102 protein-coding genes and 1 tRNA gene (2 of these 103 running past the window's edge) are annotated in these 114,310 nt (G+C 69.4%); 51 read left to right on the top strand and 52 right to left on the bottom strand.

Annotation, left to right across the window (positions count from 1 at the left end):
* The 6 genes from AC1RRF_RS02565 to AC1RRF_RS02540 all read right to left on the bottom strand — a co-directional run.
* Positions 1-454, bottom strand: partial view of an ROK family protein gene (locus AC1RRF_RS02565; RefSeq protein ID WP_492832527.1) — the 5' portion only. The gene continues 452 nt to the left of window position 1, outside the view; only the first 454 of its 906 coding nucleotides appear in the window; the start codon lies at positions 452-454; its stop codon lies off the left edge, out of view.
* A gap of 58 nt (positions 455-512) precedes the next feature.
* Positions 513-779, bottom strand: coding sequence for a SemiSWEET family sugar transporter (locus AC1RRF_RS02560; RefSeq protein ID WP_492832525.1), 267 nt, complete (start codon positions 777-779; stop codon positions 513-515).
* Positions 776-1,264 (bottom strand): low affinity iron permease family protein, encoded by a 489-nt coding sequence (locus tag AC1RRF_RS02555; protein WP_492832523.1) that lies wholly within the window; start codon positions 1,262-1,264, stop codon positions 776-778. The genes AC1RRF_RS02560 and AC1RRF_RS02555 overlap by 4 nt, the downstream gene beginning before the upstream one ends.
* A gap of 70 nt (positions 1,265-1,334) precedes the next feature.
* A complete protein-coding gene (locus tag AC1RRF_RS02550; protein WP_492832521.1) occupies positions 1,335-1,883 on the bottom strand; it encodes a DUF7010 family protein in 549 nt (182 codons plus the stop codon).
* A 73-nt stretch (positions 1,884-1,956) separates the two neighbouring features.
* Positions 1,957-3,348: an amidase gene (locus AC1RRF_RS02545; protein ID WP_492834127.1), complete on the bottom strand. Its 1,392-nt coding sequence runs from the start codon at positions 3,346-3,348 to the stop codon at positions 1,957-1,959.
* Between the two features lie 378 nt (positions 3,349-3,726).
* Positions 3,727-6,006, bottom strand: a complete 2,280-nt coding sequence (locus AC1RRF_RS02540; RefSeq protein WP_492832519.1) for a S9 family peptidase — start codon at positions 6,004-6,006, stop codon at positions 3,727-3,729.
* Positions 6,007-6,163: 157 nt separating this feature from the next.
* Here AC1RRF_RS02540 and AC1RRF_RS02535 point away from each other — a divergent pair, with 157 nt between their 5' ends.
* Both AC1RRF_RS02535 and AC1RRF_RS02530 read left to right on the top strand, forming a co-directional pair.
* Positions 6,164-6,976, top strand: coding sequence for a ferredoxin--NADP reductase (locus tag AC1RRF_RS02535; RefSeq protein WP_291833973.1), 813 nt, complete (start codon positions 6,164-6,166; stop codon positions 6,974-6,976).
* A 79-nt stretch (positions 6,977-7,055) separates the two neighbouring features.
* The gene (locus AC1RRF_RS02530; protein ID WP_492834126.1) at positions 7,056-7,328 is read left to right on the top strand and encodes a chorismate mutase; all 273 of its coding nucleotides are present in this window, start codon (positions 7,056-7,058) and stop codon (positions 7,326-7,328) included.
* A gap of 33 nt (positions 7,329-7,361) precedes the next feature.
* Here the strand turns inward: AC1RRF_RS02530 and AC1RRF_RS02525 are convergent, their stop codons facing one another.
* Both AC1RRF_RS02525 and AC1RRF_RS02520 read right to left on the bottom strand, forming a co-directional pair.
* The gene (locus tag AC1RRF_RS02525; RefSeq protein ID WP_492832517.1) at positions 7,362-7,715 is read right to left on the bottom strand and encodes an Hpt domain-containing protein; all 354 of its coding nucleotides are present in this window, start codon (positions 7,713-7,715) and stop codon (positions 7,362-7,364) included.
* Entirely contained in the window at positions 7,715-9,166 is a 1,452-nt protein-coding gene (locus AC1RRF_RS02520; RefSeq protein WP_492832515.1) for an amino acid permease, read from the bottom strand. The genes AC1RRF_RS02525 and AC1RRF_RS02520 overlap by 1 nt, the downstream gene beginning before the upstream one ends.
* A gap of 289 nt (positions 9,167-9,455) precedes the next feature.
* On the opposite strand from AC1RRF_RS02520, the gene AC1RRF_RS02515 reads away from it, so the two are divergent.
* A tRNA-Lys gene (locus AC1RRF_RS02515) sits at positions 9,456-9,531 on the top strand.
* A 95-nt stretch (positions 9,532-9,626) separates the two neighbouring features.
* On the opposite strand, the gene AC1RRF_RS02510 is transcribed toward AC1RRF_RS02515, so the two are convergent.
* Together AC1RRF_RS02510 and AC1RRF_RS02505 are read right to left on the bottom strand one after the other, a co-directional pair.
* Positions 9,627-10,352 carry an anti-sigma factor family protein gene (locus AC1RRF_RS02510; protein WP_492832513.1) on the bottom strand — a complete coding sequence of 242 codons (726 nt, stop codon included), beginning with the start codon at positions 10,350-10,352 and terminating at the stop codon, positions 9,627-9,629.
* Entirely contained in the window at positions 10,349-10,852 is a 504-nt protein-coding gene (locus AC1RRF_RS02505; RefSeq protein WP_492832511.1) for an RNA polymerase sigma factor, read from the bottom strand. Before AC1RRF_RS02505 ends, AC1RRF_RS02510 begins: the two co-directional genes overlap by 4 nt.
* A gap of 104 nt (positions 10,853-10,956) precedes the next feature.
* On the opposite strand from AC1RRF_RS02505, the gene AC1RRF_RS02500 reads away from it, so the two are divergent.
* Positions 10,957-12,264 (top strand): S8 family serine peptidase, encoded by a 1,308-nt coding sequence (locus AC1RRF_RS02500; RefSeq protein WP_492832509.1) that lies wholly within the window; start codon positions 10,957-10,959, stop codon positions 12,262-12,264.
* 91 nt (positions 12,265-12,355) lie between these two features.
* Positions 12,356-12,997: a hypothetical protein gene (locus AC1RRF_RS02495; RefSeq protein ID WP_492832507.1), complete on the top strand. Its 642-nt coding sequence runs from the start codon at positions 12,356-12,358 to the stop codon at positions 12,995-12,997.
* 70 nt (positions 12,998-13,067) lie between these two features.
* Here the strand turns inward: AC1RRF_RS02495 and AC1RRF_RS02490 are convergent, their stop codons facing one another.
* Complete coding sequence (locus AC1RRF_RS02490; protein WP_492832505.1) at positions 13,068-14,075, bottom strand: helix-turn-helix transcriptional regulator; 1,008 nt, start codon at positions 14,073-14,075, stop codon at positions 13,068-13,070.
* 180 nt (positions 14,076-14,255) lie between these two features.
* On the opposite strand from AC1RRF_RS02490, the gene AC1RRF_RS02485 reads away from it, so the two are divergent.
* The 3 genes from AC1RRF_RS02485 (at position 14,256) to AC1RRF_RS02475 (ending at position 19,233) form a co-directional block, all read left to right on the top strand.
* Positions 14,256-15,080, top strand: a complete 825-nt coding sequence (locus AC1RRF_RS02485) for a DUF2306 domain-containing protein (RefSeq protein ID WP_492832503.1) — start codon at positions 14,256-14,258, stop codon at positions 15,078-15,080.
* 85 nt (positions 15,081-15,165) lie between these two features.
* Positions 15,166-17,514 carry a GH92 family glycosyl hydrolase gene (locus AC1RRF_RS02480; RefSeq protein ID WP_492832501.1) on the top strand — a complete coding sequence of 783 codons (2,349 nt, stop codon included), beginning with the start codon at positions 15,166-15,168 and terminating at the stop codon, positions 17,512-17,514.
* 93 nt (positions 17,515-17,607) lie between these two features.
* A complete protein-coding gene (locus AC1RRF_RS02475) occupies positions 17,608-19,233 on the top strand; it encodes a sensor histidine kinase (protein WP_492832499.1) in 1,626 nt (541 codons plus the stop codon).
* Here the strand turns inward: AC1RRF_RS02475 and AC1RRF_RS02470 are convergent.
* From AC1RRF_RS02470 to AC1RRF_RS02440, 7 genes are all read right to left on the bottom strand, one after another.
* On the bottom strand, positions 19,230-20,648 hold the full coding sequence (locus AC1RRF_RS02470) for a glycoside hydrolase family 47 protein (RefSeq protein WP_492832497.1): 1,419 nt from the start codon (positions 20,646-20,648) through the stop codon (positions 19,230-19,232). The two genes, AC1RRF_RS02475 and AC1RRF_RS02470, sit on opposite strands and share 4 nt — an antisense overlap.
* Positions 20,649-20,685: 37 nt before the next feature.
* Complete coding sequence (locus tag AC1RRF_RS02465) at positions 20,686-21,144, bottom strand: acyl-CoA thioesterase (RefSeq protein ID WP_492834125.1); 459 nt, start codon at positions 21,142-21,144, stop codon at positions 20,686-20,688.
* Between the two features lie 69 nt (positions 21,145-21,213).
* Positions 21,214-21,729, bottom strand: coding sequence for a hypothetical protein (locus AC1RRF_RS02460; RefSeq protein WP_492832495.1), 516 nt, complete (start codon positions 21,727-21,729; stop codon positions 21,214-21,216).
* A 43-nt stretch (positions 21,730-21,772) separates the two neighbouring features.
* Complete coding sequence (locus AC1RRF_RS02455; RefSeq protein WP_492832493.1) at positions 21,773-22,537, bottom strand: proteasome-type protease; 765 nt, start codon at positions 22,535-22,537, stop codon at positions 21,773-21,775.
* 73 nt (positions 22,538-22,610) lie between these two features.
* Positions 22,611-23,435, bottom strand: a complete 825-nt coding sequence (locus AC1RRF_RS02450; protein ID WP_492832491.1) for a transglutaminase family protein — start codon at positions 23,433-23,435, stop codon at positions 22,611-22,613.
* Complete coding sequence (locus AC1RRF_RS02445) at positions 23,435-24,367, bottom strand: alpha-E domain-containing protein (protein ID WP_492832489.1); 933 nt, start codon at positions 24,365-24,367, stop codon at positions 23,435-23,437. Before AC1RRF_RS02445 ends, AC1RRF_RS02450 begins: the two co-directional genes overlap by 1 nt.
* Positions 24,367-25,791, bottom strand: coding sequence for a circularly permuted type 2 ATP-grasp protein (locus tag AC1RRF_RS02440; RefSeq protein WP_492832487.1), 1,425 nt, complete (start codon positions 25,789-25,791; stop codon positions 24,367-24,369). The genes AC1RRF_RS02445 and AC1RRF_RS02440 overlap by 1 nt, the downstream gene beginning before the upstream one ends.
* 248 nt (positions 25,792-26,039) lie before the next feature.
* On the opposite strand from AC1RRF_RS02440, the gene AC1RRF_RS02435 reads away from it, so the two are divergent.
* Positions 26,040-28,553, top strand: coding sequence for a TonB-dependent receptor (locus AC1RRF_RS02435; protein ID WP_492832485.1), 2,514 nt, complete (start codon positions 26,040-26,042; stop codon positions 28,551-28,553).
* 10 nt (positions 28,554-28,563) lie between these two features.
* Complete coding sequence (locus AC1RRF_RS02430; RefSeq protein WP_492832483.1) at positions 28,564-30,240, top strand: alkaline phosphatase D family protein; 1,677 nt, start codon at positions 28,564-28,566, stop codon at positions 30,238-30,240.
* Between the two features lie 4 nt (positions 30,241-30,244).
* Here AC1RRF_RS02430 and AC1RRF_RS02425 read toward each other — a convergent pair whose 3' ends face one another.
* Positions 30,245-31,141: an AraC family transcriptional regulator gene (locus AC1RRF_RS02425; RefSeq protein WP_492832481.1), complete on the bottom strand. Its 897-nt coding sequence runs from the start codon at positions 31,139-31,141 to the stop codon at positions 30,245-30,247.
* Between the two features lie 93 nt (positions 31,142-31,234).
* Between AC1RRF_RS02425 and AC1RRF_RS02420 the strand changes: the two genes are divergently transcribed.
* Entirely contained in the window at positions 31,235-31,975 is a 741-nt protein-coding gene (locus AC1RRF_RS02420; protein ID WP_492832479.1) for an SDR family oxidoreductase, read from the top strand.
* A gap of 40 nt (positions 31,976-32,015) precedes the next feature.
* Here AC1RRF_RS02420 and AC1RRF_RS02415 read toward each other — a convergent pair whose 3' ends face one another.
* From AC1RRF_RS02415 to AC1RRF_RS02390, 6 genes are all read right to left on the bottom strand, one after another.
* Entirely contained in the window at positions 32,016-32,447 is a 432-nt protein-coding gene (locus AC1RRF_RS02415) for a hypothetical protein (protein ID WP_492832478.1), read from the bottom strand.
* Positions 32,447-34,909 carry an alpha/beta hydrolase family protein gene (locus tag AC1RRF_RS02410; RefSeq protein ID WP_492832476.1) on the bottom strand — a complete coding sequence of 821 codons (2,463 nt, stop codon included), beginning with the start codon at positions 34,907-34,909 and terminating at the stop codon, positions 32,447-32,449. Before AC1RRF_RS02410 ends, AC1RRF_RS02415 begins: the two co-directional genes overlap by 1 nt.
* Positions 34,910-34,986: 77 nt before the next feature.
* Positions 34,987-35,505 (bottom strand): hypothetical protein, encoded by a 519-nt coding sequence (locus tag AC1RRF_RS02405; RefSeq protein WP_492832474.1) that lies wholly within the window; start codon positions 35,503-35,505, stop codon positions 34,987-34,989.
* Between the two features lie 15 nt (positions 35,506-35,520).
* Positions 35,521-36,936 carry an MBOAT family O-acyltransferase gene (locus AC1RRF_RS02400; RefSeq protein WP_492832472.1) on the bottom strand — a complete coding sequence of 472 codons (1,416 nt, stop codon included), beginning with the start codon at positions 36,934-36,936 and terminating at the stop codon, positions 35,521-35,523.
* Positions 36,936-38,207: a GDSL-type esterase/lipase family protein gene (locus tag AC1RRF_RS02395; RefSeq protein WP_492832470.1), complete on the bottom strand. Its 1,272-nt coding sequence runs from the start codon at positions 38,205-38,207 to the stop codon at positions 36,936-36,938. Before AC1RRF_RS02395 ends, AC1RRF_RS02400 begins: the two co-directional genes overlap by 1 nt.
* 2 nt (positions 38,208-38,209) lie before the next feature.
* Positions 38,210-39,088: an SGNH/GDSL hydrolase family protein gene (locus AC1RRF_RS02390; RefSeq protein ID WP_492832468.1), complete on the bottom strand. Its 879-nt coding sequence runs from the start codon at positions 39,086-39,088 to the stop codon at positions 38,210-38,212.
* Between the two features lie 367 nt (positions 39,089-39,455).
* On the opposite strand from AC1RRF_RS02390, the gene AC1RRF_RS02385 reads away from it, so the two are divergent.
* From AC1RRF_RS02385 to AC1RRF_RS02375, 3 genes are read left to right on the top strand one after another with little or no spacing between them, the layout of a single operon-like run.
* Positions 39,456-40,160: a CoA transferase subunit A gene (locus AC1RRF_RS02385; RefSeq protein ID WP_492832466.1), complete on the top strand. Its 705-nt coding sequence runs from the start codon at positions 39,456-39,458 to the stop codon at positions 40,158-40,160.
* Between the two features lie 2 nt (positions 40,161-40,162).
* Entirely contained in the window at positions 40,163-40,816 is a 654-nt protein-coding gene (locus AC1RRF_RS02380) for a 3-oxoacid CoA-transferase subunit B (protein ID WP_492832464.1), read from the top strand.
* A 48-nt stretch (positions 40,817-40,864) separates the two neighbouring features.
* Positions 40,865-41,710 (top strand): hypothetical protein, encoded by an 846-nt coding sequence (locus AC1RRF_RS02375; protein WP_492832463.1) that lies wholly within the window; start codon positions 40,865-40,867, stop codon positions 41,708-41,710.
* Here the strand turns inward: AC1RRF_RS02375 and AC1RRF_RS02370 are convergent.
* On the bottom strand, positions 41,707-42,063 hold the full coding sequence (locus tag AC1RRF_RS02370; RefSeq protein ID WP_492832461.1) for a VOC family protein: 357 nt from the start codon (positions 42,061-42,063) through the stop codon (positions 41,707-41,709). The two genes, AC1RRF_RS02375 and AC1RRF_RS02370, sit on opposite strands and share 4 nt — an antisense overlap.
* On the bottom strand, positions 42,060-42,689 hold the full coding sequence (locus AC1RRF_RS02365; RefSeq protein ID WP_492832460.1) for a hypothetical protein: 630 nt from the start codon (positions 42,687-42,689) through the stop codon (positions 42,060-42,062). Before AC1RRF_RS02365 ends, AC1RRF_RS02370 begins: the two co-directional genes overlap by 4 nt.
* Before the next feature lie 149 nt (positions 42,690-42,838).
* Here AC1RRF_RS02365 and AC1RRF_RS02360 point away from each other — a divergent pair, with 149 nt between their 5' ends.
* A complete protein-coding gene (locus AC1RRF_RS02360; RefSeq protein WP_492832458.1) occupies positions 42,839-43,357 on the top strand; it encodes a TetR/AcrR family transcriptional regulator in 519 nt (172 codons plus the stop codon).
* On the opposite strand, the gene AC1RRF_RS02355 is transcribed toward AC1RRF_RS02360, so the two are convergent.
* The 8 genes from AC1RRF_RS02355 to flgK all read right to left on the bottom strand — a co-directional run bounded on the left by AC1RRF_RS02355 (position 43,354) and on the right by flgK (position 52,718).
* Entirely contained in the window at positions 43,354-43,974 is a 621-nt protein-coding gene (locus tag AC1RRF_RS02355; protein WP_492832456.1) for an ABC-type transport auxiliary lipoprotein family protein, read from the bottom strand. The two genes, AC1RRF_RS02360 and AC1RRF_RS02355, sit on opposite strands and share 4 nt — an antisense overlap.
* Positions 43,974-44,912, bottom strand: coding sequence for an MlaD family protein (locus tag AC1RRF_RS02350; RefSeq protein ID WP_492832454.1), 939 nt, complete (start codon positions 44,910-44,912; stop codon positions 43,974-43,976). The genes AC1RRF_RS02355 and AC1RRF_RS02350 overlap by 1 nt, the downstream gene beginning before the upstream one ends.
* Before the next feature lie 13 nt (positions 44,913-44,925).
* Complete coding sequence (locus AC1RRF_RS02345; RefSeq protein WP_492832452.1) at positions 44,926-45,711, bottom strand: ABC transporter ATP-binding protein; 786 nt, start codon at positions 45,709-45,711, stop codon at positions 44,926-44,928.
* Complete coding sequence (locus AC1RRF_RS02340; protein WP_492832450.1) at positions 45,708-46,823, bottom strand: ABC transporter permease; 1,116 nt, start codon at positions 46,821-46,823, stop codon at positions 45,708-45,710. The genes AC1RRF_RS02345 and AC1RRF_RS02340 overlap by 4 nt, the downstream gene beginning before the upstream one ends.
* A 118-nt stretch (positions 46,824-46,941) precedes the next feature.
* A complete protein-coding gene (locus tag AC1RRF_RS02335) occupies positions 46,942-48,369 on the bottom strand; it encodes a UdgX family uracil-DNA binding protein (RefSeq protein WP_492832448.1) in 1,428 nt (475 codons plus the stop codon).
* Positions 48,369-49,610, bottom strand: coding sequence for a putative DNA modification/repair radical SAM protein (locus AC1RRF_RS02330; protein ID WP_492832446.1), 1,242 nt, complete (start codon positions 49,608-49,610; stop codon positions 48,369-48,371). Before AC1RRF_RS02330 ends, AC1RRF_RS02335 begins: the two co-directional genes overlap by 1 nt.
* Positions 49,611-49,674: 64 nt before the next feature.
* Positions 49,675-50,601 (bottom strand): flagellin, encoded by a 927-nt coding sequence (locus tag AC1RRF_RS02325; RefSeq protein ID WP_492832444.1) that lies wholly within the window; start codon positions 50,599-50,601, stop codon positions 49,675-49,677.
* The gene (gene flgK, locus AC1RRF_RS02320; RefSeq protein ID WP_492832442.1) at positions 50,601-52,718 is read right to left on the bottom strand and encodes a flagellar hook-associated protein FlgK; all 2,118 of its coding nucleotides are present in this window, start codon (positions 52,716-52,718) and stop codon (positions 50,601-50,603) included. Before flgK ends, AC1RRF_RS02325 begins: the two co-directional genes overlap by 1 nt.
* 334 nt (positions 52,719-53,052) lie before the next feature.
* Between flgK and AC1RRF_RS02315 the strand changes: the two genes are divergently transcribed.
* The 11 genes from AC1RRF_RS02315 (at position 53,053) to AC1RRF_RS02265 (ending at position 65,463) form a co-directional block, all read left to right on the top strand.
* On the top strand, positions 53,053-55,101 hold the full coding sequence (locus tag AC1RRF_RS02315; protein ID WP_492832440.1) for a flagellar hook-length control protein FliK: 2,049 nt from the start codon (positions 53,053-53,055) through the stop codon (positions 55,099-55,101).
* Between the two features lie 3 nt (positions 55,102-55,104).
* Positions 55,105-55,827, top strand: coding sequence for a flagellar hook assembly protein FlgD (locus AC1RRF_RS02310; RefSeq protein WP_492832438.1), 723 nt, complete (start codon positions 55,105-55,107; stop codon positions 55,825-55,827).
* A 47-nt stretch (positions 55,828-55,874) separates the two neighbouring features.
* Positions 55,875-57,653, top strand: a complete 1,779-nt coding sequence (gene flgE, locus AC1RRF_RS02305) for a flagellar hook protein FlgE (protein ID WP_492832436.1) — start codon at positions 55,875-55,877, stop codon at positions 57,651-57,653.
* Between the two features lie 163 nt (positions 57,654-57,816).
* Complete coding sequence (sciP, locus tag AC1RRF_RS02300; RefSeq protein WP_291840167.1) at positions 57,817-58,101, top strand: CtrA inhibitor SciP; 285 nt, start codon at positions 57,817-57,819, stop codon at positions 58,099-58,101.
* Between the two features lie 166 nt (positions 58,102-58,267).
* Positions 58,268-58,636 (top strand): BlaI/MecI/CopY family transcriptional regulator, encoded by a 369-nt coding sequence (locus AC1RRF_RS02295; protein WP_492832434.1) that lies wholly within the window; start codon positions 58,268-58,270, stop codon positions 58,634-58,636.
* Entirely contained in the window at positions 58,626-60,224 is a 1,599-nt protein-coding gene (locus AC1RRF_RS02290) for a M56 family metallopeptidase (RefSeq protein ID WP_492832432.1), read from the top strand. Before AC1RRF_RS02295 ends, AC1RRF_RS02290 begins: the two co-directional genes overlap by 11 nt.
* 41 nt (positions 60,225-60,265) lie before the next feature.
* Positions 60,266-61,798, top strand: a complete 1,533-nt coding sequence (locus AC1RRF_RS02285; protein WP_492832431.1) for a GMC oxidoreductase — start codon at positions 60,266-60,268, stop codon at positions 61,796-61,798.
* A complete protein-coding gene (locus AC1RRF_RS02280; protein ID WP_492832429.1) occupies positions 61,795-62,133 on the top strand; it encodes a hypothetical protein in 339 nt (112 codons plus the stop codon). Before AC1RRF_RS02285 ends, AC1RRF_RS02280 begins: the two co-directional genes overlap by 4 nt.
* A gap of 35 nt (positions 62,134-62,168) precedes the next feature.
* The gene (gene mnmA / locus AC1RRF_RS02275) at positions 62,169-63,392 is read left to right on the top strand and encodes a tRNA 2-thiouridine(34) synthase MnmA (protein WP_492832427.1); all 1,224 of its coding nucleotides are present in this window, start codon (positions 62,169-62,171) and stop codon (positions 63,390-63,392) included.
* Positions 63,385-63,960, top strand: a complete 576-nt coding sequence (locus tag AC1RRF_RS02270) for a hemerythrin domain-containing protein (RefSeq protein WP_492832425.1) — start codon at positions 63,385-63,387, stop codon at positions 63,958-63,960. The genes mnmA and AC1RRF_RS02270 overlap by 8 nt, the downstream gene beginning before the upstream one ends.
* Positions 63,961-64,245: 285 nt before the next feature.
* Positions 64,246-65,463 carry an RtcB family protein gene (locus tag AC1RRF_RS02265; protein WP_492832423.1) on the top strand — a complete coding sequence of 406 codons (1,218 nt, stop codon included), beginning with the start codon at positions 64,246-64,248 and terminating at the stop codon, positions 65,461-65,463.
* A gap of 40 nt (positions 65,464-65,503) precedes the next feature.
* On the opposite strand, the gene AC1RRF_RS02260 is transcribed toward AC1RRF_RS02265, so the two are convergent.
* Entirely contained in the window at positions 65,504-66,346 is an 843-nt protein-coding gene (locus AC1RRF_RS02260) for an acyl-CoA thioesterase (protein ID WP_492832421.1), read from the bottom strand.
* A gap of 180 nt (positions 66,347-66,526) precedes the next feature.
* Here AC1RRF_RS02260 and AC1RRF_RS02255 point away from each other — a divergent pair, with 180 nt between their 5' ends.
* Genes AC1RRF_RS02255 through rnhB form a run of 3 tightly spaced genes read left to right on the top strand, consistent with a single transcriptional unit; the run spans position 66,527 to position 68,300 of the window.
* Positions 66,527-67,021 (top strand): winged helix-turn-helix transcriptional regulator, encoded by a 495-nt coding sequence (locus AC1RRF_RS02255; protein ID WP_291836744.1) that lies wholly within the window; start codon positions 66,527-66,529, stop codon positions 67,019-67,021.
* A gap of 47 nt (positions 67,022-67,068) precedes the next feature.
* Positions 67,069-67,677 (top strand): DNA-3-methyladenine glycosylase I, encoded by a 609-nt coding sequence (locus AC1RRF_RS02250; protein ID WP_492832418.1) that lies wholly within the window; start codon positions 67,069-67,071, stop codon positions 67,675-67,677.
* Positions 67,674-68,300 (top strand): ribonuclease HII, encoded by a 627-nt coding sequence (rnhB, locus tag AC1RRF_RS02245; RefSeq protein ID WP_492832416.1) that lies wholly within the window; start codon positions 67,674-67,676, stop codon positions 68,298-68,300. The genes AC1RRF_RS02250 and rnhB overlap by 4 nt, the downstream gene beginning before the upstream one ends.
* A gap of 3 nt (positions 68,301-68,303) precedes the next feature.
* Here the strand turns inward: rnhB and AC1RRF_RS02240 are convergent, their stop codons facing one another.
* The 6 genes from AC1RRF_RS02240 to msrA form a co-directional block, all read right to left on the bottom strand.
* The gene (locus AC1RRF_RS02240) at positions 68,304-68,552 is read right to left on the bottom strand and encodes a hypothetical protein (RefSeq protein WP_492832414.1); all 249 of its coding nucleotides are present in this window, start codon (positions 68,550-68,552) and stop codon (positions 68,304-68,306) included.
* Positions 68,553-68,599: 47 nt separating this feature from the next.
* The gene (locus AC1RRF_RS02235; RefSeq protein ID WP_492832412.1) at positions 68,600-69,640 is read right to left on the bottom strand and encodes a DNA adenine methylase; all 1,041 of its coding nucleotides are present in this window, start codon (positions 69,638-69,640) and stop codon (positions 68,600-68,602) included.
* Between the two features lie 20 nt (positions 69,641-69,660).
* The gene (gene pyk, locus AC1RRF_RS02230; RefSeq protein ID WP_492832410.1) at positions 69,661-71,103 is read right to left on the bottom strand and encodes a pyruvate kinase; all 1,443 of its coding nucleotides are present in this window, start codon (positions 71,101-71,103) and stop codon (positions 69,661-69,663) included.
* A gap of 91 nt (positions 71,104-71,194) precedes the next feature.
* Complete coding sequence (locus AC1RRF_RS02225) at positions 71,195-72,922, bottom strand: alkaline phosphatase family protein (RefSeq protein ID WP_492832408.1); 1,728 nt, start codon at positions 72,920-72,922, stop codon at positions 71,195-71,197.
* A 111-nt stretch (positions 72,923-73,033) separates the two neighbouring features.
* Complete coding sequence (locus AC1RRF_RS02220) at positions 73,034-74,476, bottom strand: aldehyde dehydrogenase family protein (RefSeq protein ID WP_492832406.1); 1,443 nt, start codon at positions 74,474-74,476, stop codon at positions 73,034-73,036.
* A 70-nt stretch (positions 74,477-74,546) separates the two neighbouring features.
* Positions 74,547-75,056, bottom strand: coding sequence for a peptide-methionine (S)-S-oxide reductase MsrA (gene msrA / locus AC1RRF_RS02215; protein ID WP_492832404.1), 510 nt, complete (start codon positions 75,054-75,056; stop codon positions 74,547-74,549).
* Between the two features lie 140 nt (positions 75,057-75,196).
* Between msrA and AC1RRF_RS02210 the strand changes: the two genes are divergently transcribed.
* From AC1RRF_RS02210 to AC1RRF_RS02190, 5 genes are all read left to right on the top strand, one after another.
* Positions 75,197-75,718 carry an RNA polymerase sigma factor gene (locus AC1RRF_RS02210; protein ID WP_492832402.1) on the top strand — a complete coding sequence of 174 codons (522 nt, stop codon included), beginning with the start codon at positions 75,197-75,199 and terminating at the stop codon, positions 75,716-75,718.
* Between the two features lie 37 nt (positions 75,719-75,755).
* Positions 75,756-76,694, top strand: coding sequence for a FecR family protein (locus AC1RRF_RS02205; protein ID WP_492832400.1), 939 nt, complete (start codon positions 75,756-75,758; stop codon positions 76,692-76,694).
* On the top strand, positions 76,691-79,012 hold the full coding sequence (locus AC1RRF_RS02200) for a TonB-dependent receptor (protein WP_492832398.1): 2,322 nt from the start codon (positions 76,691-76,693) through the stop codon (positions 79,010-79,012). Before AC1RRF_RS02205 ends, AC1RRF_RS02200 begins: the two co-directional genes overlap by 4 nt.
* 83 nt (positions 79,013-79,095) lie before the next feature.
* A complete protein-coding gene (locus tag AC1RRF_RS02195; protein WP_492832396.1) occupies positions 79,096-79,230 on the top strand; it encodes a hypothetical protein in 135 nt (44 codons plus the stop codon).
* Positions 79,231-79,284: 54 nt separating this feature from the next.
* Entirely contained in the window at positions 79,285-79,767 is a 483-nt protein-coding gene (locus tag AC1RRF_RS02190; protein ID WP_492832394.1) for an Ada metal-binding domain-containing protein, read from the top strand.
* Here AC1RRF_RS02190 and AC1RRF_RS02185 read toward each other — a convergent pair.
* From AC1RRF_RS02185 to AC1RRF_RS02175, 3 genes are all read right to left on the bottom strand, one after another.
* Entirely contained in the window at positions 79,745-81,793 is a 2,049-nt protein-coding gene (locus AC1RRF_RS02185; protein WP_492832392.1) for a porin family protein, read from the bottom strand. The two genes, AC1RRF_RS02190 and AC1RRF_RS02185, sit on opposite strands and share 23 nt — an antisense overlap.
* A gap of 346 nt (positions 81,794-82,139) precedes the next feature.
* Positions 82,140-82,625, bottom strand: coding sequence for a PraA/PraB family alkane oxidation protein activator (locus AC1RRF_RS02180; protein ID WP_492832390.1), 486 nt, complete (start codon positions 82,623-82,625; stop codon positions 82,140-82,142).
* 220 nt (positions 82,626-82,845) lie between these two features.
* On the bottom strand, positions 82,846-85,851 hold the full coding sequence (locus tag AC1RRF_RS02175) for a TonB-dependent receptor (RefSeq protein ID WP_492832388.1): 3,006 nt from the start codon (positions 85,849-85,851) through the stop codon (positions 82,846-82,848).
* Between the two features lie 232 nt (positions 85,852-86,083).
* On the opposite strand from AC1RRF_RS02175, the gene AC1RRF_RS02170 reads away from it, so the two are divergent.
* A complete protein-coding gene (locus tag AC1RRF_RS02170; protein ID WP_492832386.1) occupies positions 86,084-87,760 on the top strand; it encodes an FAD-binding dehydrogenase in 1,677 nt (558 codons plus the stop codon).
* A gap of 11 nt (positions 87,761-87,771) precedes the next feature.
* Entirely contained in the window at positions 87,772-88,632 is an 861-nt protein-coding gene (locus AC1RRF_RS02165; protein WP_492832384.1) for a bile acid:sodium symporter family protein, read from the top strand.
* Here the strand turns inward: AC1RRF_RS02165 and AC1RRF_RS02160 are convergent.
* The 3 genes from AC1RRF_RS02160 to AC1RRF_RS02150 are packed head-to-tail and all read right to left on the bottom strand — an operon-like array spanning position 88,621 to position 91,516.
* Entirely contained in the window at positions 88,621-90,357 is a 1,737-nt protein-coding gene (locus AC1RRF_RS02160; protein WP_492832382.1) for an AMP-binding protein, read from the bottom strand. The two genes, AC1RRF_RS02165 and AC1RRF_RS02160, sit on opposite strands and share 12 nt — an antisense overlap.
* Positions 90,354-90,779, bottom strand: coding sequence for a DUF2147 domain-containing protein (locus AC1RRF_RS02155; protein WP_492832380.1), 426 nt, complete (start codon positions 90,777-90,779; stop codon positions 90,354-90,356). The genes AC1RRF_RS02160 and AC1RRF_RS02155 overlap by 4 nt, the downstream gene beginning before the upstream one ends.
* Positions 90,776-91,516, bottom strand: a complete 741-nt coding sequence (locus tag AC1RRF_RS02150) for a Coq4 family protein (RefSeq protein WP_492832378.1) — start codon at positions 91,514-91,516, stop codon at positions 90,776-90,778. The genes AC1RRF_RS02155 and AC1RRF_RS02150 overlap by 4 nt, the downstream gene beginning before the upstream one ends.
* A gap of 107 nt (positions 91,517-91,623) precedes the next feature.
* Here AC1RRF_RS02150 and AC1RRF_RS02145 point away from each other — a divergent pair, with 107 nt between their 5' ends.
* From AC1RRF_RS02145 to AC1RRF_RS02130, 4 genes are all read left to right on the top strand, one after another.
* Positions 91,624-92,238, top strand: coding sequence for a TetR/AcrR family transcriptional regulator (locus AC1RRF_RS02145; RefSeq protein ID WP_492832376.1), 615 nt, complete (start codon positions 91,624-91,626; stop codon positions 92,236-92,238).
* A 127-nt stretch (positions 92,239-92,365) separates the two neighbouring features.
* Positions 92,366-92,812 (top strand): helix-turn-helix domain-containing protein, encoded by a 447-nt coding sequence (locus AC1RRF_RS02140; RefSeq protein ID WP_492832374.1) that lies wholly within the window; start codon positions 92,366-92,368, stop codon positions 92,810-92,812.
* Positions 92,802-93,584, top strand: a complete 783-nt coding sequence (locus tag AC1RRF_RS02135; protein WP_492832372.1) for an SDR family NAD(P)-dependent oxidoreductase — start codon at positions 92,802-92,804, stop codon at positions 93,582-93,584. The genes AC1RRF_RS02140 and AC1RRF_RS02135 overlap by 11 nt, the downstream gene beginning before the upstream one ends.
* 11 nt (positions 93,585-93,595) lie before the next feature.
* Positions 93,596-94,636 (top strand): phosphotransferase family protein, encoded by a 1,041-nt coding sequence (locus AC1RRF_RS02130; protein WP_492832370.1) that lies wholly within the window; start codon positions 93,596-93,598, stop codon positions 94,634-94,636.
* On the opposite strand, the gene AC1RRF_RS02125 is transcribed toward AC1RRF_RS02130, so the two are convergent.
* A complete protein-coding gene (locus AC1RRF_RS02125) occupies positions 94,633-96,441 on the bottom strand; it encodes an AMP-binding protein (protein WP_492832369.1) in 1,809 nt (602 codons plus the stop codon). The genes AC1RRF_RS02130 and AC1RRF_RS02125 overlap by 4 nt on opposite strands.
* Positions 96,442-96,610: 169 nt before the next feature.
* On the opposite strand from AC1RRF_RS02125, the gene AC1RRF_RS02120 reads away from it, so the two are divergent.
* A complete protein-coding gene (locus AC1RRF_RS02120; protein WP_492832367.1) occupies positions 96,611-97,564 on the top strand; it encodes a winged helix-turn-helix transcriptional regulator in 954 nt (317 codons plus the stop codon).
* Positions 97,565-97,571: 7 nt separating this feature from the next.
* On the opposite strand, the gene AC1RRF_RS02115 is transcribed toward AC1RRF_RS02120, so the two are convergent.
* On the bottom strand, positions 97,572-99,773 hold the full coding sequence (locus tag AC1RRF_RS02115) for a TonB-dependent receptor (protein WP_492832365.1): 2,202 nt from the start codon (positions 99,771-99,773) through the stop codon (positions 97,572-97,574).
* Between the two features lie 114 nt (positions 99,774-99,887).
* Here AC1RRF_RS02115 and AC1RRF_RS02110 point away from each other — a divergent pair, with 114 nt between their 5' ends.
* The 9 genes from AC1RRF_RS02110 to AC1RRF_RS02070 are packed head-to-tail and all read left to right on the top strand — an operon-like array spanning position 99,888 to position 111,037.
* On the top strand, positions 99,888-100,802 hold the full coding sequence (locus tag AC1RRF_RS02110) for an SDR family NAD(P)-dependent oxidoreductase (protein WP_492832363.1): 915 nt from the start codon (positions 99,888-99,890) through the stop codon (positions 100,800-100,802).
* 57 nt (positions 100,803-100,859) lie between these two features.
* On the top strand, positions 100,860-102,341 hold the full coding sequence (locus tag AC1RRF_RS02105; protein WP_492832361.1) for a carotenoid oxygenase family protein: 1,482 nt from the start codon (positions 100,860-100,862) through the stop codon (positions 102,339-102,341).
* Between the two features lie 8 nt (positions 102,342-102,349).
* Complete coding sequence (locus AC1RRF_RS02100) at positions 102,350-103,498, top strand: acetyl-CoA C-acyltransferase (RefSeq protein ID WP_492832359.1); 1,149 nt, start codon at positions 102,350-102,352, stop codon at positions 103,496-103,498.
* A 2-nt stretch (positions 103,499-103,500) separates the two neighbouring features.
* Positions 103,501-105,180, top strand: a complete 1,680-nt coding sequence (locus AC1RRF_RS02095) for an aldehyde dehydrogenase family protein (protein WP_492832357.1) — start codon at positions 103,501-103,503, stop codon at positions 105,178-105,180.
* Positions 105,177-106,406 (top strand): thiolase family protein, encoded by a 1,230-nt coding sequence (locus tag AC1RRF_RS02090; protein ID WP_492832355.1) that lies wholly within the window; start codon positions 105,177-105,179, stop codon positions 106,404-106,406. The genes AC1RRF_RS02095 and AC1RRF_RS02090 overlap by 4 nt, the downstream gene beginning before the upstream one ends.
* A complete protein-coding gene (locus AC1RRF_RS02085; protein WP_492832353.1) occupies positions 106,403-107,893 on the top strand; it encodes a class I adenylate-forming enzyme family protein in 1,491 nt (496 codons plus the stop codon). Before AC1RRF_RS02090 ends, AC1RRF_RS02085 begins: the two co-directional genes overlap by 4 nt.
* On the top strand, positions 107,890-109,608 hold the full coding sequence (locus tag AC1RRF_RS02080; protein ID WP_492832351.1) for a class I adenylate-forming enzyme family protein: 1,719 nt from the start codon (positions 107,890-107,892) through the stop codon (positions 109,606-109,608). Before AC1RRF_RS02085 ends, AC1RRF_RS02080 begins: the two co-directional genes overlap by 4 nt.
* A complete protein-coding gene (locus tag AC1RRF_RS02075) occupies positions 109,605-110,558 on the top strand; it encodes an NAD(P)H-dependent flavin oxidoreductase (protein ID WP_492832349.1) in 954 nt (317 codons plus the stop codon). Before AC1RRF_RS02080 ends, AC1RRF_RS02075 begins: the two co-directional genes overlap by 4 nt.
* Positions 110,555-111,037: a PaaI family thioesterase gene (locus tag AC1RRF_RS02070; RefSeq protein WP_492832347.1), complete on the top strand. Its 483-nt coding sequence runs from the start codon at positions 110,555-110,557 to the stop codon at positions 111,035-111,037. Before AC1RRF_RS02075 ends, AC1RRF_RS02070 begins: the two co-directional genes overlap by 4 nt.
* Before the next feature lie 123 nt (positions 111,038-111,160).
* Here AC1RRF_RS02070 and AC1RRF_RS02065 read toward each other — a convergent pair whose 3' ends face one another.
* On the bottom strand, positions 111,161-112,378 hold the full coding sequence (locus AC1RRF_RS02065) for an acetyl-CoA acetyltransferase (RefSeq protein WP_492832345.1): 1,218 nt from the start codon (positions 112,376-112,378) through the stop codon (positions 111,161-111,163).
* Positions 112,379-112,390: 12 nt separating this feature from the next.
* Entirely contained in the window at positions 112,391-113,875 is a 1,485-nt protein-coding gene (locus AC1RRF_RS02060; RefSeq protein ID WP_492832343.1) for a carotenoid oxygenase family protein, read from the bottom strand.
* A gap of 135 nt (positions 113,876-114,010) precedes the next feature.
* Between AC1RRF_RS02060 and AC1RRF_RS02055 the strand changes: the two genes are divergently transcribed.
* Positions 114,011-114,310: the start of an acyl-CoA dehydrogenase family protein gene (locus tag AC1RRF_RS02055; protein WP_492832341.1), read on the top strand. 888 nt of this gene lie beyond the right edge of the window; 300 of the gene's 1,188 nt are visible here — the first part of the coding sequence; its start codon is at positions 114,011-114,013; its stop codon lies off the right edge, out of view.

Here is a 114,310-nt window from a genome sequence, read left to right as displayed (position 1 = left end):
GCCCATTGACCACCAGCCCGACGCCGATCCCGGTGCCCACGGTCGCATAGGCGTGGCTGTCCAGCCCCCGCGCCGCGCCCCACCGTCCCTCGGCCAGCGCCGCGCCGTTCACGTCCGTATCCAGTCCGACCGGCACGCCGAAGCCCTGGTGCAGCACATTCAGGTCGGCCCAGCGCCACGCCAGCTTGGTCGTCTCGGTGATATGCGCGTATTTCGGCGCGCGCGGGTCCAGCTCCACCGGCCCGAAACTGGCGATGCCGATGGCCTCGAACCCCGGCCCGGCCGCCCAGCGCTCCAGCACCGCGCGGATAGCCCCCAAGGTCTCTTCCGGCGAAGTCGTCGGCAGCCGCGCCTCATCGCGGATGTCGTCGGGTCCCGACGCCAGCACGCAGACACATTTGGTGCCGCCCAGTTCGATGCCCGCGATCAGCGGTGATCCGATTCCCGTGTTCATGGCGGCACCCTGCCGCGTCATGCGCGCTTCCGCCATGCCTCGACGGCGACGCAGGGGTTCAGCCCCGGCTGAACCGCCATTTCATACCCAACACCCCCGCCGCCATCAGCAGCGCGCAGGCGTTCGCCACCGCCACCGGCCATGCTGCGGTCATCACGCCGTAGATCGTCCACAGAACGAAACAGGTCACCGTCAGGGAATAGGTCTTCAACGACACCGCCGAGGCGTCCCGTTCCTTCCAGATCTTGATCATCTGCGGCGCGAAGCTGGTGATCGAGCACAGGGCGGCCGCCGTGCCGACGGCGTTGGCGATCAGGTCGTTCACGAGGGCTTCCGCCGCGCCGCCGGCTTGCCGTGCTCCTTGAGCGGCGTCGCCTTGTCCGGTTGAGCGGCCTTCACATCGTCGATCCGCAGCCCCCGCCGACCCTTGATCGGCGCGGCGGGTTTGCCCTGATGCACCGCGATCCCGCGCGCCTCGACCTCCATCAGGATGGCGTCCAGCTCCCGCTCGGTCAGGTGTTCGATGCCGATGAAGCGCGAGTCCGCCTGCTTCACCGCGAACACCAGCTCGTCCAGCTTGGCCTGCATGGCCGCCCCGTCGCGGTTCTGGGTGTTCTGGATCAGGAACACCATCAGGAAGGTGATGATGGTCGTGCCGGTGTTGATCACCAGCTGCCAGGTCTCGTTGAACTTGAAGATCGGCCCCGTCGCCGCCCACACAAGCACGATCCCGCAGCAGGCGATGAAGGTCCACGGCTTGCCGGCGATCTTCGCCGTCAGGGTGGCGAATTTGACGAACAGCTTTTCCATGGCGGCGTAACGGCCACGCTTGAGCTGGGTTCCTGTGTCAAGTTGGCGACAGATCGCCTCCGGGCCCTCGTCATGGAACCCGGCGCGGGCTCCCGAGACTGCGGAAAGTCAGAACCAGGCCGAACACGACTTCGATCGCGCCCACCGCGAGGATCGGACCACCCGGGATCGGCATATCAACGAAGATGCCGAAGAATCCCACAGCCGTAATAAGCCCCGCGAGCAACCAGAAGACGGGATCGCCATACACCGTCTTGAAGACCGCGTAGTGAGTTCCAACCGCGATGGCCGCCGCCGGAAACACCCACCCCGGTCGGAACGGAAGGAATAGCCAGGCGATGACCAGCCCGCCGATCATGGCCACGGTGCATTCCATTACAGTCGCGCCGAGAGGGTTCGCCGCGGCCGCCTTCGCTCTTCTGAACAGGCCCCGCACCAGCAGTGTGGCGACGGGGAAGATCACCATCCCGCCGAGAAACAGCACAATGAAAGCGGTCTGAACGCCCTGCGTCCGCTCGACGACCCCGGCCGCCAGCCAGACCAGCGCGGAAACGACGACACCGGGCCCTCCGCCGACATAGGCGCTCCGAAGATCCTGCTGTGCTTCACGGACGTCCATTAGTCCTCTCCCCTGTGAGTCCCCGGAACAATGAGGGAAGGCGGGCGCGTCCGCCAATCTTGTCGAACAACGGTCAGTTCACCGCCCGCGGCGCCCGGCGCGCATGGGTCAGTTGCTCGAACGCATGGCCCAGCGACAGGACCTTCGCGTCCTCCCACTTCCCAGCCATGATGCTCAGGCCGACGGGCATCTCCCGATCAAAGCCCATCGGCACGGTCAGGTGCGGATAGCCCGCCACCGCCGCCAGCCGGCTGGCCGAGCCCTGCATGTTGTCCTCGTCCTCGCGGTCATTGGTCCAGGCGCGCGAGGTCGTCGGCGCGATCAGGGCGACGACGGTATTGTCCGCCATCATCCTGTCGATCCCCTCGGGTCCCGCGGCGCGCAGCGAACTGGCGCGGGCGTTGACATAGACCGGATCCTCCAGCCCCGTCGTCGCCTCGGCGCGCAGGAACAGCTCCTGGCCGAACAGGACCGTCTCGCGCGGCTCGGCCGTGTTGAAGGCGATCAGGTCGGCCAAAGTCCGCGTCCGCACCTGCGTCGGGTCGGTCGAGGCCAGATAGGCGTTCAGGTCGACCTTCAGCTCGGTCATCAACACCTGCAGCTCCCAGGTCCCGAGGTTGCGCCAGTCGGCGGGCGGCTCGGTGATGTCGACGGTCACCGCCCCGGCGTCGCGCATCACCTGCAACGAGCGCTCGAACACCGCCCGCGTCTCCTCCGAATAGCCCGCCAGCAGGAACCGCAGCACCCCGATCCGCGCGCCGCGCAACGAGCCGGCGTCCAGCGCCGCCGCATAGTCGACCTTGCGCGCGTCCGCCTCGGCGGTCGCCGGGTCCAGCGGATCGCTGCCCGCGATCACCGTCAGCACCCGCGCCGCGTCCTGGACCGTCGTCGTGATCGGTCCGGCGGTGTCCTGCGAATGGCTGATCGGCACGATATGGGTCCGGCTGACCAGTCCTACGGTCGGCTTGAAGCCCACCACCCCGTTCACCGAAGCCGGACAGGTGATCGATCCGTCCGTCTCGGTCCCGATCGCCGCCGGCGCCAGGCCGATGGCCACCGCCGCCGCGCTGCCCGACGACGACCCGCACGGCGTCCGCGTCGGGTCGTAAGGGTTCAGCGTCTGCCCCCCGACCGCGCTCCACCCGCTGATCGAGTTGCTGGAGCGGATGTTGGCCCATTCCGACAGATTGGCTTTACCGACAATGATGGCGCCCGCCGCGCGAAGACGCGTCACAAGCGGCGCGTCCCGCCCCGGCGCATTCTCCGTCAGCGCCAACGACCCCGCCGTTGTCGGCATGTCGGCGGTTTCGATGTTGTCCTTCAGAAGGAGGGGATACATCCATAGTGGCGATGACGCCGATCCCGACGATGCCCCAAAGTTCTCCGGGGCGACCCAGCGAATGACGCTGTTGCTGACGTCCGCCTCGGCGGCCTGGTCCAGCGCCTCGCGGGCCCGACCAACCAGTTCGGCGACGGCTTCCGGTCGCTCACACAGGTTCGCGTTCCCGAGCGCGCTACCCGGCCGTGACGTCGACAGCCACCAGGTTCTGAGCAGCGGCTGCCAATGCTCCAGCGTGCGACAATCCTGCCCGACCACAGCCGGTCCCGGGCCCGCCACCGGAGCGCTCGCAGAAGGTCCGGTCTGCGCCGCCGCCGTCCCCCCGGTCAGCACGAGCAGCGCAGCGGCCGCCCCCGCCAATACCCGCTCACCTCCGCGATCGCGGAGACCCAGTGCTTTGGGCGAGGACCGCCCGTCGGTTCGCGTCGTCATCGATCCATCCCCCACCGGCGTCTCAACGAAAGAACTGGGTCCCCGCCGTGGCGGGGATAAGCGGACTGCGGGTCACTCGGCCCCGTGCGACCGCGACCCGATGGTCCGGTCCAGGAAGTCCAGATAGGTCCGCCACTGTTGCAGCTGGCGCTCGTTCCCGCGCACCCCGTGCCGCTGGCCCGGATACAGCATCAGCTCGAACGGCTGGCTGTTCTGCTGCAGGGCGTTGATCACCCGCGTCGAGTTTTCCAGGATGACATTGTCGTCGGCCATGCCGTGCATCAGCAGAAGGCGGCCCGTCAGGTTCGGCAGGCGCGGAATGACGTCCGAGGCGGCGTAGCCTTCCACATTGGCCTGCGGCGTCGACATGTAGCGCTCGGTATAGGCGGTGTCGTACAGGCCCCATTCGGTCGGCGGCGCGCCGGCCAGGGCTCCGGCCAGTCCCATCTTCGGCTCGGTCGCCGCCATCAGCGTCATGAAGCCGCCGTAGGACCAGCCCATCATGGCGATGCGGTCATCGTCCACAAAAGGCAATGATCTCAGATAGTCAGCCGCCAGAACCTGATCTTCGATCTCAGGCTGCCCCATGCGCAGATACAGCGCCTGTTTGAACGCCGCCGAGCGGTCGCCCTCGCCCCGGTTGTCGAGGCGGAAGACGATGTATCCGGCCTCGGTCAACAGTTGATTGGTCGACGCCTGCCAGCCACGTTTGACCCCGCCCCCGGACGGTCCGCCGTACACCTGCATGACCACCGGATAGGTCTTGGTCGCGTCGAAGCCCGGCGGGGTGGTCATTTGCCAGACCAGGGTCTCGCCATGGCTTTCCAGCGTGCCGAAGGTCACCTCCCCCCGGCGCGAGGCGAACGGATAGGCCGGGTGGCCCGGCTCCAGGCGGTTCTCCTCGATCCAGCGGATCCGCGTGCCGTCGGCGCGATACAGGCCCGACTGCATCGGCGTGTTCAGGTCGGTGTAGTTGCCGACGAAGGCGTTGGCCTGGCCGGTCTTGTTCATCGACACGCTCCACCAGCCGCCGGCCGAGGTCACCGCCACCGGCGTCATGCTCCGGCGCAACGAGGCGCGGAACAACTGCTGCTCGGTCGGCTGCTCGCGGCCGTCGCGCATCGAGGCGGTGAAGAAGACATCGCCTGTGCGCTGGTCGACCCCCGCCAGACCCTTGACCGGATACTGGCCCGAGGTGATCGCACGGATGCGGCGACCGTCGCGGCTGTACAGGTACAGATGCTTCCAGCCGGTCTCTTCGGTCGACCAGATGAACGTTCCATCCCCAAGGGCGCGGAAGTCGTAACTCAGCGGCACCCAGGCGTTCGACGTCTGGCTGACGATCACGCGCGAGGCGCCCGTGGCCGGATCGACGCTCAGCAGGTCCAGGGTCTTCTGGTCCCGCGACAAGCGCTGCACATACAGGGTCCGGCCGTCCTCCGACCAGTTCACTCGGGCCAGATAGATGTCGGCGTTCGCGCCCAGATCGACCTTGATCCGGTTGCCGCTCTGGCGGTCGTGGACGTACAGCTCGACCACCGCATTGGGACGGCCGGCGCGCGGATAGCGCTGCTCCACCGTCGTGGCGCCGCCGCCGGTGATGTCCAGGCGCGGGATGATGTCGACGCCCGACTCGTCGGTGTGCTGCAGGGCGATGAACCGCTCGTCCGGGCTCCACCAGTAGCCGGTGTCGCGGTCCAGCTCTTCCTGGGCGATAAACTCCGGCGTGGCCCAGGTCTTCAGCCCGTCGCCGTCCGTGGTGATCGCCGTCTCGGTGTTCGTGGCCAGGTCATAGACCACCAGGTCCTGGTCCCGCACGAACGAGACGAAATTGCCTTCGGGCGACACCCTGGCGTCGATCTCGTCGGCCTCGGTCTCGGTCAGGCGCCGCACCGAGCCGTCGGCGCGGGTCGCCAGGAAGATGTCGCCCTCGAGCGGCGCCAGGATGTAGCGACCCTGCTCGTCCCACGAATATTCGACCACGCCGCGCGCGCTGATCCGCATCCGCTCGCGCCGCGCCTTCTCGGCCTCGGACAGTTCGCCCGCGTCGGGAACCAGGGCCCGCGCGTCGATCAGCTTGAACGGTTCGCCCGGTCCCGTCGGCGCGGCCCACAGGTCCTGCACCTCCACGTCATCGGGGCGCGAGCGCAGGAAGGCCACCAGCTCCCCGTCCGGCGACAGGCTGACGCCCTTGGCCACCGGGCCGGACAGCGACGGATTGGCGAACACCCGCTCCGGCGTCAGGATCGCGCTGTCGGCGGTCGCGGGGGCCGGGGTTTGTTGCGCCATTGCAGCGGTGAACGGCGACAACGTCGCCACAAACAGGGTGGAGGCCAGCAGGAAGTTTCGCATGAACGCCGCATGAAGGTTTTTTGAGCTTTCGGGACGCTAGAGGCGGAATCCTCCGCCGTCACCCCCTACGCCTTCCAACGGCCCATCCTGCCAAATGCCGTCGCCGCGACACCCGATCCCTTCCCCCTGCCGCCCGCACCCCCTAAGAAGCGCCGCAATGACCGACGCCGTCGCCCCTCCCCCCGCCAAGGCCTCGCCCTTCCACGAACTCGAGGTCCTGTCCGTCCACCACTGGACCGACCAGCTGTTCAGCTTCCGCATCGCCCGTCCCGAGGATTTCCGTTTCCGCTCGGGCGAGTTCGTGATGATCGGCCTGCCCGGTGAGGATGGCGGCAAGCCCGTCCTGCGCGCCTATTCCATCGCCTCGCCGCACTGGGACGAGGAGCTGGAGTTCTTCTCCATCAAGGTCCCCGACGGCCCCCTGACCTCGCGCCTGCAGAAGATCCAGGTCGGCGACACCGTCCTGATGGGCAAGAAGCCGACCGGCACCCTGGTGCTGGACGCCCTGACCGGCGGCGAGCGGCTCTGGCTGATCGGCACCGGCACCGGCCTGGCTCCCTGGCTCTCGGTCGCCCGTGACCCGGACACCTACAGCCGCTTCGGCCAGGTCATCGTCTGCCACACGGTGCGCAATGTGGCCGACCTGGCCTACCGCGACTTCTTCACCCACGGCATCCACGAGGATCCGCTGGTCGGCGACGAGGCCAAGGCCCAGCTGACCTACTATCCCACCGTCACGCGCGAGCGGTTCGAGACCCCGGGGCGGATCACCGACCGCATCAAGTCCGGCGACGTCTTCGCCGACCTGGGCCTGCCCATCGGCTTTTCCCCCAACACCGACCGCGTCATGCTGTGCGGCTCGATGGCCATGATCAAGGAAACGGGCGAGCTGCTCGAAACCTATGGCCTCAAGGAGGGCTCGAACGCCGAGCCCGGCGACTATGTTCTGGAGCGCGCCTTTGTCGGCTGATCTGAAAGACTCCCCGGCCGTGGTCGCGCCCGAGGTTCTGGGCATCGACGCCCGCGTCGCCCCCGAGGCCTGCCTGTCGATGGCCGAGGTCCGCCACGGCGTCGACGCCCTGGACCGCGCCCTGGTCACCCTGCTGGCCGAGCGCCAGCGCTACATGAACGCCGCCGCCCGCATCAAGCCCAGCCGCGACGTCGTCCATGACGACGCTCGCATCGAGGACGTGGTTCGCAAGGTTCTGGCGTCTGCGGGTCCCGCCGGCCTGTCGCCGGACATCGCCGAGCCGGTCTGGCGCACCCTCGTCGACCGCTGCATCGCCTATGAGTTCAGCGTCTGGGACAAGACGCGGGGCTAGCCTTTTTCCTCCCCTCTTGGGGGGAGGGGTCGTTCAGCCCCTCAACGACCGCAGCATGATCTCGTGCCGGTAGGCCGCCACATCGCCCAGGGCGATCTCCAGCTGGTCGCGCACCCGGTCCAGCAGCGGCGGCGCGGACGCCCTGTCCGCCGCCTCCGCCGCCTGACAGGCCTGCGCCAGCGTATCCGCGCCGATGCCCGCCGCCGCGCCGCGGATCGTGTGCACCGCGTCGCGCCAGCCCTCCTCGCGCACATCCAGCAGCGGCGACCACATCGTCGCCTGCTGGCCGAACAGACCCAGCACCTCGTCGGTGATGGAATCCTCGCCGCCGGTCATCCGCTCCAGCACGTCGAAGTCGACCGCCCCGGACAGGTCCCGGCGCGCCATCAGGCCGCCGTCTCCTCGCCCTTGGCCAGCCGCGAGTTCCGCGACGACCAGACCAGGTAGATCACCAGACCCACGCCGTTCCAGGCGAAGAAGGCCATCTGGGTGAAGGGCTTCAGGCTGAAGAAGAACAGCAGGCAGCCGATCACCGTGATCGCCCCGACCACCGGCCACAGGGGCGCCTTGAACACCCGCTTGCGGCCCGGCTCGCGCAGGCGCAGCACGATCAGGCTCACGCCCACGGCGGCGAAGGCGCACAGGGTCCCGGCGTTGGCCAGCGAGGCCAGTTCGTCCAGCGGCAGCAGGCCGGCCAGGATGGCCACCACGATGGCGGTGAAGACGGTGACCACCGCTGGCACGCCCCGACTGGACACCTTGGCCAGGCGGCGCGGCAGCAGGCCGTCGCGGGCCATGCCCAGGAAGATCCGGCTCTGGCCGAACAGGAAGGCCAGCAGCACGGTCGGCAGGGCGATCACCGCCGCCCCGGCCACCAGCTGCGCCGCCCAGTTCGAGCCCAGTTCGCGCAGGATCAGCGACAGGGGCTCGGTGCTGGAGGCGAACTCCGACACCGGCCGCGCGCCGATCGCGGCGGCCGCGACCAGCAGGTACAGAGCCGTGCAAACCAGCATCGAGCCGACAATGCCGATCGACAGGTCGCGTTCGGGCTTCTTGGTCTCCTCGGCCGCCGTCGAGATGGCGTCGAAGCCGTAGAAGGCGAAGAAGATGATCGCCGCCGCCGCCATCACCCCGGTCTGGGCGACCGCGGGCTGGCCGGTGATCTGCTCCCAGAACGGAATCTGCGGCGCGCCGAAGCCGTTGGGCATGAAGGGGGTGAAGTGGGCCGCGTCGAACTTGGGCAGGGCGATGGCCACGAACACCGCCAGGGCGGCGATCTTCACCAGCACCAGGATGACGTTGACCGTGGCGCTCTCGCGCGTGCCCAGCAGCAGCAGGCCGGTGACCACGGCGATGATGAACACCGCAGGCAGGTTGATGATGCCGCCCGCGTGCGGCCCGGCCGTCAACGCCGTCGGCAGGTCGATGCCCAGGCCATGCAGGAAGGGCGTCGCATAGCCGGCCCAGCCGACCGCCACCGCCGACACCACCAGCGAATACTCCAGGATCAGGCTCCAGCCCACGATCCAGGCGATGGCCTCGCCCAGCACGGCGTAGGAATAGGTGTAGGCGCTGCCCGCCGCCGGCATCATGGTCGACAGCTCGGCGTAGGCCAGGGCCGCACAGGCGCAGACCAGTCCCGCCAGGGCGAAGCTGACCATCACCGCCGGACCGGCCAGGCCCGCGCCCACGCCGATCAGGGTCAGGATGCCGGTGCCGACGATGGCTCCGACGCCCAGCGCCATCAGGTGCGGCCAGCCCAGCGTCTTCTTCAGCGCCGGGCCGTCGTGCGGCGCCAGCATCGTGTCGATCGAACGGCGGCGATTCCAGAAGGCCATGGTCGCGTCTCCCCTCGCCGCTCCCCGGCGGCTGATTCCGCAGCGACCCTAGAGCAAAATCGGCCGGGTTGGACACCGTCTGACTCGGCGTGGGTTTTGCTCCGGTTTGATCCTGCGTCGTTTTTTGGTTTCGGCCCGTTCCGGCCTAAGGCGAAAATGAGCCGGCCAGACCTGCGACAAACCGAAACGGGCGCCCAAAAGCCGCTTGCCATCCGGGGAGCCAGCCTCTATGTCCCGCCCCTCGCTGACGCCGGTCCCGACCGACCGTCGGCGCGCAGACGATGAGTTCGGGTGATTAGCTCAGTTGGTAGAGCAGCTGACTCTTAATCAGCGGGTCGTAGGTTCGAACCCTACATCACCCACCATCGTCCCTTTTGATCTTCCTCGACATTTCAGGATTTCGGACCGCCGCGGCAAGACCTGGCCGGGCTCCGTGAGACGGTCCGCCGACCTGTGATCTTCAGCGCCAGCCGGCGTCGCGGGCCTCGGCCTCAGCTGCGGCGTCCAGGACGTCTCCAGCCAGGCTGGCGTCGACGGCGGCGAGCACCGCGGTCGGCGTGTCGGCCCCGGCCGTCCTGATCTCGCTGGATCCAGCCACCGAGGGCGCCAGCGCACGGATCGACCACGCGTCGTTCTCGCGGCAGGCCAGACCCGCCACGCCGGCCTCGCCGGCCCTGAAGGTGCGGCACCAGCGGCCGTCCCCGTCGCGGAAGGTCAGGACGACAGCGCGCCCGTCACCATCTGCGCCCTCCGACGCCAGACGGCGATCCAGCACCCGAACCAGGCCCGCGTCGGCGATTTCCCCGCCCGGCGCGAGCACGAAGCCGTCCTTCCGGCCGTCGAGCAGCGGGCCGATGATCAGGCCGCCGACGAAGGTCGCCACGGCCAGACCGCCCCACAGCGCGGCCCGCCTCGGCGCGAAGGCCTCGCCGAGGGCTCGGGCGAACCCCGTCCAGGGCGCGGTTACGGGCTCGGCGCCCGCGATCAGCCGCGCGAGAGCCTGGTCCCGGGGATCCGGCTGGACGGCGAAAGCCTCCCGGGCCGCCGCCTTCAGGGCGCGCATGCGTTCAAGCCGCGCCGCCAGTTCGGGGTCGCCCAGCGCCTCGGCGTCGATCTGCTCGCCCTCCCCGGCGCTCAGCTCTCCGTCGATGCGCCGCATCAGGATTTCGTCGTCGTAGCGGGTCATCCCGTCACTCCTTGCGCGGACAGGGTCTGGATCAACGCCTGCCGCCCGCGCACCAGCCGGCTGGTCAGGGTGCCGGCGGGCACGCCCAGGACCTCGGCCGCCTCGGCGTAGGACAGGCCCTCGACGAGGACCAGGGCGACGGCGTGTTTCTGGTCGTCGGGCAGGGCGTGGATCGCGTCGCGGATCGCCAGGGCGTCGGCGCGCAGGCCTTCGTCCGCCAGGGCGGCGTCCGCCACGCGCGCGGTGGCGTCGTCCTCCGGCGAGACCACGCGGCCCCACCGCAGGCTCGAACGGCCCTCGTCGATGGCGATCCGTCTCATGATGGTGAAGGTCCAGCTGTCGAGTCGGGTCCCGGCCCGGAATTTCGACCGCGCCGCCAGCGCGCGCTCGACGGTCTGCTGGACGAGATCCTGCGCGTCCGCATCACGGGGCCGCAGCACCCGCGCAAATCGGCGCAGGCGCGGAAGAAGCTCAACCAGCCCCGTCTGAAAGTCGTCCAAATGCGTTCCTCGTCCATACGGGATGAAACGACCGGACCCAGACGTTTCATCCATGCCATACACAAGGCGGATCACCGTCGGATGCAAGAACGGAGTGGTTGTCGGTGTCGCTGAGAACGATCCTCGCAGGATGGACGGCGCTGCTGATCCTGGCGGCCGGCACGCCCGCCGCCGCCCAGCTTGGGCCGCTGCCGGCGCCCCAGCTGCCGGGACTTCCCTCATCGCTCGGCGACCGCCTGCCGGGGGTCGCGGAGGTGGACGCCCTGGCCCGCCAGACGGTCGACCGGACGCTGCGGGCGCCGTCGCGGCTGGCCGATCTGGTGCGCCGCTCGGACGGCGCCCTGCAGGCCGACCCCCAAGGCTGGCCGGTGGTGGCGGCGCAGATCGTCGCCATCGACCTGTCCGATGCGGCACAGGCCGAGGCGGTCCGCGCCGGTTTCACCGTGATCCGGGAGGACCGTCTGGAGGCGCTGGATCTGTCGGTCGTCGTGCTGGCGCCGCCCGCGCGATGGCCGCTGGCCCGCGCCGTGGCCCGACTGCGGGCGCTGGCTCCCGACGCGGACGTCAGCTTCAACCACATCTATTCGCCCGCCGGGAGCGAAACGGCTTCACCGGGGTCGAACGCGCCGGCGCCGCCCGGTCCGCAGGCAAGCGGCGCCAGGCTGGGCCTGATCGACACCGGGGTGGAGGCGACCCACCCGGCCTTCGCCGGATCGCGGATCAGCCAGCGCGGCTTCGCCGGCCCGCCCCGACTGGGCGCGCACGGCACGGCGGTGGCCTCCCTGATGGTCGGGCGCAGCGGCGCCTTCTCCGGCGCCGATCCCGGCGCCGACTTGCTGGTGGCCGACATCTATGGTGGTCAGGCGGCGGGCGGGTCCTCGACGGGGCTCGCCCAAGCGCTCGCCTGGATGGTCGAGCAGCGCGCGCAGGTCGTGAACGTCAGCCTTGTCGGCCCGCGCAACGGACTGGTCGAACGCGCGGTCGCGCGCGCCCAGGCGCGAGGCGTGACGATCGTCGCCGCCGCCGGAAACGACGGACCGGCGGCCGCCGCCCTGTATCCGGCCGCCTATGACGGCGTGATCGGGGTCGGCGCCGTGGGACGCCGAAACCGGCCCCTTCCGGAAACCGCTCGCGGCCCGCAGGTCGACTTCGTCGCCCCCGGCGCCGACATGGCCGCCGCCGGCCTGGCCGGCGGTTGGACGAACGTGCGCGGATCGTCGTTCGCCGCGCCCTTGGTGGCGGGGCTACTGGCGCGGCGGGGCGGAGGGTCCACAGCGATCGAGGCCCTGGCGCGGGCGGCGACCGACATGGGCGCTCCGGGCCGTGACCCGGTCTATGGCCATGGTCTGGTCGGCGCGGATCTGCGGGTGGCGCCCGGTGCCGTCAGCGCACGCGGCCAGCTCAGCCGCTAGAGGTTTTTGGAGCGCCCGGGATGAAACCGCCCGGGCCGGTCGTTGGACCCTGTGAGGGCGATCACGCCCGCGATCTGCAGGAGATACGATCATGAAGAAGACCCTGATGATGGCGACCGTCGCGTTCGGTCTGGCCCTGGCCGGCGCATCGCAGGCCCAGGTCCTGGGCGGTTCCGGCGGTCTGACCGGCGGCCTGGGCGGCCAGGTCGGAGGCCTGGGCGGTTCGTTGGGCGGCAATGGTTCGCTGACGGGCGGCCTGACCGGCTCCCTCGACAGTGGAATGGTCCGCGACCGGGCGACCGACACCCTCTCGCGGACGGAACGCCGCGCCGAACGGGCCAGGGCCCGCGCCGACGCCGCCGCGGAGCGGACCCGCGCCCGAACAGCGGCCGCCGCCGACCGCACCCGCGACACGGCGTCCAGCGCCGTCGGAGCCGTAGGTTCGACCGCGACCGGCGCCTATGGCTCGGCTCAGAACGCGACCCAGGGCGCGGCGTCCGGCGCCGCCGGATCGGCGCAAGCACAGGGTTCCGGCATGCTAGGCGGCGCCGCGTCCGCCCGCGACGGCTCTGTGAACGGATCGACGTCCGGTTCAGCCGAGAGCTCGGCCCGGCCGCCTCGCCGCCGCGCCGATGGCAGTGCCGGCGTGAACGGATCGGCGTCGGCGAACCGCAACGGGGCCTCGGCTTCGGTCGGCGCCAACGCCGGCGGTAGCGCGGGCCGCGACGACTGACCTGATCTTCCTCGGAACCCGCTGAACCCCGTCGGCCTTCGGTCGGCGGGGTTTCGCCCGCCGTTAGCGCTCAGGCTTGCGCGCCGGTGGTCTCGTCGGCCGACTTGCGGAAGGCGCGGGGCGTCATGCCGACCTCGTCCCGGAACGCACGATTGAAGGGCCCCAGCGAGCCGAACCCGCAGTCGAAGGCGATCTCCAGGATCGATCCCCGATAGGCCGGGTCGGCGAGCAGGGCTTTGGCCCTCCGGATCCGGTGATGGTTGATCAGCCGGTTGAAGTTGGGAAAGCCCAGACCAGCGATGCACTGGGACACCCGGTACTCCGGCTCCCCCAGCCGCGCCGCGACATCGGCGATCCGCAGGTCCGGCTCGGTGTGCAGCTCTTCCTCGCGGAGCAGACGCTGAAGGCGCTCGGCCAGCCGCAGGTCCTCGGTCGTCGCGGCTCGCCGGGCGGATCGCCCATTGCTGTCCCGCTCCAGCGGATGGGTCAGCCGGAACCAGACCGCGGCCCCGCACGCCCACAGTCCGGCGAAGGCGCACGCGGCCTTGATCAGCTCGATCCGGTCGGCCTCCGCCTGACCGCCCCCCGCGCTGCGCAGCCCCAGGATCGAGACGGCGACCAACAGGGTGTAGACCGCCAGAAAGACGATCCGGAACCGCGTCTCGGCCGCCGGCAGCCCCGTCCGGCGGCGGCTGAACGGCTCGACGAAGGTCAGCAGCAGGGCGGCGGACCCGCACAGCACATAGCTGTTCTCGGCGATCCCGGCCGCGACGCCCCCTTCCGGCAGGAGGATGGCCGCCGCGCCCGAAAGCTGGATGATCAGGGCCACCACGCGCGGCCAGCGGGCGTCGTGCGGCTCCGCGTCGAACAGGGCGCGCGTCAGCAGCCAGGCCCAGCCGCAAGCCCCCACGCCTCCGACCGCGAAAGCCGTGCCGACACCGCCGTCGAGCAGCCGGCCCAGCACATAGCTGACGAAGGACAGGGCCGTGATCGCGGCATGGACGTGAAGCCGATCCAGCGACCGCCACGACGACATCAGCCTGCCGCCCGGCGCGCTCTGCACTGTTAGCGTGGACATCCCGGCCCTCCCGAAACTCGCGGGATTGATGACCTGAAGCGACCGCTTCGTCCAGCGGGGGCGGTCCCGCATGACGGACGCTTCAAACAGGTTCTGGCCGAATTCCAAATCGGCGAGACGCCGTGCGCGCGCGTCGCGAGCCTGCCGATGACCTCATGCGAGGCGCCATCGGGAGAGCCTATGTCGAACACCCCTTCACCCACGTCGATCCGGAACGCGGCCGCGAAACTGCTGCGCGGGTCCGGAGTCCTCTGGTTCCTGGTCGCCGCTGTCGGCCAGATCGCCTTCATCGGCTTCATTCTCGTCTTCTACGGCGTTCGCACCGCGACCGGGAATTTCGCGGGCTGGAACGACAAGCCCCTGATCGACGGCTATGTCGAAGGCGACCACACCGGCAATCTGGTCTTCGCCGCCCACGTCCTTCTGGCCTCCGTGGTGACGCTCGCCGGCCTCATGCAACTGGTCCCGCAGATCCGCGGCCGCCTCCCCGCGCTGCACCGCTGGACCGGGCGTTGCTTCCTGGTGATCGGCGGCTTCATGGCGCTGAGCGGGATTTGGCTGGCGGTCGTTCGCGGCACCTATCTGTCGACCATCTCCGCCGTCGCCATCCTGATCAACGGCGTGTTGATCCTCGTCTTCGGGGTGCTGGCCTGGCGTCATGCGGTCAAGCGGCGCTTCGAGCAGCATCGCCGATGGGCCATGCGCACCTTCATGGTGGTCAGCGGCGTCTGGTTCCTGCGGGTCGGGCTGATGGGCTGGGTCGTGGTCAACAAGGGGCCCGTCGGCATGACCGACGACATGTCCGGCCCCGCCGACATCGTGCTCACCTTCGGCAGCTATCTGATCCCGCTGGCCCTGCTGGAGATCTATTTCGCCGCCTCCCGGACCACAAACCCGGCTCTGAAGGCGGCCGTCGCCCTGCTGGTGGTCGTCGCCTCGGCCTATACGGCGATCGGCGTGTTCGGCGCGATCGCCTTCATGTGGGCGCCCTACATGACCGGCTGAGCCCCATCACTCCGACCCGCATCCGCCTTCCCTCGCCCGGCCAACCTGCCTAGGTTCGCCGGATCACTGGGCGGAGGGCTTCGGCATGAAACGGATCGGCCATCACACCATCCTGGCGGCGGTGTTCGCGACCCTGTCCCTGTCCGGCTGCGCCACGGCGCAGGAGGCGCCGACCCCGCCGCCGACGGCCTATGAAGCGGTCGATCCCTTCATCGGCACGGCGGGCAAGGGCCATACCTTCCCCGGCGCCGTCGCCCCGTTCGGCATGGTGCAACTGAGCCCAGACACCGACTTCCGGCCCTTCCGCCAGTCCTATGACTGGGCCGCGGGCTACCGCTACGACGACCCGACCATCCTGGGCTTCTCGCACACCCATTTCTCGGGCACCGGCCACTCCGACCTCGGCGACGTGCTGCTCACCCCGATCTCGGGCGAGGTGCGCTGGGACGCGGGCGATCCGGCCCAGCCCGGCTCGGGCTACCGCTCGCGCTACAACAAGGCCTCCGAGATCGCCGATCCCGGCTACTACGCCGTCAGCCTGACCGATTCCGGCGTGCGCGCCGAGCTGACCGCCGGCGTCCGCGTCGGCCTGCACCGCTACAGCTTCCCGCGCGCCCAGCCCGCCCGCATCCTGCTCGACTTCCGCCCTTCCATCTACGACTACCCGGGCAAGGTGCTGTGGTCGCGCATCCGGGTGCGGCCGGACGGCACGGTCACCGGCTTCCGCGAGACGCGCGGCTGGGCCCCCGGCCGCCAGCTGTATTTCGCCATGCGCTTCTCGCGCCCCATGGTCGGCTACCAGCTGCAGAACCGCGAGGAGAACATCCCCTACAACGGCTTCCGCCAGCCGGGCCGCGGCATGGACGACCGCGCCCAGGTCCAGGGTCGCGCGCTGGAGGCCGCCTTCGACTTCGGCTCCATCGCTGGGCCGCTGCTGGTCAAGGTCGCGGTGTCCTCGGTCGACGAAGAGGGCGCCATCCGCAACCTCGACAGCGAGGGCGGCGACTTCGACTTCAACGGCGTGCGCGCCCGCACCCGCACCGCCTGGGAAGAGGCGCTGGGCGCCGTCGACATCGAGGCCGCGCCCGAGATGCGCGCCAGCCTCTACACCGCCCTCTACCACTCGCTGATCGCCCCCTCGGTGCACGGCGACGCCGATGGCCGCTGGCGCGGGCCGGACAACGCCGTCCACCAGTCCGACTTCACCGTCCACTCGACCTTCAGCCTGTGGGACACCTTCCGCGCCCAGCACCCGCTACTGACCCTGGTCCAGCCCGACACCCGCAACGCGGCCATGATCAACTCCCTGATCGCGGCGCAGAAGGTCAGCCCCTACGGCATCCTGCCGGTCTGGTCGTTCGCCGGTCAGGAAACATGGACCATGATCGGCTACCACGCCGTCCCGGTCATCGCCGACGCCTACCTGAAGGGCATTGAGGGCATCGACGGGGAGGCGGCGCTGAACGCCATGGTGGCCAGCGCCAGCTACCGGCCCTACGGCGGCCTGGGCGACTACATGGACCTCGGCTACGTCCCGATCGACCGTGAGCCCGAGGCGGCGTCCAAGACCGTCGAATACGCCTATGACGACTGGACCATCGCCCGCATGGCCGAGCGCCTCGGACGCACGGATGTTCAGCAGCCGTTCGACCGCCGCGCCGGCTTCTGGCGCAACACCTTCGACACCGAAACCGGCTTCGTCCGCGCTCGCCTGGCCGATGGAACCTTCCGCACGCCGTTCGACCCGACCGCCATCAACTACGGTTCGGACTACACCGAGGGCAACGCCTGGCAGTATTCGTGGTTCGTGCCGCAGGACATGGCCGGACTGGTCACCGCCCTGGGCGGGGACGAGGCGGCGGTCGCCCGCCTGGACGCCATGTTCGACCACGACAACACCGGGCTGGACTACTCCCACGCCGAGGACATCGCCGGCCTGATCGGCCAGTACATCCACGGCAACGAGCCCAGCCACCACTCGGCCTACGCCTACGTCTTCGCCGGCGCCCCGTGGCGGACGCAGGCGCGGCTCAAGCAGATCATGGACAGCCAGTACCATTCGCGGCCCGACGGGCTGGCGGGCAATGACGACGTCGGCCAGATGTCGGCCTGGCTGATGTTCACGGCGCTGGGCTTCTATCCGGTCACGCCGGGCTCGGGCCAGTACGTCATCGGCCGCCCCTTCGTGTCGCGCGCCGCCCTGAACCTGCCCAACGGCCGCCGCTTCGTCATCTCGACAGAGGGCCTCTCGGACCAGAACCTCTACGTCCAGTCGGTCAGCCTGAACGGCCGCCCGCTGGACCGCACCTGGATCGGCCACGACGAGATCCAGGCCGGAGGCGAGCTCCATTTCGTCATGGGGACCGAGCCGAACCTGCTGTGGGGGACGACCGCGGCGGAACGGCCGTACTCGATGAGCGCCCCCGGACGCTGATCCGTCACACAGGGCTAACCCCGCGTTCACCCTCGCCCTTCATAACGCCGCCGTCGATGGCCGCGCGTACAGGCGGCCAGGTGTGGAGTGTGCGTGTTGCGTAGCCGGACGTGGACGACCTTTCGGGTCGCGATCCTCCTTGTCGCCCTGGCCAGTCTGGGGATGTTGGCGGTGCTGGCCGTGGTCGGTTCGGCCATCGATTCCCACCAGCGCCAGAAGGAACAGCATCTGGTCGAACTGAGAGTGGCCGGCGCGCTGAAGGGCGTCACCGCCGACCTGACCGCCGGAACCATCTGGGACGAGGCGGTCCTGCGTCTGGTCGCCCATGACGCGGACTGGATCGACCATCATCTCGGCGCCTTCTTCGCGGTCCAGAGCGGCCACGCCGCGACCGTGGCCTATGACGACAAGGGCCGCCTGATCCGCGTCAGCCTCGCGGGCAAGGCGGCGGGCGCCGACCCGACCCAGCCTTTCGCCCACGCCGCCGCGCCCCTGGTCACCGACGTCCGCAACCGCGCCGCGACCCGGGACCGGTCCGCCGTGGACATGAAGGCCGTCCGCCTGCGCAGCGGCGTCATCGGCGTCGACGGCCGGACCTGGCTCGCCGCCGCCTCGACCGTCGTGCGCCACACCGACGGAGGGCCGATCCCCGCCGCGGATCCCATCATCGTCTCCTTCAAGCCGTTCGAGACGGTGGTGGAGCCGCTGGCGACCGAACTGGGCCTCAAGGCCCCGCGCTACCAGCCGGGCGCCGCAACCCCCGCCCTGCGCGGCCACCAGACCGCCGTCGCCGTGCGCGATATCGAGGGCCGGACCCTGGGCTGGATCGTCTGGACGCACGAGGCGCCGGGCGCCCGCATCCTGCGCGAGGCCGGACCCCTGATGCTGATGCTGCTGGTCGCCACCCTGCTGGCCGCCGCCCTGCTGTTCCGCCGCGTCGCCGACGACGTGCGTCGTCTCACTGAGAGCGAGCAGGCCCTCGCCGCCGCTCTGGAGAAGGCCGAGGCGGGCAGCGCCGCCAAGTCCCGCTTCCTGTCCAACATCAGCCACGAGCTGCGCACCCCGCTGAACGGCGTCCTGGGCATGGCCCAGGTGATCGAGGACGACCTGCTGACCCCGCAGCAGCGCGACCGCATGGCCGTGCTCAAGGAGGCGGGCAAGGCCCAGCTGCGGCTGATCGAGAACCTGCTGGTCGCCATGCGGCTGCAGAATGAGGCGGTGGCCCTGCACCCCCGCCCCTTCAGCCCCGACCAGTTGCTGCGCCAGATGGCGGCGGACTATCGCGGCGGCGCGACCGCCCGGGGGCTGAAGTTCAAGATCGAGGCCAAGGCCCCGACCCGCCGCCTCGGCGACGAGGGCCAGATCGCCCGCCTGGTCGAACCCCTCATCGACAACGCCGTCCGTTTCACCACAGACGGAACCGTCACCGTTCGCACCCGCGAGACCCACAACGCCCTGGTCTTCGAGATCGCCGACACCGGCCCCGGCATGGCGCCCGAGGTCGTCGCCGACCTGTTCACCGCCTTCAGCCAGGCCGACGAATCCTCCACCCGCTCCACCGACGGCGCCGGCCTCGGCCTGGCCATCAGCCACGGCCTGACCACCGTCATGGGCGGCCGCCTGCAGATCGAGAGCGAACCGGACAAGGGCAGCCTGTTCCGGGTCACCCTGCCGCTGCCCCGCGCGGACGAGGCGGCGAACGACGGCGCGGAGGCCTAGGGCTTCACGAACCCGCGCAGCACGTTCGCCTCGGTGCTCAGCTGCAGCCGGTTCAGGTCCACCCGCTTCGGCTCGGCGAACATGATGAAGTAGTACTTCATCTGCTCCGACCACCAGTAGCCGGGGCAGTTGTCGCCCTGCTCCATCGGTCGCGTCGTGATGTCTTTCAGCGAGGTGTAGCCATAGGCCGCCTTCGAGGTGGCCTTCATGTTGCGATAGTGAATGGCCGTCAGCGCGCGGTAGCGCTCGTCCCGGTCGCCCAGCCACAGGTTCAGGCAGGCGTCGGCGAACTCGGGCCGCAGGCCGGTGCCCTTGCCGCGCGGCGTGCGGGTGCGCACGTCGGTCGATTCCGGGATAATGACGTACTGCTCCTGCATCTCCGTATAGGTGGCCAGGAAGTCGTCGCCCTCGCGCTTGAGTCCGACCTGCCCCAGTAGACCGGCCAGATAGCCGCCTAGCACCGTCTGCGAATAGCCGGTCGTCTCGGCGGTCTCATAGTCGACCATCGGGAACCACAGGCGGCCATCGAACCGCTTGCCCTGATGGGCGACCATGGCCCCCATGCATTCCTCGGCCCAGCGCTTCATGTCCGCGTCGCCGAACAGCTCCCAGCTGTCCCACAGGTATTCGTAGAAGCTGTCCGCATAGACGTCGATCGAGGCGTTGCGGCTGATGAACAGGCCCGTCTCGGCGTGGATGTTGGCGGCCATCAGCCCCTTGTCGGAGCGCATGTCCAGCGCGTGCTTCATCGCCCGCTTGGCTGCCGCATAGTAGCGGTCGTCGCCCGTCAGCTGGCTCAGCACCCCGAACTCGGTGGCGTAGGTGCCGATCTCGGCCAGGTTGGTCTCCGGATCGCGCACCGCCCCCGTCTTCAGGTTCACATAGCGGTACGGCAGGCCGTGCGGCGAGGCGTCGAAGGCCTTCATCAGCCGGTCGGCCAGGTCCTCCGCCTTCTCCAGCAACACCGGATCACCGCAGGCCAGGTGCGCCGAGATCAGTCCTCCGACCAGCCGGATGTTGGTCTCGAACACCTGCGAATAGTCGTCGATGTCGAAGTTCAGGTTCGCCTTCACCCAATCGACGCCGGCCTGGAACTCGTCGTCCAGCTCCATGATCCACAGGGTGTCCAGCGCCTCGACCAGCGACAGGCCCAGATCATGGCCCTCGATGAAGAAGGACCGCGCCGTGCCGGAGACGGGATTGATCTCGTCCCGGCCCCACGCCTTGTCGACATAGTGGTCCCAGGCCCATTTGAACTCGGCCTTCACATCGGCGCCGAGCGCCGCCCAGTCCTCCGAATTCCAGCCGGATTGGGCTTTCGCCGGAAACCCCGTCAGCCCCAGGGCGGCGAGGCCGCCGGACAGGGCCAAGGTTTGGGCGAGCGCATGGCGGCGAGTCAGACGGTTCTGGATCATGCCCCACCCTATCGCGGGCGGCGGGCGTCGCAACCGCTCAGCCGCGGATGATCCGCCCCTCCAGGCCCTGCACCGCCGCGATGAAGGCCTCGGGCACGGGCACGGCCTTGCGCGACCCGTCCAGCGCCACGCACACATAGGTCAAGCCGACGTCGGCCAGCAGTTCGTCGCCCCGGAATATCCCCACCCGCGGCTGGAACGAGCTCCGCCCAAACCGCTCGATCCGCGCGCCCAGCCGCAGCATCTCGTCGCAACGGGCGGACGCCCGGAAGTCCAGCTTCGCCCCGGCCGCGAACATGTCGATCCCCAGCCCCGTCGTGCCCTCATGCCCGGGCAGGCCGATCGCCCGGAAATACTCGGCCATCGCGACGTCGGCGTAGACCAGATAGTTCGGATTGAAGACCACCCCCTGCATGTCCACCTCGGCCCAGCGCACGCGCAGGGGCTCGAAGAAGGTGAAATCGGCGGGGGTCGAGGGGATGTCGAAGGCGGGCATGGTCACAGGCTAGGCGGCAATCTCATCGCCCCGCAAGGCGCCGCCGCGTCAGCCTCGCCGGCGCAGCCCCTATCTCCGGGCGGGCTTTCGCGGCGGCATATGCGATCCCAGCATCCACCAGATCCGGTCCCACGTCGTCCATCGCCGAGGCCCGTGGCGCATGGGATCGTCGAGCCAGGGAAGGCCATGGGCCTTCAGGTCTTCCAGCATCCCGGACAGCGCGGCCTCCACTGACGCAGGATCGTCGTCGCGATAATCGTACCAGACGTCAGTCCGCGCCGGGGTCAGCCACCCCAGGACGATGACGTGCCGGCCCTTCTGGTCGGGGAATGCGCTGTCCCCGAGACCGGCGCGGTCGCCGCCCCAGCCGAGGCCGTCTTCCAGGCTCAGTCGCCATACCGGCGCCGTCATCAATATCAGATGGACACTGGCGGACCCGGCGGTGTTTCGGGGATGCTGCTGGACATGGATGACATGGGTCCGCTCACCCGATTGTCTGGCATGGTTCCGCCCCCGCTGGGCGAAGCCCAACGCCGCCAACCGGGGATGCACCCGCGCTTTGAACGCCGCATCGAACTCCCGCATCGTCCATCCCCCGGATCACATCGAAGCGATGCTGCAGCCTGGCTCAGCCAAAGTCACCCGATCGCGGTCCGCCCACCATCCACGGCGGCTCGGGCATGGCCGCGCGAGCCTGGGCCTGGGCCCGGGTCCAGCGGTCGTGCAGATCCTCGAAATAGGGATCGTCCGCCTCGATCCGGCGCTCGTCGCCGCTGATCATGTCGCGGCGCAGGGTCAGCATGTCGAAGGGCGCGCCGACGCCGATATTGCTGCGCATCGTGGTCGAGAACGAGATCAGACCCAGCTTCACCGCCTCGGCCAGCGGCGTGCTCCCGCGCAGGCCGCTGACCAGGATGGGCTTGCCGTACTTGGCCTCGCCGATCTGCATGAAGGGCGTGTCGGCCCCGCACTCGATGAAATTGCCCTGGCTGTAGATCAGGTACAGCTGCATCGGCCCGCCGGCGATCTGGCCGCCCAGCAGCATCGAGGCCGAGGTGTTCAGGCTGTCCGCCTCCAGCGCCGGAGCGATCGACTGGCGCACGTTACGCAGCGCATGGCCCAGCAGTTGCGCGCAGCGGAACAGCGACGGGGCGTTCTCCAGCGTCTCGGGCTCTTCGCCGACGTTCAGGTGGACGCCCTCGCGAACCATGGCCAGCGCCGTCTGGGTCACCGACAGATTGCCCGCCGTGGCCACGGCCAGCACCCGCTCGCCCGGATGATCGACGACATGCAGCTTGCGATAGGACGAGATGTTGTCGACGCCCGCATTGGTGCGGGTATCGGCGATCATCGCCAACCCCTCATCGACCAGCAGGCCCACGCAGTAAGTCATTGGACGTGTCGTATCCCGCGAACGTCAGAATTCGTCCGACCGTAACAGATTCCCGCGACGTACGACCCCACGGCTACGCCTGCTGTTGGCCCTGTTGCATGTCCGCATCACGCACGGTCAGCTTGACCGCCAGCCGCTCTCCGCCGCCGCCGTAACTGGCCCCGCGCACCGGGGCGGCGCCGAGGTAGTCCAGCCCGGTGGCGATGCGGACGTAGCGCTCGGTCGGGCAGATGCCGTTGGCCGGATCGAAGCCGACCCAGCCCAGCCCCTCGATCCAGGCCTCGGCCCAGGCGTGGGCGGCCTCCTGGTCGGCCCGGTCGCGCCGCGCCAGATGGCCCGAGACGTAGCGGGCGGGCACGCCCATGTGACGGGCGCAGGCGATGAAGACGTGGGCGTGGTCCTGACAGACCCCCCGGCCCAGGGCCAGGACCTCGCTGGCGGTGTGGGTGGGCGTGGTCACTCCGACCTCGAAGGCGACCGAGCCGTTGATGGCCGCCATCAGCCGGTGCATCCGCTCCAGCGGCGGATGAGCCTGGAACTCCGAGGCGAAGACCGAGATCAGCTTGTCCCGCTTCGTCAGGTCCGTGTCGCGCAGGAAGACCAGCGGCGACAGCCTTTCCTGGTCCGGTGGGATCACGCCCGCCGTGTCGCTGGTCACCACCTCGCCGGTCACCCGGATGGTCAGGCTCCTGGTCGGCTGCTCGGTATAGAGGGCGTGAACGATGTTGCCGAAGGCGTCCTCCGAGCGGCGCAGGCGGGCGTCGACGTCCGTCTCCACCTGCCAGTCGCGCACCGTCTGCGCCTCGCTGGAGCGTGGCGTCAGGCGCAGGCTCTGGATGATGAACCTGGCCGCCCGGTCGTAGGCGTAGGTCGTGGCGTGGTCGATCCGGATACGCATCAGCTCAGGTACTGTTCGGTGATGGCCTGCCCCAGCCGACCGTTCTCGGCGAGGAAGCTCTGGATGTATTCGTGCAGGCCGGCCTGGAAGATGGTCTCGATCTTCGAGGTCTCGAAGGCCCGCATCCGCTCCGCCGCCAGCCGCTGGGCCGGACCGCGCCGGCCGTAGTCGCTGGCCAGCCGTTCGAGGTAACGCACGATCGAGGTCTGGCAGCTGGCCAGCGAGCGCGGCATCTGCCGGTTCAGCACCAGCAGGTCGGCCACCAGCCACGGCTTGACCGAGTCCCGGTAGACCCAGCGATAGGCCGTCAGCGCCGACACCTCGCGCAGCAGGGTCGTCCACTGGAAGTAATCCAGCTGCCCGCCGACCCGTTCGCCCTCGGGCAGCAGCAGGTGGTATTTCACGTCCAACAGGCGGGCGGTGTTGTCGGCCCGCTCGATCGCCGCGCCCAGGCGCAGGAAATAATAGCCGTCGTTGCGCAGCATGGTCCGCGAGGCCGCGCCCTCGACCGACAGGGTGACCGTCTTCACCCACTCCAGGAAGTGGCCGAAGTCGTCACGGCGGGTCGGCTGGCCCTGCTCGGCCAGGCCGTTCCAGGCGCCGTTGATCGCCTCCCAAAGCTCGACCGTCAGGGCCGTGCGCACCGACCGCGCATTGGTCCGCGCCCGGGTGATGCAGGCGGTGATCGACGAGGCGTTGTCTGGCGCGAAGGCCAGGTATTCGCGCACCGACTTCTCGGTCGGCGACCGGCCCAGCGCCCTGGGCGCCCCGGCCGAGGCGAGCGCGCTGGCCCACACCGTCTCGGCGTCGCCGTCGCCCCGGGTCGGGATGGCGGCCAGCCGGATGGTGGCCTCCAGGATGCGGGCCAGGAAGTCGGCCCGCTCGATATAGCGGCCGGTCCAGTACAGGCTGTCTGCGGTTCGAGAGAGCATCAGACGTCCAGCACCCAGGTGTCCTTGGTTCCGCCGCCCTGGCTGGAGTTGACCACCAGCGAGCCGGGTTTCAGCGCCACGCGCGTCAGCCCGCCAGGCGCCACCTTCACCCCGTCGGGGCTCGACAGCACGAAGGGCCGCAGATCGACGTGGCGGCCGTGCAACTCGCCCTTGTCCAGCGTCGGCGCGGTCGACAGGTCCAGCGTCGGCTGGGCGATGAAGTCGTCGGGGTCGTTGATCAGCTTCTTGCGGAAGGCCTCGATCTCGCTCTTCGACGCCGCCGGACCGACCAACATGCCGTAGCCGCCGGAGCCGCCGACCTCCTTGACCACCAGGTCGCCGAGATTGGCCAGCACGTGCTTCAGCGCGTCGGGTTCGCGGCATCGCCAGGTCGGCACATTCTTCAGGATCGGCTCCTCGCCGGTGAAGAAGCGGATGATCTCCGGCATATAGGTGTAGACCGCCTTGTCGTCGGCCACGCCGGTGCCGACCGCATTGGCCAGCGTCACCGTCCCCGCCTCATAGGCGGTCATCAGCCCCGGCACGCCCAGCGCCGAGTCCGGGCGGAAGGTCAACGGATCCAGATAGGCGTCGTCGATCCGGCGATAGACGACGTCGACCTGTTTGCGGCCCTCGGTCGTGCGCATGAAGACCCGTCCGTCGTCGACGAACAGGTCGCGCCCCTCGACCAGCTCCACCCCCAGCTTGTCGGCCAGGAAGCTGTGCTCGTAATAGGCCGAGTTGAACGGCCCGGGCGTCAGCACCACGATGGTCGGATCGGCGCCCGCCGCCTCGGGCGCGCAGGCCCGCAGACTGGCCAGCAGCATGTCCGCATAGGTCTCGACCGGCCGCACCGGATAGTCGGCGAACAGGTCGGGGAACAGCCGCATCATCATCTCGCGGTTCTCCAGCATGTAGGAGACCCCCGACGGCGTGCGGCAATTGTCCTCCAGCACGTAGAAGCCGTCCTCGCCGGTGCGCACCAGATCGACGCCGGCGATCTGCACCCAGATGTCGCGCGGCGGGCGGCGGCCCTGCATCTCGGGCGCGTACTGCGGATTGGTCAGGATCAGCTCGGCCGGGACGATCCCCGCCTTCAGGCACTCCTGCGCGCCATAGACGTCGGCGAGGAAGGCGTTGATCGCCGACACCCGCTGGATCAGCCCCTTCTCCAGCCCCGCCCATTCGGTCGCGCCGATGATCCGGGGCACGACGTCGAAGGGGATCAGCCGCTCGCTGGACTCGGCGTCGCCATAGACCGCGAAGGTGACCCCCATCCGCCGGAAGAACAGCTCCGCCTGGCGCGAGCGCGCCTGCAGCAGGCCCTCGGGCGCCTCCGCAAGCCAGCGCGCCAGACCGCGGTAGCTTTCACGGACATCGCCCCCGTAGCTGGGCGCCCCACCGGACATTTCGTCAAAGGCCATGCCGCTCCCACCGCAATCAAATTGCAGCGTGACCCGACAAGCGACACCGGCGCAACAGTAATGTTGCGCTGCGGCAAAGGTTGAGCCGGCGTTAGCCCTGTCCGCCGTGCCCCGACGCGCTAGGGTTTGCCGTCCACGGAGCGAAGGTCACGCGGGCGACGCGCCAGCTTCACCTACCGGTCGTCGCACCGTCGCTTCGGCGGCATACAGCCCCGCTAGGTCGGGCTCCTCACATCGGGGGCCCCGTCATGATTCATCGCGTTCAACGTCCGTCCATCCTGCTCGGCGCCAGCGCCCTCGGCGTCGTCTGGGCCCTGGCCGGAACCGCTTCGGCTCAAGAGGCCGGCGCCACCCAGTTGGACGAGGTCGTCGTCACCGCCCAGCTGCGCCAGCAGAGCGCCGTCGAGGTGCCCTTCGCCCTGACCGCCTACAACGGCGAGCGCCTCGAGAACCTCGGCGTGCAGGACTTCGAGGAGCTGTCGGCCTTCACCCCCGGCTTCCTGGTGCAGAACCAGTCGCCCAACAACCCGGGCTTCGTGATGCGCGGCATCACCTCGGACTCGGGCGCCGCCACCTCTGAACCGCGCGTCTCGGTCTTCCAGGACGGCGTCTCCATCTCCAAGTCGCGCGGCTCCTATGTCGAACTGTTCGACATCGAGCGCGTCGAGGTGGCCAAGGGCCCGCAGTCGACCCTCTACGGCCGCGGCGCCCTGATCGGCGCGGTCAATGTGATCCAGAACAAGGCCGAGATCGGGGAGCTGGACGCCGCCGGCCGCTACGGCGTCGGCGACTTCAACTACATCGTCGGCGAGCTGATGGTGAACGCGCCCATCGGCGACAACGCCGCCATCCGCTTCGCCAGCCGCATCAAGTCGCGTGACGGCTATGTCGAAAACCTGCTCGGCGGACCCGCCTACAACGGCTTCGACACCCAGGCCTTCCGCCTGTCGGGCGCCTTCGAGCCGAGCGACGGCTTCCGCTTCGACCTGATCGCCAACTTCCAGCAGGACGATTCGCCGGGCACCTCGTTCAAGTCGCTGGCCTTTACGCCCCAGGATCCGAACACCGGCGCCGTCCTCGGCACGTCTGAGCCCTGGACCGGCGGCGCTCTGACGCCTTCGGCCCTGTTCGACGGCGGCAAGCAACTGGGTCTGCACCGTGAGGTCTGGGGTGTGACGGGCCTCGCCCGCATCGATCTGACCGACAGCCTGACCCTGACCTCGACCAGCGCCTATCGCCGGTTCAAATCCTACGAAACCTTCGACGCCGACGGGGTCTCCCTGCCGATCCTGACCGCCGCCGAAGAAGCCTACGGCAAGCAGACCAGCCAGGAGTTCCGCCTCAACTACGATAACGGCGGCCGCTTCTCCGGCTTCGCCGGCGTCGGCTACTTCTCCGAAGAAGGCTATCAGCGCACGCCCACCCAGTTCGACGAGCGCATGGCCCTGGCCCAGCTCTCGGGCGTGCTGGACGGCAACCCGACGGCGGTCGGCCGCAACACCCTTCCGGCCGCGGCCTATCCGACGGTCGCCCAGGGCGTGATCGCCCAGCTGCTGACCCCGCTGGGCGCCGGCGCCCTGGCCCCGGCGATCACCGCCAATCTGAAGGCGGCCCATATCGAGACGCCGATGAACTCGTCGGAGCTGGAATCGTTCGACGTGTTCGCGGACGCGACCTACGCCTTCACCGACCGGTTCGAGATGGCGGCCGGCATCCGTTACACCCGCGATGAAAAGACCGCCGGCTACGCCTCCAGCGTCCAGAGCCGCTCGATCCTGGGCGGCCTTCTGGCGATCCAGCAAGGCGCCGTGCCGCCGGCCCAGATCCCGGCCCTGCTCGGCGCCCTGGCGACCCCGGGCGCCGTCAACCTGCCGGCCAACCTGCTGCCGCTGTTCGGCCTGACCGCCCAGCCGACCGTCAACAACGGCGACTTCGTCTACGGCGACCATGAAGACGCCGGCATGACCTGGCGCGTGACCGCACGCTACGCCCTGTCGGACGACGCCAACCTGTACGCCAACTACGCCCGCGGCCGTCGTCCCGAGGTGTTCGCCCCCATCGCGCCGTCGGCGCCCGGCGGCGTCGTGAACTTCGGGCAGATCGACGCCGAGACCGTCGACAGCTTCGAGATCGGCGCCAAGGCCGCCCTGATGGACCACACCCTGCGTCTCGACGGCGCCGTCTATCTCTACAACTACGAAAACTTCCAGACGACGGTCCAGGACGGCATCCAGTTCGCCATCACCAACGCCGGCAAGGCCGAGGCCTATGGCTTCGAAGGCCAGGCGGTGTGGGCCGTCGGCGAGCAGTTCGAGGTGTTCGGGACCTACAGCTACAACCACGCGCGCTTCAAGGCGGGCATCTACGAGGGCAACCACCTGCGCCTGTCGCCGGACCATCGCGCCTCGATCGGCGCGATCTGGACCCTGCCGATCGCTGGCGGCTCCCTCCAGGTCACGCCGACCTACAGCTGGCAGTCCGAAGTCTTCTTCGACGATGACAACGACCGCACCGATCTGCAGGCCCGCAACCTGGTCCCCGACCGGATCGTGGACGAGGTCCAGGACGGCTACGGCCTGCTGAACCTGCGCCTGCGCTATGCGCCGAACGACGGAAACTGGTCGGTCGAGGCCTTCGCCGACAACCTGCTGGACGAAGAGTTCATCAAGGACGCCGGCAACACCGGCGATGCGCTCGGCATGCCGACCTTCATCGCCGGCGAGCCCCGCACCGTCGGCATCGTCTTCGGCGTCAAGTACTGAGGTCCGGCGCATGACCCTTCACCGTCGCGGCCTTCTCGGCCTCATCGGCGCCGGCGCGGCGGGCGCGGGCCTGCCCGCCTCCGCCCGCTCCGCCCAGGCGGTCGCCTTCCAGCACGGGGTCGCTTCCGGCGATCCCCGCGCCGACGGCGCCGTGATCTGGACCCGGGTGACCCCGTCCGATCCGTCGGCGCGCGGCATCCGCGTGGACTGGTCGGTCTGGCGCGACGGCGACGCCTCCGCCGCCGTCGCGGGCGGCACGATCGAGACCGGCCCGGAGCGCGACTTCACGGTGAAGATCCCCGTCACGGGCCTGCAGCCCGGTGTCGAATACCGCTACGCCTTCACCTCGGGCGAGATGCGCTCGCCGCAAGGCCGGGTCCGCACCCTGCCCGTCGGCGCCAATCCCGAGACCGTCCTGGCCGTCGTCTCGTGCCAACTCTATCCGGGCGGCCTGTTCAACGCCTACGACGCCGTCTCGAAGCTGGAACGCCTCGACGCGGTCGTCCACCTGGGCGACTACATCTACGAATACGGGGCCGAGGCCGGCGACTACGGCATGGACCACGGCGCGGCCCTGAACCGCGCCCCCGTTCCCGCCCATGAGATCGTCAGCCTGGCCGACTACCGCCAGCGCCACGCCCAGTACAAGACCGACCCCGACCTGCAGGCGGCCCACGCCCGCGCCGCCTTCATCTGCGTCTGGGACGACCACGAGGTCGCCAACGACACCTGGACCATGGGCGCGGAAAACCACACGCCCGCGACCGAAGGCGACTTCGGCGCCCGCAAGGCCGCGGCGCTGAAGGCTTACTTCGAGTGGATGCCGATCCGCGAACCGGAAGGCGGCCTGACCGAGGAAGCCATCTACCGCAGCTTCGACTTCGGCGACCTGGCCAGCCTGCTGATGGTCGAGACCCGGCTGACGGCGCGCAACGAGCAGCTGACCTACGCCGCCGACATGCCGATGACCGCCGCCGGTCCCGACCTCGCCGCCTTCGAGGCCAAGCGCAACGACCCGGCCCGTGACCTGCTGGGCGACCGTCAGCGCGACTGGATCAAGACCACCCTGCAGGCCTCCAGGGCCGCCGGCCGGCCGTGGCAGGTGCTGGGCAACCAGGTCGTCATGGCCCGCGTGCAGGGGCCGGACATCTCCAAACTGGCCTCGCGTCTCGAGATCATGGCCCTGATGGCCAGCCTCAAGCCCGAGATCCGCGCCCAGGTCCAGCAGGCCCAGCAGCTGTTCAGCCTCGGTGTGCCCTTCAATCTCGACAGCTGGGACGGCTATCCCGCCGGGCGCGAGCGCCTCTACGCCGCCTTCGCCGAGGCCGGGGTCGAGCCCATCGTCCTGGCCGGCGACAGCCACGCCTTCTGGGTTAACGACCTGAAGGACGCCGGCGGAACCCGCCGCGCGGTCGAGTTCGGGACCAGCTCGATCTCCAGCCCCTCCCCCGGCGACCATGTCCCCGGCGTGCCCCTGGGCGCGGCGCTGAATGCGGCCAACCCCGAGGTCATCCTCTGCGACCAGTCGGCCAAGGGCTACGTCCTGCTGACCCTGACGCCGCAGGCGGCCAAGGCCGAGCTGCGCACGGTCTCGACCATCGTGGCCAAACCCTACCGCGAGCGGACGCTGAAGACCTTCACCGTGGCCAAGACGGCGACGGGTCTGGGGCCGCTGGTCGAGGCCTGACCCATCAGGCCGATGAGCGGGCGTAGCGTCCGGGCGGCTGGCCCACATAGCGGCTGAAGGCGGTGCTGAAGGTGCTCGCAGAGCCGTAGCCGACGCGTTGCGCGACCTCGTCCAGTGCGAGGTCGCGGGCCCTCAGCAGGGTCTTGGCCAGCGCCATCCGCCACGCCAGCAGATACTCCATCGGCGCCATGCCGACGGCGCGGGTGAACCGGTCGAAAAAGACGGACCGCGACAGCGCCGCCGTCTGCGCCAGTTGCTCCACGGTCCAGGCCCGCGACGGCTCGCCGTGCATCCCGCGCATCGCCGCCGCCAGGCGGGCGTCCGCCAGCCCACGCAACAGTCCGGGCGGCGTCCCCTCCCCCGGCGCCGACCGCAGCGACTCGACCAGCAGCACCTCGACCAGCCGGGCCAGGATCAGATCGCGCCCCGGCCGGTCGGCCCGGGCCTCGTCCCCGACCAGTTCGACCAGCGCCGACAGCCGTCCCGGCCCCCGAATGTGGATCAGGGCGGGCAGCAGCGACACCAGCAGGGCCGCGTCCGGGCTGTCGAACGCGAAATAGCCGCCCAGCAGCCGGACGTCGGCCGGGCCGTCCGGGGTCCCATGCCGCAGCTCCCCGCCCGGCGCGGCCTCGTCCGGATCCATCAGCCGGGGCGTCGCCGGCTCGAACCCCGACAGCACGAAGCCGGGCGTGGCGGGCAGAAGGATGAAATCCCCGGCCTCGAGCACGACCGGCTCCTGCCCCTCCACCGCCAGCCGGCACCGGCCCTCCAGCACGGTGCAGAAGCTCGGATGGCCGAACGCGGCGTAACGCACCGCCCACCGCCCGGCCCCGCTGATGCCCTTGGCGAACACTGTCCGGGGCCGCAGCAGGCCGATGATTTCAGAGAGGGGGTCGCTCATTCTGGACGATCACAAATAAAATCCGGACTTCAGATCGTATAACGTCCTGATACGGCCCGCTAGCCTGATGAGGTCAACACAAGGACCTCCACCATGAAGACCGTTCTCATCACCGGCTGTTCCAGCGGATACGGCCTGGAAACCGCGCTTCACTTCCTCGACAAGGGCTGGACGGTGATCGCCACCATGCGCACCCCTCGTCCCGAGCTCTTCCCCGCCTCGGACAGGCTTCGCCTCCTGCCGCTGGACGTCACCCGTCCCGACAGCATCGCCGCCGTCGTCGCGGCCGCCGGCCCCATCGACGTGCTGGTCAACAACGCCGGCATCGGCCTGCTGGGGGCCTTCGAGGCCACTCCGATGGCGACCGTCCGCGAGATCTTCGAGACCAACACCTTCGGGACCATGGCCGTGACCCAGGCCTTCCTCCCGGGCTTTCGCCGGCAGGGCTCGGGCGTGATCGTCAACGTCACGTCCAGCGTGACCCTGGCCCCCATGCCGCTGGTCGCCGGCTACACGGCCAGCAAGACCGCGGTCGAGGGCTTCACTGCCTCGCTGGCTCATGAACTCGCCGGCTTCGGGGTGCGGGTGAAGCTCGTCGAGCCGGGCTACGGCCCTTCGACCCGCTTCACCGACAACTCGGGCGACCGCATGAACGGCCTGATCCCGCCCGCCTACGCCCCGTTCGCCGAAACAGTCTTCGCGGGCTTCCGGCCCGACATCGTGACCGTCCCGGCCGACGTGGCGGCCGGCGTCTGGCAGGCGGCCACCGACGGCTCGGACCGGCTCAGCTACCCCGCCGGCCCGGACGCGGTGGCGCTGGTCCGAAAGGCGTAATCGCAAACCGCCTCCGTCCGCTCGCGCGGCATCGATGATGTCAGCCTGAACGCGACCAACTCTCCGGCGGGACTGCTCCAAGCACGCAATTCGCCGGGGTCAGGCCTCGCTCAAGCAAGGCGAGATTGTGAACAGCCAAGGCACGCTCACGATGCCGCGCGGCCCGCACGCTTTCCTCATCGTGTGGGCCGCCAAAGTCGTCGATCAAGACAAATCCGGAGCCTCGCGAGACCTCGCCGTACGTCCTTTGATCGGCGCTACAGTTCAGACCCGGCGTGTACCAGTGATAGGGCTGATGGCTCATCCGCTTCGCGGTGGCGACCGGAGTCGAGGGATACGCCGCCAGCAACAAAGCCAGATCACCATCCGTCTGCACATGGAGCGCAGGCTGACCATCAATACTATTGATCGTGGTCAGCGCCGGTTCCTGCGCACCGGTGAGAACAATGCTGGCTATCAGCACCGCCAGCATCACCGAGCTCCGGCCTGATCCGCCGCCCGCGGCCCCGCGTTCTTCACATAGGTGTCCAACCAGCGGGTCATCTCCCACAGGGTGTGTCCCACCGACTCCCGCGCGCGATAGCCGTGGGCTTCCAGCGGCAGGACGACGTAGCGCACCGTCGCCCCCTGCCCCTTCAGCGCGGCGTAGAACCGCTCCGACTGGACCGGGAAGGTGCCCGAGTTGTCGTCCGCCTCGCCGTGGATCAGCAGGATCGGCTCGTTGACCTTGTCGGCGTAGGCGAAGGGCGACATCGCATTGTAGGTCTCCGGCGCCTCCCAGTAGGTGCGCTGCTCGGACTGGAAGCCGAACGGCGTCAGGGTCCGGTTATAGGCGCCCGACCGCGCGATGCCGGTGCGGAACAGGTCGGTGTGGGCCAGCAGGTTGGCGGTCATGAAGGCGCCGTAGCTGTGCCCGCCGACGGCGATCCGGTCCCGATCGGCCACGCCCAGCGCCACCACCGCGTCCACCGCCGCCTGCGCGTCGGCGGTCAGCTGCGCGATATAGGTGTCGTTCGGCTCGGCCCCGTCCTTGCCGATGATCGGGAAGGACGGATCGTCCAGCACCGCATAGCCCTGGGTCAGCAGGAACAGGTGGCTCGAGCCGCCCGGGCGCACGAAGCGGTTGGCGGTGTCCACCACCTGCCCGGCCACGGCGGCGTCGGTGAACTCGGCCGGATAGGCCCACATCACCAGCGGCAGCGGGCCGTCGCGGTCCTTGTCATAGCCGGCGGGCAGATACAGCGTGCCCGACAGCTGCACCCCGTCGGCGCGGGCGTAGGTGATGGTCTGGCGCGACACGCCCGCCAGCTGCGGGGCCGGATCGGGGAAGGTCGTCAGGGCGACCGGAGCCGCGCCGTCCAGGTTGCGGACATACAGGTTCGGCGGATCGTTGCGGGTCTCGCGCCGCGTCACCAGTCGCCGCGCGCCGTCATCCAGCACGCCGACGATGCTCTCGTAGTCCCCGCTGGCCGAGGTCCACAGCCGCTCCGACTGGCCGGTGTTCAGGTCCATGGCCGCCAGGAAGGGATACTCCCCTTCCCGCGTCGCGCCCGCGCCCGTCATCAGCAGGCGGCCGTCGGCCGTGAAGCGGGCCACGCTGAAGCCTTGGGCGTTCGGCTGGGTCAGGGGGAAACCCGGATCGTCGTAGCGGGCCTGATAGTTCCGCTCCAGCAACACCCGGCCCGTCCCCGGGCGAGAGGGATCGACGACATAGCGGGTCTCGTGCCGGGTGTTGAACCAGCGGCTGTTGACCAGCGCCGTATCTGCATCGCCCCAGACAACGCCGCCGTAGCGCTCCTTCAGGTCGATCAGGGTCGTCGGCTGCGCATTGAACGGCGCGGCCAGCATGAAGACGCGGTCGCGGATTTCAGCGGCGGTACGGGGATCGCCCCCATCCTGGGCCTCGGCCCACACCAGTGTCGCCGGCGCGTCCGCGCGCCACTGCACCGAGCGCGGCCCCGGGGCCACGGCGTCGAACGGGGTCGGGATGTTGTCGCGCAGCGGCAGGTCCGAGACCTGGTGAACCGTGCGGCCCTGCAGGTCGATGACCCGCGTCTCCGACGGGAACAGATTGGCCGGCACCACATAGCTGTAGGGCCGCTTGACCGTCGTGGTCAGCACATAGCGCCCGTCCGGCGAGGTGCTGGCGCCCAGATAGACCGCCGGTTCGCCCAGGGCCCGCGCGCCCCGTCCGTTCAGGGGCACATAGGTCAGTTGGGAGGTGAAGTAGTGGTCGAACAGGGCTTCGTCGCCCGCGTCGGTCAGCAGGTCCTGATAGGTCCGCGCCGGGGCCACCCGGCCCATGCTCTCGGCCACGATGGGTCCGGCGGGCGGACGGCTCACGTCCGGCGCCGCGCCGCGGCCCTCCGGCGTCAGCCGCACCACCAGGCCGGCGCTGTCCGGCGTCCAGTCGAAGGCCGCGCCCGCCGCGGCGTTGACCCGCGCCTCGGTCAGCTTGCGCGACCGGCCCGAGGCCACGTCCACGACCCACAGCTCAAGGCCCGTCGGCGCGTCCATCAGCAGGGCCACCGACCGGCCGTCCGGCGCCCAGGACGGCGTCACGAAGCGGGCGCCGGCGGGCAGCTGCGCCGTCCGCGCCGCGCCGCCCGCGACCGGCTGGAAGCTCAGCCCCGTCAGCCAGGTCGTGCGGCTGTTGGCCTGACCGTTGTTGCGCGGGTTGATGCGGTAGCCGCCCAGCCGCAGCATCGGCTCGGCCAGTTCGGCGATCGGCGGCAGGTTCGAGCGGTCATAAAGCGCCAGGGTGACCCGGTCGGGCGACAGGCTCGAGCTCGGCGTCGGCTTGGTGTCCAGGATTTCGGCGATGGGCGACGGCGGCTGCTGGTAGGCCAGCGGTTCTTGCGCCGCCACCGGCCCCGCGAGGGCGGCCAGAAGCACGAAGGCGGGCAGGGCCCGGCCGAGCAGACGATGACGCATGAGATAGCCCCTTAGCCCCCCGCCACACGCGGGCGGCGTCACGCTAGGGTCGCGGCGTGGCTTCGGTCAAGCTACTGTTACGGTGTATCAGTCCGCGGCGGGGCCGGTTCCTGACCCACGAAACGCGCGTCCTTGGCCGCGAACCAGGCGTCGCGCAGGCCCTGACGCGGCATGTCGACGCCCAGCAGGGCCAACTGCCCGACCCAGGCCTCCGACACCTTCTCCACCGTCTCGGACACCCAGCCCGGCGCCTGCTGGTGCGACCAGTTCAGCGGCGAGACGGCGTTGAAGACCAGCAGGAAGGCCGTCGCGACCACCAGCGTCCGGCTGGTCCAGCGCGTGTCGCGCGCCGCTACCCCTTCGTCGTCCAGCGGCGGGGCGGGCGGAAAGGCGAACCGGCCTAGCGCGGCCAGCTTGTTCTCGCGCGTCGGCAGATCGTGGGCGTCGGCGCTCTGAATCCAGTCGCTGGGCGGATCGGGCGGCGTCTGCGCAGGCAGGCTCTCGTACAGCGGCGGGAAGGGCGAGTCCGGCCGGTGCGTGGGGAAGGGCTCCAGCGGAACCCCGCCCTCTCCTGTCTTGTCCCTGTCGTCGGTCATCTCGGGTCCAACGTTCTAGAACTGGAAATAGATGAAGGGCGCCACGCCCTCGGGCCGCACCGCCTCGACCAGCAGGATGGCGATGCCGATCAGCAGACCGAGGGTGATCGACGGCGCCGTCTTCAGCCGTTCGGCCACGCCCTCGATGGCGCGCGGCGGCAGCCAGTGCATGGCCAGCCCGCCCACGATCAGCGTCAGCAGCAGCGGCGTCAGCAGGGTCACCGGCCCGATCTGGCCCAGTCCCGCCAGCATGGCCATGGCCATCTCGAAGGTCTCGGCCCGGAACAGGATCCAGCCCAGGCAGACGATGTGGAAGGTGATCAGCACGCCCACCACCGTCGGCACGATCCTGCGGTCGCCGAACGCCGCCCTGAACAGCCGCTCGATCACCTGCACCCCGCCGTGCAGCGCGCCCCAGGCCAGGAAGGTCCACGCCGCTCCATGCCACAACCCGCCCAGCACCATGGTGATGAACACATTGATGCACGACGAGACCAGCCCCTTCCGACCGCCCCCCAGCGGCACATACAGATAGTCACGCAGCCAGCTGGACAGGCTGATGTGCCAGCGCCGCCAGAAGCTCTGCATCGAGCCGGCGCGGTACGGCTGGTCGAAATTGCGCGGGAAGGAATAGCCCAGCAAGGCCGCGATCCCGATCGCCATGTCCGAATAGGCCGAGAAGTCGCAGTAGATCTGCACCGCATAGCCATAGACCGCCGCCGCGATGTCGATGGCCGAATGCGCCGACGGGTCGAAGAACACCGGATCGACCAGGTTCACCGACAGCTCGGATGCGATCACCGTCTTCTTGAACAGGCCCCAGCAGATCAGCAGAAGGCCGTGCGTCGCCATCTCCCGCGTCAGCCGCGGGGCCCGCTCGAACTGCGGCAGCAGGTCCGACGCCCGCACGATGGGCCCGGCCACCAGATGCGGGAAGAAGCTCATCAGCAGCATGACGTCCAGCAGGCTCTTGGCCGGCGGCGTCTTCCCGCGATGCACGTCCACGACATAGCTGATGCCCTGGAAGGTGAAGAAGCTGATCCCCACCGGCAGCACGATCTGCAGCAGCGGCAGGTCCCGCTCCCAGCCGAACCGGGCCAGCAGGTCGCCCGCCTGTTCGACGAAGAAGCCGTAGTATTTGAAGAAGCCCAGGATGATCAGGTTGACCGCGACGCCCAGGCCGACCAGCCAGGCGCGCCGTGCGTCCGGCCCATCCCGCTCCATCCGGCGCGCGATCAGCGCCGCCACGCCCCAGTTCAGCACGGCCGACAGGATCAGCAGACCGACGAAGCGCCAGTCCCACTGGGCGTAGAAGAACCAGCTGGCCAGCAGCAGGAACACTTTCCGCCGCCCGTTCTCGCGATCCAGCGACCAGGTGGTGAAATAGACGAACAGGAAGAAGACGCCGAAGGCGAGCGTGGGGAACAGCACTACTCCGCTCCCCCGTTCGCCGCCTTCCAGCGGTCATAGGCGCCCATCAGGTCGCCGGTCAGAACGCCGCCGATCCAGTCGGCCCCCTCGGTCGTGAAATGCACCCGGTCGCCGCGCATCAGGGGCTCGGCCCTCAACGCCAGGCGATCCGACGAACAGTCTCCCCCCATCCGTCCGTGCCAGTCCCAGAACGCGACGCCCAGATCGGCGGCGACCCGGCGTTGCACGTCCCGGACCACCGCCAGCTTGGGCGGCGGCGCGCGCATGCCGTCGGCGCTGCACCCGTTCGAGACTCCGCCGCGCAACGCGTCCGGCGCGCCCAGGACCATCAGCGCGGCCGCGGGCGCCAACCGCCGCAACCGCGCGATCTGCCCGCGCAGCAGCGCCTCGTAGGCCACGCCGTCCAGCCCGTCGTCGAAGCCGTCATTGGTCCCGAAGGCCAGCACGATCAGGTCCGGCTTCCACGCCGCCAGCTCCACCGCCGCCGTCGTCTCGTCCCGCGCCGCCAGATCGCGCAGGCTGGCTCCGACGCGTCCCAGATTGGACAGGGTCACCCCCCGCGCCGCGCCGTCCAGCCGCACGGAATCGATTACCGTCCCCTCGCCCCGCGCCAGCAGCCGCACCGACCGCATCGGCCCGGGCAGGACCATGTCCCGGCAGGTCTCCTCGCCCCGACCCAGGTCCAGTTCGCGCCCCACTCCGCCGGCCTCGACCGACAGGACCGATCCGCCCGCTCCGGCCCGGCCGCAAACGCCCAGCACCGTCGCCTCGCTGCCCGGGTCCAGATCGAAGCCCATGACGCCGTCGCTGGCGCCTGTCGCGCGCACGCCCGACAGACCCACCCGCGGCGTCGGCGTTCCGGCCGGCGGCTGCAGCGGTGCGATCTCCGTCACCCAGCCCCGCGCGCCGACCGTCACCTGATAGGGGGCGTAGCCATCCCAGGGCACGCCCGGCGGCATCACCCCGCGTCCGGCCCGTCCGAAACGGCGCTGCAGGTCCACGCGGACCTTGCCGGTGATGCGGTCGCCCGCCGTGTGGCTGTCGCCGATCTGCAGGATGTGCACGGGCCGGTCGCGCGTTCCGGCCTCGGTCTCCGCCAAGGCCTCGAACACGCCGCCCAGCGCCTCGGGCTGGCACAGGCCGCCGGGGCAGACGCCCAGTCCCGGCTCCAGCGGCGGATTGGCGACATAGGCCGTCTGGGCCGCGGCCGGCGCCGCGATCAACCCGCCGCTCAACAGGATGGCGATCAGCGCGCCGGGCGCCGTTCTCACGATCAGGCCGCGGGCGCGGGGGTCGGGACGTTCAGCCCCGCATCACGCTTCAGCCGCTCGGCCACCGGCGCGCTCATGCGCAGGTATCCGGCCATCGACATGTGGATGCCGTCGTTGGCCCGCATCAGGGTGCGCTTGCCGGCGCCGTTCGGCAGATAGGCCTCATAGCCGCCCTCGCCGTTCGAGGTCAGGGCTGTCGTCTCGATATAGGGCACGCCCAGCGCCCGCATCCGCTCGGACACGACGCCGTTGATCAGCGCCATCCGCCCGTCGAAGCTTTCGCGCTTCATGCGCGGCAGGCCGACCCAGTAGACCGCCACGTCGCGGCTGCGCAGCAGGGCCACCAGATCGTCGACCCGTTTGGCGTACGCCGCCTTCCATCCATCGGTGCCGAAGGCGTGGATCTGACCGTCCAGTTCGATGCCCTGGGCGTCGTTGGTGCCGAACAGGATCACGGCCACATCGACCGGCTGCGCATCCAGCTGGCCGCGTGTCTTGGCCTGGATGTCGACGTAGTCGTAGCGGCTCAGGCCGGTCGAAACCTGCGAGAACTTGGTCACCGAGACATCGGGCGTGTGCTGCAGGTCGCGGTATAGGCCCGCATACAGGCCGTCGGCCATGGAGTCGCCGAACACCCCGATCCGCAGCCCCCCTTGGGCCAGGCGGGCGCTCAGCGGCGTCACCGCCACGGCGGCGGGCGCGGGCGTCGCGACGACGGGGGCGGTCTCGGTCTCGGCCGATGGCGGCGCGGAGGCGGCGGCCTGTCCGCCCAACAGCAGGGTCGGACGGCGCATCCACTCACGGCCGTCAGGCGTCAGCGCCAGGCCGGCGACCACGCCGACCACGAACACCGCCGTCAGTGCATTGATGCCGACCTTCAACGCGTTGTCCCCCGGAACTCCGTTTCGCCAGCCTTTTACCCTATCGGCGGCGGCCCGCCACCACGCGCCCGCGTGGCGCGAAGAAAAAGGTTAATGGGTGAGGGTTACGTCCATTCCTGACGCAGCGGTCGGCTAACCTGCAACCTGTCGCCACTACCCTGACGCCTGCGCCCACCGTCTCCCCCACCACAACGCGAAAAAGTGCACTAATGTGCACTCGTTTTTTTCCGACCCGCCGCACGGTTCGCACTGTTCGCACCCTGTTTTTCGGCCGCGCGGTTCGGCGCCCTTGCCCCGCCCCTCCCCCCGCGTTAGGGACGACCAAAGGCTGTCGATATTCATCAGACAGTGAAAACATGAGGAAGCGATGCGGAAGATCTTCCCCGACGCAAACGCCGCGCTTGAGGGCCTGACGTTCGACGGCATGACCGTCATGTCCGGCGGCTTCGGCCTGTGCGGCATTCCCGAGAAGCTGATCGCCGGCCTGCGCGACAGCGGCGTGAAGGGGATCACCGTCATCTCCAACAACGCCGGCGTCGACGGCTTCGGCCTCGGCCAGCTGCTCGAGACCAAGCAGATCGCCAAGATGATCTCGTCCTACGTCGGCGAGAACAAGGAGTTCGAGCGCCAGTACCTCGCCGGCGAGCTCCAGCTGGAGTTCAACCCGCAGGGCACCCTGGCCGAGCGCATCCGCGCCGGCGGCGCCGGCATCCCGGCCTTCTTCACCGCCACCGGCGTCGGCACCCTGGTCGCCGAGGGCAAGGAAGTGCGCGAGTTCGACGGCCGCCAGTACGTCATGGAGACCGGCCTCGTCGCCGACCTGGCCATCGTCAAGGCCTGGAAGGCCGATGAGCGCGGCAACCTCGTCTTCCGCAAGACGGCCCGCAACTTCAATCCGATGATGGCCACGGCGGGCAAGGTCACCGTCGTCGAGGTCGAGGAAATCGTTCCCGTCGGCTCGCTCGACCCGGACCACATCCACACCCCGGGCATCTACGTCGACCGTATCGTCCAGACGGTGTCCGAGAAGCGCATCGAACAGCGCACCATTCGCCAGCGGGAGACTGCATAATCATGGCCCGCACCCGCGAACAACTCGCCGAACGCGCCGCGCTCGAGCTCCAGGACGGCTTCTACGTCAACCTGGGCATCGGCATCCCGACCCTGGTCGCCAACTACATCCCGGACGGGATGGAAGTGACCCTGCAGTCCGAGAACGGCATGCTCGGCATGGGCCCCTTCCCCTATGACGACGAGGTCGACGCCGACCTGATCAACGCCGGCAAGCAGACCATCACCGAGATCCCCGAGAGCAGCTATTTCAGCTCCTCGGACAGCTTCGCCATGATCCGCGGCGGCCACATCAACCTGTCCATCCTGGGCGCCATGGAAGTGGCCGAGAACGGCGACATCGCCAACTGGATGATCCCGGGCAAGCTGGTGAAAGGCATGGGCGGCGCCATGGACCTGGTCGCGGGCGTCAAGCGCGTGGTCGTGGTCATGGATCACGCCAACAAGCACGGCCAATCCAAGGTCCTGAAATCCTGCACCCTGCCGCTGACCGGCACGGGCGTGGTCAGCCGCGTCATCACCGACCTGTGCGTCTTCGACGTCAAGCCGGACGGCGCGGGGCTGGAGCTCATCGAACTGGCCGACGGCGTCACCCTCGAGGAAGTCGCCGCCAAGACCGAAGCCAGCTACACCGTTGCCGCCGGGCTGAAGTCGTAGTTAACCTTTCGCCCGGCGGCCGCAGAGCTGCCGGGCGGGAGTAAGCTTATGGCGGACGGGGCCTATCGCTGGCTGGGCAATGCGCCCGCGCCGGACGCCGCGCGGGTGGACGCGATCCATGCCGCCTTGAACGACACGCAGGCCCACGCCTTCGCCGAGCCCAGCCGCGCCGCCGCCGTCGAGAAGATCGAGCGCGCCCTGGCCGCCGCCCGCACCGGCGACCTGACCGAGGCCCACGCCCGGCTGACCCACGCCCGCTCGGTGCTGGCGGACCTGCGGCCCGAGACGCTGGAGCCGCGCCGGGGGCTGGCGGGCCTGTTCGACAGCCGGGGCGGCCGCCTCAAGCGCTTCCGCGCCGCCTACGCCCGCACCGCCGCCTCCGTCGATGACGTGGCTCGCGACCTGACCGGCTGGATCGAGGGCGTCGGCCGCCGCTCGGGGGCCCTGGACGGCGTCTGGGCCGATGTGCGGGATGCGGTCGTGGACCTCGACGTCCACCTCGCCGCCGCCGCCCGCCGCCTGACCGGCCAGGCTCCGACCGAAGGCGAGGCCGCCCATCCGCTGGCCGAGCGCAAGGCCGCGCTGGACGCCTGCCGCGGCGCCGCCGTCGCCGCCCTGCCCCTGCTCCGCAACGCCCAGAACGCCGACGCCCGCTTCGCCGACCTGCTGAAGCCCTGCGCCGACGGCGCCGCCGCCTGGCGCGATGACTGGAAGAACGCGCTGGGCCTGTCCGGCCGCCGCCCGAAGAAGGTCCGCCCCGATCGCGAAAGCCTGCTGCGCCCCCGCGACGACCTGCTGGCCCGCATCGACCGCGCCCTCTCGGGCATCGCCGCCGCCCGCGCCCGTCGCGCCGAGGTCGAAGGCCGGCTGGCGGGACTGCGGCAGGGACTCTAGTCCGCCACGCGCCCGATCCGGACCAGCGCCCCGCTCGGATCACTGATCGCGAACTCATAGGTCCCCCACGGCTTCAGCCGGGGCCGGTCGTCGTTCAGGATCAGCTCGCGCACCCGCTCGGCCACGGCGTCCACGTCCTCGACGTACAGGTACAGCCCCAGGGCGTTGTCCTCGACCCGCGCCGGCCACCCCGGCGTCCGGTTCAGGTGCAGACGCCAGCCCTTGCCGTCCGACAGGAGGCGGTAGTCGCCGTGGTCGCTGACCACCTCCAGGCCGAGCCGCTGATAGAAGGCCGTGCTGGCCTCAAGGTCGCGGCACGGCACGATGGCGGCCACATGGTGCGCTTCGGTCATGGCGTCGGTTCCAAAGGACCGCGCAGCAGGCAGGCGGCGGTCAGCACCGACCATGCCGCGAACACGCCCGTCGCGACAGTGGCCGGGACCAGGCCGAAGGCGCCCCCGCCGTGGATCAGCCAACCGGCCGCCAGCCCCGCCGCCGCCAGTCCGACGATCCCGGCGCCCTTCGCGACAGGGTCCAGCCGCAGCATCCTGACGGCCCACAGCGCCATCGCCGTCGCGACCATCAGCATGCCGAACACCGCGAACGTCTGGTTCAGCGCCACCAGCACCGGGACCTGGATCCCCGCCGCCGCCTGCCCCGCCAGCCGCTCCGCCGCGAAGCCGTTGACCAGCGCCGCGACGATCAGGGCCGCCATCCCGCCCGTAAAGGCCATCCGGCCCGCCCGCGCCGACAGGTGCGTCTCGCCCAGCCGGCGCGGCAGGCTCGATCCGCCCAGGCCGATCAGCATCAGGCAGACGATCATCCCACCGTGCACCCCGGCGTTGCTCCAGTCCCCCAGCAGCAGACCGTCATCGGGGCCGCGCAGCGATGTCGGGTGATGCAGCATCAGCATCACCGACGCCCCGGTCCCCGCCAGCAGCAGACCGCCCGCCTGCCGCATCTCCCGTTTCATATCCATCCCGACCTCCGTTGAAGCCGCAGGTCTGGGCAAGGCGATCCGCGAGCGCGAGAGACGAACGCGCCCCGATGTCCGCTTCCGGACGATCAGGCCCGATTGTCCGCCATCGCCGCCGTGACCCGAGGTCCGTCCATGGCTATCGTCCGGCCATGGATCAGCCGTCGCCCCGCGATCTCGACCGCCGCATCCAGCGGACCCGCAAGGCGATCTCCGACGCCTTCATCGGCCTGCTGTTCAGCCGCCGCTACGGCGCGATCCGCACCGCCGACGTCATAGAGGCGGCGGGGGTGGGCCGTTCGACCTTCTATGAGCATTTCCGCAACAAGGACGAGGTCCTGGTCGCGGTCATCGAGCCCCTGTTCAATCCGCTGGCCGACGCGGCGGCGGGCCGGGGAAACCCGGGCTCCGTCCGTTTCATGCTGGACCATGTCTGGGAACAGCGCGCGGCGGGCCGGATGCTGTTCGAGCCGCCGCTGGCGACCAAGCTCCAGCGCAAGCTCGCCGCCATGATCGAGGCGCGTCTGCCGAACGACGAGGAGGACGCCACGCCGCGGGCGCTGGTCGCCATGGGCGCGGCCGCCGGCACGCTGGCCATGCTCCGGATGTGGCTGGCGGGCGAGGTCGCCTGTTCGTCGGAGACGCTCGCCCGCCGGCTTTTGGGGCGTTAGTTCGCCGCCCGCGCGTTCTGGTCGGTCCACTCGACGACCTGGGTGTTCAGGTCCCGCGCGGCCGTGTCGAAGGCGCTGACGATGGCGCCGATACGGTTCTCGCCGGTCGGCTGCTCGATGGTGAAGACGCGCTCCGCCGCCACGGTCCGGTCCTGGGTGTTCAGGAGGCGGACCCGCGCGATGATGGTCACGACGGGCGCCGCGCCAGGCGCACGATAGCGGGCCTCGAAGGCGCGCACATCGATGTCCAGCGCCTGCGACGCCCGCGTCAGTTCGCGCGTCCCCACCAGCCGCACGCGCGTGGCCTGGGCGGCGAAGGCGCTCTCCAGCGAGTCGCTGAACAGCACCTCGGCCGAGCTGACCCAGCGCGCGCCCTTGATGTAGGCGGCCTCGGTGCCGGTGACGCCGAGGATGCGGTCCTCGCGCACGGCCTGGGCGAACTCGGGACGGCGCAGGGCCACCTGTACGGCTGAAGCCGGGCTCTCCTGCTCGCTGACGCCCGAGGGCAGGTTGCCGAAGCGGTACATCTGCACCGGGTCCGGCGTGGACAGCAGCGAGCAGCCGCCCAGCAGCGCCGCGGCGGCGACGGCGAGGGCGGCGCCTTTCAGAACACGCATCACGGCTGCACCTCCATTTCGCGGGAAGACGGACGGTCGATGAACTCTCGCGGGCTGGCCCGCACGTCGTCGATCAGGGACTGCAGCGAGCGGGTCGCCTCGTCCAGCTGCTGGATCGACTGCTGCAGTTGCGGCAGGCCGGTCGTGGCGAAGTCGCCCAACGGCCGTTCCAGGTTGGTCGCCGAACGGTTGATCGAGGCCACGGCCTCGCGGGCCTCCTCGGCGGCGGCGTTGACGTTGGCCACGGCCCGCGCCCCGTCGCCCTCGACGACCCGACGGGTGCTGATGGCCAGTTGCTCATACTCGCCGACGGCGGCGTTGGCGCGGGTCAGCGCCTGCTCCAACTGCTCAAGCATGCCCTTGCGGGCTTCCAGCTCGGTGGTCAGGGACTCGATGTTCTTAAGGCTGGTCGAGAAGCTGCGCACATTGTCGTCGGACAGCACGCGATTGATCCGGTTCAGCGCATCCACGGTCTGGGCCAGCACCGTGCCCGAGCCGCTCAGCAGTTCGGCGATCGGCGACGGCTGACTCTGAATCACCGGCACCGAATTGGGCGCGTACTGGTCCTTCAGCTTGGCGCTGTTCGGGTCGCCGGCGGTGATCTGGATGTAGTTCAGCCCGGTGATGCCCTGCGGCTCCAGCTGGGCGCGGCTGGTCACGCGCACCGGCGTGGTGGCGTCCACCCGAATGCGGGCGATGACCTGGTCGCCCTTCTTCGGATCCAGGTTCAGGTCGGTGACCTCGCCCACGCGGATGCCGTTGAAATGCACCTCGCCGCCCTCCGACAGCCCGCGCACCGGTCCGTAGAAGACGATGTCGTAGATGTCGTAGTCGCTGTTGAACTGCAGGCGGGCCAGCCAGATCGTGAACACGGCCAGCGCCGCCAGAAGGGCGACGGTGGCGATGCCGACGGCGGCGTAGTGAGCGTCTCTTTCCATATTCCCGCTCTCCTCAAGCGGCCCTGTCGGCCGCGCGACCGCGCGGCCCCAGGAAGTATTCCCTGATCCAGGGATGGTCGGACTTCTCCAACTCCTGAACCGTGGCCTTGGCGACCACATGCTTGTCGGCCAGCACCGCAACCTTGTCGGTGATGGCGTAGAGGCTGTCGAGGTCGTGGGTGATCATGAACACCGTCAGCCCCAGATCGTTCGACAGCTGGCGGATAAGATCGTCGAAGGCGGCGGCGCCGATCGGGTCCAGCCCGGCCGTCGGCTCGTCCAGGAACAGCAGTTCCGGGTCCAGCGCCAGCGCGCGGGCCAGGCCGACCCGCTTGCGCATGCCGCCCGACAGCTCGGCGGGCTTCAGATGGTGCGACTCCGGCCCCAGCCCGACCATGGCGATCTTCATCTCGGCCAGTTCGCGGATCACCTCGCGCGACAGATGGGTGTGCTCGACCAGGGGCGAGGCCACGTTGTCCAGCACGCTCAGCGACGAGAACAGGGCCCCCTGCTGGAACAGGATGCCGGTGCGCCGCTCCACGTCGGCTTCCTGCGCCTTGGTCATCGTCGCGCGGTCGTGGCCCAGGATGCTGACCGTGCCGCCCTCGGGCTCCTTCAGGCCGATGATGGTGTTCAGCAGCACCGTCTTGCCGGTGCCCGAACCGCCGACCACGCCCAGGACCTCGCCCCGCTCCACGTCGAGGTCGAGGTTCTCGTGGATCGTGCGGTCGCCGAACTGGCTCAGCAGCCCGCGCACCTCGATCAGCTTTTCCGGCGCTCCGGTTTGAGACGCCGTCACAGGTTCAGCTCCAGGAAGATCAGGGCGAAGACGGCGTCCAGCGAGATGATGGCGAAGATGGCCTGCACCACCGCCGCGGTGACGCGGCGGCCCAGGCTCTCGACGTCGCCTGCGACGGCCATGCCCTGCCGGCAGCCGATGGCCGCGATGACGATGGCGAAGACCGGCGCCTTGATCATGCCGACCATCAGGTGGGTGCCCATCATCGGGTCCTCGCTGATGCGCTGGACGAAGAAGGCCGGGCCGTAGCTGAGCTGGCTCCAGGTCACCAACAGGCCGCCCAGGAGACCCGCGAGCATGCCGACGAAGGTCAGGATCGGCAGCATGACGATCATCGAGGCCAGACGCGGAATGACCAACGCCTGGAAGGGGTTCACCCCCATCACCTGCATGGCGTCGACCTCCTGGTTCATCCGCATCGAGCCGATCTCGGCCGCGAAGGACGAGGCGGACCGGCCCGCCAGAAGGATGGCCGTGATCAGCACCGCCAGCTCGCGCAGGGTCGCCACGGCGACCAGTTGCACCGTGAACACCCCGGCCCCGAACTGGGTCAGCAGATTGGCGCCGAGGAAGGCGATGACCGCGCCGATGAAGAAGTTGGTGACCGCCACGATCGGAATGGCGTCCAGTCCGGCCCGCTCGCCCTGGCTGAACCAGGCGGGCCAGCGGATCTTGTCCCAATGTTTGGCCGTCGAGCCCGTGGCCGTGACCAGCCGGCCGAGGAAGGCCATCGACAGGGTCGCTTCGGCGGCGATGTCATGCATGCCGCGCCCGACCTTGGCGAAGCCCCGGATCCAGCCCGGCGACCGCTTGGGCGGCCCGGCGCTGTCACGTTCCAGCTTCTCGACCATGGCGTAGGTGCGCCCGGCCTCCGGACGTTGGGACCAGGCCGATGCGGGCAGTTGGGCATGTCCGGCCTGAACGATCGCCAGCGCCCCGGCGGTGTCGAACCGGCCGAGATCGGTCAGGTCCACGGCCGTGATCTCGCGCCCCTTCAGCCCGTCGTCCAGCCGGCGCGAGATGCGGCCCAGTTCGGTCGCCGTCCAGTCGCCGGTCAGACGCAGGGTCAGACCCGGTCCGCCATCGTCGATCTGGAAATCCGCTGTGGCCATGCCCCTACCTAGATCGCCCTGTACCGCTTGCCTATGCCTGCTCTACGGCAAAGCTGCGGCGCCCATCATAACGCTACGCGGCCGTAATCGTTCAGCCACGGTTTCAACCGTTTACGCCTCAGAGCAGGCCACGGACCTTTTTCAGGTCTGCGACAAAGCGCTCCCGCTCCACCGCCGCTGCCTCGCGGTCGGGAATCCGCAGCAGATAGGAGGGGTGAACGGTCACAAGCGCCTTGCTGTCCGGCAGATCGATCAGCCGGCCCCGCTCCTTTGTCACGGCCACCTTGCGGCCCAGCACGCCCAGCGCCGCCGTCCCGCCAAGGGTCACGATCACCTTGGGCCTCACCAGTCGCCGCTCGGCGTCCAGCCACCAGCGGCAGGCGCTGACCTCGCTGACCGCCGGCGTCTTATGGATGCGCCGCTTGCCCCGCGGTTCGTGCTTGAAATGCTTGACGGCGTTGGTGACGAAGACGTCGTCGCGGTCGATGCCCGCCGCCGCCAGCGCGGCGTCCAGCACCTGCCCCGCCGGACCGACGAAGGGCCGCCCGGCCAGATCCTCCTGATCGCCCGGCTGTTCGCCCACGATCATCAGCTTCGCCCGCTTCGGCCCCACCCCGCAGACCCCTTGCGTCGCGTCGCGCCACAACGGACAGCGGCGACAGGCCTGAACCGCATGATCCAGTTCCGCCAGATCGGACGGGACGAAGCCCTCCTCGAACGCATGGTCCCGGTTCATGCGCGACAGCGTCTTGGCCAGACGCAGGTTCGGCTCGGAGGCGGGCGTGGCGACCATGGTCTCGGTTCGAACCGACGACATCGCGACCAGTTCCGGGATCAGGGTCGCCTCGGGCAGGTTGGCCCAATACCGCTTGGGCATCTCGCCCTGCATGGTCCTGGTCTTCAGTCGGGCCGGGTTGAAGGTCGAGGCGTAATAGGTCTTCCAGAATTCCTCGATCTCATCCTCGTTCGGGGCCATGTCGCGCGTGGCGGGCGGGCCGAAGGTCAGGGCCTGCTTGTCCCAGAAGGCCGAGCCGTCAGGCGTCAGGATCGACCAAGTCATCGCGGTGAAGCGGCGAGCAAAGAAGGGCGCGGTCTTCTCCACCACCCGGTGCGCGGGCTCGAACCAGGCGACCCAGTGCTCCTGCCCCTCTTGCTCGGTCAGCCGGAAGCGGACGAAGGCCTTCATCTTGTGACTGGCCCGGCTGACGTTCTTGGCCCGCTCGAAGGCGTCGGCGACATCGCGGTCCGAGACCACCTTCATCAGGTCCGGCTCGCGCTCCAGCCGCCACAGCAACCGGTACAGCAGGTCGAACCGATCGGCCGAGCGGTGCAGGATCACGTTCTCCGCCAGATCGACGAAGGCCCGGGGGACCGGGAACGGCGCCCCCTCATCTGTCACGGCCTCGACCTCGTCGAACAGGCCGCCCTCGCCCGCGCCGACCCGAAACGCCGCCGCCTCCGGCCGCACGCCCGTCGCGCGGAAGCGCCGCGCCGCCCTGCGCCAGCCGTCGAAATCCGTCTCGTTCGCCAGCGCCGCGACCCGCATCAGAACAGACTCATCTGCACGGGCTTCGGATCGGGCGCGATACGGGCGCGCAGGTCCGCCGCATCGGTCAGCCCGCCCGGCGTCCAATCCAGCGTCACGATGAAGGGCCGCACCTTGTCGATGCCCCGACAGAGGCGCGCCACATCCTCCAGCCGCAGGGTCCGGTAGCGGCGCACCGAGATCATGCGATCCACCGACTTCACCCCCAGGCCCGGCACCCGCAGCAGGGCCTCGCGCGGCGCCGTGTTCACATCGACCGGAAAGCGCTCGCGCCGGTTCAGGGCCCAGGCCAGCTTGGGATCGATGCCCAAGTCCAGCATCCCGTCCGTCGTCGCCTCGCCGATCTCGGGCGGCGAGAAACCGTAGAAACGCATCAGCCAGTCGGCTTGGTACAGCCGGTGCTCGCGCATCAGCGGCGGTTTCGACAGCGGCAGGCTGGAAGAGGCGTCCGGGATCGGGCTGAAGGCCGAATAATAGACCCGGCGCAGGCCGTAGCCGCCGTACAGCGACGCCGACCGGTCGATGATCTCGGTGTCCGGCGCGCCGTCGGCGCCCACGATCAGCTGGGTCGACTGGCCCGCCGGCGCGAACTTCGGCGCCTTGACCCGGCTGCGCTTCTCCGGCTTCGCGGCTTCGACGCCCAGGCGCACCTGCCCCATCGCCTTCTTGATGACGCCCACATCCTTCTGCGGCGCCAGCCGTCGCAACGCCTCGTCACGGGGCAACTCGATATTGGCCGACAGCCTGTCGGCGTACAGCGCCGCCTCGGCGATCAGCCGTTCGTCGGCCTCGGGGATCAGCTTCAGGTGAATGTAGCCGCGGAAGTCGTGCTCCTCGCGCAGCGTCTTCGCCACCAGGACCAGTTGCTCCATCGTATAGTCGCCCGACCGGATGATGCCCGACGACAGGAACAGACCCTCGATGTAGTTCCTGCGGTAGAAGTTCAGCGTCAGGTCCACGACCTCGCGCACGTTGAACCGCGCCCGGGGCACGTTCGAGCTCGCCCGGTTGATGCAGTAGGCGCAGTCGTAAATGCAGAAATTGGTCAGCAGGATCTTGAGCAGGGACACGCACCGCCCGTCCGGCGTGTAGGCGTGGCAGATGCCCATGCCCTCGGTCGAGCCGATCCCCTTGCCGCCGACGGAGTCCCGCTTCGCCGTGCCCGAGGACGCGCAGCTGGCGTCGTACTTGGCCGCGTCGGCGAGAATGGAGAGCTTCTTCCGGAGATCGAGTTGAGCCATTTGTTCACTCTATGTTCCATAGAGTGAACGCCTGTCCAGCGTCGCCGTTGCGTAATTTTCCGCGTCAGCTCAGATAGTTGAGCAGCGAGACCTGCCGCAGCTGGCTGATCACCTGGGCCGAGGCCTGGATGGCGATCTGCGACAGCTGCAGGTCGGTGACCGCCTTGGCCATGTCGGCGTCGGTGCGGTTCGAGACCAGCTCGTCCAGCGAGCCCAGCTGCGCCTTGTGGCTCTTTTCGACGTTCTCAACCTGATTGGCCAGCGAGCCGGTGGTCGCGGTCTTGTCGATCACCCCCTTGCTGGCCTGTTCAAGCCGCGCGAGCTGGGTGGTCAGGAAGGTCTTCTGCGGCTCGGTCAACTTGCCCGTCAGCGGCCCGTTGGCGCTGGCGTGATAGTTCTGGATGTCGCGCAGGATGCTCATGGCGTCGGTCCCGACCTCATTGGCCAGGAAGCCGGTCTCCAGTGTCGTGCCCTCGGCGACGCGGCTGGCGGTCTTCAGGGTGTCGTTGTGGAAGATCGAGGCCACGCTGGGCGCCGCGGCCAGCTCCGACAGGTTCGACACATCCACCGGCGGAGTGTTCACCTGGGCCCCGGCGAACAGGTAGCCGCCCTGATGGCGCATGTTCAGCCCGCCGCGGATGGTCTGGAACTGGCCCTCCATCTCCAGCATCAGCGAGGTCGACGAGTCCGACGACAGGGCGTTGCCGATCGCCGTACGCAGGGCGTCGACGCCGTCGCCGATCTGGGTCAGGGCGAGGTCCTGGGTGGTCAGGCGGGCCGTTACGGCCTCGGCCGTGTCCATGAATCCCTGGATGCGGCTCTGGGCGCCCTTGAGCGCCGTCAGGGTCTCGGACTGGCGGCCGAAGCCGGTCAGGTCGGTGGCGTTCTTCTGGGTCGAGACCCGCTCCTGGGCCTCGGCGGACCGGCTCTGGGCCGTCATCAGGTTCAGAAGGGCCGACTGGTAGTTTCCGAAGGTGGCGACGCGGGTCATCAGATCATCCCCAGAAGCGTGTCGTACATGTCCTTGGCCGCCTGGATCAGGCGGGCCGAGGCGTTGAAAGCCTGCTGGTAGGTGGTCATCAGCACCAGCTCCTCATCCAGATTGACCCCCTCGTGGGCCGTCTGGCGTCCGACGGCCTCAGCGTAGAGCGCCCCGGACGCGTCCTTGCGGTTCTTGGCGGCCGTGGCCTTGCCGCCGATATCGCCGGCCAGCTCCGAGGCGTAGCGCGAGACCGAGATCGAGCCGCCCGAGGAGCCGCCCGCCGGCTGGAAGTTGGCGGCGCGCTCGCCGGCGTCGGCCAGCAGCAGGGCGCCGCGGCCGTCGCCCGCGCTGAGCGCCGGCGTCCCAGCCGCCGCGGACAGGTTCAACTGGCCCAGCGCCAGCTTGGCGGGACCCTGCCGGATGTCCGATCGCAGGGAGAAGCTGTCGGCGCGTGAGATGCGCACGCCGGCGCCGATGCCGAACATCTCGGTCGCCGTGATCCCCGACGGAACCTGCCTGGTGTTGTCGTTAAGCACGCTCATCTTCAGCGGAGGGCTGCCGGCGGGCGTGAAGGTCATCGCGCCGTCCGCGCCGAGCGAGAACCTGCCGTAGGCGCCCACGCCCGTCGCCGGATCGTTGAGCGCATTGATCAGGTCGCCGACCGTGCCGCCGGGCGGCACCGCCACCTGGATGTCCCGGATCCGGGCGCCGGCCTCGTTGGCGAACCGGAAGGTCATCGTCTCGCCGGCGGTGAAGCCGTGCGGCGAGGCCGGAGTCATGCCGGTGTCGTACAGGGCCGGACGATCCGTCGAGATCAGGTCGTTCAGACCGAAGTAGTGAGAGAAGCCTCGGCCGGCCTTGCTCGACGGCGTCGTCGGATCGTCGGCGATGGCGACGCCGTTGGCGCCGTTGCTGGCCACGATCGACAGCTTGCCGTCGACGAACTGGGCCGAAGCCGCGCCGCCCAGCTGGGTGTTCAGCGTGGCCAGGAAGGTCGTCGGGTCGGCGGCGACGCCGTTCACCGTCATGGTCGCGCCGCTGAAGACGATGTCGACCCGCTGCTGAATCACTCCGGCGGCGTTGGTGACGGCGATGGTCGTCCGACCGCTGAAGCCGGCGATGGCCCCTTCGAGCGACTGGCCCACATTGCGGCCATCCAGCCGGTTCGGCGGCGGCATGGCCGTGTTGGCGTTGTGGGCGCGGTTCAGTTCGTCGGCGACATGGGTGATGAGCTCGGCCAGTCGACTGGCGGCGGCGGGCGCCTCGACGTCGCGCAGTTCGACCAGGCCCTTGATCTCGCCCGAGGTCACACTGTCCAGCAGGGACTGTTTGCTTCCGCCCGGCTCGGTGATCCAGATGTCGTTGAAGTTGGTCTCGCCGGTCACCGTGCCCGCGCGCGTGTAGGACAAGGTCGCCGCGCCCTCCCCGGCCAACACGGCGCCGCTGCCGGTGCGGATCGACACGCCGCCGATCGTGCGCGCCGTGACGCGAACGTCCATGAGCTCGGCCAGCTGGCCGATCAGGGCCGCCTGCGCGGTCTCCGCGCCCGAGGCGTCGCCGTTGACGACCTTCGCCCGGGTGATCTCGACGTTCAGCGACTCGATCTGCTGGATCAGGTTATTGGCGTTCTCGACCGCGCTCTGGATGCGGCCGTCCGCGTCTTCCCGCACCGCCTGGACCTGCTTGGCGATCCGCGTGGCCTCGTCGAACAGCGCCTGGGTCTTGAACAGGGCGTCCTGGCGGCGGGGCGAGGAGGTCGCGTCCTCGGCGCTGGACGCGAAGGCGGCGAAGACGCCGTCCACCTGGCCGAAGAAGCTGCTTTTCCCGCCCGGATCGCCGAACATCGACTGGATGCGGTCGTACAGTTCGTACTTCACGCCCTGACGCGCCGCCTCGGCGCCGGCGCTGAGGCTGGCCGCTTGCAGGAAGCGGTCGGTGGCCAGGCGGATTCGCGTGACTTCCACGCCGCTGCCGACGCCCTGACTGGACCGGGAGACCTGGTCGGCGATCTTGCGAACGTAGCCGGGCGTGTTGACGTTCGAGACGTTGTCCGAGACCACGCGCAGCTGGGTCTGGGCGGCGATCAGACCCGAGTTGGCGTTATTCAGGATGCTGGTCACCGACATGCGCGGACCTCCATCGAACGGGCGCCCGGCAAGGTCTGCCAGCCGCCGCGCCCTTTTTGCCCGGCGGCGCACGCGTGCACTCCGGCCAACTCATTGAATTTACGCAGTATCGCGTTTCGCGCCTGTGTCATGACGTTCACGAGGCGCAAACAGCGGGCCACCGCGATCCACCCCCGGGGGCGACCGGCGGCGCTGGGCAAGATTGGTCGGCACGCGGCAAGTTTGGACCGCTCTCACGGCGTCGCCGGTCCAGGGCGATACGATCATAGATCAATAAAATCAGTACTTTATTGGCAACCTCACAGTGGCCCGCGATTTGCGCCTGAGGTTTCGAATGTTCGGCGCAGCAGGCGCCCTCGCCATCCACCTCGGCCATCGCGCCGCCCCGGACCCCATGTCGACTGCATCCGCATTGCTGTCCATGATCGCGCCCGCCGCGCCGACGACCTCGCAAGGGTCGGCGACGGTCGACGCGTCGGCGTTCGAAGGCCTGCTGGCCGCGATGCTGGGCGGCGACACGGACGAAGGGCTGGCCGAGACGCCGCTGGGCTCCGAACAATCCGATCCCACGGCTTCGGCCCTGGCGGGCGCCCTGCCCTCGCCCCCACAGCCCTTGCTGCAGATCAATGCCGCGGCCCTGTCCGTCGTCGCGAACGAGCCCACGGTCGAGGCGGCTGACGGCGATATGGCCGCGCCCGTCGCCGCCGAGGACGCTGAGGACACGACCCCACCGGCCGAACCTGTTTCCGCCGAACCGGCCATCGAGGCTCCCGCCGTGGACGGCCCCGCCACCGATGCGTCCGCTGTCGCGACCCCGCTCCCCGTTCCGGTCCTGCCGGCTCCCGTCGCCGACACGGCTCCGAGCGCGGATACGGCTTCGGCTTCGCCGCCGCCGCTTCCGATCCAGGCCGCCGCTCAACCGGCCGCATTCGAAGCGCCGCCCGTCGTTGGTCCGGCCGCGCCCGCGCCTACGACGACGAACCCCGTTCCGGCCGCCCCGGCGCAGGCCGCCGACGGCGTCGCGCCCCAGGCCGGCGCCGAGGCTCCGGCGCCGAAGGCGGAGGCTCCGCCGGCGACCACGCCCCTGCCCGTCGACAAGGCCCCGGCGGCGAAGACGATCGACGCCGATCCGCAGGTCCGCCCCGCGGTGAAGGCCGAGCAAACCGACGCGCCTGAGGTTCTGCCGCCCGCCCCGGCCCAGCCGGACGCCAAGACAGCTGCGGCGCAACCGCTGACGCAGCCTCCGGCGCCGCCGGTCACGGCCGGACCGACGGCGCCGGTCGTGACGCCGATCCCTCGCCAGGTCGGCGACATGGAACGCGCGCGACTGGACGACAGCGCCATGGTCGAGGTCGCCCGCCCGCAGGGGGAGGCGCCGGCTCGCACGACCTCCGCCGCGCCTATGCCGGAAATCCCGCAACCGGCGCCCGCGCCGGCGGTCGCCAAGGCGGCTCCGGAGCCGCTGACGCAGCCCGCGGTCTCCGCCCCCGCTTCCGCCTCGTCCAAGGATGAGGTCGCGGCGCCCGCCGAAACCCTGAAGCCGTCCGGCGCGCCGGATCAGGCTGACGTCGCGCCGTCGCCGGCTCCGGACGCCGAGAGCAAGAGCGCCGAGACGCCGCGCCCGGTCGAGACGCCCTCCCCGCGCCCGCAGGCCGAGCGGACTTCGCGGTCGGTGGAAACCAACGCGGCCGTGGACACCGCCGCTCCGTCCGCGCCCGTGACGACCACGCCGCAGGCCTCCGTGGCGACCGCGCCGAACCCGGCCGTCGCGCCGGCTTCCGCCGCGGCCAAGGCGATTGAAGCGCCGGCGACCGAGAACGCCGAAGGCGACGCCGCGGCCGAGGTTCCGGTCGACGCGACCGCTCCCGAAGCCGCGCCGTCGGCCCAGACCGCCCATGCCGCCCGCGAGGCTCTGGGACCGACCCAGTCGCGCGTGGCGATCGAAGCCACCGCCCAGATCGCCGCCCAGATTCTGAGAAAGCTGGACGGACGTTCGACCCGCTTCGAGATGTCGCTGACGCCCGATGAACTGGGCCGGGTCGACATCAAGCTGGACATCGACGCCGAAGGCCGCCTGGCCGCGCGTCTGGCCTTCGACAACCCCGCCGCCGCCACGGATCTGAGGGGCCGGGTCGACGACCTGCGCCGTCAACTGGAGCAGCAAGGCTTCCACCTGGCGGACGACGCCTTTGAATTCACCCAGCGCGACAGCGGCTCCAGCGCCTTTGATCGCGGGCAGGACAGCTCGCAGAGCCAGGATCGGGCTCAGTCCCGCGCCTTCGCCGCCGCCGCCCGCCTGAACACCGAAGCCGACGCCGTCGCCCAGCCTCCTCGCTGGCAGGCGCTGTCTCTCACGCCCGCGGGCGTGGATATGAAGGTCTGATCGATGGTTGACTCCGTCTCCGCTCCCGACGCCTCCGGCCGGATCAACTCCGGTTCGAAGAGCCTGGCCTCGAACTTCGAGACCTTCCTGACCCTGCTGACCACGCAACTGCGCAATCAGGACCCGCTGTCGCCGGTCGACTCCAACGAGTTCACCGCCCAGCTGACGCAGATGGCCGGGGTGGAGCAGCAACTGCTGACCAACGACCTGCTGACCAGCCTGCTGAAGGCCCAGTCCGCGGGCGGCCTGGACAACGCCTCCAACTACATCGGCAAGCAGGTCACCGCCGCCTGGTCCGCCACCTCGCTGGAAGACGGCAAGGCGACCTGGTCCTACGAGCTGGGCGGCACGGCCGCGGACGTGAAGGTCCAGGTGCTCGACAAGAACGGCAAGGTCGTCTGGGAAGGCAAGGCGCCCGAGAAGGGCATCGGCGTCCACGACTTCACCTGGGACGGCAAGATGACCGGCGGCGACACCGCCGAGAACGGCGGCGTCTATACGCTGAAGGTCACCGCCACCAACGCCAACGGCGGCAAGGTCGACAGCCAGACCCTGATCCGCGGCCGCGTCACCGGCGTCGAGATGTACGACGGCGCGCCGTACTTGGTGATCGGCGACTCCATCCTTCCGCTTTCGACCGTGATCTCGCTGAACGAGATCCGCGCACAAGCTGACAACGACGATGCGGAGAATCCGCCCGTCCCTGACGAGGAGGTGGCCGCATGACGCGCTCCGCCGCCTTCCCGAAAACTTCCTTTCAAGGAGCGTAATCCATGAGCCTGAACAGCGCTATGCTGGCCGGCGTGTCCGGCCTCGCCGCCAACTCCACCGCCCTGGCCGCGATTTCCCAGAACATCGCGAACGTCAACACCGTCGGCTACAAGCGGACGAACGCCGAGTTCCAGACCCTGGTCAACAGCCAGACCCGCGCCGGCGGCAGCTATTCGGCCGGCGGCGTGATGGCGAACGCCCGTTCGTTCATCAGCCAGGAAGGTCAGCTGCAACGCACGACCGAAGCCACCGACCTGTCCATCAACGGCCAGGGCTTCTTCGTCACCACGACCCAGGCTGAAGGCGTCGGCGCCACCGACACCCGCCTGTTCACCCGCGCCGGCGCCTTCCGCGTCGACAACATGGGTTACCTGAAGAACAGCGCCGGCCTTTATCTGCAAGGCTGGCCGGTTGACTCGAACGGCGAGATCGCCACCGATCCTTCGGACCTGTCGCGCCTGCGCTCGATCAACATCGGTTCGGTCGGCGGCACGGCCGAGCCGACCACCCGCGTCCAGATCAACGCCAACCTGCGTTCGACCCAGGACGTGTCGTCGGCCGCCGCCGCCAACAGCTACACCAACGTCCAGGACGCCGCGACGCCGCCGGTCGGCCACAACATGTCGGTCGCCTACAAGCGGACCGGCGCCAACACCTTTGAAGTGACGATCAAGAGCGGCATCACCAACATCACCGGCACGGCGACCTATAACGCCGCGGGCGCCCTAACCAGCTTCACGCCGACGGCCGGCGCCAACGGCTCGGCCACCGCCAGCGCCACGGCGCTGACCATCACCCCGACCAGCGGCACGCCGCCGGTCGCCGGCACGGCCTTCGCCATCAACTTCGCCGACATCGGCATGGCCACCGACGGCATCGCCAAGACCAAGTACGACCCGTCCGTCAACTCGATGGCGATGTACAACGCGGACGCCGACAACCCCGTCGGCGTGAAGCCCGACTTCAAGATGAACATCCCGGTTTCGGACTCCAAGGGCGGCCAGCGCAATCTGGAAATCCGCTTCCTGAAGAGCGCCGAGCCGAACCAGTGGTATGCCGAAGTCGTCTCGGTCCCGGCCGGCGACGTCGTGACCGGCGCCCCCTTCTCGAACGGCCAGATCAAGACCGGCCTGATCGCCTTCACCCCCTCGGGTCGCCTCGACGTCGCGACGATGCAGGGCTGGCCGTCGGGCAAGGGTCTGTTCGACGACCCGACCCAGGCCTCGCTCAGCTTCCTGGAATCGGACCCGAACAACACGATCGATCCGAACGACCCGCTGGACAACGGCAAGGTCAAATGGGCCGACGGCCTGGGCATCGCCGCCCAGACGGTGACCCTGGACCTGAACACCTCGGCCGGCGGCCTCAGCCAGCTGAACACCGCCTCGGTGGTTCAGTCGACCGTCACCAACGGCACGGCCTTCGGCAATCTGAGCGAGATCACCATCGATGAAGGCGGCTTCGTCACCGCCATCTTCGACAACGGCGTCATGCGCCGGATCGCCCAGGTCGCGGTCGCCACTTTCCCGAGCCCCGACAGCCTGAAGGAAGTCAGCGGCAACGCCTACTCCGTCAGCCTGGAGTCCGGCACGTTCAATCTGAAGGCGGCGGGCACGGGCGGCGCGGGCACCCTGGCGTCCCAGCAACTGGAATCCTCGACCGTCGACCTGTCGGCCGAGTTCACCGGCCTGATCACGACCCAGCGCGCCTACTCCGCCTCGTCCAAGATCATCACCACCGCGGACGAAATGCTCGCCGAGCTGATCAGCATCAAACGCTGATATCCAAGTAACTGACGGTTAGTCTCAATGAAGACTTCGTTGAATATTGGGAGGGTGGACGGAAGGGATTTTATCCTTTCCTTCACCACGACGCTTAAACGGCCCTTAGCGGCCGCGCGCTACCTTGCACGCTCAATGGTGGTGGTGAATGAGGCATAAGCCCATGTTGCAAGAGCGACGCCTTAATAATCGAGGCGAACAATATGTGGTCGGACCGACCGGCACGCCGCTTACGCTGCGTGACCTGCCGCCGGCCAATACGGATCGTTGGGTGATCCGTCGCAAGGCCGAGGTCGTCGCCGCCGTACGCGGGGGTCTGATCAGCCTTGAGGACGCGCTGGCCCGCTATCGCCTCACGGCGGAAGAGTTCATCGCCTGGCAAAAGGCGATCGACAAATGGGGCATGCAGGGCCTGCGCACCACGCGCATCCAGCACTACCGCGGCTAAGACCGCCGTCCGCTTCAAGACGATCAAGGGCCGCTCCCGGCGACGGGGGCGGCCTTTGTCGTTCCGATCCCGACCTTACGGCGATGTAACCGGGCGATCCCGCCGTCGGGATTGACACTTACGATCACAAGCGTAATCAGAAGCAACGATTACGGATGTGAACGATATGCGGATCAGTACGGCTGAAAGCCTCGTCATGGAGGCGTTGTGGCGCGCGAGCCCCCGGGCGGCGGACCAGATCGCGGCCGAGATCGCCTCGGACCAGGCCTGGACCGAGGCGACGGTGAAGAGCCTGCTCAACCGCCTGCTGACCAAGGGGGCCATCGCCGCCGAGCGCGACGGACGCCGTTATCTGTATCGCCCCTTGATCGAGCGGAGCGACTACATCCACGCCGAGAGCCGAGGTCTGGTCGATCGGCTGTTCGAGGGCCGGCTGGCGCCCCTGGTCGCCCACTTCTCGGCGCGCGAGACGCTCTCGCCGGAAGACGTCGCCGAATTGAAACGCCTGATCGAGGAGATCGACGATGGCCGCTGACCTGCTGATCCTGGGGCTCGAGATCGTCGCGGCCGTCACGGTCGCCCTTGTCGCCGTCTTTATCCTGCGCCGCCCGGCGCGCGCCCTGTTCGGCGCGCGCGCGGCCTACTGTCTGTGGCTGTTGATCCCCGTGGTGGCGGCCGCGGTCGCCCTGCCCCGCGCAGAGCCTGCGGCTCCGGTCGTCGCCACGCCCGTCACGGCGGCCGCGCCTGCGGCGGCCCCGACCGCTCCGACGGTGATCGAGGCGGCGCCCACGTCGCCGTTCGACATCGAGCGACCGGACTTCATGCCCAATCCGGCTGAGTACGCCACGCCTCTGTTGATGCTCTGGGCCTTCGGCGTCCTGGCCTTCGCCGGCGTCCTGATCGTGGGCCAGCGCCGCTTCCTGCGCGCCATGGGGCCCCTGCGCGCCGAGCATCGCGCCGAAGGCCCGGTCTATCACGCCGCCCGCCGGGACATCGGCCCCGCCCTGGTCGGCGCCTTCTCGCCCCGCGTCGTCCTGCCCGGCGACTTCGCGGAGCGGTTCAGCCCGGAGGAGCAGGCCGTGGTCGTCGCCCACGAACGCGTCCACCTGACGGCCGGGGACGCCCAGATCAATCTGGCGGTCGCGGCCGCCCGGGCCCTGCTGTGGTTCCACCCCCTGGTCCACGTGGCCGCCCGCCTGATCCGCGCCGATCAGGAACTGGCCTGCGACGAGACCGTGGTCGCCCGCCTGCCCGGCCTTCGCCGCCTCTATGCCGAAGCCATGCTGAAGACCCAGTTCGCCGCGGCGCCGGCCCCGCTGGGCTGCCACTGGCTGGCCGGCGACAAGCGCGAACTCCGTCACCGCATCGCCCGTCTGAAGCAGACCCCCAGCCGCGGACGCCGGATCGGCGGCGCGGCCCTGGCCGCCGTCCTGGTCGTCTCGGGCGGAGCGGCCGCCTGGGCTCTGCAACCGGCTACGTCGATTGAATCTCAGACCCCCGCCCCGGAGATCTCGGCCTCCACCCGCGATCTGATGCGGGCCATCGAGGCCGGCGATCACCCCCGGGCCGCCGCCCTGATCGACGCCGGCGCCGACGTCAACGGCTGGACCCCGGGCGACGGCTCGCCGTTGATCCTGGCGATCCGCGGCGGTCAGATCGAGCTGGCCCGCCTGCTGCTGGATCGGGGCGCGAACCCGAACCTGGCGGCGCCGGGCGAAGGCGCCCCCCTGATCATGGCCGCCGACAACGGCGACTTGGCGATGGCGCGGCTGCTGCTGGAACGGAACGCCAATCCCAATATCGCGGTCCTGGGCGACGGCAATCCGCTGATCGCGGCGGCGGGCGGCGGTCACCTGGCCGTGGTCGACCTGCTGCTGGCGTCTGGGGCGACCGTCGACGCTGTCGTGCGTAACGACGAGACCGCCCTGATCACCGCCGCCCGCTTCGGACACCTGCCCGTCGTCCGGCGGCTGGTCGAGCAGGGCGCGGACGTGAACCTGGCGGTCCTGGCGCCCAGGGCTCCACCCTATCCCGACGAGATGCGGTCGCCGCTGGGCATGGCCCGGCGCGCCGGCCGGGCCGACATCGTCGACTATCTGCGAGCCCACGGCGCCCGCGCCTGATCCACGCCTGACAACCTGATTTTCCCTCACGGAGAAGGCCCATGCCTGTCACCGACGCCCGAACCTTGCCTGAAGACAGCCTGATCGAAGCCGACATCGTCATCGTCGGCGGAGGGATGGCCGGATTGGCCATCGCCTATGAGTTCGCCGGAACCGCCGCGCGGGTGGTGATCCTGGAGAGCGGCGGCCCGGACCCCGATCCCGAGATCCAGCGCCTGTACGACGGCCCCGGAACGATGTCCGGGCCCGGCAATCCCGACCTGCCGATCGACAGCTACTTGGGCCAGTCCCGGGTGCGGGCCCTGGGCGGTTCGGGCCATGTCTGGGGCGGCAAATGCGGTCCGCTGGACGCGGTGGACTTCGAGGCGCGGCCCGCCGTGGCGCTCAGCGGTTGGCCCTTCGGCCGGACCGAGCTGAAGCCCTTCTACGACCGCGCCTGCGACCGGCTGAAGCTGCCGCGCTTTCCCGCCGACGGCGGCGCGCCCGACGGCCCCGCCCTGCCGCCGGTCGGCGCTCCGGATGAGGTGCTGCGTCCGTCGCCCCGCGCCTACAGCCCCGTGTCCGGTCGCATCGATCCCGCCGGCTTCGCCGTCTTCCGGGACGCGCCCGGTCAGGCCGCGAACATCCATATCCACACCCACGCCAATGTGACCGCGATCCGGCTGGCGCCGGACGGCGCCGTGGACCGGCTCGAAATCCGATGCCTGACAGGAAGTCGGCTCACCGCCCGGGCGGCGACCTATGTCCTGGCCACGGGCGGCGTCGAGAACGCCCGCCTGATGCTGGCGTCGAGGCAGGAGAAACCCGAAGGCGTGGGCAACGCGTCCGATTGGGTCGGGCGCTGCTTCCAGGGGCATGTGGTCGTCACCACCGGCGACGCCGATCCGCGCGGCGAGGCCGAGATCGCCTTCACTACCGGCGCAGACCTGTCGCTGTACGACAGCCAGGCCCGGGACCGGCCCCACGCGGTGTTCGTGCTGGAGCCCGCGACCCAGCGGCGCCTGGGCGCCGGCAACTGCACCCTGACCCTGTCGACCCGTCCCAAGCCGGGCGCTGCCGAAGGCTCGCCCCGGGCCGCGGTCGAACAGCTGGCCGCCGCCGTCGAAGGCGCGCCCGCCCGCCGCCTGGACTACTTCCTGATGTCGGAAGAGGCGCCCCATCGCGACAGCCGGATCACCCTTTCGGATCAGATGGACGCCCTGGGCCAGCCGCGCGCCCGCCTGGACTGGCGCTACACCCAGGCCGACTGGGACAGTCTGGCCGCCTCCGCCCGCGCCTTCGCCGTCGCCTTCGGCGCCCAGGGCCTGGGCCGGGCCTGCTGGCCGATTGGGACCGAGGGGCTGCTCAAGTCGATGGGCCCGTCGCGGCACCACATGGGCACGACCCGGATGTCCGTTGATCCGGCCCGGGGCGTGGTCGACGCCGACTGCCGGGTGCACGGGGCGCCCAATCTGTTCGTGGCCGGAAGCTCGGTCTTCCCCACCTCGGGCCTGGTCAATCCGACCCTGACCCTGACGGCGCTGGCCATCCGCCTGGCCGACCATCTCAAATCGCGCATGGAGACCGCCCGATGACCACGTTCAGCAAACGCGGCCTGCTGCAGGCGCTCGCCGGCCTGGCGGCCGTGTCGGTCGCGGGCGGGGCCTACGCCGCCGCCTGGACGCCCGAGATCGCGGCCGTGGATCCGGTCGGGGCCGCCGAGATCGGCCGCGCCTGGCTGGCCCTGCATCCGTCGGACGCCCGCGCCCTGCGCGCCGCCGTCTTCCCGAACGGCCAGAGTTCCGAGACCGGGCCGAGGCTGGCCGAGCGGGTTCACGCCGACTTCCGCCGCGACGCGGTCTTCGTTCACAAGGGGTGGTTCCTCTCCGAAACCGAGGCCCGCATCTGCGCCCTGATCGCCCTGGCATGAGGTCAGGCCTCGAAATCGCACCGCTTTGACACTAAATGGCGGCGATGACGCTGACCGAGCCCCTCTGCCCGATCCCCGACATCGCCCCCATGGCGTCGCAAGCCGACATGGACGCGGCGATCGAGAGCGCGCGCCTGGCGGTCGGCCTGCCGGTCGGATCGCGCGTGGTCGCGGCCATGTCAGGCGGCGTGGACTCCACCGTCGTCGCCGGCCTGCTGCACAAGGCGGGCTATGACGTCGTCGGCGTGACGCTGCAGCTGTACGACCACGGCGCGGCGCTGAAGAAGAAGGGCGCCTGCTGCGCCGGTCAGGACATCCACGATGCCCGTCTGGCCGCCGAGACCCTGGGCATCCCCCACTATGTCCTGGACTACGAAAGCCGCTTCCGCGACGCCGTGATCGACCAGTTCGCCGACTCCTATCTGGCGGGCCAGACGCCGGTCCCCTGCATCCGCTGCAATCAGACGGTCAAGTTCCGCGACCTGCTGGATGTCGCCCGCGATCTGGGCGCCGAGGCCATGGCCACCGGCCACTACGTCCGCCGCGCGATCGGCGCCGACGGCCACGCCCAGATGCGCAAGGCGATCGACCATTCGCGCGACCAGTCCTACTTCCTGTTCGCCACCACGCCGCAACAGCTAGACTTCCTGCGCTTCCCGCTGGCCGATCTGGAGAAGCCGCAGGTCCGGGGCGTCGCCCTGGAGCTGGGCCTGCGGATCGCCGCCAAGCCGGACAGCCAGGACATCTGCTTCGTCCCCAACGGCGACTACCGCACCCTGATCGACAAGCTGCGCCCGCAGGGCCGCGAGGCCGGCGAGATCGTGCACATGGACGGCCGCGTACTGGGATCGCACTCGGGCATCACCGACTACACCATCGGTCAACGCCGCGGCCTGAACGTCGCCGTGGGCGAGCCCCTGTTCGTGACCAAGCTGGATCCGGCCAAGCGCCATGTGATCGTCGGCCCGCGCGAGGCGCTGCTGACCGCGTCCCTGACGCTGGATGAGACCAACTGGCTGGGCGACGAGGCCTCCATCGAGGCGGCGGCCGAGGCCGGCGCGCCGGTGCTGGCCCGCGTCCGCTCGACCCGCCCGCCCTCGCCCGCGCGCCTGGCGCTGGTCGACGGCGTGGTCTCCCTGGCGTTCGAGACGGGCGAAGAGGGCGTCGCGCCCGGTCAGGCCTGCGCCCTGTACGACCCGGCCGATCCCGACCGCCTGCTGGGCGGCGGTTTCATCAAGACCACCACCGCCGTTGTCTGAGCCTTCTGACGAGACGCTCGCGCTCGCCGTCCGGCACGGGCTGCCGGTCGAAATGCTGTATCTGCGCGAGGAATACCCCCGCGACCGCTGGTCCGAGCCGGGTCTGGACCAGACCGCCGCCTTCTGGCTGCAGATGCACGGCTCCTTCCGCGGCCATCAGGGCCATATGGACGGACTGGTCAGCCAATGGCGGGCGGGCGGCGACATCCGCGTCCTGCACCGCCAGCTGATCCCGGCGCTGCAATCCTTCCTGCAGCACCTGGACGGCCACCACCGCATCGAGAGCGGCCAGTATTTCCCGATGATGCGCGAGATCGAGCCGAAGATCGGCCACGGCATCGACTTGCTGGACCGCGATCACGACACCATTCACGGCCAGCTTGAAACCCTGTTCCAGTCGGGCCTCGCCTTCCATCAGGCGGTCTCGTCCAACGCCGCCGACGCCGCCGACCGGGCCGCGCGGCTGGGTGACGCCATCGACGCGGTCGCCCCGTCCCTGCTGCGCCATCTGGAGGACGAGGAGGACATCGTCATCCCCCTGATCCAGCTGCGCGGCCTGTCGCACTGACATTTCGGGGCTGGCTTTCCCGCGAAGCTTCGGATATCAGCGCCATCCCGAAAACGAGACGACCCATGTTCGCCTTCTCCTATCCCACCTCGCGGCTGCCCATGCAGCTCGACCGCCAGCCGGTCGAGGGCAAGGTCGCATGCGCGGAGGGTGTGTAGGGAACGACAGGGCCATAACGGCTTCGGTTTTCAAGCAACCCCTCCCGCCAGCCGGCCGGAGGGGTTTCTTGTATCCGCAAGAGGCTCTCCCGCCGGTCCGGAAGGACAACAAGGAAAGGAGAGACCCATGCGCGACTATGACGTGATCGACAGCCCGGGCGCGCCCATCAAGGCGTGGACCCGTGGCGTGCCGATCGAGGACGCCGCGCTCGAGCAGCTGAAGAACGTGGCGTCGCTGCCGTTCATCCACAAACACGTCGCGGTCATGCCCGATGTGCACTGGGGCATGGGCGCGACCGTGGGGTCGGTGATCCCGACCGTGGGGGCCATCATCCCGGCCGCCGTGGGCGTGGACATCGGCTGCGGCATGATGGCGGTGCGGACCTCGATCCGCGCCGAACACCTGCCGGACGACCTGTCGGGCATCCGCTCCGCCATCGAGGCGGCCGTTCCGCACGGCCGCACCGACAACGGCGGACGCAACGACAAGGGCGCCTGGTCGTCCGAGCCGCCGGCTTCGGCCGTGACCCGCTGGGAAGCGCTGAAGGCCGGCTACGACGCCGTGGTCGACAAGCACCCCAAGGCGGCGCACCCGCGTGGCTTCGGCCACCTGGGCACGCTCGGCACGGGCAACCACTTCATCGAGCTTTGCCTCGATGAGGCGGGCGACGTGTGGGTGATGCTGCACTCCGGCTCGCGGGGCGTAGGCAACCGCTTCGGCACCTACTTCATCGAGCGGGCCAAGCATGAAGCCCGGCGCTGGTTCCTGAACCTTCCGGATCAGGATCTCGCCTACTTCCCGGAAGGGTCGGAAGGCTTCAACGACTACGTCAAGGCGGTGTCGTGGGCGCAGAAATACGCCCGCGCCAACCGTGAGGTGATGATGGACAGCGTCCTGAACGTGCTGCGCGCGTTCTGGCCGGATCTGGAGACGACGCAGGAGGCGGTGAACTGCCACCACAACTACGTCTCGAAGGAGCGCCACTTCGGCAAGGACGTGTTCCTGACCCGCAAGGGCGCGGTGTCGGCCAAGCTGGACGAACTGGGCATCATCCCCGGCTCGATGGGGGCGAAATCCTTCATCGTGCGCGGCAAGGGCAATGCGGAAAGCTTCTGCACCTGCTCTCACGGCGCCGGTCGGGCCATGAGCCGGACCGAGGCCAAGCGCCGCTTCACGGTGGAGGACCACGTCCGCGCCACCCAGGGCGTCGAATGCCGCAAGGACGCGGACGTGATCGACGAAACGCCGATGGCCTACAAGGACATCGACGCCGTCATCGCGGCCCAGTCCGAGCTGATCGAGGTCGTGCACACCCTGCGTCAGGTGGTGTGCGTCAAGGGATGACGGAGGCCGGTCGTGCGCAAGCGCGGCCGGCTTTCGTCGTTCAGGCCTTCGGCGCCCGCGAGGCCAGCACCTTGCGCAACTGACGCCCCACCGCCAGCGGCCGCCCGTCCTGGGCCCAGGCCGTCGCGTCCTCGACCGTCCAGCCGCCGTGGCTGTCGCGCGAGACGAACTCGAAATAGGTCCAGCCGTCCGGGGCCGCGTCCTCGGGGATGGGTCCAAAGAAGTCGTAGCGCAGGTCGGCGGTGGCCGAGACCGCGGGCGGCGGCGGCAGCATGGTCCAGTAGACCGGGAAGGTCGCGTCCAGCAGGAAGGCCAGGCGCGCCTCGTCCAGCGGCTTGCCGTCGACGGTGCGCATCCACACACCCATCCGGTCCGTCTCGTTCTTGCCGAACAGCTGGATGCCGCCGACGAAGCGGTGCTCCACATGGCGGATGAAGTGCGGTCCGAACTGCGGGTCCATCGGCGTCAGCGGCTGTTCCAGCAGCGGCGGCGGGGTGATGGAGGCGGCGCGCAGCTCGGGCCCGTCGCCGGGCTGGCCGAAGGTCACCAGCCCGCTCATCGCCAGCCGGTCCCCCTGCCCGGCCCGCACCGAGGCGTAGGCCGCCGAGCGCCCGCCGCGCAGCAGTTCGCTCGTGATCGTCAGCGGCTCGAACCTGGCCCCGATCAGGAACTGGGTCGCCACCGTGCGCAGGGGCGCCGTGATCCCCAGCGTCTCGCGCGCCGCCTTGGCCGCCAGCGCCGCCATCAAGCCGCCGAAGGGCGAGCCCTTCTCGGCCGGCCACGCCGTCGGCGCATTGGAGAAGGAGCCGGTCATCGGCGCGATCAGGCCGCCCTGTCCGTCCTCGGTCAGGGTCAGGGCTTCGTCGAGGGTCTGATGGGTCATGCGGTCGGTCTATCGGCAGGAAAGAGCGGGCGGAAGACCGGAATCTTCCGCCCGGAAGTCGAGGGATAAGGATACGTCGGGCATGCGCCGGAACGTGTCCGTAGCCAAACAAGACTGACCTAGTGGGTTCAGATTGGCAACCCTCTTGCAAATCGGCTGACGCGGCGTCACCTTTGCGTCATGGGACGCACCGCCGATTACTCTCGCCAGAGCTGCACCGTCGCCGCCACCCTCGAGGTGATCGGCGACCCGTGGACGATGCTGGTCATCCGCGACGCCTTCAACGGCGTCAGCCGCTTCGAGCAGTGGCAGGAGCGTCTGGGCGTCGCCCGCAACGTCTTGGCCGCCCGGCTCAAGACCCTGGTCCAGCACGGCGTGCTGGAGCCGCGCCTCTATTCCGAGCGCCCGCCGCGCAACGAGTACGTCCTGACCGCCAAGGGCAAGGACCTGTACGGCGTGCTGGTCACCCTGCACGCCTGGGGCGCCAAGCACGTCTATGGCGAGGAGAACGCCGGCCTGACCATGGTCCACAAGGAATGCGGCCACGACCTGTCGCCCCGCATCGCCTGCGGTCACTGCAACGAGATCGTGCGCCCCCGCGACATCCAGCTGATCCACGACCGCAGCCGCATGACCGTCGGCGAGGTCATGCCCGCCAAGGACGAGGCGGCCTGACGGCTGCCGCCTTTCACTGACGCGGCGTCGGAGGCATCCTCCGCGCCATGACCGACTCACACGCCGACGGCCGCTGCGGCTGGTGCGGAACCGCCGACCCGCTCTACATCGCCTATCACGACGAGGAATGGGGCGTGCCCGAGTACGACGCCCGCACCCTGTGGGAGAAGCTGGTGCTGGACGGCTTCCAGGCCGGGCTGGCGTGGATCACCATCCTGAGGAAGCGCGAGGGCCTGCGCGACGCCTTCGACGGCTTCGATCCCGAGATCGTCGCCCGCTACGGCGAGGACGACATCCAACGCCTGCTGGGCGACGCCCGCATCATCCGCTCGCGCGCCAAGATCAACGCCGCCATCCGCGGCGCGCAGATCTGGCTGGAGATGCGCGAGGAGGCCAAGAATGGGGGCGAAGACTTCTCCGCCTGGCTCTGGTCCTTCGTCGGCGGGGCGCCGATCCAGAACGAGTGGGCGACGTTCCGCGAAGCCCCGACCCAGACCGAGGCGTCGGTCGCCATGGCCAAGGCGCTGAAGAAACGCGGCTTCAACTTCTGCGGCCCGGTGATCGTCTATGCCTTCATGCAGGCCGTGGGCATGGTCAACGATCACCAGACCACCTGCTTCCGTCATGCGCAGGTTCGTGCGATGCCCCGCCCGTGAGTTCTGACCGCACCTTCCCGACCCTGGCGCTCGAGACCCTGCTGGCCCAATCCAGCGGCGGGCTGGTGTGCGGCGTGGACGAGGCCGGTCGCGGGCCGTGGGCCGGTCCCGTCTCGGCGGCGGCGGTGATCCTGAACCCCGACGACCTGCCCGAGGGCATGGACGACTCCAAGGTCCTGACCGAAAAGCGCCGCGCGGCGCTGGAGCCCCAGATCAAGGCCCGGGCGCTGGCCTGGGGCGTCGGCTTCGCCTCGGCGCGCGAGATCGAGGAACTGAACATCATCGGCGCCACCGGCCTGGCCATGTGCCGGGCCATCGAGGCCATGGCGATCCCGCCGGTCGCGGCGCTGGTCGACGGCAACTACCGCTTCAAACTGCCCTGCCCGATCCAGACGGTCGTCGGCGGCGACGGCCTGTCCCTGTCCATCGCAGCGGCCTCCATCCTGGCCAAGACGGCGCGGGATCGGGTGATGATCGAGATGGACGCCCTCTACCCCGCCTACGGCTTCGCCCGGCACAAGGGCTACAACGCGCCGATCCACTCCGAGGCTTTGCAGACGCACGGCCCCTGCCCTGAACACCGGCGCAGCTGGGGTCCGGTCAGGGCGCTGCTGGAGGGCTGAGCCCTAGATCTGCAGCGCCCCGCCCAGCAGGGCGCCCATGAGCGCGGCCACGACTCCGCCGCCGACGATCACGGCCCAACCGGGAACGGCGCGAACCATGTCGCCGACCGTCGGCTCGGACACCACCGGAGCGTCGTTGGCGATCTCGGTGCGGAAGCGATCGGCGGTGGGCGGTTTCCACGCCACCGCCACGAAGGCGTCAGCGGCACGGCCATAGGCGCGGACGCCATTCAGCCGGTGCGAGGGGGTCATGCTCTGTTCCATGGCGGACACAACGGCCCCGGACTCCGACCGTTCCCTTAAGCAGCGTCGGCGAGATCCAGCCGGCGCTCGCCGACCACGAACAGGTATTCCACGTTGCGCAGCCGCCCGACCGTCCCGACCTTCTCGCCCTTCGGGCTGTGGATGCCGATACGGGCGCCGACGTAGCGGGGCCGGGCGATCTCGATCACCTGCACCTCGCCGCGCGTGGACAGCATGGCCACCAGCTGGTCGCGGCTCAGATAGCCCTCGTCATTGAAGGACACGACCAGGTTCGGCGCCTTCAAACCCGAGATCACCGCCTCCAGCGCCGGGCCGATCCCGGGGCGGCTGTTGAAGGCGCTCTTGCGAGTCTTCACGTCGATCCGCTTGTTGGCCACGCCATAGGTCTCGGGCTTGTCCCACAGCACCAGACTTTCCCAGCAGTGGTAGTTCCCCAAGTAGGAATGCTGGTTGTAGGGCGGGTCCAGATAGACGAGATCGGCCTCGATCTCCGGCGCGATCTGCACCGCGTCGGCGTGGGTCGCCCTGCACGGTCCGCCCGCCACCCCGGGCAGGATGTCCGGCATGCGCAGCTCCAGCGGCTTGAGCGCCCGCGGGGCCCACGCCTTCATATAGGCCATCTGTAGACCCGCCGTGGAATCCACCCGGTCCGCCGCCTCCATCAGGGCGACCAGGGCGATGGCCTCCAGTTCCGGTTCCAGCGCCAGGGCGGCGATCCGGTCGCGCATGGCGTCCACGACCGCGCCGTTGTCCGGATGGAAGAAGCGGGCGTCCTCGCAGAAGGCCTTGGTGAACCAGCCGCGCGCGGGCGTCACCGCGCGTAGTTCGGCCAGCACGGCCTCGGCCCGCTCCAGCCAGCGCTCGCGGTCGGCCTGCACATAGGCGGTCGCGAGGGTGTGGGCGTAGGCGTTGTGATCGTTGGACCAGACCCGGAAGCCCTGCCCCTTCAGCGCGTGCCCCACCCGGGCCGAGCCGGAGAACAGGTCGCACACCGTCCCGCCCTGCGGCAGGAGGGTCGCGACCGTCGCTGTCACCTGGCCCAGCAAGGCGCGCTTGGAGCCGATGTATTTGATCAAGACGCCCCCTTCGCGAGGGATCAGGCGCGGCCCTTGCCGCCCTTCTTGGTCGGAGCATGCGCCAGACGCAGCAGATTCGCAGCCCCCGGCGCGCCAAAGGGCGTTCCCGCCAGGATCAGGACCCGTTGGCCAGGCTCGGCCAGACCATAGGTCATGGCGCTGTTCACCGCGTCCTCGGTGACATCCTCCAGCGACTTGGGCTCCTTGCCGAGCCGCGTCTCCAGACCCCAGACCAGCGCCAGACGGCGGGCGGTGTCGGGATTGGGCGTCAGGGTCAGCACCGGCTGCAGCGGTCGCTCGCGGGCCATGCGCCGCGCCGTCCCGCCCAAGGTCGTGAAGACCACGATACAGGCGGTCGATTGGGCCTCCGCGGCCTTGCGGGCGGCGGCGACCAGGGCGTCGACGTCATGCTCCTCCATGCCCGCGTGTTCGGCGTCCATCAGGCTGGGCCACAGGGGATCCTGCTCCACCCGCTCGATGATGCGGCTCATGATGCCCACGGCTTCCAGCGGATACTGGCCCGAGGCGGTCTCGGCCGACAGCATCATGGCGTCGGCGCCCTCATAGACGGCGTTGGCGACATCGGACGCCTCGGCGCGGGTCGGCGCAGGCGACGAGGTCATCGATTCCAGCATCTGCGTCGCCACGATCACCGGCACGCCGCGCTGGCGGGCGGCGCGGATGATCTGCTTCTGCGCCACCGGAACCTCTTCGGGCTCCAGCTCGACGCCCAGGTCGCCGCGGGCGACCATGACGCCGTCGCAGTAGTCCAGGATGCTCTCCAGCTGGGCCAGGGCCTGCGGCTTCTCGATCTTGGCCAGGCAGGCGGCCCTGCCCTTCACCAGCTGCTTCAGCTCGGCCATGTCCTCGGCCTTCTGGACGAAGCTGAGGGCGACCCAGTCCACGCCGATGCGCAGGGCGAAGGCCAGGTCCTCACGGTCCTTGGGGGTCAGGGCCGAGACCGGGATCACCGCCTCGGGCACCGCGACGCCCTTGCGGTCCGACAGCTTGGAGCCGCTCTCGACGGTGACATCGGCCCAGGTGTCGTGGCGCTCGCCGACGCGCAGCCGCACCCGGCCGTCGTCCAGCAGCAGCAGCATGCCGGTGCGCAGGGCCTTGAAGATCTCGGGGTGGGGCATCTGCACCCGCGTCTCGTCGCCCGGCGTCGGGTCCAGGTCGAAGCGCATCTTGTGACCCGGCTTCACGTCGATCTCGACCTCGGCGAAGCGACCCAGGCGCAGCTTGGGCCCCTGCAGGTCGGCCAGCACGCCCAACGGACGCTTCAGCGCCAGTTCGGCGCCGCGCACGGCCTTCAGGGCGGCGGCGTGATCCTCGTGCGAGCCGTGGCTGAAGTTGAGACGGAACACGTCCACCCCCGCCTGGGCCAGGGCCTTCACCGTACCGGGCGCCCGGCTGGCCGGTCCAAGGGTGGCGACAATGCGCGCGCGCCGGGCTCTGTTCATCGTGTGGTTCCGGCCTGTGAGAGGATCGAACGCCCCTTGTGCCTATGAAACGCGGAGCGGGTAAGGCCGCTCCGGTTCCCGAAACACGAAGTTATGGCCGCGCCGGACAGGTCGCGCCGCCGGGCGCCTGCAGATCGATGCAGCGGCCGTCCAGACCGGCCGGAGTCTGCACCCCGACGATCGGCGCCAGGGTCGGGGCGATGTCGATGGTGCGGATGGGCAGGAAGCGCTCCTGCCCTTGAGCGCCCGGCCACCAGAAGATGATCGGCACGCGACGGTCATAGTCCCAGGGGGTGCCGTGATTGGCGATGGTGCCGCCGACCCGGCCGCCCGAGACCACGTTCTCGCTCAGGGCGACGATGAGATCCGGCGAGCGCTCGGCCACCGTCGACAGCCGCATCCGCTGGCGCACGGTCATCAGGTCCGGCGTGATGTTCGCCGGCGGCAGGGGCTCGGCCAGCAGCACGTCGCGGCTCTCGGCGAAGGCGATGTCCGCATTGGCGCGCAGCAGCGGCAGGGCCGCCTCGACGATGCGGGTGCGCAGCGGCTCCGGCAGGCCCTTGTGATCCTTGTCGCCGACCATCAGCCCGCTGCCGCCCGAGGACAGCGGATCGTAATCCAGGCCGAATTGGGTCTTCAGCGCGCCGTTGATGTTCGCCAGCCGCTGCGGGTCGGCGCGATGGGCGTGCGGATAACCGCGCGCGGCCAGCCGTTCGACGAAGTCCGAACCGCCATGGTCGGCGGTCAGGACGACGATGCTGCCCTGCGGCAGGCGCTGCAGGAACCGGCCCAGCGCCGCGTCGAGACGGTACATCTGCTCGCACATTTCCGGCCCCTGGGTGCCGAAGGCGTGGCCGATGCGATCAGTGCCCGACAGGCTGACGCCCAGCATGTCGACCACGCCGCGGCGGCCCAGCTGCTTGGTCTCCAGCAGTTCGGTCGCGGCCTCCAGCGTCAGCTCGTCGAGCATGGGCGAGGTGTCGAGCGCGAAATTCTGCGGCGGCAGGTCGGAGTGGAAGGTGCGGCCGTTGATCTGCCAGTCGCCGGTCAGGCGGCGGCAGACGTCGTGGGTGTAGGTCCAGGCGGCGGGCGTGACGCGCAGCCGCTCGGCGATGCGGGTATTCAGGGCCGCCACGGGCGCCAGCCGCGCCTCGGGCGTCTGGCCCGGCTCGACATAGGTCGTGAAGCCGAAGCCGTCGGTGTACCAGAAGGCCCCGTCGCCGAGGTGGCCGTTCAGGTTGATGGCGCCGCGGTCTTTGCCGGACACCGCATAGACCCGGCTCTGCGGGCTGGCCGTCTTCAGCCAGTCGGCCAGGGTGGTGACCTCCAGCTGGCCGGGGCCGACCGGTCCGTTGTCGCTGGTGTCGTCGCCGTGGGCCAGATGATTGGCGGGCGCGGCCAGGCAGTAGACTTCCTTGCCGGTGGCCGGATCGACCCAGTCGTTGGCCGGAATGCCGGTGCGGGCCGGGTTCATGCCCGTCAGCACGGTCGAGTGGCCGGGGCAGGTCTCGGTCAGGCCGTGCTGCTGGAAGCCGTTGGCGTGGACCCGGCCCTGCTGCGCCAGCACGGCCAGGCCGCCGGTGAAGTCGTCGCGATACTGGTTGAACAGATTGGCGCTGAACTGGTCGATGACGATGGTCACCACCAGCGTCGGCCGGGCGGTCGATTCGGCGATCGGCGCCACGGCGGGAGCGGGCGTCGCCACGGGCGCGGGCTGCGACGGCGTCGCGCCGTCCGCCGGCCACCAGCCCTGAACGGTGCTGCAGGCGCCCAGCGCCAGAAGGCTCGCGGCGGCGAGGGCGGTTCGAACTCGGGTCACTCGGGCGTCTCCTGCGATGCCGCCGCCTAGCCTGTCCGCGCGACAGCTCTGCGACAGCGGCGCAGCGCTACCGTGAGACGCCGCCTTCGGCTAGCCCCGGCGGCCGGCCGGTCAGCCCGCGCTGTAGCTGGTCTTGGTCTGGGTGAAGAACTCCGCCGCCGCGAAGCCCTGCTCGCGCGCGCCGTAGCTGGACGACTTCGTCCCGCCGAAGGGCACGTGATAGTCGACGCCCGCGGTCGGTAGATTGACCATGGTCATTCCCGCCTTCGCCCGCCGCTGGAAGTCGCGCGCGTGTTTCAGCGAGCTGGTGACGAGGCCCGCCGACAGGCCGAACTCGACTCCGTTGGCGATCTCCAGCGCCTCTTCGTAGCTCTTCACGCGGATGGTCGAGGCGACGGGGCCGAAGACCTCCTCATTGTTGATCCGCATGTCGGCGGCGGTGTCCGCGATCAGGGTCGGCTGGACGTACCAGCCTGGCTTGTCGAGTTTCAGCCGGTCGCCGCCGGTGACGATCCGGGCGCCCTCGCCGCGGGCCACGTCGATGTAGGTGTAGGAGGTCTCCATCTGGGCCTCGCTGACCGCCGGACCCATCTGGGTGTTCGGATCCAACGCGTCTCCGACTCGCAGCGCGGCGACCTTCTCGGCCAGCAGGGCGACGAATTTGTCGTGGATCCCGTCCTGCACGATCAGGCGGCTGGAGGCCGTGCAGCGCTGGCCGGTGGCGAAGAAGGAGCCGTCCAGGGCGATGTTCACCGCCCGCTCCAGATCGGCGTCGTCCAGCACGATCAGCGGGTTCTTGCCGCCCATCTCCAGTTGCACCCGGGCCTGGCGCGCGACCGTCCCCGCCGCGACGCCGGCGCCGACGCCCTGCGAGCCGGTGAAGGAGACCCCGACGACATCCTTGTGGTCCACGATGGCCTGGCCGACGCGGCCGCGGCCGATGACCATGTTCATCACGCCCTTGGGCAGGCCCGCCTCATGCAGGATGGCGACCAGCGCTTCGGCGGTGGCGGGGGTCGGACCGGCGGGCTTCAGCACCACCGTATTGCCGAAGGCCAGCGCCGGCGCGGCCTTCCACGCCGGGATGGCGATCGGGAAGTTCCACGGCGTGATCAGGCCATAGACGCCGACCGGCTGGCGATAGGTCTGGATCTCCACGCCCGGCCGGGTCGAGGCCAGGTTCTGGCCGTGCAGGCGCAGGGCCTCGCCCGCGAAATACTTCAGGATGCGGGCGGCGCGGGCGGTTTCCCCGATGCCTTCCGCCAGCGTCTTGCCCTCCTCGCGCGACAGCAGGCGACCGACGCTCTCGCGACGCTCCATCAGCAGGCTGCCGGCGCGGTCCAGAATGTCCGAGCGCACCTCGGGCGAGGCGTCCGCCCAGCCCGGGAAGGCCGCCTTGGCCGCCGCGACCGCGTCGTCGACGTCCGAGGCCGAGCCGTCGGGCGTGCGGGCCACGACCTCGCGCGTATCCGACGGATTGATGCTCTCGGCGGGCCGGTCGCCGCTCGTCCGCTCGCCGTTGATCCAGTGCGAAAGGTCGAGCGTGTCGGTCATGGAAGGCGTTCCCTGGAGAAGTCGGTCGTATGGGCGCGGCCGTATCGGGACCGCGTCCGCCGACAGCGTCTCAGGCCGCCGGCTTCAGCGTCCAGTCCGGGCGCACGAAGTGGCAGGTGTAGCCTTCCGGATAGCGCTCCAGATAGTCCTGATGTTCAGGTTCGGCCTCCCAGAAGGGACCGACCGGCTCGACCTCGGTGACCACCTTGCCCGGCCATTGTCCGGACGCCTCCACGTCGGCGATGGTCTCCTGGGCGATCCGCTTCTGATCCTCGTCGGCGTAGTAGATGGCCGAGCGGTAGCTGAGCCCCCGGTCGTTGCCCTGCCGGTTCAGCGTCGTCGGATCGTGGATCTGGAAGAAGAACTCCAGCAGCTGCCGATAGCTGAGCTCCTTCGGATCGAAGACGATCTCGATGGCCTCGGCGTGGGTTCCATGGTTGCGGTAGGTGGCGTTGGGCACGTCGCCGCCGCTGTAGCCGACACGCGTCGAAATCACGCCCTTGTAGCGCCGCAGCAAATCCTGCATGCCCCAGAAGCAGCCTCCCGCCAGAACGGCGCGCTCGGTCGTCTCGCTGCCCATGATCGGTCCTTTCTTCTCGCGCCCTCGCGGCGCGGCTTCCGCCTTGAAATAGGCGCTCGCGGAAGCGAGGAAAGGCTCGACTGGCGCAACGGCGGTTTTGTCCAGATTTGGCCCTTATTGAAAGGCTATGGCCCGCGCGCATGAATGCGACGCCCGACATCCCGGCCGCAGGCCTCGAAGCGGTGTTCACCGAGATGCGCCCGGCGCTGATCCGGCGGGCCTCGGCCATGGGCGCGGGCGGCGACGCCGAGGACGTGGTCCAGGATGTCTGGCTCAAGATCGGCAACGCCGACGGACCGGTCGCCAATCCCCAGGCCTATCTGCTGCGCATGGTCTACACCGCCGTGCTGGACCGGCGTCGCGGCGCGCGGCGGACGGCGGCCCGGGACGCCGCCTGGGCGAGCCCCGCCAACCTGCCCGAGGACGCCGTCGAACCGGCGGACGCGGAACGCCGCCTGATCGCGGTCCAGGCCCTGGCCGTGGTCGAGGCGCGCCTGGCCGCCATCGGCGATCCGGCCGCCGCCATCTTCCGTCGGCATCGCATCGACGGCGTCACCCAGCGTCGGCTGGCCGAAGAATTCGGCATGGGCCTGAGCACCATCGAGAAGCATCTGCGTAAGGTCTATGCAGCCCTTCTGGATCTTGAGGGGGACGGGGCATGAGGCAAATCAGCTTCGGCGGCGTCCCGGGGGCATGGGGATGAGCGCCACGACCAGAACTATCGAACGTGACGCCCTGGACTGGCTGGTCCGGGTCAACGATCCCGACTTCGATCAATGGGACGCCTGGGAAGCCTGGCTGGCCGCCGACGCCCGCCACGCCGAGGTCTATTGGCGACTGGCGGAGACCGAGGGCGACGCGGTCGAGGCGCTGAAGACGGCGCCCGCGCGGACCCTGCCGACGATGCGGGCCGGTCGCGGCTTCGTCTTCCCCCGCCGCGCCGCGATCGCGGCGGCGGTCGGCGCGCTGGCCCTGGGCGTGGCGTGGATCGGCTGGAGCGCCCGACCGCAGCCGTGGCTGATCGAGACCGCGCCCGGCGAGCAGCGCACCGTCACCCTGGCCGACGGCTCACAGGTCGTGCTGGACGGCGCGACCCGCCTGGCGCTGGATCGTCGCAAGCCCCGCCAGGTGTCGCTCGAGGCCGGACGCGCCCTGTTCGAGGTCGAGCACGACGACGCCCACCCCTTCCTCGTCGCGGTCGGCGATACGACCCTGACCGACCTCGGCACCGTCTTCGACGTGACCCGCCTGCAGGACGGCGCGCGGGTCGCGGTGTCCGAAGGCGTCGTCCAGGTCGACGCCGGCTCCGCCCGGACGGTCCTCAATCCCGGCGACAGCGTGGTGTCCAGCGCTCGTGGCCTCGAACGCGGCTCCATCTCGCCGGAAGACGTTGACGCCTGGCGCGAGGGCCGCCTGTCGTGGAACGACGCGCGGATGGCCGTGGTGGCGCAGGATTTGGGCCGCGCCCTCAACCGGCCGGTCACCGTGGCCCCCGCGCTGGCCGACCGCCGCTTCAGCGGCAGCCTGACCACCAACGCCGCGTCCGCCGACCAGAAGTCGCGGCTGGAACTCCTGCTCGGCGTCACGATCACCGAGACGGATGAGGGCTGGCGGCTGGAGCCGCGTCGGGCGCCGTGACCGTCGCCGCTTGGCTGGCGGTCGGGCTGCTGACGGCTCAGTCCGGCGCACCACAGACCTTCGACGTGCGGGCCGGTCCCGCCGTCCCCGCCATCAACCGGCTGGCGTCGCAGGCCGGGATCGATGTGGTGATCGCCGCCGACCTGTCCGCACGGCGGACGCCGGAGCTGCGCGGACGGATGACCACGGAAGCGGCGCTTGAACGCCTGCTGCATCCGCTGGGCGCGCGCGCGGTGCGTATCGGCGACGGCGTCTACCGGATCGAAGCGGCCCCGCGCGCGCCGCTCCGCCCCGCCTCCCCGCCCCCGCCCCAGACCGTGGACACCGGACCGACGACGCTGAGCGAGGTCGTGGTCACCGCGGTTCCGCCGGTGGGGCTCCGCGACAGCGCCGGACGCAGCCTGCTGGCCCCGGGCGCGCTCGATCGGGTCGAGGGCGCCGCGGCCAGCGAGGCCGTGGCCGATCTGTCCGCGACGGTGGATTCCACGCGTCAGGGCCTCGGCCGCAACAAGCTGTTCGTGCGGGGCCTGTCGGATTCGGCTATGAACGGCCCGCTTCAGGCGACGGTCGGTCAGTACCTGGGCGACCTGCGGCTGAGCTACGGCTCACCCGACCCCGACCTGGCCCTGATCGACGTGCGCCGGATCGAGGTGTTCGAGGGTCCGCAGGGCACCCGCTTCGGCGCCGGCTCCATCGGCGGCGTGCTGCGCATCCAGCCGGAATCTCCGGCCCTGTACGAGAGCTCGGCCCGTTTCACCGCCGGCATGGGCGCGACCTCGGGCGGGTCGAACAGCGGCGAGGCGTCGCTGGTGATCAATCAGACCCTCGGCGATCAGACCGCCGCGCGGCTGGTCGCCTACACCCGCCATGACGGAGGCTTCCTCGATAACCCGGGCCAGGGGGGACGCCAGACGGACGGAGTCGACACCATCGGCGGCCGCGTCGCCTTGCGCTGGACCGATGAGACCTGGACCGTCGATCTGGTCGGCCTGGCCCAGCGCGTCTCGGCCGATGACGCCCAGATCGTCGCCGTCAACGACACCAGTTTCAGCCGGTCCGGGCGGGTGCTCGAGCCGTATGAGAGCACCATCGCCATCGCGGGAATGACCGCCCGCCGCCGGCTGGGCGGAGCGACCCTGATCTCGGCCACCAGCGTGTCGCGCCAGGAATTGCTCGAACGGTTCGACGCCAGCCAGCCGGGCGATCCCTTCCCCAGCGCGGTCGATCGGCGCCAGACCATCACGGCTCTCGCCTCCGAGGCGCGGGTCGAGATCACATCGGACGACGGCTGGACCTTGACCGGCGGCGGCACGGTCGCCCTGGGCGAAACCCTGGTCGAGCGCCGGCGGCTCACGCTGGCGCTGACCGACGCCACGGCGGGCGGCGCCGACCTGAAGCGCAGCTTCGCGGAGGTCGCGGCCTTCGGCGAGGCGGCGCTCGCGCCCACGCCCTACTGGCGCGTCGCCCTCGGCGCCCGTCTCTCCGCCGTCCGCATCGACAGCGACATCCATGACGTCGTCGTCAATCTGCGGGTCGGGAGCGATCACCGGGGCGTCACCTACCGCCTGACCCCCAGCCTGTCGGCGCGCTGGGACGTGTCGCCCGCCGTCACCGTCTTCGGCCGCTTCGAGCAGGCCGTTCGCCCGGCCGGGGTCAATGAGGCCGGCGGGGCCTTCGCCCGCTACCAGGGCGACAGGGTGACCCTTCTGGAGCTGGGCGCGCGAACCCGCGACGACTGGAACGGCCTGTCGGGTGAAGTGTCCGTGGGCTGGATGGACTGGCGTGACGTGCAGGCCGACATCGTCACCGAGGGCGGCGACCTGGTCACCGACAATGTCGGCGACGGGGTGATCCACTTCATCTCATTGAAGGCGGCCTGGCGTCCGGCCTCCAATTTCGAGGTGTCCGGCGGCGTGTTCCTCAATGAGAGCAGCCTGACCCGAACCGATTTCAGCACCATCGGCGGCGGCACGACCGACATTCCGAACGTCGCCCCCGTGGGGGCCCAGATGAGCGTCGACTGGGAGGCCGGGCGGATCGCGACCCTGCCGCTGCGGCTGGGCGCGGACTTCCGCTACATCGGGCATTCGCGGCTCGGCGTCGGCCCGATGCTGGACGTGCCTCAAGGCGGCTATCTGCGCTCCGAACTGACGGCGCGGCTGGGCGACGAACGCCGGGCCGTGACCCTGCGCCTGTCCAACCCCTTCGACACCACCGGCATCCGCTACGGCATCGGGTCGCCCTACCAGCTGTCCGAGCCGCAGGCCGTGCCCGTCCGGCCGCTGACGGTCCGGCTGACCTTCGACGCCGCCTTCTGAAGAAATTCCGGCCCAGACCGTAAGGCGTCCCGCGCGACGCGGCGTCCTTAGAACAGGGCGGCGACTTCCAGTGCGAGTATTTCATGATCAAGACCGTCATCGCGGACTCGGCGCTCGTCACCGTCGACCGTGGGATCACAGACTTCTTCAGAACCGGCGACCCGCGGGTCTCCCAGCCCCCCAAGGCCCAACCGGCGATGTTCGCCGCTTCTGAATGAAGGGATGGGCGCGCTGCATAGCCCCCGATTGGCGCGCCCATCCTCCCCCACATCATGGAACACGCTTCAAACACCGTCGGCGCGCACGCGCCGCGCCGGAGCCGCCTTGACCAACTCTATCGGCGCGACCCGCGCGCGGAGGGCCGGTTCTGGTATTCGGTCATCACCACCGGCGTCTATTGCCGTCCGACCTGCCCGGCCCGGCATGCGCGGCCCGAGAACATCCGGCTGCACGACACCCTGGCCGAGGCCCGCGCGACCGGCTTTCGCCCCTGTCTGCGCTGCCGTCCCGAAGCGCCCTCGCTGGGCGACCATCACCGGGACCTGATTCAGGCCGCCTGCCGCCTGATCGAGACCAGAGGCGCCGCTCCGCCCTCCCGCGATCTCGCCCAGGCCGTGGGGCTGAGCCCGTCGCATCTGTACCGGCTGTTTCGCCGCCTGACCGGCACGACGCCGTCGGCCTACGCCCGGGCCCTGCATGCGCCGGGTCGCCCCGAGCCGATGATGACGACATTCAAAACCGTCGGCTTAGACTGATGCGCACGGTGCGCCCCAGCGAGTCCTGATCGTCCCTGCCATAGCCCGGAGCCGGCCTTCCATCGCCCAGGCTCGCCTCCGGCCGGGAGTCGAACAGATTGTCGACCCCCAGCTCAAGTCTGAGGGGGTCGCCACGTCGGCGCGCCGCGCCCTCCCCGCCCGGCGCCGCGCCGGCCTCGAAAAGATAGCTGAGCTTCAGATCGACCGTGGTGAGCCCGGACAGGCGCAGGTCGTCCGGCCCGTCGCGCCCCTGGTCCCGCCGGATGCGGGATGCGCTTCGCCAACGGGCCGCGGCGTTGAAACCCCACTGCCCATAACGACCGTCGGCATTGACCGAGATCTGGTGGCGGGAACCTCCGCCTCCGTCGCCGGCCAGAAGGTCCAGTTGAGGCAGACCGGCCCGGAGGGTGGCGACGTTTGTCAATTGCCAGGTGTGATTGAGCCCCACCTGCATGGAGGCGCCTCTCCGCGCCGGTGTTCCTTCCTGGATCGGGATATTGAAGTTCAGGCCGGACGTCAGCGTCTCCGAGAGCGTCGAGCCGATATTGATCATCCTCTGGTCGATGCTGATCAGGCGGCCATTCACATCCCTGATGAAGCGCTCGGGAAAGGCGGCCTCCACCGCCGGCGTGAGCTCGGGCACGACGCCGAATCCGTCGGTGGAACGCGCCCTGTTGAAACCGAGGCGTCCCTGCACATTCCACCGCGTGAAAGGCCCCACGGTCGCGTCGATCGAAAGCGTTTGCGATGTCTGGGCCTCAAGATCGGGGTTGCCCCCCAGTATCGGCGACACCTCCACGGATTCCCCGGTCAGAAAATCGAACACCATCCTGGGGGGCCCGTTGTAGACCGGAGCGATCCTCATCCCGGACGTGGGATTGTCCGTGGACCTGGACCACTGGGCCATGAAGCCCAGCGTCCGCAGGGGCGACCAGGAAAGGCCGACATTCAGGTTGTCTCCTCGACCGGCGTCGCCCGTCAGGCCCGCCAGAGCGCCCCCGACCGTCAGGACGGCGTCGCCCCAGTTCAGACCCGCGTCCGGTTGCGGCGTCGAAGCCGACTGAAGCAGGGGAATCGTCAGACTTCCCCTCAGGTCCAGAGTCTGGGCCGATAGTCGCGTCTCGCCCGGGTCAGTCTTGGTCGAGGTCTCGGAACCGGAGTACAGGCCGGAAACGGACATCCGCACGGGACCGGCCGGAAGGTCGATCACAGTGCGGTTCGCCGAGAAATCCGCCGCCCCGGAGAGGCTGCGCGACCGGAATTCCGTCGGCCCATTCTGGTCGGTGTCCAGAATGATCCCGTTCAAGCCGAACCGCATCGCCCATCCCAGGACATCTCCGCCCAGGCCGCCGGTCAGATTCAGATGGCTGGTCTCCTGCCGGATCTCGACCGCCTGACCGCCCGCCATGGAGGTGAAACGGGTGGTCTGGGTGCGCGCATTGGCGCCCAGCGAACTCGACCAGTCGCCAAGCGCGCGCGTCATGGAGAAATTGGCTGTGGCGGCGTCGGTCGCGGGCCGCAGGGTGGCCGCCTCGAAACCCGGATGGTCCCGGATGTAGGCCGGCCGCTCCTCGGCGCGAAGAGACGTGTCGCGGGTGAGCAGAACGCCGAACTGGCGGGTGTCATTCTGCACGATCTCGGATTGGCGCGCATCCGCCGACAGCGACGACCGGCCGCCCGCGGTGGGCCGTGACGCTCTGACAAGGCCGTCGCGGCTCTTGAACGTCGGCAGCAGGACAATGTTCACAACCCGGCGGGACGGGTCTTCGCCGTATGTGGCCGCGGCCTGCGGCGGCAAGGCTTCGATCCGCACCAGGGCGTCGGGTGGAAAGCCCAGAAAATCCCGGGCGTTCAGGACCTGGCGGCCATTGACGATAATGATCGGCGGCCTGTCATAGCCCAGGTTCTCCGCGACCCGGGCGATCACCTCGCCGATGTCATAAGCCCCCAGGTTGTCGATCTCGTCCTGGCCCAGTTCGACTTCGGGGGGCAGCCACGCCGCGCCGCGTCGGCCGACGACGATCACATCCTCCAACCGCACCGGAGCGGGGTCCTGATCACGGACGTGGGAGGGAGCCTGGCTGGCGGACGAGGAGCCGGTCTGCGCCGCCTCTGCTCCGACGGCTTGAGGATCGACCAGGTACGACAACGCGCTGACCAGGGGCATCCAATGCATTACAGCCCGTCTAACTGCGCCACTTCGGGCCAGGGCCCGCTTTACGCGATAGCGATCGGCGCATGGAGGAGCAGATCCCTCTGAATGTCGATCGATCCAAGGCGATCAGCGGCGGACCTGAATCGGGCGGTCCAACTCTACACGCACCACAAGAAAAAAGCCGGGCGCCAAAAGGCGCCCGGCCAATAGTCGGGGATCAGGGGACGATAGTCAGGCCGGTGACGTTGACCTTGCCGGTGACAAGGGTGCAGCTCCGGTGAGCCGGGTTCACCGGCGGCAGGATTTCGCCGGCGAAGCTGATCTGGCTGCCCGTGAACGCCACGTCGACGGTGCCGAAACAAGGCTCGTTGGCGACGGTGTTGGCGCCCATGGTCAGGCGGATCTTGCCGGGATTCCCCGGCACGGTGGTCGCGCTCCAGGTTCCGAAGGGAACCACCGCAAAGCAAAGCAGGCTGCCCGGCGAAATGGACGGGCTCGCGATCGACGCGGTGGTCGCGCTGGTGACGGTGGCCGAGAAGCCGACGTTGCAAGCGACCGTCGTCGATTGCCGAAGCGTGACCGTCGGCGCCGAGGCGCCCGTGAAGGTGCCGCTGGTGGGGGAGAAGGATTGGGCCAGGGCCGGCGAAGCCATACCCGCGAGGGCAAGGGCACCGGTAGCGATGAAGGCGGCTGTCTTGAACATGATATTCCTCCTTATTCAACCTCGGGCGAGGTTGTCGCACAATACAACCTCGGGCGAGGTCGCTGTGTACATCTATGTAAGCAGCGAGAGGGAGTCAAGAAGAAAATCATTTATTATCAGTGACTTATACCTCAGCCGCGCGCAATCATGGCGACGGCACGCCGTCGTCTGACTACTCACACAGTCCTCGCTCCCGGACCCCCGGGAGCGAGCGACGTCGTCAGAAAGTCTTGCTCAGGCGGAAGGCGATCAGGCGTGGGTCCAGGGTGAAGACGTTGGTGGTCAGGCCGGTGTCGTCGCTGTTGGTGAAAGCGTCGGTGATCGGCGTTTCGTCGAACACGTTCTTGACGTAGGCTTGGAAGGTCAGGCCCCGGTCGGCGTCCTCCAGGACCACCGACAGGTTGACGTTGTCCCACCCCTCAAGCCTGTCGTACTCGGTGTTGTAGATGCGGGCGTAGCTCTCGCCCTGGCGGTAATAGTCGCCGCGAACCGTCAGATCCCAGTTTCCCAGGAAGAAGGTGTACTGGGCGCCGAAATTGACCGTCCAGTTCGGAGAGTTGGGCAGTTCGTTGCCGCTGAGATCGGCCATGATGCCGCGCCCGCCATTGGGCGCTTCGGTCAGGGGATCGTAGGTGAAGCCATAGAAGGCCCACATCGGCAGGACGGACTGGAAGTTCGGGTTGAAGGTTCCGAACCGGCTCGAACCGCCGCACAGGGCGTTGAGGGCGAAGATGGTCAGATCGCCATAGACGGGCTGCATCGCCAGAATGGTCTCTACGTGCCGTGTCGGGGCCACGCAGTTCGAGGGCACCTGGATCCAGGGCCGCAGAACGGTCCACTCCTCATTGCCCTGGGTCCGGTCCATCACATCGATCGAGCCCTCGCCGTCGCCGATGCGCGTGTTCAGATAGCCGAAGTTGGCGTCCAGCTGAAGGTTCGGCGTCGGCCGGTACAGAGTTTCCAGCTCGAGACCCCAGATACGCGCGTCGAAGTTCTCGTTCAGAGAAATCCGATCGACGATCTGTGAGACCTGATAGTCTTTATAGTCGTAATAGAACGCCGTCGTATTGATCCTCAATGCACCGTCCAGAAGGGTGTTCTTGGACCCAATCTCGATCGCATTCACGTATTCCGGCTCGAAGGTGCCGGCCAACGGCTGATACTGGACGACGGTGGGATTGATTTCGACGCGCGGCGGATTGGTGCCGCCGCCTTTGTACCCTCGGGCGTATGAAGCGTAGATCAGGGTGTCGTCGGTGAAGCTGAGGTCCGGCTTCCAGTCCAGAACGACGCGGCCCGTCACGGCCTGCCAGTCCTGCTCGACATCCGGCAACGGCTGATAATCGCGCCGGTAATAGCCGCCCGAGCCGCTTCCGGGGGTGCCGTCACGATTGGCGCCCATGAGCAGCTGGCTGGGATAGGGCGTGGTGACCTTGCGGTCGTCGGTATAGCGCAATCCGACCGTCAACCGCAGGTCGGGGCTCAGATCCCAATAGCCCTCGCCGAACACGGCCCAGGACCGGGTGCTGACCACATTCTTGCTGCGGAAATAGTTGTGACCGTCCTCGCCCAGCGCGTTCAGGGGGTTGGGATCGACATAGACGCACTCGAACTGCACGGTGTCATTGCACGGCTGCGTCACGAACCCGCCGAAGCCGGTCGCTACCGGATCATAATTATACCAGTATTCAGCGATCAGGCTGAAGAGGTTGTTGAAAACGAAGTAGTCGTCCTGGGTTTTGAAATCCAGATAGTTGGCGCCGAGGCTGAAGTTGAACCCGCCGTCCAACTCCGATTGAAGCCGGAGCTCCTGATACCATTGCCGATTGTCGGACCGGCTGATGTCGACCGACAACATGCGATCGGACGTTCCGAGCTGGGGATCCGTATAGAAACCGCCGGGCGTGGCGGGTGACGAGATGACATCATCCACAAAGTCATACATTCGGGATGAATCTATGAATATAGGGTCGGACACATACCGGGCGTAATCCTGGGACGCGTAGTAATCATCCTTGGAATAGGCGGTCTGCGAGAACAGGGTCAGTTGATCGGTCAGATCGAATTCCAGATTCATCTGCACCACGTCGTTCTGGGCGCGGAAGACCGGGTCATAGCTGGTCGCGATCTCTCTCAGATTCCGGGATTGCGTGACGCCGGCGTAGGGATCGATCCCTCGCCGCACCGGACCGGTGGGCGAACCGCCCAGCATCGCATCCCCCGGGTTCAGATACCCTCCCAGGCTCATGACCAGGCTGGCGAACCGGACGTAGCCCAGGGAGCCGCCGTTGGGCGCGCCATAGGCCGCGTCGTCATAGAGCGAACCGGCCTGGCAGCCCTGGCTCAGCTGGTCCCGGAATATGTTGTTCGGTACGGTGGTGCTTCCCACCATGGCCGGCCCGGCGTCGCGGGTGCAGAGCTGTTTGCCCGTGCGGGAACGCTGGTCGTCCTCCTCGAAATGCTCCCAGATCAGATTGGCCCGGAACCGGTCGTTCGGCTTCCACAGGGCCGACAGTCGCGTCGACCAGAGGTCGCGGTTGTTCACATGGGTGTCGTTGAAGCTGTTGTAGTCGAAGCCGTCCCGCTGGGTCGCCGCGCCAGCCAGGCGCACGGCGAAGGTGTCGCCGAGAGGCAGATTGATCATCCCCGACAGGCGCCGGGAATCGTAGTTGCCGAACTCGGTCTGAACCACCCCTTCGAAGTCGTCGCCGGGCAGGTTGGGGAACATGTTGACCACGCCCCCGGTCGCGTTGCGGCCGTACAGCGTGCCCTGAGGACCGCGCAGCACCTCGACGCGGTTCACATCCAGGTATTCCTGCTCGAACAGCCGGTTGCGAATGAGGGGGGTGTTGTTGAAGCTGACCGCGACCGCCGGATCGCTGGCGGCGGAAATCGCCTTGGTCCCGATCCCGCGGATCGAGAAATTATACATGCTGAAGTTGGACTTGGAGAAGGTGACGTTCGGCACCGCGCGGAGCAGTTCGGATCCGCTTTCGATCCTCAGGGCCTGCAGCGTCTCGGACGACAGGGCCGTAACGGCGATCGGCACGTCCTGGATGGACTGTTCACGCTTCTGGGCGGTGACGATGATCTCATCGAGGGTGGTGGAGCCCGGATCCGTCTGCGGCTCGGCCGTCTGGGCCAAGGCTGGCCCCGCCGCCATGAACAGGGCGGTAGCTGAAGCGGTGATAGCCAGGCGCGCGCGAATACAGGCCGAAGAAGCCATGGTGTCCCTCCCGAGACGCGCCATTCCCCAACAGCGCGTAATGTACGTTTCCTCCCGTCTGATCTTTTCCGCGTGATGGGACGGGACCATCAGCGGTTGGCTGCAACTTCGCACTACTAACCCATATGTCAATACCTACTGACAATGATGTTTGCTGACCTTACGGCAACATCCGAACTTCTATTTACATAAATGTCAGTCTTGGTGATGGTGAGCCGATGCGGAGGATCGGATGAACTACGACACCATCATCGTGGGTGCGGGCCTGGCCGGCCTGGTCGCGGCCAATGAGCTGGTCCAGGCGGGCCGCCGCGTGGCCGTGGTGGATCAGGAGAACCCCGCCAATCTGGGCGGACAGGCCTTCTGGTCCTTCGGCGGACTGTTTCTGGTCGACAGTCCGGAGCAACGGCGGCTTGGCGTCCGCGACAGCCTCGACCTGGCCTGGTCGGACTGGCGGGGCAGCGCCCAGTGGGACCGGCTGGACGGACCGCTCGCCGAAGACGAATGGGCCATGCGTTGGGGCCGCGCCTATGTGGAGTTCGCGGCGGGCGAGAAGCGCGACTGGCTGCGCCGCCACGACATCCGCCTGACCCCCATGGTCGGCTGGGCCGAGCGCGGCGACGGTCGGGCCGACGGCCACGGCAATTCCGTCCCCCGGTTCCATGTGGCCTGGGGCACGGGCACGGGCGTGTCCGAACCCTTCGCCCGGCGCGCGCTCAAGGCGGCGAAGCGGGAGCGTCTGACCTTCCATCATCGCTGCAGGGTCGACACGCTGATCGTGGAGGCCGGACGGGTCACCGGGGTCTCGGGCGTCCGGCTGGAGCCGGACAATGCTCCGCGCGGCGCGCCGTCCAGCCGCGTCGCGGTCGCGGACTTCGCCCTGCGCGCGCCGGTCGTGCTGATCGCCACCGGCGGCATCGGCGGAGACCACGGCCAGGTGCGGCGCTTCTGGCCCGAACGATTGGGCTCCCCGCCCAGTGAAATGCTCACCGGCGTGCCGGCCTATGTCGACGGGCGGCTGCTCGACATCGCGGAACAGGCCGGCGCCCGCCTCGTGAACCGGGACCGCATGTGGCACTACGTCGAGGGGGTGCGGAACTGGAACCCGATTTGGCCGCGGCACGCGATCCGGATCCTGCCCGGGCCGTCGTCGGTCTGGCTGGACGCGCTGGGGCGGCGCCTGCCCTTCCCCGCCCTGCCCGGCTACGACACCGTCTCGACGCTGCGCCACCTGCGCACGACGCCCGACCTGGCCGGGCACGACCATTCCTGGTTCATCCTGACCCAGAAGATCATCGAGAAGGAGTTCGCCCTCTCGGGCTCCGAACAGAACGGCGACATCACCTCGGGCAGCTGGCTGCGCGTGCTGAAGACCCGCCTGGGCAAGGGCGCCTCGCCCGAGGTCGAGGCCTTCAAGACCAAGGGCGCCGATTTCGTGGTCGCGGACGATCTCGAAACCCTGGTCGCGCGCATGAATGCGCTGACGCCGACGCCGCTGCTGGACCCCGGCCTTGTGCGCCGCCAGATCGAGGCGCGCGACGCCCAGTTGACCAACCCCTACGCCAAGGACGTCCAGATTCAGGGCATCCACAACGCGCGCCGCTATCCGGGCGATCGTCTGGCGCGGGTCGCCAAGCCGCACCGCATTCTCGATCCGGCCGCAGGGCCCCTGATCGGGGTCCGGCTGCATGTCCTGACGCGCAAGAGCCTGGGCGGTCTGCAGACCGATCTCGACAGCCGGGTCCTGCGCCCGGACGGCTCGGTCTTCGAGGGCCTCTACGCCGCGGGCGAGGCGGCGGGCTTTGGCGGCGGCGGCCTGCATGGCTACAACGCTCTGGAGGGCTCCTTCCTGGGGGGCTGCATCTTCTCCGGTCGGGCCGCGGGCCGGGCCATGGCCGCCACCGTCTGAGGAATCCCTGAATGGAATTCGCCGCCGTCGCACTGCCTCTGGCCCTCGGGGTGATCATGTTCGGCCTCGGGCTGGACCTCACGCCCGCCGACTTCGCCCGCGTCGCCAGACAGCCCAAGGCGGCCGGCGTCGCCCTCGCCTGCCAGCTGCTGCTGCTGCCCGCGCTCTGCTTCGCCCTGGTGCTGCTGTTCCGGCTGCCGCCGATCCTGGCGGTGGGGATGATGCTGCTGGCGGCCTCGCCCGGCGGAACGACCGCGAACCTGTACAGCCACCTGTTCCGGGGCGACGTGGCCCTGAACATCTCGCTGACGGCGATCAACTCCGTCATCGCCGTGGTGACCCTGCCGGTCATCACCAATCTGGCCATCGCCTTCTTCCAGCCCGGCGACCTGTCCGTCGGCCTGCAGTTCAAGAAGACCCTGGAGGTGTTCATGATCGTCCTGGCGCCGGTGGCGCTGGGCATGACCGTGCGGGCGCTGAAGCCGGCCTTCGCCAAGGCCATGGACAGGCCGGTGCGGATCGCCTCCGTGGCGATCCTGGCCCTGGTGATCGCCGGGGCGGCGGTGGGCAGTTTCGACCTGCTGGCGTCCAATTTCGCGCTGCTGGGCGGGATCTCTGTCGCGTTCTGCGGCCTCAGCCTGGCGGTCGGCTACGTCGTGCCCCGCCTGCTGCGGATCGAACAGCCGCAAGCGGTGGCCAGCGCCTTCGAGGTCGGCATCCACAACGCCACCCTCGCCATCGTCGTCGCCCAGGCGGTGCTGGGGCGGCCGGACATGTCGCTGCCGGCCGCGGTCTACGGGGTGCTGATGTTCCCGGTGGCGGCGGTGTTCGGGCTGTGGATCACCCGGCGGCGAGCCGCCTCAGCCGCGTAGTTCGCGACGCAGCACCTTGCCGACCGCCGTCTTGGGCAGGGGCTCGCCGCGGAATTCGACCAGGCGGGGGACCTTGTAGCCGGTCAGATGCTCCCGGCAGTGGGCGATCAGGGCCTCCTGCGTCAGGGCGTCGGAGCGCGGCACGACGATGATCTTAACCCGCTCGCCCTGGACGGCGTCCGGCACGCCGATCGCGGCGACCTCCTCGACCATCGGGTGGGCGGCCACGACATCCTCGATCTCGCTCGGATAGACGTTGAAGCCCGACACCAGGATCATGTCCTTGATCCGGTCGACCAGCCGCACCCGGCCGTCGGCCTGCATCACGCCGATGTCGCCGGTGCCCAGCCATCCGTCCGGCGACAGCACCTTCGCCGTCTCCTCGGGGCGGTTCCAGTAGCCCCGCATGACCTGGGGCCCGCGCACGCAGAGTTCGCCCGGCTCATCCAGGCCGCACCAGCCGCCGTCTTCCCGGCGCATGCGCACCTCGGTTGAGGGCACGGGCAGGCCCACCGTCCCGTCGAACCCCATGGTCTCGGGCCGATCGAGGTCGACATAGCCGATGCACACCACCGGCGAACATTCGGTCAGGCCGTAGCCTTCGATCAGCGGCGCCCCGGTGGCGGTCTGCCACGCCTCGGCGACCACCCGCTGGGTCGCCATGCCGCCGGCGATGGTCAGCTTCAGGTCGGAGAAGTCCCGCTTGCGGAAAGCCGGCGTTCCCAACAGGCCGGCGAACAGGGTGTTCAGCCCGGTCATGCCGGTGAACCGCTCCTTGCGCAGCACCCATTCCACCCCTTTGGCGTCGCGCGGATTGGCGATCAGGATGTTGCGCCCGCCGATCCCGACGAACATCAGCAGGTTCGCCGTCAGGGAGAAGATATGGTAGAGCGGCAGCATGGTGACATTGCCCACCGCCTGCTCCGGCGGGATCTGGCTCATCACCCACGCCCGCCCCTGCAGCACATTGGCCAGCACGTTGCGGTGACTGAGCATCGCCCCCTTGGCGACGCCTGAAGTCCCCCCGGTGTACTGCAGGAAGGCCAGGTCGTCCGGGCGGCGCTCGACCGGCCGGAACCCTGCTTTGCGTCCCCGCGCGAGGGCGGCGCTCCAGCCCTCGGCCTTCAGCGCGCCGGTCGTCTTTCGGCCCGGGGCGCGCGCCGTCATGGCGTTCACCGCCCAGCGCTTGGGCGCCGGCATCATGTCGCCCATGCCGGTCAGCAGGATCTGGCGGACGACCGTGCCACGCACCCCCTGCTCCAGCGTCGCGGCGAACATGTCCATGGCGACAAGGACGACCGCTCCGCTGTCGGCCAGTTGATGCTTCAGCTCCCGGGCGGTGTAGAGCGGGTTCACATTGACCACCACGGCCCCGGCGAACAGGACGCCGAACAGGGCGACCGGATACTGCAGGCAGTTGGGCATCATCAGCGCGACCCGGTCGCCCGGCTCCACGCCCACCGACTGCAGCCAGCCCGCGAACGCCTTGGCCTCCGCCAGGGCCCGGCCGTAGGTCACCTCCGCGCCCAGGCTGACGAACCCGACCCGGTCGGCGAAACGGAACGAATCCGCCTCGAACAGCTGGTGGACGCTCGACCAGCGCGCCAGGTCGGCCTCGATGCACGCGGGCACGCCGGGCCGATAGGCCGCCGTCCAAAACCGGCGCGCCCACAGGGCGTCGTCGGCGTCTTCGACGACCGCCGCCAGTCCCAGGACCTCCGTCACCGAACTCTGCGCCACGTCTGGGTGCGGCACAGCAGGCGCGCGATGCACCCGCGCACCGCCAGGGTGTCGCCGGCCAGGGTCACCGTGCCGGTCGCGGCGTTCTGACCGCTGTTCGGATCGTACAGCGGGCCGGCCCGCCACTCGGTCGGTCCGCCGGTCAGATTCTGCAGCACCGCCAGGCCGCGCAGGGGGCGATCCCTCAGCGAGGCGTCGCGATTGCGGACGTCCCTCTGGTTCGGATCACGCCGCAGCGGCGCGGCGTCGACCAGCCGTCCGCACAGGGTCGCGCCGCAGCGCTGGATTTCCACCACTCCGCCTTCGGCGGGCGTGCGCCAGCGTCCCAGGATCGAGGCCTCCTGCGCGACCACCGGCGACGCCGCTCCGATCAGTATCAGGGCGCCGACGACGGCCGCCCTGATCACCCCATCCTCCCGTAGGCGTTGCGAGCCTCGACCGGCACGCGCTCATACACGGTCGGAGTGGACAGACCGAGCCGCGCGCGGGCGCTGTCCAGCGGTTCGGCGAACAGGGCCTCATAGTCCAGGCCCGGCAGCCAGGCCGCCCGGCGTCCGCGGACCCAGGCCTGCAGGATGGCGCGGGCGCAGGGATAGCCGGTCTTGGCCCTCACGAACTCCACCGCCACGCCCGCCGCGATGACGCCGAAGCCGGGGCTGCGGGTCTGCGGCAGCGAGAAGGCCACCACGCAGGCCTCGCCCAGGGCGTCGGTCCGGTATCCGGTCAGCACATGCCAGATGTCGTGCACGTCGCGCAGACGGCGCGCGTACCAGGCGTGGGGGTGGGCCGCCTCGATATCGGTGTCCGCCACCTTGCGGCTCTCGTCGGCCAGGCCGTAGGCGGAGAAATTCCGTTCCTCGATGAACGCCAGATAGGCCCGCCCGACGCTGCCTTCCGGGAAGGCGCGCAGCCAGTCCTTGTCCTGGAGCCGGTCAGCCAGCTCCGTCATCAGGAAGGCCTGCCGTCCGCCGTCAGCCTGATCCAGCATCTGCTGGTAGCCGCGTCGGACCGAGCCGCCCGCCAGGGCGTTCATGATCTCGAACACCTGGGTGGTGTCTTCCTTGTCCGCGATCAGCCGGCGCAGAGCGCGCCAGGCGCGGACCGGCTGGACGCGGCGGGGCTTCAGCCGCGTCGGGGGGGCCACGTTGCGATCGAACGCCATTTCCCCAACCATTGATTCCGCAGTCACTTGCTCTCTCCGCATGCTGGGCTTAACCAAGCCGCTTATCTACATGGATGTAACTTACATAGATGTCAATACCATCTCCACGCCGGCGACGCCGCACGCCTGAAGAAGCGCGCTTGGAGGCGATCATGTGCGCGCGCGCGCGCCTGCTCTCTGGCGGGCCGGACGCGGTCACGCTCAAGGCCGTGGCGGACGACATCGGGGTGACGCACACCAACCTCATCCACCACTTCGGCTCGGCCGCCGGCCTGCAGTCGGCCCTCATGGGGTCGATGGTCGCGGACCTCGCCAAAGCGCTGGACACCGCCATCGCGCGGCTGCGCACCGACGAGGGCGCGCCGCTGGAGCTGGTCAACGCCGTCTTCGACGCCTTCGCGGAGGGCGGCGCGGGCAAGCTGGCGGCCTGGATCGTGCTGAAGGGCGACCTGTCCCAGCTGGAGCCCGTCCGGGACGCGGTCACCGGACTGGTGCAGGCGATACTCGACAAGCTGGGCGATCCCGACGGTCAGGCGCACACGCGCATCCCGTCCGCGGTCCTGTTCATCGCGCTCAGCGCCTTCGGCGAGGCCCTGATCGGCCCGCCCCTGCGCGACATGCTCGACCAGGACGAGGACTCCAGCCGCCAGGTCATCGCCGGCCTGCTGCCCCACTTCCTGCTGAAGCCCGCCCAGCCGGAGTAAGCGCACGCGGGCGTTCGCCCTCGGCCTCCCCACCCTTCCACAGAGGGTGACGGATGCGCGCTCATGTGGCTTGCAAATCCGGACTGATCATTGCAGGTTCGGTTACGCAAGTGACGGAGAAAGAGCCATGACGGTCGTGCCCCTGCCCCCGAGACCCGCCAGAACCGCGGCGCCGAGTCCGGCGATCAGCATTCGGGAACTGGCGGCGCGGACAGGCACGACCCTGCGGGCGCTGCGGCACTATGAGGACATCGGCCTGCTGACCGCCGGGCGTCGCGCCTCGGGCGCGCGGTGCTACGATTCGGAGCAGCGGCGCCGGGCGGCGCTGATCACCCGGCTGCGCCGGCTGGGCATGCCGACGCCGGATATCGACGCGGCCCTGTCAGCCTCGGGCGATCAGGTCGTGACCCGCTTCCTGTCGTCGGAGATCGCCGCCGCCCTGGCCCGCCTCCAGGACCTGCGCGCCGCCATGGACGAGCTGGAGACCGGCGGACTGGAGGAGTTGGGATCGGGAACCTCGCCCGCCTCCGTCGCCACGGTGGATCGCTCGGCGAGGCTGCGTCATGCCCGCTGAGGCCCGCCCCTCCGGTCGTCTCTCCGGCCGCCACGTCCTGATCACCGGCGCCTCGTCCGGCATCGGCGAACACCTGGCCCGGGTCGCCGCGCGCGAGGGAGCGAAAGTCACCGTCGCCGCCCGCCGCACCGATCGCCTCGCCGCCGTGGTCGACGCCATCCGCAGCGGCGGCGGCGAGGCCTTCGCCGTGGCCATGGATGTCGCCGACGAGGCCTCGGTCGTGGCCGGAATCGCGGCGGCGCAAGCCGCCCTGGGCCCGCTGGACACCGCCTACGCCAACGCCGGGATCGGCCTGCCGGGGCTGGCGCTGGACGCCCCCGTCGCCGAGTTCGACCAGATGTTCACCGTCAATGTGCGCGGCGCCTTCCTGACGGCGCGCGAGGCGGCCCGGGCGATGAAGGCCAACGGCGCGGCCGAGGCCGGTCGCGGCCGGATCGTGCTGATCGCCTCCATCGGCGCGCAGCAGCAGCTTCCCGGCCTCAGCGGCTACTGCGCCTCCAAGGCGGCCGTCGTCTCCCTGGGCAAGTCGCTGGCCCGCGAATGGGCGCGCGAGGGGATCAACGTCAATTCGGTCTGCCCCGGCTATCTGGAAACCGAGATGAACTCGGACTGGTTCTCCAGCCCCGGCGGCGAGAAGCAGATCCGGGGCTTCCCGCGCCGCCGGCTGATGCCGGGCGACGGACTGGACCCGACCCTGATCCTGCTCGGTTCGGACGACGCCGCTCCGATCACCGGCGGGGTCTTCATCATCGACGACGGCCAATCCCTGTGAGCGATGGCCCTGTGAGCGCCGATGACGGCGTGCGCGCCGGGTTCGAACTGGACGGGGACGCGCTGGAGACCTGGATGCGGGCGCGGCTCGACCTGCCGTCCGGCCCCGTGCGGATCAGCCAGTTCTCGGGCGGCCAGTCCAACCCGACCTATCGCGTCCAGGCGGGCGATCGCAGCTTCGTCCTGCGCCGCAAGCCGCCCGGCCCCCTGCTCAAGGGCGCCCACGACGTGCTGCGCGAAGCCCGGGTGATGGGCGCGCTGGGCCAGGCGGACTTCCCCGTCCCGCGCATCCTCGGCGTCTGCGAGGATCCAGAGGTGCTGGGCACAGCCTTCTATCTGATGGATCACGTCGAGGGCCGGATCGTCTGGGACCCGACCGCCGACATCGCCTCCCCGGAGGAACGCGCCGCCACCTTCGACGCCATGAACGCTGCGCTGGCGAGACTGCATGCCCTCGACATCGACGCCCTGGGCCTGAGCGACTACGGCCGGCGCGGCGGCTTCGTGGCGCGGCAGACGGCGCTGTGGACCCGCCAGTACCGCGAGGACGTGGACGCCGGGCGCGACCCGAACATGGACGCCCTGATCGACTGGCTGGCTGAGCGGGACCTGTCCGACGAGACCTCGATCATCCACGGCGACTTCCGCATCGACAACCTGATCCTGCGGCCCGACCGGCCCGAGGTGGCGGCGGTGATCGACTGGGAGCTGTCGACCCTCGGCCACCCGTTGGCCGACTTCGCCTATCACCTGATGATGTACCGGATGCCGCCGCATCTGGGCGGTCTGGCCGGACGCGACCTCCAGGCCTTGGGGATCCCGCCGGAGGCGGACTACGTCGAGGCCTACGCCCGGCGGACGGGACGCGGCGCCCTGCCCGATCTCGATGTCTTCGTCGCCTTCAACATGTTCCGCTTCGCCGCCATCATCCACGGCATCCGGGGTCGGGTGATCCGCGGCAACGCCGTCTCGCCCAAGGCCCGCAAGCGGGCGGACGAATTCCCCGAACTGGCCCGGCTGGCCTGGGAACAGGCCCGGCGCGCGGGCGCCTAAGGAACGATCACCTCGGCGTCACCGGCGTACAGCCGCGCCACCTCGGCGGCGCGGCGGCGCAGGACCATGTTGCGGTTGATCGAGCCCTTGTCCGAAACCTCGTGGCCTTCCACGTCCGGCGGCGTGTCGAGGAACAGCAGGCCCGCCAGCCGCTCGCTCTGGCCGGTGTGGGCCGCATTGTAGCGGCGCAGGCCCTCGGCCACGGCGGCGCGCACGGCGGCCTCGTCTCCCAAGCGACGCACGCCCGCCGGATCGGCCCAGGCCAGCACCTTCAGCGCCGCCTGCCCTTCGCCGCAGATCACTACGTCGCGAAACACGCCCGGCAGGGCCTCCAACAGATCGCCGCGCAACCGGCCCGCCGCCACGAAGGTGCCGTTGGCCAGCTTGAACTGCTCCACCCGTCGTCCGGCGAAGAACAGGCCCAGTTCGGGTTCGTCCCGGTCGTGGAAGTCGGCCATGTCGTCCATGCGCAGGAAGCCGTCCTCGTCGAAGACCTCGCGCGTCCGCGCGTCGTCGCCGAAATAGCCGGGCGTCACGCTGGGCGCCTTGACCCGCACCTCATAGGCGCCGTCGGCCGGGACCAGTTTCAGCGACGCCCCCGGCACCGGCAGGCCGATGCCCACCCGGGTGCTCTCCCACCAGGTATAGCTGATCGCCGACCCAGTCTCGGTCGAGCCGTAGCCGGACACGAACATGAAGCGCTGGCCGGTCGTCGCCACCGCCAGCCTTTGCAGTCGGTCGTGCAGGGGCTGGGGCAGGCCCGCCCCGCCGAACAGCATGACCCGCAATTCGCTGAAGAAGGTCCGGCGCAGCGCCTCGTCCGCCTCCAGCGCATCGGCCAGCATGGCGTAGCCCGAGGGCATGGTGCCGTAGAAGCGCACCGGAATCTCGCGCAGGTTCCTCAGCGTCGCCGCGAACTGCGACGGCGTCGGACGGCCGTCGTCGATGTGCAGCGTCCCGCCCAGCCAGGTGATGTTGGTCAGCAGCGACGAGCCGGCGATATGGCTCCACGGCAGCCAGTCCAGCATGACCCCGCCCCAGTCGAAGGCGTCGCCCATGGCCTGCGCCCCGCTGGCCGTATTGCCGGTCATCATGGCCTGGGTGTGGATCACCGCCTTGGGCCGCCCGGTCGAGCCGGAGGTCAGCAGGTAGCGGGCGGGCGCCGTCGGATCCAGCGCCGCGACCGCGCGGCCGACGCCCGCCACGTCCGGCGCCCACAGCACCTCGGCCATGTCGACCGCGCCGCCCTCGAAGGCGTCCGGCTCGGCGCTGACGATCACCGCATCCTTCGGTGCGATGGCCTCGGCCGCGCGCGCGAAATCGGCGGTCTCGGCGATGATCACCGACGGCTTCACCAGTTCGACCACATGGCGCAGCCGCTCGAAGTCGGCGCTCAGCAGGGAGTAATTCACGCTGACCGAACAGATCGGAATGCCCGCGGCCATGGCCCCGAACATCCACACCGCATGGGCCAAGGTGTTGCCGGACAGGACCAGGATCGAGCGGCCGGCCGGAACGCCCTGCGCCTTCAGCCAGGTCGCCACGGCCGAGACGTCGGTCCGCGCCTGGCCATAGGACAGCCGCCGCCAGCCGTCGCCGTCCCGCTCGGCGAGCCAGGTTTTCTCCGCCTGAGTCTCGCCATACGACCAGAACCGGCGCAGCAGATTTTGCTCGTACGGCGCCAGTGGCGCGCGGGCCGAAAGGATCAGGGTTCCGTCCTCGCGGCGCTCGATCTCCAGCCCCACGTCGCCGAAGCGGATGGGCCGGCACGGCGCCCGATGGAAGTCCTCAGCCAGATCCAGCACGCCACTCTCCCATACACGTCCGGTGTTCCGGATCGACCTTCATCCTAGCCGTCCCGACTGACTTGCAAAACAGGATTTATCGCCCTGATCACGCACTTGCGTCACCGGACCTGCGATTCAGTGTGCGGAGTGCTAGACAGGGTTCGAAGCAGGATTGAAACGAGGGCTCGTGGACCAGATTTCCACACGCGACCTGATCATGGGGAACCCCGTCGCCCGCGCGTTCGCGGTGACCGGCGACGCCTGGACGCAACTGATCCTGCGCGAGGCCTTCTACGGCGCGCGGCGGTTCTCCCAGTGGCGCGACCGGCTGGGCATGCCGCGCAGCGTCCTGACCGACCGGCTCAACCGCCTCGTCGCCGCCGGCCTGTTCGAGCAGCGCCCGGCGAAAGAGTCGCCGACCCGCATGGAGTACCGGCTGACGGAAATGGGGCTCGATATGTTCGGCACCGCCGTCATGCAGGGCCAGTGGGAGCGGAGATGGGCGCGCTCGCCCCTGCAGGAGCGCTACGCCCTCACCTTCTACGACCGCCACACCGGCGAGCCGGTGACCCCGGCCATCTTCAACCACGAAGGCGGCCAAGTGGTCGATCCGCACTTCGTCCGCGGCGAGGTCGGCAAGGGACTGGTCCCCATCGCCCCCCCGACCTCGCGCCGGCGCCGGACCCAGCCGATGGAGACGGACCGGGCGATCATCGACCGCTCGACCGACATCATGGGCGACTACTGGAGCTGGGCGGTGCTGGCCGCCGCCTTCTTCCGCATGCGCCGGTTCGATGAAATCCACGAGGCGCTGGGCGTCGCCACCAACATCCTGGCCGACCGCCTGAACCGCATGGTCCTGCACGGGGTGCTGGAGAAGAAGCTCTACCAGAAGGCGCCGCCGCGCTTCGAATACCGGCTGACCCAGGCCGGGCTGGACCTGTTCCCGATGATCATGGCCATGCACGGCTGGAGCGAGCGCTGGCTCTGCCCCGACGGGCCGCCGCTGACCCTGGTCGACACCCGCACCGGCGAGGCGATCCATCCGGTCGTCTGCGACCTGGCGACGGGCCGCCTGCTGGACCCGCGCAACATCCGCTGGGAAGTCGAGGCGACGCCGGGAACCCCCGGCGCCGCCTGACCCTCGTTTAGAAGCTCTGGCTCAGGGCCACGCCGAACGAGCGCGGCGCCCCGAAGACGCTGAAGCCCACGCCCACGTTCTTGATGATGTGGGTCTGGTACTCGGTGTCCGTCAGGTTCTTGCCGTAGACCGACACCTTGAGACCCGTCGGCGATTCCCACGAGACGAAGGCGCTGACCAGTTCGTGGGCCGGCGACAGGACCTCGGGGTTGTTCGACGGATCGAAGTAGAAGTCGTCGGTCCACTGGTAGTCGGCCCGCGCCGCCAGGACCCCGCCGGCCACATCCCATTCGCTGTCGACATACAGGGTGTACTGGCTGTCCGGCGACCGCGGCAGGGTGTTGCCGTTGTAGGGCAGGACCAGCGCGCCCGACACGGCGTTCGACGTGAACTTCGCATCCAGGCTGGTGTACGAGCCCCCGATGGTCAGGTTGTTCGTGACCGCCAGCGCCGTCTCGATCTCGAAGCCCTCGACCTCGGCCTGGGCGTTGGAGGTGACCAGCGCCAGCCCCAGCAGCTCATAGACCTGCAGATCCTTGTAATCGAGCTTGAACGCCGCCGCGTTGAAGCGCAGCCGGCCCATCAGCGTCGACTTCACCCCGATCTCGTAGTTGTCGAGCAGTTCCGAGGCGAGCGGCGTCAGGGCCTGGGTCCCGGACTGGGCCGTCGACGGGAAGGCGCCCGCCTTATAGCCCCGGTCGTAGCTGGCGTAGAGGCGGACGTTGTCCATCGGTTCGACCGCCAGGGCGATCTTCCAGCTCGGCTCGCTGAAGGTCTCGTCGCCACGCACATTATAGGGCGCGCCCCCCGGCCCCAGGGGAATGCCGGCCGGCGGATTGGCGCCGCCCTCATTGTCGATCGCGACCTGATGGATCTCGCGCTCGTCATGCGTCCATCGGGCGCCGAGGGTCAGTTCCCAGATGTCCGCGAAGGGGATGTTGGCCTGGCCGAAGACGGCGAAGCTGCGGTTGGTCGCGTCCTGCAGGAAGGTGGTGTCGCCGCCGAACGACGGCGGCGCGATGGGCAGGGCCGCGTTGACGATGTAGCGCTCGCTCCGCTCGATCTCTTCCTGGAAGGCGTAGACGCCGGCGACCCAGTTGATGTCGGAACCCGCCTTGGAGGCCAGCCGGAACTCCTGGCTGAACTGGCGCGCCGCTTCCGACGCCCGGTCGTCCACCCCCAGCGGGAAGGCCGGGAACGGCAGGCCGCCCAGATTGTCCCGCCAGCTGTAGTCGTTGTCCCGGTACGAGGTCAGGGAGACGAAGTCGAACGCCTCGCCCGTATGCTCGATCCGCGCCGTCAGGCCGTAGTTGGTGCGGTTCTGGTAGTTGTCCGGCGACGAGAAGCTCTGACGCCGGTCCAGGCCCGCGCGCAGGGTGTTGATCAGGGTGACGAAGGCCGGCGCGGTGCTCGACGCCGTGACCGGAATGCGGGCGTGCCCGTCCATGTCGTCCTTCGAATAGTCGCCGCTGACCAGGACGCTCCAGTCGCCCAGGTCCTTCAGCACCGACAGGCGCGCGCCCCAGGACGTTCCACCCTCCAGCCCCCGGCCGGTCGGGACGTTCTCGGCATAGCCGTCGTTGGTGTTGTAGCGGGCGGCGAAGCGGAGCGCGGCGTCGTCGCCCAGCTGGCGGTTCACCACCCCTTCGATCCCGTACTCATCGAAACTGCCCAGCCGGGCGGTCAGGCTGCCGGAATCCTCGAAGACCGGCTTGCGGGTATAGATGTTCAGCGCCCCGCCCGAGGCGTTGCGGCCGTACAGCGTCCCCTGCGGTCCGCGCAGGACCTCGACCCGCTCGATGTCCAGGAAGGCCAGCGCGCTGGCGCCCGACCGGCCGATCGACACCTCGTCGATGGAGAAGCCGATCGACGGATCGCTGGCCGCCGAGTCGCTCGAGGTGCCGACGCCGCGAATATAGAGCTGTGGCTCGCCGATGTTGAACTGGGTCAGGGTTACGCCCGGCGCCTTGGCCGCGATGTCCTGGATGCCCGTCGCAGCCGTGCGCTCCAGCGTCTCGGCGTTGAAGGCGGTGATGGCGATCGGCACGTCCTGCAGGCTCTGCTCGCGGCGCTGCGCCGTGACGATCACCTCGTCGAGGGTGGCGGTCGATTCCGTCTGCGGCGCCTCCTGTGCGGCGGCGGGCGTGGCGAGCGCGGCCCCCAGGATCAGGGCGGCGACGGAGGCGGTGGTGGCGTGAATGAACTTCATTGGCGTTTCCCTCCCCAGGGCAGCGGCTCTCGTTGATCGAAAGCTCGACAGGAATAGTAACTTGCGCCAACGGACCAAGTTTGCAAGTCTTTTTACGCAAGCATGGAGGGGCGGATGGAACAGCGGTCATTGAAGGACCGGGTCATCGTGGTCACGGGCGCTGGGCGCGGCCTGGGCCTTGCCTATGCGCTGGATCTCGCCTCTCGCGGCGCCAAGGTGGTGGTCAACACCCGCCCGCGTCCGTCGGGCCAGCCGGCCTCGGCCGAGGCCGTGGTCGAGCGAATCCGCGCCGCCGGCGGCGAGGCCGTCGCCTGCGCGCTCGGCGTGGAACAGGATGACGCCGGCGATCGCCTGCTGGAGGCCGCCCTCGCCGCCTTCGGCCGCATCGATGGGCTGGTGAACAACGCCGGCGCCCCCGAAGCCAAGAGCCTGCACAAGCAGACCCTGGCCGAGCTGCGGGCCGTGTTCGACATCAACTTCTTCGGCACCGTCAGCGCCACCCTGCCGATCTACCGCCACATGCGCGAGCAGGGTGCCGGGCGGATCGTCATCACCACCTCGGCGGCCGGTCTGCACGGCGTGCACGGCATGGCCGCCTATTCCTCGTCCAAGGCCGCCCTCATCGGCCTGATGCGGGTCATCGCCCTGGAAGGCGCTGCGAAAGGCGTGCACGCCAACGCCGTCGCCCCCTACGCCCTGACCGGCATGACCGAGGCCTATGTCACCGACGAGGTCGGCCAAGCCATGCCGCCCGAGTACGTCGCGCCCGTCGTCAGCTGGCTGATGACCGAGGCCTGCCCGCTGAACGGCGAGACCCTGGTGGCGGGCGCCGGCAAGGTCCGCCGCGCCGTGCGAATCGAGGGGCCCGGGGTGCAGTTCCAGCCGCCGGGCGAGGTCTCCCCCGACGACCTGACCGCGGCCCTGGGTCCGCTGATGTCGCTCGAGGACTGGACCCTGCCGACCGACGGCAACGCCGCCTTCGACGCCTTCTTGAAGGCCCGTCCGGCGACCGCGGTTCGCCTGTCGTGACTTGCACAAACGGACTGACAAGAGCAGATTGCATTTCAAGACCCAAGGAGCCGAACCATGGCCGATGACGCGACCGCGGCGCGCCGGATCGAGACCGGTGAACTCACCCCGCTGAACCAGCTGAACCCCTATCTGCAGGGCCTCTACGAGCCCGTAGCCAGGGAGACGACGGCGCTCGACCTGCCGGTCATCGGCGAGATTCCGAAGGACCTGTACGGCGCCTTCGTGCGCAACGGCCCCAATCCGGCCCAGGCGCCGGCGGGCCTGCACCACTGGTTCGACGGCGACGGCATGGTCCATGCCATCTGGTTCGAGAACGGCAAGGCCGAATACCGCAACCGCTACGTCGGCACCGACGACTACCGCGCCGAAAAGGCCGGGCTCGACATCCACGCCGGCGGGGTCATGGCCCCCTCGGCGCGGACCCGTCCCGGGTCGCAGCGCGGCGACCTCGTCTACAAGGACACGGCCAACACCGATCTGGTCTTCCACAACGGCTCGCTGATGGCGCTCTGGTACATCTCGGGCAAGCCGGTGCGGGTCCACGCCCACACCCTTGAGACGATCGGCAACGAGACCTTCGGCGGCGCCCTGCCCCGTCACGTCTCGGCGCACGGCAAGGTCGATCCGAAGACCGGCGAGTTCTGCTTCTTCGACTATTCGCTCTACGAGCCGTGGATGACCTTCGGCGTCGTCGACGCCCAGAACAACCTGACCAATTTCCAGAAGGTCGACCTGCCCGGACCGCGCCTGCCGCACGACATGGGCCTGACCGAGAACTACATCATCCTGCACGACCTGCCGGTGGTCTTCACCGAGGCCGGGCTGCGCAACTCGATGTGGCAGATCAAGGTCGCCGACCAGCCCGCCCGCTTCGGCGTCGTGCCGAAAAACGGGACCGGGGATCAGGTCCGCTGGTTCGAAACCGAGACCTGCTACATCTACCACGTCGTCAACGCCTGGGAGGACGGCGACGAGGTCGTCATGACCGCCTGCATGATGACGCCGAACGGCTATCCGCCGAACCCGGCCTATGGCCCCTACGCCTCGATGGTCAATGTGCTGGCGCTCAACGCCGTGCCGGTCGAGTGGCGCATGAACATGGTCACGGGCGAGGTGAAGAAGCGCCGGCTCGACGACCGCATCGGCGAGTTCCCGGTGGTCAATCTCGACTACACCGGCCGCAAGACGAACTGGTCCTACCATGTCTCCATGGCGAAGCAGGAACTGCAGCGTTTCTCGGGCCTGATCAAATATGACCTCAACACCGGCGCGGCGAAGACGCACGACTTCGCGCCTGGCGTCGGCGGCTCCGAGCCCGCCTTCGCCCCCCGGGTCGGCGCGGTCGACGAGGACGACGGGTACGTCATCGTCTTCACCACCGACGAGGCTGCCGGAACCTCCGAGGTGCAGGTCATCGCGGCCAAGGATTTCGAGGCCGGCCCCATCGCCCGCATTCCCCTGCCCGCCCGCGTGCCCGCCGGCTTCCACGGCACCTGGGCGCCCGGCGCTCAAGTCCGCTCCGAGATCGGGGCCTGAGGATCAGTATGACCGCTTACATCGTCGACGCCGTCCGCACGCCTCGCGCCAAGGCCCGCCCCGACGGCGGCCTTGCGTCCCTCAAGCCGCATGAACTGGTCGCGGGCCTGATCGATGCGCTCGACGCCCGCAACGGCGGCGCGGCGCACAGGGCCGACGCCCTGATCCTCGGCGCCGTCGGCCAGGTCGGGGCCCAGGGCGCCAACGTCGCCCTCGTCACCAAGATGCACGCGGGCCTGCCCGATGACGCCTACGCCTTCAGCCTGAACAACTACTGCGTCTCGGGCCTGACGGCGATCGGCCAGGCGGCCAACATGATCGCGGCGGGCGACGCGAAAACCGCGCTCGCGGGCGGGGTCGAGATGATGAGCCGCGTCCCCTTCATGGGCGACAAGGCCGACTACTATGAGGACGCCAGCTTCCCCCTGCGCACCCGCTACATCCCCGTCGTCGTCGCCGCCGACCGCCTGGCCGAGGACATCGGCGTGTCGCGGCAGGAGATGGACGAGGCCGCCCTGCGCTCGCAGCAGCGCACCGCCGCCGCCGAGGGCACGGCCTTGACGAAATCGCGCATTCCGCTGAACGGCCTCGACAGGGAAGAACCGGCCCGCGCCTCGACCACCGCCGAGAGCCTGGCGGCCATGCCCGCCGCCTTCGCCCCGCTGGGCGAGCAGTACGCCGAGGCGCTGGGCGGCCGGACCATCGACCACCGCCACACCGTCGCCCATGCCCCGCCCATGTGCGACGGCGCGGGCCTGGCCCTGGTCAGCGCCGCCGCCGACGGCGCGCGCGCGAAGATCGTCGCCTATGCCGAGGCCGGAGGCGATCCCGAGGCGTCGCTGACCGCGGGCTTCACCGCCATGGACCGGGCTCTCGCCAAGGCCGGGCTGACGCTGGGCGACATGGACCGCATCGAGTTCATGGAGGCCTTCGCCGTCACCATCGTGAAATTCCTGCGCGAGCGGGACGTGGACGTCGACCGGGTCAACGTCGGCGGCGGCCACCTGGCCAAGGGGCACCCGATGGGCGCGACGGGCGCCATCCTGCTGTCCTCCCTGCTCGATGCTCTGGACGTCGCCCAGGGCCGCTACGGCCTGGTCGTCGCGGCGGGCGCCCAGGGCGTCGGCGCGGCCATGATCGTCGAACGGATCGGCTGACCATGGACGGGGGGCCGCTCAATCGTCACGCCGACCTGATCGCGCGCCACGCCGCGACGCTGGACGCCGCCATCCAGGCCGTGCGCACGCGCCAGGCGTGGAGTCCGTTCAGCGACTCGCCCTCGACCAAGATCCACGGCCCCGACAAGCCGCCCGCCGGCAAGGCCGCCTTCGAGGCGCGGCTGGGCACGACCTTTGACCTGGACCAGCCCGGCGCGACCGGCCGGACGGTCGGCGAGGAGGTCTCGCCCTACACGCAGCAGCCGCTAAACATCCGCTATCCGGTCAGCGATCCGGACGCCCTGATCGCCGCCGCCGTCGGGGCCATGACCGACTGGCGCGAGGTCGATTTCGAGCTCCGCCTCGCCCTGTGCCTGGAAATGGCGCAGCGGCTCTACGACCGCAATTTCGAGATGGCCCATGCGGTCATGCACGTGGCGGGTCAAAGCTACACCCAGGCCTTCAGCGGCTCGGGCCCCAATGCGCTGGACCGCGGCGTCGAGGCCCTGGCCTACGCCGCCAAGGCCATGCGCGACGTGACGCCCGCCGCCGACTACCACCGCCCGTTCGGCGCCGATCAGGTCGCGCTGAGGAAGACCTACACCCTGGTCCCGCGCGGCGTCGGCCTGGTCATCTGCTGCGCCTCCTTCCCGACCTGGAACGCCTATCCGGCCATGTTCGCCAGCCTGGCCACGGGCAATCCGGTGATCGTCAAGCCGCACCCCATCGCCGTCCTGCCCATGGCCATGGTGGTCGAGGCCTGCCGCCAGGTGCTGGCCGACTACGGCTTCGACCCGAACCTGGTGACCCTGGCCGTGGACACCCTGGCCGAACCCGTCGCGAGCCGCTTCATCGATCACCCGGACGTCCAGATCATCGACTTCACCGGCAGCCCCCGATACGGCGGCCATCTGGAGCGGACGGTGACAGGCAAGCTGCTGTTCACCGAGACCGCGGGCGTCAACACCGTGGTCATCGACAGCGTCGCCGACCTGGACGCCGTCGCCCGCGCCGTCGCCCGCTCCTCCAGCCTGTTCTCGGCCCAGATGTGCACCAGCCCGCAGGTGATCTACATTGCGCCGGACCTGTTCGACGCCATGTCCTCGGCCATCGTGGACCAGATCGACGCCATCGCCGCCGACCCGGCCCAGGCCGCCGGGATCATGGGCGCGATTCAGGGCCAGGTCAGCCTCGACGTGGTCGCCGAGGCTCGCCGCGCCGCCGACGCTACGCCCGGCGCCCGAGTGCTGCGCGAGGCCGCGCCCTACGCCCATCCCCAGTTTCCGAACGCCCGCACCCTGACCCCGCTGGTGATCGCCGTCGAAGGCGCGGGCGATCCCGAGATCTACGCCGAGGAGCGCTTCGGCCCGGTCCTGTTCCTCGTCTCCCGCCCCGCCGACGAGGCGGTGATGGAGGCGACCTGGTTGGCCAAGACCAAGGGCTCGATCTCCTCCTACCTCTACTCGACCGACGAGGCCTTCATCGACCGCGCCACGCCCGCCTACGAGGCCGCCGGCGCCAATCTGTCGATCAATCTGACCGGCGCGATGTGGATCAATTTCGCCGCCGCCTACAGCGACTATCACGTCACCGGCCTGAACCCGGCGGGCAACGCCTGCCTCGCCGACCTGGCCTTCGTGGCCTCGCGCTTCCGCATCGTCCAGCGACGGCGGCCGCTGTGAGCGCCGACGTCTTCCTCGCCGGCGTCTCCATGACCGCCTTCGGCAAGCGGCCGGACGACAGCGTCAAGTCGCTGACCGCCGAGGCCGTGGGCGCGGCCCTGACCGATGCGGGCGCCACCGTCGCCGACATCGAGGCCGCCTGGTTCTCCAACACCCGCCAGCCCATGCTGGAGGGCCAGAACACCGTGCGCGGCCAGATCGCGCTGCGTCCGCTCGGCCTGACCGGCATCCCGGTCGTCAATGTCGAGAACGCCTGCGCCTCCGGCTCCACCGCCCTGCTTCAAGCCATCCACTGGCTGCGCGCCGGGGCGGGCGATATCGCCCTGGTCGTCGGGGTCGAGAAGATGGTCTTCCCCGACCGCCCGGACCGCGTCGCCGCCGCCTTCGCGGGTGGCACCGACATCCACGACCGCGACGGCGTGCTCGACTACATCCGGCAGATGGGCGGCGACGCTCCAGAGGACGGCCGCAGTCTGTTCATGGACCTCTACGCCGCCCAGGCCCGCGCCCACATGGCCCGCTTCGGCTCCACCCAGCTGGACCTCGCCCAGCTCGCGGCCAAGAACCACACGGCGGCCCGGCACAATCCCCGCTCCCAGTACCGCACCCCGATGACGGCAGAGCAGGTGCTGGCCGACAAGCCCATCGTCTTCCCCTTCACCCGCGCCATGTGCGCCCCGGTCAGCGACGGCGCCGCCGCCGCCATCGTCTGCTCGGCCAAGGGCCTGAAGCGTCTCGGCGGAGAGGCCCGCGCCATCCGTATCCGCGGCTGCGTCCTGGCCAGCGCCGGGGCCCGCGACGCCCGCGACTTCGACAACCACATCGGCCGCCGCGCCGCCCTGGCGGCCTACGAGCAGGCGGGCGTCGTTCCTCAGGACATCGACCTGGCCGAGGTTCACGACGCCACCAGCTACGCCGAGCTCCAGCAGATCGAGAACCTCGGCCTGGCCGAACCCGGCACGGTCGGCGCCCGGGCTATCCGGGGCGACTTCGCGCTCGGCGGCCGCACTCCGGTGAACCCCTCCGGCGGCCTCGTCGCCAAGGGCCATCCGGTCGGCGCCACGGGCCTGGCCCAGATCTTCGAGCTGACGGCCCAGTTGCGCGGCGAGGCCGGTCTCCGTCAGGTCGAACGCGCCCGTCTCGCCGTGGCCGAGAACGGCGGCGGCTTCCTCGGCGTCGAGGAGGCGGCCACCGTCGTCACCGTGCTGGAAGGCCGGGCCGCATGACCCATCCCATCCGCGCCCTATACGACAACCTGCCCGCCAAGGCCGACCGCCCCGCCCTGTTCGACGGCGACGTGACCCTGACCCACGGCCAGTTGATCGCCCTGGTCGAGCGCGCCGCCTCCGATCTGACCGCGCGGGGGATCAAGCCCGGCGACCGCGTCGGCCTGTGCGCCGCCAATAGCTGGCGGCACGTCGTCGCCTACCTCGCCATCCTGCGCGCCAACGCGGTGTGGACGCCGCTGAACCCCCGCAACGGCGCCGGCCTGAACGGCGACTTCCAGCGCCGGGCGAACCTGGCCCTGACCCTCCACGACCGCGACTCCACCGGCGCGCTGGGCTCCACCGCCCGCCCCCTGCCGCTCGAGGCCTGGCTGGACAGCCTGCCCGACGCCGCCCCGCCCATCCTCCTCGACGACGCGGCCGCCCCCTTCGCCCTGAAATTCACCGGCGGCTCCACCGGCGTGCCCAAGGGCGTGGTCCAGTCGCAGGCCAGCGGCGCGGCGGCCCTCGCCTCCCTGCAAGGCTTCTACGGCTTCACCGCCGACGACGTGAACCTGGCCGTCGCGCCCCTGACCCACGGCTCGTCCCACTACATTCTGCCGGTGCTGGCGGCCGGCGGGTCCCACGTCCTGCTGGCCACACCCGACCGCGCCGCCATTCTCGATGAGCTGAAGCGCCGCGTCAGCGTCGTCTTCATGCCCCCGACCCTGATCGCCCTGCTGATGGGCGAGACGGATTTCGGGCCCGGCGACTTCCCGCGCCTGCGCCACCTGACCTATTCCGCCGCCCCCATGTCGCCGGGCCGGATCGCCCAGGCGGTGTGCCGCTTCGGCCCCGTGCTCTCGGCCCTCTACGGCCAGACCGAGGCCCCCATGGCCATCACCGGCCAGAGCCCCGCCGACATGGCCGACCCCGACCTGCGAGGTTCCGTCGGCCGTCCCTTCCCCGGCACGCCGGTCGGCCTGCTGACCCGCGAGGGCCAGGTGCTGACCCAGGGCGAGGGCGAGGTGGTGGTCGGCGGCGACCTGGTCCGCACCGAATATCTCGACGCCCCCGAGCTGACGGCGGCGACCCGGCACGACGGCTGGCTCAGGACCGGCGACATCGGCCGCATCGGCGCCGACGGCCGCCTGACCCTGATCGGCCGCTCCAAGGAGCTGATCATCACCGGCGGCTACAACGTCTATCCCGGCGAGGTCGAAGCCGCCCTCAACGCCCATCCGGCGGTGCGCGAGGCCTGCGCCTTCGGCCTGCCCGACGACGTCTGGGGCGAGCGCCTGGAGGCCGCCGTGGCCGTCGACGCCCGCTTCGTCGACGACGCCGCCATCCGCGCCTTCGTGCGCGAGGCCATCGGCCCCGTCCGCACGCCCAAACGCCTGCACCTCATGCCCGCCCTGCCCCGCAACCCGGTCGGCAAGGTGGTGCGCGGCGAGGTCCGCAGCCTGCTCTATCCCGACGCCAATCTCGCCGTGGAGGTCCACCCATGATCGTCATTCCCGAACACCGCATCCGCGAGATGAAGGCCAATGGCTGGTGGGGCGACCTCACCCTAGACGACCTGTTCCAGAAGCATGTGAAGGCCCATCCGGACGCGGAGGCCCTGGTCGATCCGTTCAACGCCCCGAACTTCGTCGGCGGAACCGCCGAACGCCTGACCTGGCGCCAGACGGCCGACGCCGTCGATCGCCTCTGCGCCGTCCTGACCGCCCACGGCATCCGCAAGGACGACGTGGTCGTGGTCCAGTTGCCCAACATCGCCGAGCTGACCATCAGCTACCTGGCCTGCCTGCGCCTGGGGATCATCGTCAGCCCCGCCCCGGTCCAGTACCGCGAGCACGAGCTGGGCTACATCATCGGCCAGACCGACGCCGTCGCCGCCATCACCAACGACCGCATCGGCAAGCAGATGCACGGCGAGATGATCGTCGGCCTGAAGGCGACCTGCCCGACCCTGAAGACCGTCTTCGTCCTGGGCCAGACCTGTCCCGAGGGCGGCCTCGACCTCGAGCCCCTGATGGACGGCGTCACCCGCGACCAGCACAAGGCCGCGCAGAAGGCCGCCAAGGCCGCGGCCATCACCGCCGACGACATCGTCACCATCTGCTGGACCTCCGGCACCGAGGCCCAGCCCAAGGGCGTGCCGCGCAGCCACAACGAATGGATCATCATGGGCGACGGCGTCATCGACGCCGCCGACCTGGCCCCCGGCGCGCGCCTGCTGAACCCCTTCCCGATGGTCAACATGGGCGGCATCTCCACCGCCTTCGTCGGCTGGCTGCTGCTGGGCGGAGCCCTGATCCAGCATCATCCGTTCGACCTTCAGGTCCTGCTCAAGCAGATGCGCGACGAGAGGATCGACTACACCGTCGCCCCACCCGCCGTGCTGAACCTGCTGCTCCAGAACGAGGCCCTGCTGGAGGGCATCGACTTCAACCGGCTGAAGTCCATCGGCTCGGGCTCGGCGCCCCTGTCGGAGTGGATGGTGCGGACCTTCCACGAGAAATACGGGGTCCAGATCGTCAACTATTTCGGCTCCAACGAAGGCGCCTCCTTCCCCTCGGCGCTGAAGGATCTGCCCGAGGCCGCCGACCGCGCCAGCCTGTTCCCCCGCCTCGGCGAGGGCTTCAAATGGGCCTGCAAGCTGCACGACCGCATCTTCACCCGCCTGGTCGATCCGGAGACCGAACAGGAGATCACCGACGCCGGCCTCCCCGGCGAGCTCAGGGTCAAGGGCGCGACCATCTTCTCCGGCTACTGGCGCGCGCCCGAGATCAACGCCCGCGCCTTCGACGCCGACGGCTGGTTCCGCACCGGCGACCTGTTCGAACTGGCCGGCGACCGCAAGCAGCACCTGAAATTCGTCGGCCGGCTGAAGGACATCATCATCCGCGGCGGCATGAACATCTCCTCCGAGGAGATCGAAAACCACCTGATGGCCCACCCGGCCGTCGCCGAGGCCGCCGTCGTCGGCGCCCCGGACCCCAATCTAGGCGAGCGCCTCGCGGCCTTCGTCGTCTTCCGTCCCGGCCAGCAAGCGACGCTGGCCGAGATCAACGCCTTCCTGACCGGCGACCGCCAGGTCGCCGTCTACAAGCAGATCGAACGCCTCGAGACCATCGAGGCCCTTCCCCGCAATCCAGTCGGCAAGATCCTCAAGCGGGATCTGCGCCAACGCGTCACCACCGAGACCCTTCCCGCATGACCTCTCCCTTCGACACCCTGCGCCTGCCCGTGTTCGCGGCGCCCATGTTCCTGATCAGCGGGCCGGAGCTGGTGATCGCCGCCTGCCGGGCGGGCGTGGGCGGGGCCTTCCCCACCCCCAACTGCCGCACGGTCGAGGACCTGGATGCGTGGATGGGCACGATCACCGACGCGCTGAAGCCGGGCGACGCCCCGTGGATCGCCAACATGATCACCCACTCGACCAACGCCCGCCTGCCCGAGGACCTGCGCCTGATCGCCGAGTACAAGCCGCCGGTCGTCATCACCGCCCTGGGTTCGCCCAAGCCGGTCATGGAGACGGTCAAGAGCTACGGCGGCCTGGTCTTCGCCGACGTGGTCTCGATGAAGCTGGCGAAGAAGGCCGCTGAAGCCGGCGTCGATGGCCTGGCCTGCGTCAGCGCGGGCGCCGGCGGCCACACCGGTCACCTGTCGCCCTTCGCCTTCATCTCAGCCGTGCGGGACTTCTTCGACGGATACATAGCCGTCGGTGGGGGCGTCGGCGACGGCGCGGGCGTGGCCGGCGCGGTCGCGGCGGGCGCGGACTTCGTCTACATGGGCACACGCTTCCTGGCCTCCGAAGAGAGCATGGCCCAGCCGGAGTACAAGCAGATGGTCGTGGACGCCGGTCCTGACGATCTGGTCGTCTCCGCCTCCGTCACCGGCACCCCGGCCTCGTGGCTGCGCCCCAGCCTGCTGGCCGCCGGTCAGGATCCCGACAACCTCGGCGCCGCCCCGGACCGCAACTACACCTCGGGCGGTTCGACCAAGCGCTGGCGCGACATCTGGGCCGCCGGCCAGGGGCTTGAGGCCGTCCGCGCCGTCGAGCCAGTCAGCAAGATCGTCGACCAGCTGTCGGGCGAGTACGACGCCGCCATCGCCCGCTTCCAGACCCGCACGGGCGCCCGCCGGATACAGGGGGCCGCGGCGTGACCTCCGCCCCGCCCAGCGTCGTCGCGCCGGTCGACTTCGAACTCGATCCGACCGTGTCGGGGCTCGAGTTGCTGCGGCGCTGGGCGCGCAAGGCGGACACCGTCGGCGGCTATCCGCAGCGGCTCGGCGCCTGGCCGGTCGAGTTCGAGGAGGGGCTGGTCCGCATCGTCTGCGACCTCGATCCCGGCCACGCCAATTTCGTGGGTCTGGTTCACGGCGGGGTCCTGGCCTCGCTGGTCGACGTGGCGGGCGGCAGCGCCGTCATGACCATCCTCGAACCCGGCCAGACCCTGCTGACCACCGACCTGTCGATGCGCTTTCTCAACGCCGCCCCGATGGGCTGCGCCCGGCTGGAGACGGTCGGGCGGGTCACCTTCCACGACGCCCGCAAGGCTGTGGTCGAGGCCACCATCAGCACCCCCGACGGCCTCGTCATCGCCCAGGGCACGGTCGGGGTGTCGATCCGCTCTCCGCGCTAACAGCGGAGGGGTGCGTCCAATCCCGACGCAGGCGCATGCCAGGATGCGCGAATGCTCACCCCGGCGCGCAACTCTATCCGGACGCTTCGGACGCTTCGGACGGTGTTTTCGACCGTCCGGCCGTCAGGTCCCGATCACCAGGCTGACCGTCGTCGTGGTCGAGCCGCCGATGTTCAGGGTCTGCACCGTCCTGGCGCCCTCGACCTGCATGTCGCCCGCTGTGCCCGTGGTCTGCTTGAAGGCGTCCAGCGCCATCCGCACCCCGGTCGCCCCGACCGGGTGACCGCAGCCGATCAGGCCGCCCGAGGGATTGATCGGCAGCTTGCCACCCATCTCGATGTCGCCCGCCTCGATCGCCTTCCAGCTCTCGCCCGGCGCGGTCAGGCCCAGGTGGTCGATGGCCATGTATTCGGTCATCGAGAAGCAGTCGTGGGTCTCCACCGCGTCGATGCCCGACAGGTCCAGGCCAGCCCGGGCGCGGGCGTCGTCGATGGCCCGCTTCACCTGCGGGAAGACATAGGACTGGCCCTCGCTGGCCCTGATCTTGCGGCCATAGTCGATGGGCGCGCAGCGGTGACCCCAGCCCTTGATCCGGGGCAGGCTCTCCAGCGGAATACCCCGCGCCCGCGCATACTCCGCCGCCCGTTCGGGCGAAGCCAGGACGATGGCGGCGGCGCCGTCCGTCACCTGGCCGCAATCGGTCTTGCGCACCCGCCCCTCGATCACCGGATTGGCCTCGTCGTCATTGCTGAAGCTGGCGGCGGTGAATTCGTATTTTCTGGTTTGGGCGTTTTTGTTGTTTTTGGCGTTGGCGAAATTGATCTGCGCAATTCGGCGCAGATGCTGTTCGTCGATGCCGTAGCGGCGGTCGTATTCCTCGGTCAGGTCCGAGAAGGCGCGCGGCCACGGATAGGTCGCGTCCAGATACTCGTGCCCGGCCCAGGCGGCGGCGCCCAGATGCTCGGCCGCCGTCACGCCCGGGACGTTGCGCATCATCTCCATGCCCAGCACCAGGGCCGTGCCGTAGCGGCCGCTCTCGATGTCGGCGGCGGCGGCCAGCACGGCCAGGCTGCCCGAGGCGCAGGCTGCTTCGTGCCGCGACGCCGGCATGCCGGTGAACCGCTCGTCCGCCATGGCGAAGAAGCCGCCCAGCATGCCCTGGCCGGTGAACAGGTCGCCGACGAAATTGCCGACGTGGCCGACGTCGATGTCTTCCGGATCCAGCCCCGTCTCCGCCAGGGCGCCGTGCACGGCCTCCGCGAAGCCGTCGCCGATCTCGAGGCCCTCGCGGGCGTAGTTGCGCGCGAAGTCCGACTGCCAGCCACCCAGGATGTAGGTCATGCGTCCGCTCCCTTACGCCGCCGCCTGCGCGGCCCACGTGGCCTGCGACGCGCGGATGGTTTCGCCTTGCGACCAGGTCGCGTGGGTCCCGCTGGACATCCGGCCCGGCAGGATGATCCGCGCCACCGGCCCCTCGGCCGGCTTGCGCGCATCATAGATCACGCACTCCGACCGGTTCTCGATCATGTCGGTGACATAGGTGATCAGATAACCGTCGTCCTCCTCCGTCGCGCCGATGCGCGGGGCGAAGCCGGGCTCCGAGCCGTAGCGCTCCGGACCGAAGTCGACGGTCCAGCTCTCGCCCGTGTCCATGTCGTGCTTGACCAGGCCGGTGAACAGGAACCAGCCGGGCTTGGACACGGCGCTGTAGGCGTATTTGTATTTCACGCCGGCGAACTGGTTGTTGATGACGCCGAACTCCAGCACCCGGTCGTCCAGCCGCGTCTCGGCCGTCGCGCCGGTCTTCAGGTTGAAGCGCCAGCGGTGCAGCTTCGGTTGAAGCATGTTCTGGTCCAGGAAGGTCATGATCCGCTCATGACCCGGCCAGGCGTCCGGGCTCGTCTTGGGCACCGGATTGTCCTGGAAATAGCCGTCCATGACGATCTCGTCCCCATCCTCCCAGGCGTTGAGGAAGTGCAGCACATAGGTCGCGTCGGCCTCGAACCAGCGCACGTCCTCGGCTCCGCCGAAGCGCGGAATGATGCCGAAGCGCGACTTCATGTCGGCGTGGAACCGCGCCGCGTGGATGCCCTTGGGCAGCAGGTCCTCTTCCCAGAACAGCGGGAAGTCGTTGAGGATCGAATAGTTGGTCGTGAAGGCCATGTCGTGCGGCAGGCGCGCGCCCGGTAGCGGCACGGGCGTGAAATGCTTCAGCTTGTTGTCCGGCCCGACCACGCCGTAGTGCATGTGGGGCGCGGTCTTGGAGTAGTTGAAGAACAGCAGCTCGCCGGTCTTCTCGTCCACCTTGGGGTGGGCCGAAATGCCTTCGGGCGGACACCAGTCGGCGCTCGGCAACTGCTCCATCGTATAGGGGTCGAGGCGGTATCCCTCGCCGCATTGGTAGAAGGTCGAGAGGATCGCCCCGGCATGGATGATGACGTCGGTCGAGGACGAATCCTTCAGCCCGCCGTGGGCGCCCCAGCCCGGCAGCTCCGACAGCGACGGATGCTCGGCCAGCCCGGCCCACAGCGCCCGTCCCGCCGCCTGTTCGGCCATGAAGCCCTTGGTGCGCACGAACCGGTTGCGATAGGCGGCCTTGCCGTCCCGCAGCACCATGGTGTGGATCATGCCGTCGCCGTCGAACGGGTGATAGCGGCCGATCGGCTCGTGCACCGGGTTCTCGGTGTTGCGCACATAGACGCCGTCGATGTCAGTGGGGATGGTCCCGATCACCGGCATGTCCTCGGCCGTGAACTCCTCATGCTGCGGCGTCCAGGCGCCGGTCATGTAGGGATGCTCGTTCGGCTGCAGCGTCGCCTTGAACGGTTCAAAGCCCATCGATCACTCCTTGCGGGCGCTCGCCCGGAACATAGTGGGTTGCGTTAGAATACCATCCTTGTCGTCGTTGGCGAGGGCTTTTAGTATCAATTCGAAAGCGACGCCGCGAATGGCGCGGACAGGGAGAACAGGACTATGGCGGATCACGTGTTTCCGGCGCTGGACTTTGACGGCCTGCGGCCGCCCAGCCCCTTCCTGACGCCCGAGCATGACGCCTGGCGGGCCCAGCTGCGCGGCTTCGTGGACGGCCATATCGCGCCCCACCTCAAGGACTGGGACGCCGCCTCCGACTTCCCCGACAGCCTCTATGTCGAGGCGGCCAAGGCCGGCATCTCCGGCATGGGCTTCCGCGAGGACCTGGGCGGGACCGGAGAGGACGTCGACCTGTACCACCGCATCATCTACGCCGAGGAGTTCTTCCGCCTGGGCTCCGGC

The organism is Brevundimonas sp. GW821-FHT12C05 (genome assembly GCF_058807475.1).
This window is presented reverse-complemented; position numbering and strand designations above follow the sequence as displayed.

Bases quoted from the DNA above. Each gene is read 5' to 3' on its own strand.
- AC1RRF_RS02555 (WP_492832523.1), bottom strand. From the start codon at position 1,264: ATGGAAAAGCTGTTCGTCAAATTCGCCACCCTGACGGCGAAGATCGCC.
- AC1RRF_RS02550 (WP_492832521.1), bottom strand. From the start codon at position 1,883: ATGGACGTCCGTGAAGCACAGCAGGATCTTCGGAGCGCCTATGTCGGC.
- AC1RRF_RS02540 (WP_492832519.1), bottom strand. From the start codon at position 6,006: ATGCGAAACTTCCTGCTGGCCTCCACCCTGTTTGTGGCGACGTTGTCG.
- AC1RRF_RS02535 (WP_291833973.1), top strand. From the start codon at position 6,164: ATGACCGACGCCGTCGCCCCTCCCCCCGCCAAGGCCTCGCCCTTCCAC.
- AC1RRF_RS02530 (WP_492834126.1), top strand. From the start codon at position 7,056: ATGGCCGAGGTCCGCCACGGCGTCGACGCCCTGGACCGCGCCCTGGTC.
- AC1RRF_RS02525 (WP_492832517.1), bottom strand. From the start codon at position 7,715: ATGGCGCGCCGGGACCTGTCCGGGGCGGTCGACTTCGACGTGCTGGAG.
- AC1RRF_RS02520 (WP_492832515.1), bottom strand. From the start codon at position 9,166: ATGGCCTTCTGGAATCGCCGCCGTTCGATCGACACGATGCTGGCGCCG.
- AC1RRF_RS02510 (WP_492832513.1), bottom strand. From the start codon at position 10,352: ATGACCCGCTACGACGACGAAATCCTGATGCGGCGCATCGACGGAGAG.
- AC1RRF_RS02495 (WP_492832507.1), top strand. From the start codon at position 12,356: ATGAAGAAGACCCTGATGATGGCGACCGTCGCGTTCGGTCTGGCCCTG.
- AC1RRF_RS02490 (WP_492832505.1), bottom strand. From the start codon at position 14,075: ATGTCCACGCTAACAGTGCAGAGCGCGCCGGGCGGCAGGCTGATGTCG.
- AC1RRF_RS02485 (WP_492832503.1), top strand. From the start codon at position 14,256: ATGTCGAACACCCCTTCACCCACGTCGATCCGGAACGCGGCCGCGAAA.
- AC1RRF_RS02480 (WP_492832501.1), top strand. From the start codon at position 15,166: ATGAAACGGATCGGCCATCACACCATCCTGGCGGCGGTGTTCGCGACC.
- AC1RRF_RS02470 (WP_492832497.1), bottom strand. From the start codon at position 20,648: ATGATCCAGAACCGTCTGACTCGCCGCCATGCGCTCGCCCAAACCTTG.
- AC1RRF_RS02465 (WP_492834125.1), bottom strand. From the start codon at position 21,144: ATGCCCGCCTTCGACATCCCCTCGACCCCCGCCGATTTCACCTTCTTC.
- AC1RRF_RS02460 (WP_492832495.1), bottom strand. From the start codon at position 21,729: ATGCGGGAGTTCGATGCGGCGTTCAAAGCGCGGGTGCATCCCCGGTTG.
- AC1RRF_RS02455 (WP_492832493.1), bottom strand. From the start codon at position 22,537: ATGACTTACTGCGTGGGCCTGCTGGTCGATGAGGGGTTGGCGATGATC.
- AC1RRF_RS02450 (WP_492832491.1), bottom strand. From the start codon at position 23,435: ATGCGTATCCGGATCGACCACGCCACGACCTACGCCTACGACCGGGCG.
- AC1RRF_RS02445 (WP_492832489.1), bottom strand. From the start codon at position 24,367: ATGCTCTCTCGAACCGCAGACAGCCTGTACTGGACCGGCCGCTATATC.
- AC1RRF_RS02440 (WP_492832487.1), bottom strand. From the start codon at position 25,791: ATGGCCTTTGACGAAATGTCCGGTGGGGCGCCCAGCTACGGGGGCGAT.
- AC1RRF_RS02435 (WP_492832485.1), top strand. From the start codon at position 26,040: ATGATTCATCGCGTTCAACGTCCGTCCATCCTGCTCGGCGCCAGCGCC.
- AC1RRF_RS02430 (WP_492832483.1), top strand. From the start codon at position 28,564: ATGACCCTTCACCGTCGCGGCCTTCTCGGCCTCATCGGCGCCGGCGCG.
- AC1RRF_RS02425 (WP_492832481.1), bottom strand. From the start codon at position 31,141: ATGAGCGACCCCCTCTCTGAAATCATCGGCCTGCTGCGGCCCCGGACA.
- AC1RRF_RS02420 (WP_492832479.1), top strand. From the start codon at position 31,235: ATGAAGACCGTTCTCATCACCGGCTGTTCCAGCGGATACGGCCTGGAA.
- AC1RRF_RS02415 (WP_492832478.1), bottom strand. From the start codon at position 32,447: ATGCTGGCGGTGCTGATAGCCAGCATTGTTCTCACCGGTGCGCAGGAA.
- AC1RRF_RS02410 (WP_492832476.1), bottom strand. From the start codon at position 34,909: ATGCGTCATCGTCTGCTCGGCCGGGCCCTGCCCGCCTTCGTGCTTCTG.
- AC1RRF_RS02405 (WP_492832474.1), bottom strand. From the start codon at position 35,505: ATGACCGACGACAGGGACAAGACAGGAGAGGGCGGGGTTCCGCTGGAG.
- AC1RRF_RS02385 (WP_492832466.1), top strand. From the start codon at position 39,456: ATGCGGAAGATCTTCCCCGACGCAAACGCCGCGCTTGAGGGCCTGACG.
- AC1RRF_RS02380 (WP_492832464.1), top strand. From the start codon at position 40,163: ATGGCCCGCACCCGCGAACAACTCGCCGAACGCGCCGCGCTCGAGCTC.
- AC1RRF_RS02375 (WP_492832463.1), top strand. From the start codon at position 40,865: ATGGCGGACGGGGCCTATCGCTGGCTGGGCAATGCGCCCGCGCCGGAC.
- AC1RRF_RS02370 (WP_492832461.1), bottom strand. From the start codon at position 42,063: ATGACCGAAGCGCACCATGTGGCCGCCATCGTGCCGTGCCGCGACCTT.
- AC1RRF_RS02365 (WP_492832460.1), bottom strand. From the start codon at position 42,689: ATGGATATGAAACGGGAGATGCGGCAGGCGGGCGGTCTGCTGCTGGCG.
- AC1RRF_RS02360 (WP_492832458.1), top strand. From the start codon at position 42,839: ATGGATCAGCCGTCGCCCCGCGATCTCGACCGCCGCATCCAGCGGACC.
- AC1RRF_RS02355 (WP_492832456.1), bottom strand. From the start codon at position 43,974: ATGCGTGTTCTGAAAGGCGCCGCCCTCGCCGTCGCCGCCGCGGCGCTG.
- AC1RRF_RS02350 (WP_492832454.1), bottom strand. From the start codon at position 44,912: ATGGAAAGAGACGCTCACTACGCCGCCGTCGGCATCGCCACCGTCGCC.
- AC1RRF_RS02340 (WP_492832450.1), bottom strand. From the start codon at position 46,823: ATGGCCACAGCGGATTTCCAGATCGACGATGGCGGACCGGGTCTGACC.
- AC1RRF_RS02335 (WP_492832448.1), bottom strand. From the start codon at position 48,369: ATGCGGGTCGCGGCGCTGGCGAACGAGACGGATTTCGACGGCTGGCGC.
- AC1RRF_RS02330 (WP_492832446.1), bottom strand. From the start codon at position 49,610: ATGGCTCAACTCGATCTCCGGAAGAAGCTCTCCATTCTCGCCGACGCG.
- AC1RRF_RS02325 (WP_492832444.1), bottom strand. From the start codon at position 50,601: ATGACCCGCGTCGCCACCTTCGGAAACTACCAGTCGGCCCTTCTGAAC.
- flgK (WP_492832442.1), bottom strand. From the start codon at position 52,718: ATGTCGGTGACCAGCATCCTGAATAACGCCAACTCGGGTCTGATCGCC.
- AC1RRF_RS02315 (WP_492832440.1), top strand. From the start codon at position 53,053: ATGTTCGGCGCAGCAGGCGCCCTCGCCATCCACCTCGGCCATCGCGCC.
- AC1RRF_RS02310 (WP_492832438.1), top strand. From the start codon at position 55,105: ATGGTTGACTCCGTCTCCGCTCCCGACGCCTCCGGCCGGATCAACTCC.
- flgE (WP_492832436.1), top strand. From the start codon at position 55,875: ATGAGCCTGAACAGCGCTATGCTGGCCGGCGTGTCCGGCCTCGCCGCC.
- sciP (WP_291840167.1), top strand. From the start codon at position 57,817: ATGTTGCAAGAGCGACGCCTTAATAATCGAGGCGAACAATATGTGGTC.
- AC1RRF_RS02295 (WP_492832434.1), top strand. From the start codon at position 58,268: ATGCGGATCAGTACGGCTGAAAGCCTCGTCATGGAGGCGTTGTGGCGC.
- AC1RRF_RS02290 (WP_492832432.1), top strand. From the start codon at position 58,626: ATGGCCGCTGACCTGCTGATCCTGGGGCTCGAGATCGTCGCGGCCGTC.
- AC1RRF_RS02285 (WP_492832431.1), top strand. From the start codon at position 60,266: ATGCCTGTCACCGACGCCCGAACCTTGCCTGAAGACAGCCTGATCGAA.
- AC1RRF_RS02280 (WP_492832429.1), top strand. From the start codon at position 61,795: ATGACCACGTTCAGCAAACGCGGCCTGCTGCAGGCGCTCGCCGGCCTG.
- mnmA (WP_492832427.1), top strand. From the start codon at position 62,169: ATGGCGGCGATGACGCTGACCGAGCCCCTCTGCCCGATCCCCGACATC.
- AC1RRF_RS02265 (WP_492832423.1), top strand. From the start codon at position 64,246: ATGCGCGACTATGACGTGATCGACAGCCCGGGCGCGCCCATCAAGGCG.
- AC1RRF_RS02260 (WP_492832421.1), bottom strand. From the start codon at position 66,346: ATGACCCATCAGACCCTCGACGAAGCCCTGACCCTGACCGAGGACGGA.
- AC1RRF_RS02255 (WP_291836744.1), top strand. From the start codon at position 66,527: ATGGGACGCACCGCCGATTACTCTCGCCAGAGCTGCACCGTCGCCGCC.
- AC1RRF_RS02250 (WP_492832418.1), top strand. From the start codon at position 67,069: ATGACCGACTCACACGCCGACGGCCGCTGCGGCTGGTGCGGAACCGCC.
- AC1RRF_RS02240 (WP_492832414.1), bottom strand. From the start codon at position 68,552: ATGACCCCCTCGCACCGGCTGAATGGCGTCCGCGCCTATGGCCGTGCC.
- pyk (WP_492832410.1), bottom strand. From the start codon at position 71,103: ATGAACAGAGCCCGGCGCGCGCGCATTGTCGCCACCCTTGGACCGGCC.
- AC1RRF_RS02220 (WP_492832406.1), bottom strand. From the start codon at position 74,476: ATGACCGACACGCTCGACCTTTCGCACTGGATCAACGGCGAGCGGACG.
- msrA (WP_492832404.1), bottom strand. From the start codon at position 75,056: ATGGGCAGCGAGACGACCGAGCGCGCCGTTCTGGCGGGAGGCTGCTTC.
- AC1RRF_RS02210 (WP_492832402.1), top strand. From the start codon at position 75,197: ATGAATGCGACGCCCGACATCCCGGCCGCAGGCCTCGAAGCGGTGTTC.
- AC1RRF_RS02205 (WP_492832400.1), top strand. From the start codon at position 75,756: ATGAGCGCCACGACCAGAACTATCGAACGTGACGCCCTGGACTGGCTG.
- AC1RRF_RS02195 (WP_492832396.1), top strand. From the start codon at position 79,096: ATGATCAAGACCGTCATCGCGGACTCGGCGCTCGTCACCGTCGACCGT.
- AC1RRF_RS02190 (WP_492832394.1), top strand. From the start codon at position 79,285: ATGGAACACGCTTCAAACACCGTCGGCGCGCACGCGCCGCGCCGGAGC.
- AC1RRF_RS02180 (WP_492832390.1), bottom strand. From the start codon at position 82,625: ATGTTCAAGACAGCCGCCTTCATCGCTACCGGTGCCCTTGCCCTCGCG.
- AC1RRF_RS02175 (WP_492832388.1), bottom strand. From the start codon at position 85,851: ATGGCTTCTTCGGCCTGTATTCGCGCGCGCCTGGCTATCACCGCTTCA.
- AC1RRF_RS02170 (WP_492832386.1), top strand. From the start codon at position 86,084: ATGAACTACGACACCATCATCGTGGGTGCGGGCCTGGCCGGCCTGGTC.
- AC1RRF_RS02165 (WP_492832384.1), top strand. From the start codon at position 87,772: ATGGAATTCGCCGCCGTCGCACTGCCTCTGGCCCTCGGGGTGATCATG.
- AC1RRF_RS02145 (WP_492832376.1), top strand. From the start codon at position 91,624: ATGTCAATACCATCTCCACGCCGGCGACGCCGCACGCCTGAAGAAGCG.
- AC1RRF_RS02140 (WP_492832374.1), top strand. From the start codon at position 92,366: ATGACGGTCGTGCCCCTGCCCCCGAGACCCGCCAGAACCGCGGCGCCG.
- AC1RRF_RS02135 (WP_492832372.1), top strand. From the start codon at position 92,802: ATGCCCGCTGAGGCCCGCCCCTCCGGTCGTCTCTCCGGCCGCCACGTC.
- AC1RRF_RS02115 (WP_492832365.1), bottom strand. From the start codon at position 99,773: ATGAAGTTCATTCACGCCACCACCGCCTCCGTCGCCGCCCTGATCCTG.
- AC1RRF_RS02110 (WP_492832363.1), top strand. From the start codon at position 99,888: ATGGAACAGCGGTCATTGAAGGACCGGGTCATCGTGGTCACGGGCGCT.
- AC1RRF_RS02105 (WP_492832361.1), top strand. From the start codon at position 100,860: ATGGCCGATGACGCGACCGCGGCGCGCCGGATCGAGACCGGTGAACTC.
- AC1RRF_RS02100 (WP_492832359.1), top strand. From the start codon at position 102,350: ATGACCGCTTACATCGTCGACGCCGTCCGCACGCCTCGCGCCAAGGCC.
- AC1RRF_RS02095 (WP_492832357.1), top strand. From the start codon at position 103,501: ATGGACGGGGGGCCGCTCAATCGTCACGCCGACCTGATCGCGCGCCAC.
- AC1RRF_RS02085 (WP_492832353.1), top strand. From the start codon at position 106,403: ATGACCCATCCCATCCGCGCCCTATACGACAACCTGCCCGCCAAGGCC.
- AC1RRF_RS02080 (WP_492832351.1), top strand. From the start codon at position 107,890: ATGATCGTCATTCCCGAACACCGCATCCGCGAGATGAAGGCCAATGGC.
- AC1RRF_RS02075 (WP_492832349.1), top strand. From the start codon at position 109,605: ATGACCTCTCCCTTCGACACCCTGCGCCTGCCCGTGTTCGCGGCGCCC.
- AC1RRF_RS02065 (WP_492832345.1), bottom strand. From the start codon at position 112,378: ATGACCTACATCCTGGGTGGCTGGCAGTCGGACTTCGCGCGCAACTAC.
- AC1RRF_RS02060 (WP_492832343.1), bottom strand. From the start codon at position 113,875: ATGGGCTTTGAACCGTTCAAGGCGACGCTGCAGCCGAACGAGCATCCC.